The sequence below is a fragment of the Paraburkholderia sp. BL23I1N1 genome, assembly GCF_003610295.1.
In the GTDB taxonomy this organism is placed as follows: domain Bacteria; phylum Pseudomonadota; class Gammaproteobacteria; order Burkholderiales; family Burkholderiaceae; genus Paraburkholderia.
This window is the reverse complement of sequence record NZ_RAPV01000001.1, coordinates 56,578-169,904: the sequence shown is the minus strand read 5'-3', so window position 1 is coordinate 169,904 and position 113,327 is coordinate 56,578. Positions and strand designations below refer to the sequence as shown.

108 protein-coding genes, 1 tRNA gene, 4 pseudogenes and 1 riboswitch (2 of these 114 only partly in view) are annotated in these 113,327 nt (G+C 62.4%); of the genes and pseudogenes, 39 read left to right on the top strand and 74 right to left on the bottom strand.

What is annotated here, in order from left to right:
- Window positions 1-257, top strand: partial view of a CYTH domain-containing protein gene (locus tag B0G76_RS00900; RefSeq protein ID WP_120289337.1) — the 3' end only. 370 nt of this gene lie to the left of the window's left edge; 257 of the gene's 627 nt are visible here — the last part of the coding sequence; the start codon falls outside the window, past its left edge; it ends in the stop codon at window positions 255-257.
- 214 nt (window positions 258-471) lie between these two features.
- Window positions 472-1,308, top strand: coding sequence for a uracil-DNA glycosylase (locus B0G76_RS00895; RefSeq protein ID WP_120289335.1), 837 nt, complete (start codon window positions 472-474; stop codon window positions 1,306-1,308).
- 105 nt (window positions 1,309-1,413) lie between these two features.
- Here B0G76_RS00895 and B0G76_RS00890 read toward each other — a convergent pair whose 3' ends face one another.
- The 4 genes from B0G76_RS00890 to B0G76_RS00875 form a co-directional block, all read right to left on the bottom strand.
- Window positions 1,414-2,010 carry an FMN-dependent NADH-azoreductase gene (locus B0G76_RS00890; protein ID WP_120296123.1) on the bottom strand — a complete coding sequence of 199 codons (597 nt, stop codon included), beginning with the start codon at window positions 2,008-2,010 and terminating at the stop codon, window positions 1,414-1,416.
- Window positions 2,011-2,159: 149 nt separating this feature from the next.
- Window positions 2,160-3,956, bottom strand: a complete 1,797-nt coding sequence (locus B0G76_RS00885; RefSeq protein ID WP_120289333.1) for a M61 family metallopeptidase — start codon at window positions 3,954-3,956, stop codon at window positions 2,160-2,162.
- 96 nt (window positions 3,957-4,052) lie between these two features.
- Entirely contained in the window at window positions 4,053-4,778 is a 726-nt protein-coding gene (locus tag B0G76_RS00880; protein ID WP_120296122.1) for a DsbC family protein, read from the bottom strand.
- A 123-nt stretch (window positions 4,779-4,901) separates the two neighbouring features.
- Window positions 4,902-6,074 (bottom strand): UbiH/UbiF family hydroxylase, encoded by a 1,173-nt coding sequence (locus B0G76_RS00875; RefSeq protein ID WP_120289331.1) that lies wholly within the window; start codon window positions 6,072-6,074, stop codon window positions 4,902-4,904.
- Window positions 6,075-6,336: 262 nt separating this feature from the next.
- On the opposite strand from B0G76_RS00875, the gene ychF reads away from it, so the two are divergent.
- On the top strand, window positions 6,337-7,431 hold the full coding sequence (gene ychF / locus B0G76_RS00870; RefSeq protein WP_120289329.1) for a redox-regulated ATPase YchF: 1,095 nt from the start codon (window positions 6,337-6,339) through the stop codon (window positions 7,429-7,431).
- A 112-nt stretch (window positions 7,432-7,543) separates the two neighbouring features.
- Here the strand turns inward: ychF and B0G76_RS00865 are convergent, their stop codons facing one another.
- The gene (locus tag B0G76_RS00865; protein WP_259460481.1) at window positions 7,544-8,470 is read right to left on the bottom strand and encodes a glycerophosphodiester phosphodiesterase family protein; all 927 of its coding nucleotides are present in this window, start codon (window positions 8,468-8,470) and stop codon (window positions 7,544-7,546) included.
- A gap of 356 nt (window positions 8,471-8,826) precedes the next feature.
- Between B0G76_RS00865 and ugpB the strand changes: the two genes are divergently transcribed.
- From ugpB to B0G76_RS00835, 6 genes are all read left to right on the top strand, one after another.
- Window positions 8,827-10,152 (top strand): sn-glycerol-3-phosphate ABC transporter substrate-binding protein UgpB, encoded by a 1,326-nt coding sequence (gene ugpB, locus B0G76_RS00860; protein ID WP_120289325.1) that lies wholly within the window; start codon window positions 8,827-8,829, stop codon window positions 10,150-10,152.
- An 85-nt stretch (window positions 10,153-10,237) separates the two neighbouring features.
- Window positions 10,238-11,122, top strand: a complete 885-nt coding sequence (gene ugpA, locus B0G76_RS00855) for a sn-glycerol-3-phosphate ABC transporter permease UgpA (RefSeq protein WP_120289323.1) — start codon at window positions 10,238-10,240, stop codon at window positions 11,120-11,122.
- The gene (gene ugpE, locus B0G76_RS00850; protein ID WP_120289321.1) at window positions 11,119-11,964 is read left to right on the top strand and encodes a sn-glycerol-3-phosphate ABC transporter permease UgpE; all 846 of its coding nucleotides are present in this window, start codon (window positions 11,119-11,121) and stop codon (window positions 11,962-11,964) included. Before ugpA ends, ugpE begins: the two co-directional genes overlap by 4 nt.
- A 124-nt stretch (window positions 11,965-12,088) precedes the next feature.
- A complete protein-coding gene (locus B0G76_RS00845) occupies window positions 12,089-13,177 on the top strand; it encodes a sn-glycerol-3-phosphate import ATP-binding protein UgpC (RefSeq protein ID WP_120289319.1) in 1,089 nt (362 codons plus the stop codon).
- 223 nt (window positions 13,178-13,400) lie between these two features.
- A complete protein-coding gene (gene ettA / locus B0G76_RS00840; RefSeq protein WP_120289317.1) occupies window positions 13,401-15,065 on the top strand; it encodes an energy-dependent translational throttle protein EttA in 1,665 nt (554 codons plus the stop codon).
- A 203-nt stretch (window positions 15,066-15,268) separates the two neighbouring features.
- Window positions 15,269-16,390, top strand: coding sequence for a DUF748 domain-containing protein (locus B0G76_RS00835; protein WP_120296121.1), 1,122 nt, complete (start codon window positions 15,269-15,271; stop codon window positions 16,388-16,390).
- A gap of 14 nt (window positions 16,391-16,404) precedes the next feature.
- Here the strand turns inward: B0G76_RS00835 and B0G76_RS00830 are convergent, their stop codons facing one another.
- From B0G76_RS00830 to B0G76_RS00820, 3 genes are read right to left on the bottom strand one after another with little or no spacing between them, the layout of a single operon-like run.
- Window positions 16,405-17,028, bottom strand: a complete 624-nt coding sequence (locus B0G76_RS00830; RefSeq protein ID WP_120289316.1) for an HAD family hydrolase — start codon at window positions 17,026-17,028, stop codon at window positions 16,405-16,407.
- A 33-nt stretch (window positions 17,029-17,061) separates the two neighbouring features.
- A complete protein-coding gene (locus B0G76_RS00825) occupies window positions 17,062-18,876 on the bottom strand; it encodes an aminopeptidase P family protein (protein WP_120289315.1) in 1,815 nt (604 codons plus the stop codon).
- Window positions 18,877-18,895: 19 nt separating this feature from the next.
- Window positions 18,896-19,150, bottom strand: coding sequence for a hypothetical protein (locus B0G76_RS00820; protein ID WP_120289314.1), 255 nt, complete (start codon window positions 19,148-19,150; stop codon window positions 18,896-18,898).
- Window positions 19,151-19,353: 203 nt separating this feature from the next.
- On the opposite strand from B0G76_RS00820, the gene B0G76_RS00815 reads away from it, so the two are divergent.
- The 7 genes from B0G76_RS00815 to B0G76_RS00785 all read left to right on the top strand — a co-directional run bounded on the left by B0G76_RS00815 (window position 19,354) and on the right by B0G76_RS00785 (window position 25,439).
- Window positions 19,354-20,064 carry a response regulator transcription factor gene (locus tag B0G76_RS00815; protein ID WP_120289313.1) on the top strand — a complete coding sequence of 237 codons (711 nt, stop codon included), beginning with the start codon at window positions 19,354-19,356 and terminating at the stop codon, window positions 20,062-20,064.
- A 62-nt stretch (window positions 20,065-20,126) separates the two neighbouring features.
- On the top strand, window positions 20,127-21,413 hold the full coding sequence (gene hemA / locus B0G76_RS00810) for a glutamyl-tRNA reductase (RefSeq protein WP_120289312.1): 1,287 nt from the start codon (window positions 20,127-20,129) through the stop codon (window positions 21,411-21,413).
- A gap of 122 nt (window positions 21,414-21,535) precedes the next feature.
- The gene (gene prfA / locus B0G76_RS00805; protein ID WP_120289311.1) at window positions 21,536-22,618 is read left to right on the top strand and encodes a peptide chain release factor 1; all 1,083 of its coding nucleotides are present in this window, start codon (window positions 21,536-21,538) and stop codon (window positions 22,616-22,618) included.
- Between the two features lie 6 nt (window positions 22,619-22,624).
- Window positions 22,625-23,467, top strand: a complete 843-nt coding sequence (gene prmC, locus B0G76_RS00800) for a peptide chain release factor N(5)-glutamine methyltransferase (protein WP_120289309.1) — start codon at window positions 22,625-22,627, stop codon at window positions 23,465-23,467.
- A gap of 114 nt (window positions 23,468-23,581) precedes the next feature.
- A complete protein-coding gene (gene grxD, locus B0G76_RS00795; protein WP_120289307.1) occupies window positions 23,582-23,893 on the top strand; it encodes a Grx4 family monothiol glutaredoxin in 312 nt (103 codons plus the stop codon).
- 50 nt (window positions 23,894-23,943) lie between these two features.
- Window positions 23,944-24,540 (top strand): UbiX family flavin prenyltransferase, encoded by a 597-nt coding sequence (locus tag B0G76_RS00790; RefSeq protein WP_120289305.1) that lies wholly within the window; start codon window positions 23,944-23,946, stop codon window positions 24,538-24,540.
- Window positions 24,541-24,653: 113 nt separating this feature from the next.
- Complete coding sequence (locus tag B0G76_RS00785; protein ID WP_120289303.1) at window positions 24,654-25,439, top strand: class III extradiol ring-cleavage dioxygenase; 786 nt, start codon at window positions 24,654-24,656, stop codon at window positions 25,437-25,439.
- Window positions 25,440-25,569: 130 nt separating this feature from the next.
- Here the strand turns inward: B0G76_RS00785 and B0G76_RS00780 are convergent, their stop codons facing one another.
- The gene (locus B0G76_RS00780) at window positions 25,570-27,165 is read right to left on the bottom strand and encodes an APC family permease (RefSeq protein ID WP_120289301.1); all 1,596 of its coding nucleotides are present in this window, start codon (window positions 27,163-27,165) and stop codon (window positions 25,570-25,572) included.
- A gap of 583 nt (window positions 27,166-27,748) precedes the next feature.
- On the opposite strand from B0G76_RS00780, the gene B0G76_RS00775 reads away from it, so the two are divergent.
- Window positions 27,749-27,952, top strand: coding sequence for a cold-shock protein (locus B0G76_RS00775; RefSeq protein WP_007180251.1), 204 nt, complete (start codon window positions 27,749-27,751; stop codon window positions 27,950-27,952).
- Between the two features lie 111 nt (window positions 27,953-28,063).
- On the opposite strand, the gene B0G76_RS00770 is transcribed toward B0G76_RS00775, so the two are convergent.
- Entirely contained in the window at window positions 28,064-29,314 is a 1,251-nt protein-coding gene (locus B0G76_RS00770; protein WP_120289299.1) for an Hsp70 family protein, read from the bottom strand.
- 190 nt (window positions 29,315-29,504) lie between these two features.
- Between B0G76_RS00770 and B0G76_RS00765 the strand changes: the two genes are divergently transcribed.
- Window positions 29,505-30,980 carry an MFS transporter gene (locus tag B0G76_RS00765; RefSeq protein ID WP_120289297.1) on the top strand — a complete coding sequence of 492 codons (1,476 nt, stop codon included), beginning with the start codon at window positions 29,505-29,507 and terminating at the stop codon, window positions 30,978-30,980.
- Between the two features lie 52 nt (window positions 30,981-31,032).
- Here B0G76_RS00765 and B0G76_RS00760 read toward each other — a convergent pair whose 3' ends face one another.
- Window positions 31,033-31,626 (bottom strand): nitroreductase family protein, encoded by a 594-nt coding sequence (locus B0G76_RS00760; protein ID WP_183081964.1) that lies wholly within the window; start codon window positions 31,624-31,626, stop codon window positions 31,033-31,035.
- A 189-nt stretch (window positions 31,627-31,815) separates the two neighbouring features.
- On the bottom strand, window positions 31,816-33,099 hold the full coding sequence (locus B0G76_RS00755) for an MFS transporter (protein WP_120289294.1): 1,284 nt from the start codon (window positions 33,097-33,099) through the stop codon (window positions 31,816-31,818).
- A gap of 154 nt (window positions 33,100-33,253) precedes the next feature.
- Between B0G76_RS00755 and B0G76_RS00750 the strand changes: the two genes are divergently transcribed.
- Both B0G76_RS00750 and B0G76_RS00745 read left to right on the top strand, forming a co-directional pair.
- Window positions 33,254-33,895 (top strand): TetR/AcrR family transcriptional regulator, encoded by a 642-nt coding sequence (locus tag B0G76_RS00750; protein ID WP_120289292.1) that lies wholly within the window; start codon window positions 33,254-33,256, stop codon window positions 33,893-33,895.
- Window positions 33,896-33,980: 85 nt separating this feature from the next.
- Window positions 33,981-34,535, top strand: coding sequence for a DUF1415 domain-containing protein (locus B0G76_RS00745; protein ID WP_120289290.1), 555 nt, complete (start codon window positions 33,981-33,983; stop codon window positions 34,533-34,535).
- A 41-nt stretch (window positions 34,536-34,576) separates the two neighbouring features.
- Here the strand turns inward: B0G76_RS00745 and B0G76_RS00740 are convergent, their stop codons facing one another.
- The gene (locus B0G76_RS00740) at window positions 34,577-35,419 is read right to left on the bottom strand and encodes an SAM-dependent methyltransferase (protein WP_120289288.1); all 843 of its coding nucleotides are present in this window, start codon (window positions 35,417-35,419) and stop codon (window positions 34,577-34,579) included.
- Window positions 35,420-35,804: 385 nt separating this feature from the next.
- On the opposite strand from B0G76_RS00740, the gene B0G76_RS00735 reads away from it, so the two are divergent.
- Window positions 35,805-36,125, top strand: coding sequence for a DNA-binding protein (locus tag B0G76_RS00735; protein ID WP_074282059.1), 321 nt, complete (start codon window positions 35,805-35,807; stop codon window positions 36,123-36,125).
- Window positions 36,126-36,214: 89 nt separating this feature from the next.
- Here the strand turns inward: B0G76_RS00735 and B0G76_RS00730 are convergent, their stop codons facing one another.
- The gene (locus B0G76_RS00730; RefSeq protein WP_120296120.1) at window positions 36,215-36,424 is read right to left on the bottom strand and encodes a DUF1059 domain-containing protein; all 210 of its coding nucleotides are present in this window, start codon (window positions 36,422-36,424) and stop codon (window positions 36,215-36,217) included.
- A 382-nt stretch (window positions 36,425-36,806) separates the two neighbouring features.
- Here B0G76_RS00730 and B0G76_RS00725 point away from each other — a divergent pair, with 382 nt between their 5' ends.
- Window positions 36,807-38,081 (top strand): TIGR03862 family flavoprotein, encoded by a 1,275-nt coding sequence (locus B0G76_RS00725; RefSeq protein WP_120289286.1) that lies wholly within the window; start codon window positions 36,807-36,809, stop codon window positions 38,079-38,081.
- A 48-nt stretch (window positions 38,082-38,129) separates the two neighbouring features.
- On the opposite strand, the gene B0G76_RS00720 is transcribed toward B0G76_RS00725, so the two are convergent.
- The 8 genes from B0G76_RS00720 to B0G76_RS00685 all read right to left on the bottom strand — a co-directional run bounded on the left by B0G76_RS00720 (window position 38,130) and on the right by B0G76_RS00685 (window position 44,756).
- Complete coding sequence (locus B0G76_RS00720; RefSeq protein WP_120289284.1) at window positions 38,130-39,254, bottom strand: class I SAM-dependent methyltransferase; 1,125 nt, start codon at window positions 39,252-39,254, stop codon at window positions 38,130-38,132.
- 357 nt (window positions 39,255-39,611) lie between these two features.
- Window positions 39,612-39,687: transfer RNA gene (locus B0G76_RS00715), tRNA-Thr, on the bottom strand.
- 19 nt (window positions 39,688-39,706) lie between these two features.
- Entirely contained in the window at window positions 39,707-40,228 is a 522-nt protein-coding gene (locus tag B0G76_RS00710; protein WP_120289282.1) for a ClpXP protease specificity-enhancing factor, read from the bottom strand.
- A gap of 74 nt (window positions 40,229-40,302) precedes the next feature.
- Window positions 40,303-40,914 carry a glutathione S-transferase N-terminal domain-containing protein gene (locus B0G76_RS00705; protein WP_006052302.1) on the bottom strand — a complete coding sequence of 204 codons (612 nt, stop codon included), beginning with the start codon at window positions 40,912-40,914 and terminating at the stop codon, window positions 40,303-40,305.
- A 95-nt stretch (window positions 40,915-41,009) separates the two neighbouring features.
- Window positions 41,010-41,765, bottom strand: a complete 756-nt coding sequence (locus tag B0G76_RS00700; protein WP_120289280.1) for a cytochrome c1 — start codon at window positions 41,763-41,765, stop codon at window positions 41,010-41,012.
- 23 nt (window positions 41,766-41,788) lie between these two features.
- A complete protein-coding gene (locus B0G76_RS00695; protein WP_120289278.1) occupies window positions 41,789-43,168 on the bottom strand; it encodes a cytochrome bc complex cytochrome b subunit in 1,380 nt (459 codons plus the stop codon).
- Complete coding sequence (gene petA / locus B0G76_RS00690; protein ID WP_120289276.1) at window positions 43,168-43,788, bottom strand: ubiquinol-cytochrome c reductase iron-sulfur subunit; 621 nt, start codon at window positions 43,786-43,788, stop codon at window positions 43,168-43,170. Before petA ends, B0G76_RS00695 begins: the two co-directional genes overlap by 1 nt.
- A gap of 221 nt (window positions 43,789-44,009) precedes the next feature.
- Complete coding sequence (locus tag B0G76_RS00685; RefSeq protein WP_120289274.1) at window positions 44,010-44,756, bottom strand: Nif3-like dinuclear metal center hexameric protein; 747 nt, start codon at window positions 44,754-44,756, stop codon at window positions 44,010-44,012.
- Window positions 44,757-44,775: 19 nt separating this feature from the next.
- Here B0G76_RS00685 and B0G76_RS00680 point away from each other — a divergent pair.
- Window positions 44,776-46,000, top strand: a pseudogene (locus B0G76_RS00680) (Do family serine endopeptidase).
- Between the two features lie 130 nt (window positions 46,001-46,130).
- Here the strand turns inward: B0G76_RS00680 and tatC are convergent.
- From tatC to B0G76_RS00535, 29 genes and pseudogenes are all read right to left on the bottom strand, one after another.
- Window positions 46,131-46,910, bottom strand: coding sequence for a twin-arginine translocase subunit TatC (gene tatC, locus B0G76_RS00675; protein WP_120289272.1), 780 nt, complete (start codon window positions 46,908-46,910; stop codon window positions 46,131-46,133).
- Between the two features lie 34 nt (window positions 46,911-46,944).
- Entirely contained in the window at window positions 46,945-47,463 is a 519-nt protein-coding gene (tatB, locus tag B0G76_RS00670; protein ID WP_120289270.1) for a Sec-independent protein translocase protein TatB, read from the bottom strand.
- Window positions 47,464-47,502: 39 nt separating this feature from the next.
- On the bottom strand, window positions 47,503-47,745 hold the full coding sequence (gene tatA / locus B0G76_RS00665) for a Sec-independent protein translocase subunit TatA (protein ID WP_120289268.1): 243 nt from the start codon (window positions 47,743-47,745) through the stop codon (window positions 47,503-47,505).
- A 259-nt stretch (window positions 47,746-48,004) separates the two neighbouring features.
- Window positions 48,005-48,370: a histidine triad nucleotide-binding protein gene (locus tag B0G76_RS00660; RefSeq protein WP_120289266.1), complete on the bottom strand. Its 366-nt coding sequence runs from the start codon at window positions 48,368-48,370 to the stop codon at window positions 48,005-48,007.
- Window positions 48,371-48,452: 82 nt separating this feature from the next.
- Window positions 48,453-48,848, bottom strand: coding sequence for a hypothetical protein (locus tag B0G76_RS00655; protein ID WP_120289264.1), 396 nt, complete (start codon window positions 48,846-48,848; stop codon window positions 48,453-48,455).
- Window positions 48,849-48,942: 94 nt separating this feature from the next.
- On the bottom strand, window positions 48,943-49,335 hold the full coding sequence (locus B0G76_RS00650; protein ID WP_120289262.1) for a phosphoribosyl-ATP diphosphatase: 393 nt from the start codon (window positions 49,333-49,335) through the stop codon (window positions 48,943-48,945).
- The gene (hisI, locus tag B0G76_RS00645; RefSeq protein ID WP_183081963.1) at window positions 49,332-49,742 is read right to left on the bottom strand and encodes a phosphoribosyl-AMP cyclohydrolase; all 411 of its coding nucleotides are present in this window, start codon (window positions 49,740-49,742) and stop codon (window positions 49,332-49,334) included. Before hisI ends, B0G76_RS00650 begins: the two co-directional genes overlap by 4 nt.
- 1 nt (window position 49,743) lies before the next feature.
- On the bottom strand, window positions 49,744-50,517 hold the full coding sequence (hisF, locus tag B0G76_RS00640; protein ID WP_120296118.1) for an imidazole glycerol phosphate synthase subunit HisF: 774 nt from the start codon (window positions 50,515-50,517) through the stop codon (window positions 49,744-49,746).
- A gap of 225 nt (window positions 50,518-50,742) precedes the next feature.
- A complete protein-coding gene (hisA, locus tag B0G76_RS00635) occupies window positions 50,743-51,495 on the bottom strand; it encodes a 1-(5-phosphoribosyl)-5-[(5-phosphoribosylamino)methylideneamino]imidazole-4-carboxamide isomerase (protein WP_120289260.1) in 753 nt (250 codons plus the stop codon).
- Window positions 51,496-51,709: 214 nt separating this feature from the next.
- Window positions 51,710-52,351: an imidazole glycerol phosphate synthase subunit HisH gene (gene hisH, locus B0G76_RS00630; protein ID WP_120289258.1), complete on the bottom strand. Its 642-nt coding sequence runs from the start codon at window positions 52,349-52,351 to the stop codon at window positions 51,710-51,712.
- Window positions 52,348-52,968, bottom strand: a complete 621-nt coding sequence (locus tag B0G76_RS00625; protein ID WP_120289256.1) for a MarC family protein — start codon at window positions 52,966-52,968, stop codon at window positions 52,348-52,350. Before B0G76_RS00625 ends, hisH begins: the two co-directional genes overlap by 4 nt.
- 66 nt (window positions 52,969-53,034) lie before the next feature.
- Entirely contained in the window at window positions 53,035-53,622 is a 588-nt protein-coding gene (gene hisB / locus B0G76_RS00620; RefSeq protein WP_006052285.1) for an imidazoleglycerol-phosphate dehydratase HisB, read from the bottom strand.
- Window positions 53,623-53,684: 62 nt separating this feature from the next.
- On the bottom strand, window positions 53,685-54,755 hold the full coding sequence (gene hisC / locus B0G76_RS00615; protein ID WP_120289254.1) for a histidinol-phosphate transaminase: 1,071 nt from the start codon (window positions 54,753-54,755) through the stop codon (window positions 53,685-53,687).
- 162 nt (window positions 54,756-54,917) lie between these two features.
- Window positions 54,918-56,249: a histidinol dehydrogenase gene (gene hisD, locus B0G76_RS00610; RefSeq protein WP_120289252.1), complete on the bottom strand. Its 1,332-nt coding sequence runs from the start codon at window positions 56,247-56,249 to the stop codon at window positions 54,918-54,920.
- Window positions 56,250-56,310: 61 nt separating this feature from the next.
- Entirely contained in the window at window positions 56,311-57,009 is a 699-nt protein-coding gene (hisG, locus tag B0G76_RS00605; RefSeq protein WP_120289250.1) for an ATP phosphoribosyltransferase, read from the bottom strand.
- Window positions 57,006-58,361: a UDP-N-acetylglucosamine 1-carboxyvinyltransferase gene (gene murA, locus B0G76_RS00600; protein WP_409076742.1), complete on the bottom strand. Its 1,356-nt coding sequence runs from the start codon at window positions 58,359-58,361 to the stop codon at window positions 57,006-57,008. The genes hisG and murA overlap by 4 nt, the downstream gene beginning before the upstream one ends.
- 18 nt (window positions 58,362-58,379) lie before the next feature.
- A complete protein-coding gene (locus B0G76_RS00595) occupies window positions 58,380-58,619 on the bottom strand; it encodes a BolA family protein (protein ID WP_063497505.1) in 240 nt (79 codons plus the stop codon).
- 15 nt (window positions 58,620-58,634) lie between these two features.
- Entirely contained in the window at window positions 58,635-59,390 is a 756-nt protein-coding gene (locus B0G76_RS00590; RefSeq protein ID WP_120289246.1) for an ABC transporter permease, read from the bottom strand.
- Window positions 59,387-60,319, bottom strand: coding sequence for an ABC transporter ATP-binding protein (locus B0G76_RS00585; RefSeq protein WP_120289244.1), 933 nt, complete (start codon window positions 60,317-60,319; stop codon window positions 59,387-59,389). Before B0G76_RS00585 ends, B0G76_RS00590 begins: the two co-directional genes overlap by 4 nt.
- A gap of 170 nt (window positions 60,320-60,489) precedes the next feature.
- Window positions 60,490-60,786, bottom strand: a complete 297-nt coding sequence (locus tag B0G76_RS00580; RefSeq protein WP_120289242.1) for a lipid asymmetry maintenance protein MlaB — start codon at window positions 60,784-60,786, stop codon at window positions 60,490-60,492.
- Window positions 60,783-61,415 carry a phospholipid-binding protein MlaC gene (locus B0G76_RS00575; RefSeq protein ID WP_120289240.1) on the bottom strand — a complete coding sequence of 211 codons (633 nt, stop codon included), beginning with the start codon at window positions 61,413-61,415 and terminating at the stop codon, window positions 60,783-60,785. Before B0G76_RS00575 ends, B0G76_RS00580 begins: the two co-directional genes overlap by 4 nt.
- Window positions 61,416-61,529: 114 nt before the next feature.
- A complete protein-coding gene (locus B0G76_RS00570; protein ID WP_120289238.1) occupies window positions 61,530-62,558 on the bottom strand; it encodes a VacJ family lipoprotein in 1,029 nt (342 codons plus the stop codon).
- Window positions 62,559-62,569: 11 nt separating this feature from the next.
- Complete coding sequence (gene mlaD, locus B0G76_RS00565) at window positions 62,570-63,127, bottom strand: outer membrane lipid asymmetry maintenance protein MlaD (protein WP_120296117.1); 558 nt, start codon at window positions 63,125-63,127, stop codon at window positions 62,570-62,572.
- Between the two features lie 91 nt (window positions 63,128-63,218).
- Window positions 63,219-63,986 carry a lipid asymmetry maintenance ABC transporter permease subunit MlaE gene (gene mlaE / locus B0G76_RS00560; protein WP_120289236.1) on the bottom strand — a complete coding sequence of 256 codons (768 nt, stop codon included), beginning with the start codon at window positions 63,984-63,986 and terminating at the stop codon, window positions 63,219-63,221.
- Window positions 63,983-64,804 carry an ABC transporter ATP-binding protein gene (locus tag B0G76_RS00555; RefSeq protein WP_120289234.1) on the bottom strand — a complete coding sequence of 274 codons (822 nt, stop codon included), beginning with the start codon at window positions 64,802-64,804 and terminating at the stop codon, window positions 63,983-63,985. Before B0G76_RS00555 ends, mlaE begins: the two co-directional genes overlap by 4 nt.
- 94 nt (window positions 64,805-64,898) lie before the next feature.
- The gene (gene thiE, locus B0G76_RS00550) at window positions 64,899-66,002 is read right to left on the bottom strand and encodes a thiamine phosphate synthase (RefSeq protein WP_120289233.1); all 1,104 of its coding nucleotides are present in this window, start codon (window positions 66,000-66,002) and stop codon (window positions 64,899-64,901) included.
- Window positions 65,999-66,815: pseudogene (locus tag B0G76_RS00545) on the bottom strand (thiazole synthase). The gene thiE and the pseudogene B0G76_RS00545 overlap by 4 nt, the downstream one beginning before the upstream one ends.
- Window positions 66,816-66,854: 39 nt before the next feature.
- Window positions 66,855-67,052, bottom strand: coding sequence for a sulfur carrier protein ThiS (thiS, locus tag B0G76_RS00540; protein WP_120289231.1), 198 nt, complete (start codon window positions 67,050-67,052; stop codon window positions 66,855-66,857).
- Between the two features lie 83 nt (window positions 67,053-67,135).
- A complete protein-coding gene (locus tag B0G76_RS00535; protein ID WP_120296116.1) occupies window positions 67,136-68,266 on the bottom strand; it encodes an FAD-dependent oxidoreductase in 1,131 nt (376 codons plus the stop codon).
- Between the two features lie 274 nt (window positions 68,267-68,540).
- Window positions 68,541-68,664: riboswitch (TPP riboswitch) on the bottom strand.
- 363 nt (window positions 68,665-69,027) lie between these two features.
- Between B0G76_RS00535 and B0G76_RS00530 the strand changes: the two genes are divergently transcribed.
- From B0G76_RS00530 to B0G76_RS00510, 5 genes are all read left to right on the top strand, one after another.
- Window positions 69,028-70,779 (top strand): ABC transporter ATP-binding protein/permease, encoded by a 1,752-nt coding sequence (locus B0G76_RS00530; protein WP_120296115.1) that lies wholly within the window; start codon window positions 69,028-69,030, stop codon window positions 70,777-70,779.
- Between the two features lie 23 nt (window positions 70,780-70,802).
- On the top strand, window positions 70,803-71,612 hold the full coding sequence (locus B0G76_RS00525) for an SDR family NAD(P)-dependent oxidoreductase (protein ID WP_409076741.1): 810 nt from the start codon (window positions 70,803-70,805) through the stop codon (window positions 71,610-71,612).
- A 166-nt stretch (window positions 71,613-71,778) separates the two neighbouring features.
- A complete protein-coding gene (locus B0G76_RS00520; RefSeq protein WP_120289229.1) occupies window positions 71,779-72,240 on the top strand; it encodes a hypothetical protein in 462 nt (153 codons plus the stop codon).
- Between the two features lie 94 nt (window positions 72,241-72,334).
- The gene (locus B0G76_RS00515; RefSeq protein WP_120289227.1) at window positions 72,335-72,976 is read left to right on the top strand and encodes a hypothetical protein; all 642 of its coding nucleotides are present in this window, start codon (window positions 72,335-72,337) and stop codon (window positions 72,974-72,976) included.
- Between the two features lie 97 nt (window positions 72,977-73,073).
- Window positions 73,074-73,814 (top strand): response regulator, encoded by a 741-nt coding sequence (locus B0G76_RS00510; RefSeq protein WP_120296113.1) that lies wholly within the window; start codon window positions 73,074-73,076, stop codon window positions 73,812-73,814.
- Between the two features lie 74 nt (window positions 73,815-73,888).
- Here the strand turns inward: B0G76_RS00510 and B0G76_RS00505 are convergent, their stop codons facing one another.
- From B0G76_RS00505 to B0G76_RS00490, 4 genes are all read right to left on the bottom strand, one after another.
- Window positions 73,889-74,560: a flagellar basal body L-ring protein FlgH gene (locus B0G76_RS00505; RefSeq protein ID WP_120289226.1), complete on the bottom strand. Its 672-nt coding sequence runs from the start codon at window positions 74,558-74,560 to the stop codon at window positions 73,889-73,891.
- A 131-nt stretch (window positions 74,561-74,691) separates the two neighbouring features.
- The gene (locus B0G76_RS00500) at window positions 74,692-75,405 is read right to left on the bottom strand and encodes a hypothetical protein (protein ID WP_120289224.1); all 714 of its coding nucleotides are present in this window, start codon (window positions 75,403-75,405) and stop codon (window positions 74,692-74,694) included.
- 3 nt (window positions 75,406-75,408) lie between these two features.
- Window positions 75,409-75,576 (bottom strand): DUF6726 family protein, encoded by a 168-nt coding sequence (locus tag B0G76_RS00495; RefSeq protein ID WP_409076740.1) that lies wholly within the window; start codon window positions 75,574-75,576, stop codon window positions 75,409-75,411.
- 45 nt (window positions 75,577-75,621) lie between these two features.
- Entirely contained in the window at window positions 75,622-75,810 is a 189-nt protein-coding gene (locus tag B0G76_RS00490) for a hypothetical protein (RefSeq protein WP_120289220.1), read from the bottom strand.
- 451 nt (window positions 75,811-76,261) lie between these two features.
- Between B0G76_RS00490 and B0G76_RS00485 the strand changes: the two genes are divergently transcribed.
- Together B0G76_RS00485 and B0G76_RS00480 are read left to right on the top strand one after the other, a co-directional pair.
- Window positions 76,262-77,002, top strand: a complete 741-nt coding sequence (locus B0G76_RS00485; RefSeq protein WP_120289218.1) for a response regulator — start codon at window positions 76,262-76,264, stop codon at window positions 77,000-77,002.
- Window positions 76,999-78,270: an ATP-binding protein gene (locus B0G76_RS00480; protein WP_120289216.1), complete on the top strand. Its 1,272-nt coding sequence runs from the start codon at window positions 76,999-77,001 to the stop codon at window positions 78,268-78,270. Before B0G76_RS00485 ends, B0G76_RS00480 begins: the two co-directional genes overlap by 4 nt.
- Before the next feature lie 225 nt (window positions 78,271-78,495).
- Here B0G76_RS00480 and B0G76_RS00475 read toward each other — a convergent pair whose 3' ends face one another.
- Entirely contained in the window at window positions 78,496-79,422 is a 927-nt protein-coding gene (locus B0G76_RS00475; RefSeq protein ID WP_120289214.1) for a tyrosine-protein phosphatase, read from the bottom strand.
- A 249-nt stretch (window positions 79,423-79,671) separates the two neighbouring features.
- On the opposite strand from B0G76_RS00475, the gene B0G76_RS00470 reads away from it, so the two are divergent.
- Window positions 79,672-80,931 carry an MFS transporter gene (locus B0G76_RS00470; protein WP_120289212.1) on the top strand — a complete coding sequence of 420 codons (1,260 nt, stop codon included), beginning with the start codon at window positions 79,672-79,674 and terminating at the stop codon, window positions 80,929-80,931.
- Between the two features lie 17 nt (window positions 80,932-80,948).
- Window positions 80,949-82,214 (top strand): D-amino acid dehydrogenase, encoded by a 1,266-nt coding sequence (locus B0G76_RS00465; RefSeq protein WP_120289210.1) that lies wholly within the window; start codon window positions 80,949-80,951, stop codon window positions 82,212-82,214.
- A 195-nt stretch (window positions 82,215-82,409) separates the two neighbouring features.
- Here the strand turns inward: B0G76_RS00465 and B0G76_RS00460 are convergent, their stop codons facing one another.
- The 3 genes from B0G76_RS00460 to B0G76_RS00450 all read right to left on the bottom strand — a co-directional run bounded on the left by B0G76_RS00460 (window position 82,410) and on the right by B0G76_RS00450 (window position 89,695).
- Window positions 82,410-83,879, bottom strand: a complete 1,470-nt coding sequence (locus B0G76_RS00460; RefSeq protein WP_120289208.1) for a glutamate synthase subunit beta — start codon at window positions 83,877-83,879, stop codon at window positions 82,410-82,412.
- A gap of 108 nt (window positions 83,880-83,987) precedes the next feature.
- Window positions 83,988-88,691 (bottom strand): glutamate synthase-related protein, encoded by a 4,704-nt coding sequence (locus tag B0G76_RS00455; RefSeq protein WP_120289206.1) that lies wholly within the window; start codon window positions 88,689-88,691, stop codon window positions 83,988-83,990.
- Between the two features lie 296 nt (window positions 88,692-88,987).
- Window positions 88,988-89,695 (bottom strand): transposase, encoded by a 708-nt coding sequence (locus B0G76_RS00450; RefSeq protein ID WP_120289204.1) that lies wholly within the window; start codon window positions 89,693-89,695, stop codon window positions 88,988-88,990.
- Window positions 89,696-89,882: 187 nt separating this feature from the next.
- On the opposite strand from B0G76_RS00450, the gene B0G76_RS00445 reads away from it, so the two are divergent.
- Complete coding sequence (locus B0G76_RS00445) at window positions 89,883-90,605, top strand: OmpW family protein (protein WP_120289202.1); 723 nt, start codon at window positions 89,883-89,885, stop codon at window positions 90,603-90,605.
- A gap of 307 nt (window positions 90,606-90,912) precedes the next feature.
- The gene (locus B0G76_RS00440; RefSeq protein WP_120296112.1) at window positions 90,913-91,293 is read left to right on the top strand and encodes a YqjD family protein; all 381 of its coding nucleotides are present in this window, start codon (window positions 90,913-90,915) and stop codon (window positions 91,291-91,293) included.
- A gap of 40 nt (window positions 91,294-91,333) precedes the next feature.
- On the opposite strand, the gene B0G76_RS00435 is transcribed toward B0G76_RS00440, so the two are convergent.
- The 8 genes and pseudogenes from B0G76_RS00435 to pilM form a co-directional block, all read right to left on the bottom strand.
- On the bottom strand, window positions 91,334-92,536 hold the full coding sequence (locus tag B0G76_RS00435) for a deoxyguanosinetriphosphate triphosphohydrolase (protein ID WP_120289200.1): 1,203 nt from the start codon (window positions 92,534-92,536) through the stop codon (window positions 91,334-91,336).
- A gap of 77 nt (window positions 92,537-92,613) precedes the next feature.
- Complete coding sequence (gene aroB / locus B0G76_RS00430) at window positions 92,614-93,699, bottom strand: 3-dehydroquinate synthase (protein ID WP_183081962.1); 1,086 nt, start codon at window positions 93,697-93,699, stop codon at window positions 92,614-92,616.
- Window positions 93,699-94,250, bottom strand: coding sequence for a shikimate kinase (locus B0G76_RS00425; RefSeq protein WP_120296111.1), 552 nt, complete (start codon window positions 94,248-94,250; stop codon window positions 93,699-93,701). Before B0G76_RS00425 ends, aroB begins: the two co-directional genes overlap by 1 nt.
- A 106-nt stretch (window positions 94,251-94,356) precedes the next feature.
- Window positions 94,357-95,931 (bottom strand): annotated as a pseudogene (gene pilQ, locus B0G76_RS00420) (type IV pilus secretin PilQ).
- 18 nt (window positions 95,932-95,949) lie between these two features.
- Complete coding sequence (locus B0G76_RS00415; RefSeq protein WP_120289198.1) at window positions 95,950-96,762, bottom strand: IS5 family transposase; 813 nt, start codon at window positions 96,760-96,762, stop codon at window positions 95,950-95,952.
- A 253-nt stretch (window positions 96,763-97,015) separates the two neighbouring features.
- The gene (locus tag B0G76_RS00410) at window positions 97,016-97,951 is read right to left on the bottom strand and encodes a hypothetical protein (RefSeq protein ID WP_120289196.1); all 936 of its coding nucleotides are present in this window, start codon (window positions 97,949-97,951) and stop codon (window positions 97,016-97,018) included.
- Entirely contained in the window at window positions 97,948-98,676 is a 729-nt protein-coding gene (locus B0G76_RS00405) for a fimbrial assembly protein (protein ID WP_120289194.1), read from the bottom strand. Before B0G76_RS00405 ends, B0G76_RS00410 begins: the two co-directional genes overlap by 4 nt.
- A pseudogene (gene pilM, locus B0G76_RS00400) lies at window positions 98,673-99,665 on the bottom strand (pilus assembly protein PilM). The gene B0G76_RS00405 and the pseudogene pilM overlap by 4 nt, the downstream one beginning before the upstream one ends.
- A 253-nt stretch (window positions 99,666-99,918) precedes the next feature.
- Here pilM and B0G76_RS00395 point away from each other — a divergent pair.
- Window positions 99,919-102,318 carry a penicillin-binding protein 1A gene (locus B0G76_RS00395; RefSeq protein WP_120289192.1) on the top strand — a complete coding sequence of 800 codons (2,400 nt, stop codon included), beginning with the start codon at window positions 99,919-99,921 and terminating at the stop codon, window positions 102,316-102,318.
- A gap of 98 nt (window positions 102,319-102,416) precedes the next feature.
- Here B0G76_RS00395 and cyaY read toward each other — a convergent pair whose 3' ends face one another.
- Window positions 102,417-102,734: an iron donor protein CyaY gene (gene cyaY / locus B0G76_RS00390; RefSeq protein WP_046567577.1), complete on the bottom strand. Its 318-nt coding sequence runs from the start codon at window positions 102,732-102,734 to the stop codon at window positions 102,417-102,419.
- Between the two features lie 35 nt (window positions 102,735-102,769).
- Here cyaY and lptM point away from each other — a divergent pair, with 35 nt between their 5' ends.
- On the top strand, window positions 102,770-103,123 hold the full coding sequence (gene lptM, locus B0G76_RS00385) for an LPS translocon maturation chaperone LptM (RefSeq protein ID WP_120289190.1): 354 nt from the start codon (window positions 102,770-102,772) through the stop codon (window positions 103,121-103,123).
- 9 nt (window positions 103,124-103,132) lie between these two features.
- The gene (lysA, locus tag B0G76_RS00380) at window positions 103,133-104,395 is read left to right on the top strand and encodes a diaminopimelate decarboxylase (protein ID WP_120289188.1); all 1,263 of its coding nucleotides are present in this window, start codon (window positions 103,133-103,135) and stop codon (window positions 104,393-104,395) included.
- 86 nt (window positions 104,396-104,481) lie between these two features.
- Here the strand turns inward: lysA and msrQ are convergent, their stop codons facing one another.
- From msrQ to B0G76_RS00355, 5 genes are all read right to left on the bottom strand, one after another.
- Window positions 104,482-105,189 (bottom strand): protein-methionine-sulfoxide reductase heme-binding subunit MsrQ, encoded by a 708-nt coding sequence (gene msrQ / locus B0G76_RS00375; RefSeq protein ID WP_120289186.1) that lies wholly within the window; start codon window positions 105,187-105,189, stop codon window positions 104,482-104,484.
- 14 nt (window positions 105,190-105,203) lie between these two features.
- On the bottom strand, window positions 105,204-106,199 hold the full coding sequence (gene msrP, locus B0G76_RS00370; protein ID WP_120289184.1) for a protein-methionine-sulfoxide reductase catalytic subunit MsrP: 996 nt from the start codon (window positions 106,197-106,199) through the stop codon (window positions 105,204-105,206).
- Window positions 106,200-106,393: 194 nt separating this feature from the next.
- Window positions 106,394-107,605: a c-type cytochrome biogenesis protein CcsB gene (gene ccsB / locus B0G76_RS00365; RefSeq protein WP_120289182.1), complete on the bottom strand. Its 1,212-nt coding sequence runs from the start codon at window positions 107,603-107,605 to the stop codon at window positions 106,394-106,396.
- 4 nt (window positions 107,606-107,609) lie between these two features.
- On the bottom strand, window positions 107,610-109,832 hold the full coding sequence (locus B0G76_RS00360; RefSeq protein WP_120289180.1) for a cytochrome c biogenesis protein ResB: 2,223 nt from the start codon (window positions 109,830-109,832) through the stop codon (window positions 107,610-107,612).
- A 116-nt stretch (window positions 109,833-109,948) separates the two neighbouring features.
- Window positions 109,949-110,602 (bottom strand): cytochrome c, encoded by a 654-nt coding sequence (locus B0G76_RS00355; protein ID WP_120289178.1) that lies wholly within the window; start codon window positions 110,600-110,602, stop codon window positions 109,949-109,951.
- A 216-nt stretch (window positions 110,603-110,818) separates the two neighbouring features.
- On the opposite strand from B0G76_RS00355, the gene yihA reads away from it, so the two are divergent.
- Together yihA and hemB are read left to right on the top strand one after the other, a co-directional pair.
- The gene (yihA, locus tag B0G76_RS00350) at window positions 110,819-111,472 is read left to right on the top strand and encodes a ribosome biogenesis GTP-binding protein YihA/YsxC (protein WP_120289176.1); all 654 of its coding nucleotides are present in this window, start codon (window positions 110,819-110,821) and stop codon (window positions 111,470-111,472) included.
- Between the two features lie 250 nt (window positions 111,473-111,722).
- Window positions 111,723-112,721, top strand: a complete 999-nt coding sequence (gene hemB / locus B0G76_RS00345) for a porphobilinogen synthase (protein ID WP_120289174.1) — start codon at window positions 111,723-111,725, stop codon at window positions 112,719-112,721.
- Between the two features lie 131 nt (window positions 112,722-112,852).
- Here the strand turns inward: hemB and dsbD are convergent, their stop codons facing one another.
- Window positions 112,853-113,327, bottom strand: the 3' portion of a protein-coding gene (gene dsbD / locus B0G76_RS00340; RefSeq protein ID WP_120289172.1) for a protein-disulfide reductase DsbD. 1,400 nt of this gene lie beyond the right edge of the window; 475 of the gene's 1,875 nt are visible here — the last part of the coding sequence; the start codon falls outside the window, past its right edge — the gene reads right to left on this strand; the stop codon is at window positions 112,853-112,855.

Genomic DNA, 113,327 nt, shown 5'->3' with positions numbered 1-113,327 from the left:
CGAATTTCACCCGCACGCTGTGGCATATCGATCTGGACGGCTCGAAAGTCGAAGCCGCGATCGATCAGGGCAACGTCATCGCGGAGGTGAACGGCGAAATCCGCCGCGCGCCGATTTGCGAAGTGGAGCTTGAATTGAAGTCCGGTGACGAAGCCGCGCTCAGTACGCTGGCGAGAGAACTGGGCAAGCAGGTAGCTGGACTGGCACCGGACAACATCAGCAAAGCTCAGCGCGGCTATCAATTGCGCGCGGGCTAGGTCCGCGGCGTGCGACGCGCGCAGCAACGGGTGTGTGTCGCCTCGTTCGTTTCCGCGTTTGGGCCTCGCCGCAGTTGTGTCACCGATTGCGCCACGCGCTAAAGCCGAATTGCAGTACCGCCAGCGCTGCCGCCCGTTGCACGCCAGCACAATGCGTGGTCTTCGCGCGGCACAAACTTGAGCTAGTCCACGTTTGCTGCGACACTTCTGCGCCATGACCTCAGCTTCCCGCACCCGCTCCAATTCGTCGCAAGCCTCGTTGTTCAGCGACGCCACCGCCATGCCGGCCAGCGGAACGACCACGCAGCCGCCGTTGTCCGCTGCCGACGCGCCGCCAACGCTCGAAGCCCAGTTCACCGCCCTGCCTCCGGCCTGGCGCGCCCACCTCGCACCGTTCATCGAAAGCGACGCCTACGCGCCGTTGTGCCGTTTCGTCGACGGTGAGCGCGCGGCCGGCAAAACGATCTATCCCGCCGACGTCTTTCGAGCCCTGCGCCTCACCAGCCCCGACGAAGTCAAAGTCGTGATCCTCGGCCAGGACCCGTATCACGGCGAAGACCGTGGCACGCCGCAAGCGCACGGACTGGCGTTTTCAGTCGCGCCGAACGTACGCACGCCACCGTCGCTGCGCAATATCTTCAAGGAGATCGCCGCGAGCCTCGGCCACGAGCCGCCACGTCACGGTTGTCTCGACACCTGGGCCAAACAGGGCGTGCTGCTGTTGAACACGGTGCTGACCGTCGCGCGCGATTCGGCCGCGAGTCACGCGAAACGCGGCTGGGAGAAATGCACCGACACCTTGATTCACGAACTGGCCATGCGCCATGACAGTCTCGTGTTCATGCTGTGGGGCGCACACGCGCAAGCCAAGCGCGCGCTGCTCGGCGGCAAGTCGCATTACGTGCTGGAGGCCCCGCATCCGTCGCCACTGTCGGCGCATCGCGGCTTTCTCGGCTGCGGACACTTTGCGTCGGCAAACGAATATCTCGTGAAGCACGGCCGCGAACCGATCGACTGGCGCTTGCCCGACGAAGCGCAGATGCTGGCCTAAGGCCCCCACTGCGCGCAAAAACAAAAACGCCACGGAACTCACATTCCGTGGCGTTTTTTCATTCCATCGCGCCGCGACCACGCAGCACGAGACAAACCTCAACCCTTACGCAGCAGCGATCGCTTCACGCGCGCCAGCCAATGCAGCGGAAGCAGCGTCCGGGCCCATGTTCAGGCCTTCAGCGTAGATGAAGTTCACGTCGGTCATGCCGAGGAAGCCCAGGAAGCTCTTCAGATACGGCGTCTGGCTGTCGTTCGGGGTGCCCGCATACTTGCCGCCACGAGCCGAAACCACGAACACCTTCTTACCCTTCACGAGACCTTCCGGGCCGTTCGCCGTGTACTGGAACGTAATACCGGCACGTGCGATGAAGTCGAAGTACGTCTTCAGTTGCGACGAGATACCGAAGTTGTACATCGGTGCGCCGATCACGATGACGTCGGCGGCTTGCAGTTCGGCGATCAGCGCTTCGCTGCGTGCAGCGATCGCAGCTTGTTCCGGCGTGCGCTGGTCAGCCGGCGTAAAGAACGCGCCGAGGATGGCGTCGTCCAGGTGCGGCAGCGGTTCAGCTTGCAGGTTACGGACGACGACTTGCGCGCCCGGATTCGATTGTTGCAGCTTGGCGGTGAGCTCGTTGACGAGAAGCGTCGAGTTCGCGCCTTGCGAGCGGGCTGCCGAGTTGATTTGCAGGATCGTGGTCATGGTTGACTCCAGTAGGGGCGCGCAGTTTTGCGCGAGTGGAGCCATTGTGTTTTTTTACCGCCTCGGGAAAAAGCCGTCCGGCAGCGAAGGATTGTTGCACTGGTAGAACAATCGCCTCGCTTTGAACCATCGATTCATCTCGCCGATGCTTACAATAAGCTTGCCAGCCAGCGCTCCCGCGCCTTGCGGGCAGCAGGCCGCTTGTCGCTCACGGCGAGCTTGTAGCGCGACGCCTCAGGCCCGTCCAGCTTGACTTGCGCGGTACGCAGTTCGTCGCGGCGGAAGGCGTGGACTTCGACTTTTGCGCCCGGCAGATAGCGCGACAACAGCGAATCAAGATTCGAGCCGGTCACGCGCAGGCCGTCGAGCGCGATCAGCACGTCGCCCGCCGAAAGGCCGGCTTTTTGTGCCGCGCTGCCTTCGTGAATCGCCGCCAGTGTGCAATCCGCACCGCCGCGCACGCGCGCGCCGAGCGACGGTTTGCCGTGCTTTTCCAATTCCGGCGCGAGCGTAACGCCAAATGGTGCGAGGAGCGTCTCGAGGGGCAGATCGCGGGTGCCGTACACGGCTTCGGCGAACAATTCGCCCAGTTGCACACCCGTCGCTTCGGCAAAAATCGCCTCGATCTCGCTTTCTTCGACGCCGACGGGCTTGCCGCGATAGAAGTCGCGCCCAAACCGCTTCCACAGGAGGCGCATCACGTCGTCGAGCGATTTGCGGTTACTGGTCTGCGTGCGGATGGTCAGATCGAAGGCGAGCGCGACGAGCGAGCCCTTGGTGTAATAGCTGACGATCGCGTTCGGCGCGTTTTCGTCCTGCCGATAGTATTTGACCCAGGCGTCGAACGAGCTTTCGGCCACCGTCTGCTTCAGGCGCCCACTGCCGCGCAGCACGCCGCCAATCACCTTGCCGAGCATGCCGAGATAGTCTTCTTGCGAGATCAGGCCGCTGCGCACGAGGATCAGATCGTCGTAGTAAGACGTGAAGCCTTCAAACAGCCACAGCAGCGGCGTGTAGTTTTCGACGCTCAGATCGTACGGCGCAAACACGGCCGGCTTGATGCGCTTCACGTTCCAGGTGTGGAAGTATTCGTGGCTGCACAGGCCGAGGTAGGTTCGGTAGCCCTCGGTGAGCGCGTCGCGGCCTTCCACCGGCAGGTCGCCGCGATTGCAGATCAGCGCCGTCGAGGCGCGGTGTTCCAATCCGCCATAACCATCGGCGACGGCCTGCGTCATGAACACGTAGCGATCCATGGGCGCCTTCTTCGACTCCGGCTCGAACAAGGCGATCTGCGCTTCGCAGATACGCTTCAGATCGGCGGACAGACGCGCCATATCGAGGCCGATCACGCGCCCCGCGATCACGATATCGTGCGATACGCCGTGCGCCTTGAACGTCTCCAGCGCGAACTCACCCAACGTAACCGGGTGATCGATCAGCTCATCGTAGTTCTGCGCGCGATACTCGCCAAAGCCATAGCGCTTCGTGCCGCGCGCCTCCGGCAGCGCGGTCGCGACCCGCCAGTTGCGATACGCCGCGCCGTCCGGCTTCTGGATATCGACCACGCACTGCGCTTCCTCATGACCGAGCGCCACCAGGAACACGCTCGTGCCATTGAAAAAGCCCGTCGTATCGTCGAGATGCGCGGCGCGCACCGACAGATCCCATGCATACACCTCGTAGCGCAGCGTCAGCGGACCTTTGACGGGCGCTGCCTGCCACGTGTGCTTGTCGTTTTTTTCGACGCGCACCTTCCGCCCCGCCTCATTGGTGCCGCGCAGCGTGACGATGTTGCGGGCAAATTCGCGCACCATGTAGCTGCCCGGAATCCACACCGGCAGCATGAAACGTTGGCCGGCCGGATCGGGATCGGTGACGGTCACAGTGACTTCGAACAGATGGGCGGCGGGTTGCTTGGGAACGATGGTGTAGCGGATCGGCTTCATCGGCGGGCGAATAGGAGGTGTGTAGCGGGGAGGTTCGGAGCTTGATGTGAAAGGAGGCGCACTTCGCGCCTCCTTTCTTCGACTTGTGCCGCGTGCTCAGTGCACGGCAGACATTTCCTTGTCCAGCCGGTCTGCCGACACGGCGCCGGGCAGGCGGCGGCCGTCGGCGAGGAACACGGTCGGCGTGCCGTCGACGCTCATCGCGTGGCCGAGGGCCAGGTTCTTGTCGATCGCGGCGGTGTCGCAGGTGCCGGCGGCGGTGGGCGCCTGATGATCCTGCATCCACGATTCCCATGCCTTCGCGCGGTCGGTCGAGCACCAGATCGACTTCGACTTGGCGGTCGAATCCGGCGACAGCACCGGGTACAGGAAGGTGTAGACGGTTACGTTATCGATCGACTTGAGCGAGGTTTCGAGCTGCTTGCAGTACGGGCAGTTCGGATCGGAGAACACCGCGATCTTCCGCGCGCCGTTACCCTTCACGACCTTCACCGCGTTCGCGAACGGCAGGCTCGCGAAGTCGATGCGATTGGTCTCCGACAGGCGCGCTTCGGTCAGATTCTTGCGCGTCTTCGCGTCGACCATGTCGCCGAGCATGAGGTAGTCGCCGTTCGCATCGCTATAGATGATCTGCGTGCCGAGATTCACTTCGTAGAGGCCGGCGATCGGCGACTTCGTCACGCTCTTGATCGTCACGTCGGTCAGACGCGTTTGCAGCGTGGCTTTGAGCTTGTCGGTGGCTTGATCGGCCTGCGCGGAGCAGCCGATCGTCACGGCAACGATCGCGAGCGCGGCGGCTGCGATGCGGAAGGATTTTTTCATGCTGAATTCCTGGAGTTCAATCGCGCGCATTGCGCGTTTTAGGGACGTTTCCGGTCTGACCGGAATGGCGTCCGTCCGCTCATGATACCCGTCTCGCCGGTCGGGTATGTGGGCCCGGGCGCTTTACCCCAGCGCGGCCGACACCAGCCAGCGCTTGATGAACGGCTGCGCCCCGACAAATGCCATACCGGTATTGCGCAATACCTTGGCGAACGGACCGGGCGCCGAGAAGAGCTTTTGCAGGCCGTCGGTGGCGATCATCAGCGCGCGGATGTCTTCGCGGCGGGCGCGCTCGTAGCGGCGCAGCAGCACCATGTCGCCGAGATCGCGGAACGCTTCCTTGCCGGCGACCGTCTCGGCGAGCGCCGCGACGTCGCGCAAACCGAGGTTCATGCCCTGGCCCGCCAGTGGGTGAATCAGATGCGCGGCATCGCCGACCAGCGCGACACGCGGCGCGACCAGCTTGTCGACCGTTTGCAGCGCCAGCGGGAAGCCTTGCGCGGGCGTCACGCATTCCAAGGCGCCGAACTGCTCGCCCGTCACGCGTTCGACTTCGGCAGCAAGTTGCGCCGGGTCGAGCGCGAGCAGTTGCTCGGCGTGCTCAGTGCGCGCCGACCAGACCAGCGACACGTGGCCGTCCGGCATGGGAAGCAACGCGATGATTTCGCCGTCCTTGAACCATTGATAAGCGGTTTCGCCGTGCGGCCTTTCGGCCTTGAAGTTCGCGACCACACCGGTTTGCTTGTAGTCGCGCCGGATCATTTTCGAGCCGATCTGCGCGCGCACCCACGAATGCGCGCCGTCCGCACCGACCACCAGATCGGCCTCGAGCACATTGCCGTTGGCAAGGCCGACGCTCGCGCCGTCTGCGGCCAAGTCGAGCGCCTGCGCGCGCGCGTCGATCCAGGTGAGATTCGGCTGGAAACGCAGCGCGGCATCCAGCGCGCGCTCGATCACCGATGACTCGACGATCCAAGCCAGTTGCGGCACGGATGCCTGAAACGCGGAAAAATGGAGTTCGGCATGCGCGTCGCCGTAGACGCGCATGTCGTAGACAGGCCCGAGCTTCGAGAGATCGAGCGCCTGCCAGACCCGCAATCGCTCCAGCAGAGCCTGCGAACTCGACGACAGCGCATAGACCCGCGAGTCGAAGGTGGCGCCCGGCGGCAGCGCCGCGCAGGGTTGCGCGAGCTGCGCCACGCGCAGTCCGCCTTGCGTCAGCGCCAGCGCCGCGGTCTTGCCGACGAGCCCGCCGCCGATCACGGCGGCATCAAAGGTCTGGTGGTGTGCGTTCATCCGCGCATTATAGCCGCGGGGGTTGCGGGGGACGGATCGAGCCGCCAGCTTTACCGCAGGCAGATCAAGAACCCGATCCGAACGGGTTACAATTGCGCTTTCCGTGACAAAACTCGCCCAGAATCGTCGAGGCAACGCCCCGATCTGGTGTCTTGTCCCGCTCCGCTGCGCTTCCTCCGCCACGCCAAACGCGAAGGCATTTCGAATCCTGCACACAGCGTCGAGCGCATCACGCAACTTACCGATTCACTGAAGGATTTCCATGAGCCTCAAATGCGGCATCGTCGGCCTGCCTAACGTCGGCAAGTCCACCCTGTTCAATGCGCTGACCAAGGCGGGCATCGCCGCCGAAAACTATCCGTTCTGCACGATCGAGCCGAACGTCGGCATCGTCGAAGTGCCGGACGCGCGTCTGAAGGCGCTCGCGGAAATCGTCAAGCCGGAGCGCATCCTGCCGGCCGTGGTGGAATTCGTCGACATCGCCGGCCTCGTGGCCGGTGCGAGCAAGGGCGAAGGTCTGGGCAACCAGTTTCTCGCGAACATCCGCGAAACCGATGCGATCACGCACGTAGTGCGCTGCTTCGAAGATGACAACGTGATTCACGTCGCGAACAAGGTCGATCCGCTGTCGGATATTGAAGTGATCAACACCGAACTGGCGCTGGCCGACCTCGCGACCGTCGAAAAGGCGCTGTCGCGCTATTCGAAGGCTGCCAAGTCGGGTAACGACAAGGAAGCCATCAAGAACGCCGCAGTTCTGGAAAAAGTGCGTGCGCAGCTCGACCAGGCCAAGCCGGTCCGCGCGCTCGACCTGTCGGATGAGGAAAAGGCCACGCTCAAGCCGTTCTGCCTGATCACCGCCAAGCCGACCATGTACGTCGCCAACGTGAAGGACGACGGTTTCGAGAACAACCCGCATCTGGACGCAGTCGCGAAGTTCGCCGCAGCCGAAGGCGCACCGGTGGTCGCCGTGTGCGCGGCGATCGAAGCGGAAATCGCTGACCTCGACGAAGCGGACATGGAAGTGTTCCTCGCCGACATGGGTATGCACGAGCCCGGCCTGAACCGCGTGATTCGCGCGGGTTTCAAGTTGCTGGGCCTGCAAACGTACTTCACGGCAGGCGTGAAGGAAGTGCGCGCTTGGACGATCCACGTTGGCGATACAGCACCGCAAGCAGCGGGTGCGATCCACACTGACTTCGAGCGCGGCTTCATTCGCGCGCAGACCATCGCCTTCAACGACTTCATCACCTACAAGGGTGAACAAGGCGCGAAGGAAGCCGGCAAGATGCGCGCAGAAGGCAAGGAATACGTCGTGCACGACGGCGACGTGATGAATTTCCTGTTTAACGTGTAATCAACGACTGAGGCTTGGCCTCGGCGCGGGGCGGCAATTGGCAGAACGCCAGACGAACATTAAACGCCGCCCACTCCCCCCTCAAAAGCCCGCTCAACGCGGGCTTTTGCTTTTACTGCTCGACTGCTGCGCTAGCTGCCGCGCACCGGAGCGGCACCGAGATACCGTCCCGGACTGCCGCCATTTGCGATGGCGAATCCGCCAGCACCGCATCGATACCCAGACACGCAGCCATTCGATAGTCGTCCGCATTGTTCACTGCAATCGCCACGATCCGAACATCAGGCTTCTGCCGGAAGCAGGCCACGGTTAAAGGTGTCCACAGCGTTGCCTGCACGTCGGAGCGGCCTTCGCCCAAGGTGAACTTCTCCACCACCGTCATTGCGCGATGCAGTTCGAACGCTGTCATTGCGTGTTCGACAGGCGCATCCACACAGCCCTGATTCAGTAACACGCGCACGAGCCGCCCACGTGTTGCATCGCGCGACTCGAACAGCCTGGCACGGGGATAAACCGCGAAACTCTGCTGATAGTCCGTCTCGGTCGAATAGATCGATACCCGCGACCACGCGTTTTCTTCGTCCAGCACGCGCGCCACCGCTTGAGCCTGCGGCGCGGCGGGCAACGCTTTCATATCCAGGATGACTGGCATGGCAGGCGGAATCGCCTGCAACGCTTCACGCAGCGTCGGAATGCCGACGGGGTGATCGCGATAGGGATACGCGCCGCCCAGTCGGAAACTCCAGCCGGCGTTCACACGTGCGAGTTCCGCGGCCGTCAATGCGGACACCGGCCCCTTCGCATCGGTCAACGCCGACAGATCGGACGGACGGTACAGCACCGGTACGCCGTCCTTGCTCAATTGAACCGTGAGCCACATGGCATCGGCATGGTGCGCCATCGATTGGCGAATCGCTTCGAGCGTGTTTTCGGGCGCGTCGCCTGTGCCGCCACGATGCGCGATGACTCTGGGCAACGATGTCGCCGGCGCGGATCCATTCGCCGTTGTGACAGACGTCAGCGCACATCCCGCTAGCATGAGACCTGCTATCGAACCACACACCGTCAATCGAACCAAACTCAGCATCTGGAATCCTGATTAAAAAAACATTCCGATCGAAACCGCGGACGATCGCGCACAGGAAAGCACGCCTTACCTCCCCTTACATCATGCCCGCACACGGGTAGTGGCGACCCGCGTGCAGGCATGACCTCGCGCAACCCCGTGCCTTCAGGCATCCATTATTTCCGTTCCGTGACAGCCAGTGCTAAATTGCGGCATCCGGCGTCTGTCGAAAGTAGGCTCCCGCCTTGCAGCCGACTCCGGACTGTCATCGAACACAAATAGAATCGCGCGATTCCCACCCGCGCCCGTTCCGGCAAGGAGACCTATCGATGCGTTGCAAGCCGCTTTTCCGTTCGCTTTCCGTTGCCGCCGTGCTGAGCTTCGGCATCAGCCAGGCAGCGCACGCCGCCACCGAAATCCAGTTCTGGCATGCCATGGAAGCCGCACTCGGCGAGCGTCTGAACGACATCGCCAACGCGTTCAACGCATCGCAAAGCGACTACAAGATTGTGCCGGTGTTCAAAGGCAGCTACGACCAGACCCTCGCCGCCGGTATCGCCGCTTATCGCAGCGGCAACGCGCCGGCCATTCTTCAGGTCTACGAAGTCGGCACCGCGACGATGATGCAGGCGAAAAAGGCCGTGATCCCGGTCTCGGACGTGTTCAAGCAAGCCGGCGTGCCGCTCGACGAAAAAGCCTTCGTGCCGACCATCTCCAGCTACTACAGCGACTCAAAAACCGGCGAGCTAATCTCGATGCCGTTCAACAGCTCGACGCCGGTGTTGTACTACAACAAGGACGCGTTCAAGAAAGCCGGGCTCGATCCCAATCAGCCGCCGAAAACCTGGGCCGAATTGCAGGTGGACGCGCAGAAGCTGAAGACATCGGGCATGGCGTGCGGCTATTCGTCGGGCTGGCAGAGCTGGATTCAACTCGAAAACTATAGCGCCTGGCATGGCGCCCCGTTCGCGTCGAAGAACAATGGTTTCGACGGCGCCGACGCGCAGCTGGAGTTCAACAAGCCGCTGCAGGTCGCGCACATCCAGTTCCTGCAGAACATGCAGAAGGAAGGCACCTTCACCTACGTCGGCCGCAAGGACGAACCGGTGTCGAAGTTCTATAGCGGCGACTGCGGGATCATCACGAACTCGTCGGGTTCGCTCGCCACGATCAAGAAGTACGCGAAGTTCAACTTCGGCACCGGCATGATGCCGTATGACGCCAGCGTGAAGGGCGCGCCGCAGAACGCGATCATCGGCGGGGCAAGCTTGTGGGTGCTGTCGGGTAAAGATCCGGCCGTCTACAAGGGCGTGGCGAAATTCCTGTCGTATCTGTCCTCGGCGCCGGTTGCCGCGAAGTGGCATCAGGACACGGGCTATCTGCCGGTCACGACCGCCGCGTATCAGCTGACGCAGCAGCAAGGCTTCTACGAGAAGAACCCGGGCAGCGACACCGCGATCAAGCAGATGCTCAACAAGCCGCCCCTGCCGTACACGAAGGGGCTGCGTCTGGGCAACATGCCGCAGATCCGCACCGTGATCGACGAAGAACTCGAACAGGTGTGGGCGGAGAAAAAGACGCCGCAACAGGCGCTCGATTCGGCCGTGTCGCGTGGCGACGAGTTGCTGCGCCGCTTCGAGAAAGCCGGTAGCTAAACGTAACTAAGCGCTAGCCGGCCGGCAAGGTTTCGGTGCCCTCGCACCGAAACCCGTCGTGGTAGTAAAACCCTGGGAATTCTCGATGGAAAAACGCTCCAGCTTCGGCACCAGCGTATTGCCCTACCTGCTCGTCGCACCGCAACTTCTGATCACGCTGCTGTTCTTTCTGTGGCCGGCAGGTGAAGCGCTGTGGCAATCCACGCAGAGTCAGGACGCGTTCGGCACGTCGAGCGAATTTGTCGGCCTCGCCAATTTCAAGCAGTTATTCGCCGATCCGCTGTATCTGTCGTCGTTCAATACGACGCTGATTTTCTGTGCGCTCGTCACCGTGTTCGGATTGGTGATTTCGCTCCTGCTGGCGGTCTGCGCGGATCGCGTGACGCGCGGCGCGAAGATCTATCAGACGCTGCTGATCTGGCCGTACGCGGTCGCGCCCGCGATCGCCGCCGTGTTGTGGTCGTTCCTGTTCAACCCGAGCATCGGCCTCGTCACCTATGCGCTCGCGAAGAACGGCATTGTGTGGAATCACGCATTGAATGCGGGCCAGGCGATGTTTCTGGTCGTGCTGGCGTCCGTCTGGAAACAGGTCAGCTATAACTTTCTGTTCTTCTACGCCGGCTTGCAGGCCATTCCGCGTTCGCTGATCGAAGCGGCAGCCATCGACGGCGCCGGTCCGGTGCGGCGTTTCTTCGGCATCGCACTTCCGCTGCTCTCGCCGACCAGCTTTTTCCTGCTGGTGATCAACATCACCTACGCGTTCTTCGACACCTTCCCGGTGATTGATGCCGCCACCGGCGGCGGCCCGGCGCAATCCACCCGCACGCTGATCTACAAGATCTTCGCCGAGGGCTTCCAGGGGCTGGATATCGGCAGCTCGGGCGCGCAGTCCGTGATCCTGATGGTGATCGTGGTCGCGTTGACGGTCGTGCAATTCCGCTTCATCGAACGCAGGGTTCAATACTCATGATCGAGAACCGCCGCGGTTTCGACCTCTTCTGCCATGCGGTGCTGATTCTTGGTGTCGTGCTGGTGGTGTTTCCGGTGTACGTCGCGTTTTGCGCGGCGACGATGAGCGAGCATGAGGTGTTCAGCGTGCCGCTGTCACTCATGCCGAGCACGCATCTGTTCGAGAACATCGCGACCGTCTGGTCGCATGGCAGCGGCAATGCAGCGGCGCCGTTCGGCCGCATGCTGTTCAACAGCCTCGTGATGGCGCTGGTGATTTCGATCGGCAAGATCGCCATCTCGATGATCTCCGCGTACGCGATCGTGTTTTTCCGCTTTCCGTTTCGCAATCTGTCGTTCTGGCTGATCTTCATCACGCTGATGCTGCCGGTCGAAGTGCGCATCTTTCCGACGGTGCAGGTCGTGTCGTCGATGCATCTGAGCAATACGTACAGCGGCCTGACCTTGCCGCTGATCGCATCGGCCACCGCCACGTTCCTGTTCCGCCAGTTCTTTATGACACTGCCCGACGAGCTGATGGAAGCGGCGCGCATCGACGGCGCCGGTGCGATGCGTTTCTTCTGGGACGTGGTGCTGCCGCTGTCGAAGACGAACATGGCGGCGCTCTTTGTCATCACGTTCATTTACGGCTGGAATCAGTATCTGTGGCCGATCCTGATTACGAGCCAGCAATCGCTGACGACTGCCGTGATCGGCATCAAAAGCATGATCGCTTCCGGCGACACCGCGACGGAATGGCACCTCGTGATGACCGCGACCCTGCTCGCCATGCTGCCACCGCTCGCTGTGGTGCTGACGATGCAGCGCTGGTTCGTGCGCGGGTTGGTGGACTCGGAGAAGTAACTCGCGCAAATTGGGCGAGCTTCGGCGTTGAACATGGAATAAATAACACCGCGCCAGGCGCGGTACGCGCGGCAAGCGCGGCAAGCGCGGCAAGCGCGGCAAGCAACGAAAAGGCTAAAACAGCATGGCTGCACTGACTCTGCAAGGCGTTAAAAAGACCTACGACGGCAAACAGTTCGTGTTGCACGGTATCGATGTGGACGTCGCGGACGGCGAGTTCGTCGTGATGGTCGGTCCGTCGGGTTGCGGCAAATCGACCTTGCTGCGGATGGTGGCCGGACTCGAGGGCATTTCCGACGGCACTGTCTCGATCGCCGGCAAAGTGGTCAATCGACTGGAGCCGAAGGATCGCAACATCGCGATGGTGTTCCAGAACTACGCGCTGTATCCGCACATGAGCGTCGCCGAGAATATGGGCTATGCGCTGAAGATCGCGGGCGTCGATCGCGCGCAGATTGCGAAGCGCGTGGAGGCCGCGGCGCAGATTCTCGAGCTTGAACCGCTGCTTGCACGCAAGCCGCGCGCGTTGTCTGGCGGTCAACGACAACGCGTCGCCATGGGCCGCGCGATCGTGCGTGAACCGGCGGTGTTTCTGTTCGACGAACCGCTGTCGAATCTTGACGCCAGACTGCGTGTGCAGATGCGCCTCGAAATCCAGCGCCTGCATGCGCGGCTCGCGACGACCAGCCTCTACGTCACCCACGATCAGATCGAAGCGATGACGCTCGCGCAACGCGTGATCGTGATGAACAAGGGCCACGCGGAGCAGATCGGCGCGCCGACCGAGGTCTACGAACGCCCGGCCACGGTATTCGTCGCGAGCTTCATCGGCTCGCCGGGGATGAATCTGCTGGAAGGCCGCGTTTCGGATGACGGTGCAACGTTTGAAGTGGCGGGCAACGGGCCGAAGCTGCCGCTGATGGGCGTAACGGCGATTGGGCGCGAAGTGGCCAAAGGTCGCGAATGGACGCTCGGCATCCGCCCGGAGCACATGACGCCCGGTCAAGCGGATACGCCCTACGCCACACTGACGGTCGATTCCTGCGAACTGCTCGGCGCGGACAACCTCGCGCACGGCCGCTGGGGCAAGCATGACGTCACGGTCCGCCTGCCACATACGCACCGTCCCGCAGCGGGCGAAGCGCTGCAAGTCTCGTTACCCGCGCAGCATCTGCACTTCTTCGATCCGGCAACGGGACAGCGCGCGAACTAGAACCAAGGTCGCTGCGGACGCCCTCTGCCGTCCCACCCCCACCCCGAAGTACAATGCCATCTGCACAACCCGCCCGCGCGCGGGGCGTCGCGGGGTTCGAAGCCGCGCTCGACGCCGCGCCGGCCGGTGCCGGTCGCACTGCCCGGCTACAACACCCATTTCCCATCCACCCACGACCGCCCGCCCCCACGCGGCCGGCATCGTCAACGTCTATTGCAAGCAAATGGCCCAATACGTCTTCACCATGAACCGGGTCGGCAAAATCGTGCCGCCCAAGCGTCAAATCCTGAAAGACATCTCGCTGTCGTTTTTCCCCGGCGCGAAGATCGGCTTGCTCGGCCTGAACGGCTCGGGCAAGTCGACGCTGATCCGCATCATGGCCGGTGTGGACAAGGACATCGAAGGCGAAGCCACGCCGATGCCGAACCTGAACATCGGCTATCTGCCGCAGGAACCGCAGCTCGATCCGAACAAGACGGTGCGTGAAGCGGTGGAAGAAGGTCTCGGCGAAGTCTTCGGTGCTCAAAAGAAACTCGACGCAATCTACGCCGCCTACGCGGAGCCGGACGCCGACTTCGACGCGCTCGCCGCCGAGCAGGCAAAGTACGAAGCCATTCTCGCCACCACCGACGGCAGCGCGGAACAGCAGATCGAAATCGCCGCCGACGCGCTGCGTCTGCCGGCGTGGGACGCGAAGATCGAACACCTGTCGGGTGGCGAAAAGCGCCGCGTCGCGTTGTGCAAGCTGCTGCTGGAAAAGCCGGACATGCTCCTGCTCGACGAGCCGACCAACCACCTGGACGCGGAATCGGTCGACTGGCTCGAACAGTTCCTGACGCGCTTCCCGGGCACCGTCGTCGCCGTGACCCACGATCGTTACTTCCTCGATAACGCCGCCGAGTGGATTCTCGAACTCGACCGCGGCCACGGCATTCCATGGAAGGGCAACTACAGCAGCTGGCTCGACCAGAAGGAAGAGCGCCTGAAGCAGGAAGAGTCGTCGGAATCGGCGCGTCAGAAGGCAATCAAGAAGGAACTGGAGTGGGTGCGCCAGAACCCGAAGGGCCGTCAGGCGAAGTCGAAGGCGCGTATCGCCCGCTTCGAGGAACTGAACAGCCAGGACTACCAGAAGCGCAACGAAACCTCGGAAATCTTCATCCCGGTCGGCGACCGCCTGGGTAACGAAGTGATCGAGTTCAAGAACGTCAGCAAGTCGTATGGCGACCGATTGCTGCTCGACGACGTCAGCTTCAAGATTCCGGCGGGCGCGATTGTCGGCATCATCGGGCCGAACGGCGCCGGTAAGTCGACGCTGTTCCGCATGCTGACCGGCCGCGAACAACCGGATTCGGGCGAAATCGTGCAAGGCCCGACGGTCAAGCTCGCGTACGTGGACCAAAGCCGCGACGCGCTCGACGGCTCGAAGACCGTGTTTGCAGAAATCTCCGGCGGTGCGGACGTGCTAACCGTCGGCAAGTACGAAACGCCTTCGCGTGCGTATATCGGCCGCTTCAACTTCAAGGGTGGCGATCAGCAGAAGACCGTCGGCAATCTGTCGGGCGGTGAGCGCGGCCGGCTGCATCTGGCGAAGACGCTGATCGCGGGCGGCAACGTCCTGCTGCTGGACGAACCGTCGAACGACCTGGACGTCGAAACGCTGCGCGCGCTGGAAGACGCATTGCTCGAATTCGCCGGCTCCGTCATGGTGATCTCGCACGATCGCTGGTTCCTCGACCGGATCGCGACGCACATCCTGGCGTTCGAAGGTGATTCGCAAATCACGTTCTTCAACGGCAACTACCAGGAATACGAAGCGGACAAGCGTGCGCGTCTCGGTGAAGAAGGTGCACGTCCGAAGCGCCTGCGTTACAAGCCGATCGCGCGATAAATCTGGAGCCTGGCGGCCCGTTCGTCGGCCGACGAGCGGGTTGTCAGGCGTCAGGGCACACGCATTGCTCGCCACGGCGTGTCACACGCCGTCCCGGCGGGATGCAACAACTCCGCCATACCCAATCAAACGTGCGTCCAACCGGCGCACGCACAGGCCGATCACGCCCACACCGCGCCCAGCGCGGCGACGAGGAGGCAAGCATGGCGATGTCGAAGGGCAAGCGCTGGGCCATTGCCGCAAGTGGTGTGCTGCTGGTGCTGATCGTTGTCGCGATCGGTGCGTTGCAGTTCGCGCAGCGCGAAGTCAAAGAGCGCGTCACGGCGGCGCTTGGTTCATTGGGCAGCGCCGAAAGCATCCGGGTCGGCCTCACCTCCGTCCATCTCACCCATGTTCTGCTCAAGGCGCCGCCCGGCTGGCCCGCCGGTGATCCGCTACGCGCCGACGAAATCACGCTCACGCCCGATATCCGCGATCTGCTCGCGCGGCGCATGCATATTCGCAGCGTAGTGGTGCGCGGCTTCGACATCGCCGTATTGCGCAGCAAGGACGGTACGATCCGCCTCCTGCCGAATCTGCGGGAATCGGTGAACAAGTCAGACGAAGAAGCCAGTGGCGCCGCAACTGCCGCTCCCCGCGAAAAGCTGATCGACCACGTCAGCTTCGAGCAGGGCAATTTCCATTTCTACGATATGTCCGTCGGGCCACCGGCATTCAGGATGACGGTCAGCGAGGTCAACGCAACCGTCGATCACCTGCAACTGCCCGCGCTCAGCGACCCGACCACCCTCGATCTCACCGGCTCGATCAAAGGCCCGGCGCATAAGGGTACGGTCTCGTTCGGAGGCTGGATCAAGATCGCCAGCAAGGATTCGCAGACCACTACCAGACTGCGCGGCGTCGATGTCGCAATGCTCGATCCTTACCTGCTGAAGAAGGCTGGCGCGAAGACGCAAGTGACCGGCGGCACGGTCGATGTGACTGTCGAATCGACGGTGCGCAACTATCAATTGCACGCGCCCGGCACGGTGACGATCCACCAGCTGCAACTCGCCGACAGCGACAATCCGCTGGACACCTTCATGTCGATCCCAACCAAGGCCGCCGTTGCGGCGCTCAAGGCGCACAACGGCGATATCACGCTGCATTTCGTACTTGACGGCGACCTCCGCGACCCGAAGTTTTCGGTGCAGGAGGGTCTGATGAAGCGCCTCCGCGCGGGATTTGCAAACGCGCTGGGCGTGAGCGTCGAAGGCGTGGCGAAGGGCGCTGGGGAAACCGTGAAAGGCTTGGGTAACGCGTTGAAGAATCTACTTGGGCAGTAGGCCAGGCAGAAGGCTTAGACCGGCAACCCCAGCTCGCGTAATGTCGCTTCGGTTTGCGCAGCGCCCGTGTGATGCACGCCGTGCCAGCCAAGTGCCGTGGCAGCCTCGGCGTTTTTCAGATTGTCGTCGATGAAAACGAGTTCACCCGGTTCGATGCCCGGCAACTGCGCCTCGATCCGCTGATGCATGGCCGCGAAAATCGCCGGATCGGGTTTCACCAGCTTCACCGTGCCCGACACGACGATATCGCGAAACCGCCGCAGCACGGGGAAGTGCTCCCACGCATACGGAAACGTCTCCGCCGACCAGTTCGTCAGCCCAAAGAGCGGCACATGGGCCGCCTCGAGCTTTCCCATGATCGCCACGCCCTCTTCCAGCACGCCGACCACCATCTCGTGCCAGCGCTCGTAGAACGCACGGATCAGCGGTGCGTGGTCGGGAAACTTCGCGATCAGTTCGTTTGTTCCCTCGACGATGGGCTGGCCGCCGTCCTGACGGATCACCCAGTCCATCGAACAGACATGGGTCAGAAACCAGCGGCGCTCCGTTTCGTCAGGAATCAACTGACGATACAGATAGTCAGGGTTCCAGTCGATCAGCACGCCGCCGAAATCAAACACCACTGCCTTGATGGCCATGCACGCTCCCTCAGAAAGGTTGTGGCAACGAGATCAGATAGCTTGTGTACGCAACTCAAGCCACGCCTTGGCCTCGCCTGAGACATGCGGCGACAGGCGCGTGCGCACCGTCTCGTGATACGTGTTGAGCCATGCGCGCTCGTCGTCACGCAACAGCGACAGGTCAAGGCAGCGCGTATCGATCGGGCACAGCGTCAGCGTTTCGAACTTGAGGAAATCGCCGAACTCGGTTTTCTCCGCGGGCACGTTGAGCACCAGGTTCTCGATCCGCACGCCCCACTGGCCCGGCCGGTAAATGCCCGGCTCGACCGAGGTGATCATGCCTTCTTCCATCGCCGTCCACGGTTCGGCCGGCGCGTAGTGCGAAATCACCTGCGGGCCTTCGTGCACGTTCAGAAAATAACCCACGCCGTGACCGGTGCCGTGACCGTAATCGGCGCCGGCTTCCCAGATCGGCGCGCGGGCGATCGCGTCGAGCATCGGCGAACGGATGCCGCGCGGGAATTTCGCGCGCGACAACGCCATGGTGCCTTTCAGCACGATCGTGAAATCGCGCCGCTGTGCCTCGCTGACGGTGCCCACCGGCACGACGCGGGTGATGTCGGTCGTGCCGCTCAGATACTGCGCGCCCGAATCGATCAGCAACAAGCCATTGCCTTCGATCACCGAATGCGATTCATCGGTCGCGCGGTAGTGCGGCATCGCGCCGTTCGCGTTGAAGCCGGCGATCGTGGCAAAGCTCAGCGACACGAAGCCCGGACGACGCGAACGGGCTGCCGTCAGGCGCTCGTCGATTGTGAGTTCAGTGATCATTTCGCGGCCCAGCGCGCCTTCGAACCACGCGAAGAATTCGGCGAGTGCCGCGCCGTCCTGTTCCATTGTCTCGCGTACGTGCTCCGCTTCTGCCTCGGTCTTGCGCGACTTGAAGAACGTGGACGGATTGACCGCCTCGACAACCTCAACCGTGGACGGCACCGACTGCAGCGAGCCATACGTGATGCGGCGCGGGTCGATCAGCAGCGTGCTGCCGGCCGGCAGGGCGGCCAGCGCATCGGCCGCCTTGGCATACGGCTCGACACGGATGCCGTCACGCGCGAGCGCGTCGGCCAATTCTTGCGGTACCTTGCCGTCGGCGACGAAGAGCGACGCGCTCTCCGGACCGATCAGCGCGTGCGCCACGAACACCGGGTTGTAGCTGACATCGGCGCCGCGCAAATTCAAAAGCCATGCAAGGTCATCGAGCGTGGAAATGAAGTGCCACTGCGCGCCTTTCTCCGCCATGGCGCGGCGAATCTGCGCGAGCTTGTCCGAACGGGCCACGCTCGCGTGCGGCGCGGCATGCTCAAACACGGCGGCAGCGGGCAACGACGGGCGCTGCGGCCAGATCGCGTCGAACAGGTCGACGTCGGTGCGCAGCTTGACGCCGCGCGCGGTGAGCGCCTGGCTCAAAGCACGCGCCGCCGACACACCGAGCACGGCGCCGTCCACACCGACCGTGCCGCCGGTCGCGACGTTCTGCGCAAGCCATTCGAAATGCGGCGCGGTCTGCTGGCCGCCGGTCATCTTCATCAGCTGAACGCCGGTGCCGGCCAGTTGCGCGTTGGCTTGTTCCCAATAGCGGCTGTCGGTCCATACGCCGGCGAAATCGGCGGTCACGATCAGCGTGCCGGCCGAGCCGGTGAAACCCGACAACCACTGCCGGCCTTGCCAGCGGCCGGGTAAGTATTCGGAAAGATGCGGATCGGCAGAAGGCACCAGATAGGCGGCTACGCCTTCGCGCGCCATCGCATTGCGCAATGTCGCGAGCCGTTCAGGGATGGAGGAGGTTTCGGGGAGTCGGGCATTCATCAGAGTCACCTGCAAATATTCAACGACGGGAAAGCAAGCCGACCGTCACGGCAACGACGACCAACGCGATGGCGGTACATACCGGCCATTCGAGCGTGTCGCCATCATGAAAGAGACCCACCACGTTGCCGGCCATGCGCGCGACACCCGCGCCCAGCACCCCGGCAAATAGCGCCACCCACCACGGGACGCGGCTATATCGGCGCAACGGATGCAACCACCAGCCTGCCAGACCGATTACCGCACCCAGCACCAGAATTCCGGGCCACCCCATCAGCGGCAGGCCTCGCGCAGTTTCGGATTCGTCTCATGGGCGCAAGGGGCCAAGACAGCTAGCATTTTTGTCTCATTAACTATAGAGGTTCAGCACGGCGCTTTCCGCATAGCGGTTGAGTTTAGGGGTCGGGGTGATGTTAGGCAAGTTGCAAGCCTTACGAAAAAACCTGGTCCCGGTAATTGCCACGCTAAAAGCGCGCCATGCGAATCGCCCTGATCGAGCCGGACCTTCGGCACGCTACCTTGGTCGGCCGGCTGATCTTTGCCGGTGGCCATGCGTGCCAGCACTTCACCACGAGCGCACCGTTCCTGCATCGCGCCGCCGACGAATGCTTCGATCTTCTCATCACTGAAGGTTGGGCCGGCGACCATTCCGCCGAAGACGTGATCCCGCGCGCCCGCTCCATCCTGCCTGGCTTGCCGGTGATCGTGCTGCTGTCGGAGCCGCGCGAGAGCCAGATCGTTGCCGCGCTGCACGCCGGCGCCGACGACTGCCTGATCAAACCGGTCCGTGGCCCGGAAATGCTGGCGCGGGTCGACGCGCTGCTACGCCGCGCGGGTTTGCGGCGACCGCTCAACCGCCGGCTCGATACGATCGGTGGGTATGCGTTCGATGCGTCGCAGTTGGCCGTCACGTTTCGTCAGCACACCGTCGCTCTGACACCGAAGGAATTCCGTTTTGCGCTGCTGCTCTTTACCAATCTGTCGCGGCCGGTGTCGCGCGCGCATATTCTCGAAACCGTCTGGACACGCCGCCGTGACGTAAAGTCGCGCACCGTCGACACTCATGCCTCGCGCGTGCGGACGAAATTGCAGTTGCGCCCGGAACACGGTTATTGCCTGACACCGCTTTACGGCTACGGCTATCAACTCGACGCGATCCCGCCAGAGGCCGTTGTGGAGGCCGGGTGACGCGCGCAGAATGAAAGAATCGTGAAAACGCTATAATATTGGGCTAAACCATAGCTCCCCATATGCAGCTTCTAACGATCGGAATCAATCACCACACTGCGCCTGTCGCCTTGCGCGAACGCGTGGCGTTTCCGCTCGAACAGATCAAGCCTGCATTGGACACCTTCAAGAGCGTCTGGCTCGGCCGCACTGCCCGCACGGCGCCGGAAGCGGCGATTCTGTCCACCTGCAACCGCACCGAACTCTATTGCGTGACCGACGACCAGGCCGCGCGTGAAGCCGCGATCCAGTGGTTCTCGAAGTATCACAACCTGCCCGTCGACGAACTCGCGCCGCATGTCTACGCGCTGCCGCAGTCGGAAGCCGTGCGCCACGCGTTCCGCGTCGCGTCGGGGCTGGATTCGATGGTGCTGGGTGAGACGCAAATCGTCGGACAAATGAAGGATGCGGTACGCACGGCGTCTGAAGCCGGTGCGCTCGGCACCTATCTGAACCAGTTGTTCCAGCGCACCTTCGCCGTGGCGAAAGAAGTGCGAAGCACGACCGAAATCGGCGCGCAGTCGGTTTCCATGGCGGCCGCCGCTGTGCGTCTCGCGCAGCGGATTTTCGACAAGGTCTCGAACCAGCGCGTGCTGTTCATCGGCGCGGGAGAAATGATCGAGTTGTGCGCTACGCACTTCGCCGCGCATCAGCCCCGCGAGCTCGTCGTCGCGAATCGCACCGCCGAGCGCGGCACCCGCCTCGCCGAACGCTTCAACGGCCGGGCCATTCCGCTTTCGGAACTGCCCACGCGCATGCACGAGTTCGACATCATCGTGTCGTGTACCGCTTCCACCCTGCCGATCATCGGTCTGGGGGCGGTCGAGCGGGCCGTGAAAGCGCGCCGTCGCCGCCCGATTTTCATGGTTGATCTGGCGGTGCCGCGCGATATCGAACCCGAAGTCGGCCAGCTCGAAGACGTGTTCCTGTACACCGTCGACGATCTCGGCGCGATCGTGCGCGAAGGCAATGCGTCGCGGCAAGCCGCGGTTGCGCAAGCCGAGGCGATCATCGAAACACGCGTGCAGAATTTCATGCAATGGCTCGACGCGCGCAGCATCGTGCCGGTGATCCGTCACATGCATACGCAGGCCGACGTGCTGCGTCGCGCCGAAGTCGAACGCGCGCAGAAAATGCTCGCACGCGGCGACGACCCGGCAGCGGTACTCGAAGCGCTGTCGCAATCGCTCACCAACAAACTGATCCACGGTCCCACGCACGCGCTCAATCGCGCGAGCAGCGACAACCGTGACACGCTCATCGAATTGATGAGCGGTTTCTACAAACACTCCGGTTCTACGGAGCGTTAGCGGCGCAGCCACCGCCGCACCGTCCGCGCCATTCTGAGTGGCCCGCGACATGCTTCTGACCAGGGCATCTGCCCACTCCCCTAGTCGCCGTCCTTGCCGGAGTCCGCTCCGAAACCCGTCCGATGAAAACGAGCATGCAACGCAAGCTCGACCAGCTCACTACCCGGCTGGCCGAACTGAACGACCTGTTGAGCCGCGAGGACATCACCTCGAATCTCGACCAATACCGCAAGCTCACGCGTGAACACGCCGAGCTTGGGCCGGTCGTCGAGCATTACGCGCTGTGGCGCCACGCGATGAACGACGCGGCGACCGCGCAGGAACTGCTGGCGGACGTGTCGATGCGCGACTTCGCGGAAGAAGAAATTCGCACGGCGCGCGAGCGGATGGAAAAGCTCGGCTCGGAATTGCAAAAAATGCTGCTGCCGAAAGACCCGAACGACGACCGCAACATCTTCCTCGAAATTCGCGCGGGCACGGGAGGCGACGAATCCGCGCTGTTCGCCGGCGATTTGCTGCGCATGTACCTGCGCTTTGCCGAGCGCAGTCGCTGGCAAGTCGAGATGATGTCGGCGAGCGAATCGGACCTCGGCGGCTACAAGGAAGTGATCGTGCGGATCGCCGGAGAAGCGGCCTATTCCAAGCTCAAATTCGAGTCGGGCGGCCATCGCGTGCAACGCGTGCCGGCCACCGAAACGCAGGGGCGCATTCACACGTCGGCATGCACAGTCGCGGTGATGCCGGAAGCGGACGAAATCGGCGAAGTCGAGATCAATCCCGCCGATCTGCGCATCGACACGTTCCGCGCATCCGGCGCGGGCGGGCAGCACATCAACAAGACCGACTCGGCGGTGCGCGTCACGCACTTGCCGACGGGGATCGTCGTCGAATGTCAGGACGACCGGTCGCAGCACAAGAACAAGGATCGTGCGCTGAAGGTGTTGGCCGCGCGCATCAAGGACAAACAGTCGCACGAGCAGCAGGCGAAGGAAGCCGCAACGCGCAAGAGCCTGATCGGCTCGGGCGATCGCTCGGAGCGGATTCGCACCTACAACTTCCCGCAAGGGCGTCTGACGGATCACCGGATCAATCTGACGCTGTATCGCCTCGACGCCATCATGGACGGCGATCTCGACGAACTGATCGCCGCCTTGGTCAGCGAGCATCAGGCCGAGTTGCTGGCATCGCTGGGCGACGCGGACTAAGCGCGGATGGATCCGGTCACGCCCGCCGCGCTGTTGCGCGCCTCGCCACTGCCGTCGCTCGAAGCGCGAATTCTGCTCACGCACGTGCTCGGCTGGCGGCATACGCAATTGATTACGCGCAGCGACGAAGCGCTCGACGGAACGGTTGTCGAGCGATACCGCGCGCTGGAAACGCGGCGTGTCGCTGGTGAGCCAGTGGCGCAACTGGTCGGCGCACGCGAATTTTTCGGGCTTGATTTCGAAGTGACGCCCGATGTGCTGATCCCACGTCCCGAAACCGAATTGCTGGTCGAAACGGCGTTGACCGCGCTGGAAAACATCTCGCGGCCACGCGTACTCGATCTGGGCACAGGCACCGGCGCAATTGCCGTGGCGATTGCGTCGATGCGGCCCGACGCGCAGGTCTGGGCGCTGGACCGTTCCGCCAAAGCATTGGCAGTGGCCGCACGCAACGCCGCACGTCTGCTGGACACCAAACGCCCCGGCGGCACCGTGGTATTGCAGCAAAGCGACTGGTACGGCTCGCTCGACGCAGCGCCAAGTTTTGACGCGATCGTCAGCAATCCGCCGTATATCGCAAGCGGCGATCCGCATCTATCGGAAGGCGATCTGCGCTTCGAGCCGCGCGGCGCGCTCACCGACGATGCCGACGGGCTCAGCGCGATCCGCAAGATCATTGCCGGCGCGCCTACACGTTTGGCCGCCAACGGCGTATTGTGGATCGAACACGGGTACGATCAGGCGGAAGCAGTGCGCGCTCTGCTGAGCGCGCAAGGTTTTGCACAAGTCCGCTCGGAGCAGGATCTTGCCGGCATCGAGCGAATCAGCGGCGGAAAGTGGTCCGGCTGACCTCGACGAACGGCCTTAATCGCCAGGGCGACAAAGCGGCCCTCGGCCGGTCTTACCGAAATCCGCTATCATTTCAGCCTATTCCCTACACATAACGGAACCGCAAGGTCAGTCATGGACACGCAACAACGCATCAAGCAAATCGTCGACGAAAACAACGTCGTGCTCTTCATGAAGGGCACCGCTCAGTTCCCGATGTGCGGCTTTTCCGGCCGCGCCATCCAGATTCTGAAGGCGTGCGGCGTCAACGAAATCAAGACCGTCAACGTGCTCGAAGACGACGAAGTCCGCCAGGGCATCAAGCAGTTCTCGAACTGGCCGACCATTCCGCAGCTCTACGTGAAGGGCGAATTCGTCGGCGGCTCGGACATCATGATGGAAATGTACGAATCGGGCGAACTGCAGCAACTGTTCGCCGCGGCTTAAGCGGCCGCTGTCCGAACGTTTTGCTGTCTTCCGATAAGGCGCCGCGAGCCATGGAAACACGCGCTGCGGCGCCACGTCGGCTGATCGTCGCGATCACCGGCGCAACCGGCGCCATCTACGGCATCCGGTTGCTCGAGACGTTGCGCAGGCTCGGCGGCGTCGAGAGTCATTTGCTGATTTCGAGCGCGGGCTGGCTCAATATCCAGCACGAACTCCAACTGAGTAAAGAAGACGTGCATCCGCTCGCGGATGTCGTCCACTCGGTGCGCGACGTCGGCGCGAGCATCGCGTCCGGCTCGTTTGCCACCGACGGCATGGTGGTCGCTCCCTGCTCGATGAAGACGCTGGCGAGCGTCGCGCACGGTTTTTCCGACAACCTGATCACCCGTGCCGCCGACGTCACGCTCAAAGAGCGCCGCCGGCTTGTGCTTCTTGTGCGCGAAACGCCGTTCAATCTCGCGCATCTGCGCAACATGACGGCCGTCACCGAAATGGGCGGTGTGATCTTTCCGCCCTTGCCTGCTTTCTACAACCATCCCACGACGATCGACGAAATGGTCGATCATACGGTGGCGCGCGTGTTGGATCTTTTCGCACTCGGGCCGGCATTGTCGCCGGCGTGGACGGGATTGCGCGAGCCAGATTAAAAACACTGGCGACACAATCAATTCCGTTTTCACCCGTTTATCAAACGCCGGTACGCACCTATATTGATAGCAACCCCACTTTCGCGCCGCGTCCCCGCGGCGGCGTTGCTGCCATGAATCGATTACCGTCGCTTTTCCTCTCCCACGGCGCGCCTACGCTGCCGATCGACCCTTCCATGCCGTCCGCCGAATTCGGCTCGCTGTCGGCGCAATTGCCGCGTCCTGAAGCCGTGCTCATGCTGTCGGCCCACTGGGGCACGGCACAGCCGGTGGCAAGCACGTCCACGGCGCCGGAAACCATCCACGATTTCTACGGCTTCCCGCGCCAGTTGTATGAGATTCAATATCCGGCTCCGGGCGCGCCCGATGTAGCGCGCCGTGCCGCTGTGCTGCTTGGCGAGCATGGCGTCCTCACTGACGCTCAGCCGCATGGTCTTGACCACGGCGCATGGGTGCCGATGTTGCTGATGTTTCCGAAAGCCGACGTGCCGGTCGCACAGTTGTCGATCCAGCCGCACCTGGACGCGGCCCATCATTTTCGTGTGGGTCGCGCGTTACGCTCGCTGAAAGACGACGGCGTAATGGTGATCGGCTCGGGCCAGATCACGCATAACCTGCGCGCCGCCGACTTTTCCGCACGACCGGAAGACGCCGATCCGCGGGTGGCCGAATTCACCGACTGGTTCGAGGCCAGGCTCGCCGCGCACGACATCGACGCGCTGCTCGACTACCGCCGTCAAGCGCCGCACGCGGTGCTGATGCATCCGACCGACGAGCACCTGCTGCCCGTATTCGCGGCGCTAGGCGCGGCGGATGACGATTATTCGCTGGCAATCCAGTCGCTCGGAACGTATCAACGCTCGCTTGCCATGACGAATTACGTGTTCGGCACCGCTTGATTCAGCGTCAACGCGACGCCAACGAAGCGCCGTAAATAAAAAAAGCCCGCCTGAGCGACTCAGGCGGGCTTTTTTTATGCTGCACCGGACCACAACCATCCGGCGCAAAACTCAGATTCAGCGCAGCAACTTAATGTGCGCCCATGCCTTCGAGCACTTCGTCGTGCGTCTGACGTTCTTCCAGGTATTCCGAGCGATAACCGCTGTTCACGCCCCAGTAGTAGAACACCAGCGAGAAGACGGCCACCACCAGCATGTCCCAGCCGTACGGCAGGATGCCGTGACCGCCGAATTCCTTGCTGCCGATCAGCGACAGAATCGCCATAATCGGCAGGTAGGCCACGAGCCACCATGCAGCCTTCAGGTCACGCCCCCAGCCGCCGAAACCCGACTTCGCCTGGAAGTAGAAGTACACCGGCAGCGCGACGACCATCAACAGAATGATTTCGCCGGTCAGCGGCCACTTCGCCCAGTACAGAATCAGCGACGCGCACACGAAAGCGAACGGCGCAATGATCTTCATGCCCGGAATGTTCAGCGGGCGCTCCAGGTCCGTCGCTGCGCGGCGCAGCGCCATCAGGCTGATCGGGCCGGTCAGGTACGAGATCACGGTCGCGACCGAGATCACCGCCGCCAACGAGCTCCAGCCGCGGAAGAAGAACAGGAAAATGAACGACACCAGCAGGTTGAACCACATCGCCTGGCGCGGCACGCCGTAAAACGGATGTACGTTGCCGAACATCTTCGGCATCGTGTTGTTGCGCTCCATGGCGTAGATCATGCGGGTGGTCGTCGCCATGTAGGTCGTGCCGGTGCCGCTCGGGCTGACGAACGCGTCGACATACAGCAGGATCGCCAGCCAGTTCAGGTTCAGCGCGATCGCCAGTTCGGCGAACGGCGAAGCAAAGTTGAAGTGGCTCCAGCCCTTCATCACGTCGCTCGGATTCACCGCGCCGATGTACGCGATCTGCAGCAGGACGTAGATCACCAGCGCCAGCAGGATCGAGCCGATCACCGCGAACGGCACGCTCTTGGCCGGATTGCGCGCTTCACCCGCGAGGTTGATCGGGCTCTGGAAACCGTTGAAGGCGAAAACGATACCGCTCGTCGACACTGCGGTCAGCACAGACGACCAGCCGTACGGCGCAAAGGTGCTTACTTCGCCGAAGTTTTCCTTGTGGAAGCCCGTCAGCATCAGACCAGCGATCGTCGCACCCGGAATCAGGAACTTGAAGACCGTGATCGCCGAATTGGCGCGTGCGAACAGCTTTACGCCCCAGTAATTCAGCAGGAAGTAAATAATCACGAGGGCCGCGGACAGCAATAGCCCATTAGTCGTTAATGACCCGTCCACGAATAGCGCATGCGCCCATGGATACGGCCATGTACTCATATATTGAATGGATGCTTCAGCCTCGATCGGAATCACCGAGACAATGGCGATCCAGTTTGCCCAGGCGCTAATGAAGCCCACCAGCGCGCCGTGCGAATAGCGCGCGTAGCGCACCATGCCGCCGGACTCGGGGAACATCGCGCCGAGTTCCGCATAGGTCAATGCAATCGCGAGAATCACGACCGCGCCGATGATCCATGCACAAATTGCAGCCGGCCCGGCAATTTTTGCAGCCTTCCACGCGCCGAACAGCCAGCCCGACCCGATGATCGAACCCAAGCCGGTCAGCAACAGCGCGACCGGTCCGATGTTCCGTTGTATAGAACTTTTCACATCTTCTCCTGTGTCGACCAGAGTTGGCGCTTTAGCTGTCGACCGGAGTTTGCGCTTTAGCTGTCGGCCAGAGTTGGCGCTTTAGCGCTTACTCTGGCCCCATGCAAGGCACTTACTCCGGTCCCATGCAAAGCTCTTACTCTGGTCCCATGCAAGTTTGCAGCAGAACTATGCCGGCACCGCGTGACATCGCTTGTAGCGTTGAGGACGGGGTGACGCGCATGCCTTCGCGACGGCGCATTCCAATCAGGTGCAACCGTCGTGCGGCGCGTAGTTTAACGGTTGCACCCGCACGATGCAGCGAAACCAAGGGTTCTCCCTGGCAAAATTTTCGGACGAATGGAAAGATTTGTAAGCAATTTCTACGCCAATCCGTCAAAAACTTGTAAAATTGGGATGAGAGTGTTGACCTTCTCCCGAAATCGCCGTATAACGTTCGGGCAGGATTTCAAGCGGCGAGTGAATTGGTCTTTCGTAGTTCGCCCATCAACGGTACTCCGGTTGGTCCCATTACCCCCTTCCTTGATTTTCATGCGCACCCATTGGGCTTCGGCCTTATTTACCATCTTTAGGAACAAGTAATATGGAAACCGGTACCGTCAAGTGGTTCAATGACGCAAAGGGCTTTGGCTTCATCACGCCGGACGGCGGTGGCGAAGATCTGTTCGCGCATTTCTCGGAAATCCGCACGGAAGGCTTCAAGACGCTGCAAGAAAACCAAAAGGTTACGTTTGAAGTGAAGACGGGCCCGAAGGGCAAGCAAGCTGCTAACATCAAGCCGGTGTAAGCAAGCACGCTTCCTTCTGGACGCAAAAAACCCCGCCTCGGCGGGGTTTTTTTATATCGATCGCTTCTGCATGTGGTGATTATCTTCGCAGTATGCAAGGGTTTAGTTTGGTTATCCGAACAGACGCCGCGCGTGAATACCGAGACCTGTTGCAACGCTGGCAAGACGGTCGCCGAATACTGCTTTGGCATCCGGAAATGCCGCCGCCAATGCACCCGATAAAAATGCTAATCCGGTCGAGCCGCCGGTGAAGTAAATCGCGTTGACGTCGCGCGGCGCCACGCCGGCTGCCTGCACCGTGTCGCGCGCCGCCTGCACGATGCGCTGCGTCTCGTCCTGACCGGCCTTGATGAGTTGCGCTTCGTCGAATGCGAGGCGCAGGTCGTCTTCCACCTCGTCGAGGTCGATCACGGTCTCGCCGCCCGCCGCCACGCCGATCTTCGCCTCTTCGGCATGAGCGGCCAATGCATGGCCCAGGCGGCGCTCCACGACGCGCATCAGGCGGTCGTGATGTTTGATCTGGGTAAATAGATGCCGCATGAGCGCGAGCTCGCTGACGCGCTTCGGTGCGTAGACGGTGTTGATCAGATGCCAGGTCGCGAGATCGAAATAAATACGGTTCGGAATCTCACGGCCTTCAGGGTCGAGTGCCTGATAGCCTAGTTCGCGCAGGATTGTCACCAGCTCGACACGACGGTCGAAATCGGTCCCTGCGACGTGCACGCCGTGGTGGGCCAGGACGTCGTCTTTGCGCTCGACGCGCTTCATCCGCTCCGGCCCTACCCGCACCAGCGAAAAGTCCGACGTACCCCCGCCGATATCGGCCACCAGCACGAGCCCCTCTTCCGTCAGATGCGATTCGTAGTCGAACGCGGCCGCGATCGGCTCATACTGAAAGTGAATCTCCCGCAAACCGACTGACCGCGCCGCCGCTTCGAGCTGCTGCTGCGCCATCTGGTCGGCGCGCGGATCGTCGTCGACGAAGAACACCGGGCGGCCCAGCACGGCGCGGCTGATCGGGGCGCCGGTGCTCTTCTCGGCCGAGCGTTTCAGGTGGTCGACGAAAATCGCGATGATGTCCGTGTACTTGATCGCCGAGCCGTCGCCGAGATCGGTCGAATTCTCGGCGAGCGGCGAGCCGAGAATACTTTTCATCGAGCGCATCAGACGGCCGTCGAAACCGTCGATGTACGCCGCCAGCGCCGAGCGCCCGAACTCGCGGGTGTTCTCGTCGGTGTTGAAAAAGACGGCGGTCGGCAGCGTCGTATAGGCGCCCTCGACCGGCGCAAGCTTAAGCGCGGCGCCGTCTGGGACGGCTACGGCCGAATTGGAAGTACCGAAGTCAATCGCGCAATAGTTCATGGCAGGAATCGCCGCTCACGGCTGGCGCGGACAGAAAGGGGAGCGGCTTTGTATCACGAAAGCCCAATTAGCATCAACTGACGCTTTTCGGGATGCCCGCGACAATGTCCCAAATCCGCTCGACGGAACAAAAATTGCTGAATTCGACAGGATACGCCACCAAATTTCAGTAATCAGGAGACTTGCAGCAATGAGCGCGCCGCCTACCGCCGTTGTCCACGAGAAAAACGCCGCCGTCATTGAAACCGACGTGCCCTCACGGCTCGACCGTTTGCCGTGGGGGCGCTTTCATTCGCTGATCGTCGTCGCGCTGGGCGTGACGTGGCTGCTGGACGGTCTCGAAGTGACCCTGGCGGGCGCCGTGGCAAGTGCGTTGAAATCTAGCCCATCGTTGCGCTTTACCAACGCCGACGTGGGCCTCGCCGGCAGCGCTTACATTGCGGGCGCGGTGCTCGGCGCGCTCGGCTTCGGCTGGCTGACCGACAGGCTCGGCCGTCGCAGGCTGTTTTTCACCACGCTCGCGGTATATCTGGCCGCCACCGCGGCAACCGCCTTCTCGTGGAATCTCGCCAGTTTCCTGCTGTTTCGCTTTCTCACCGGCGCAGGCATCGGCGGCGAATATACCGCGATCAATTCGACGATTCAGGAGTTCACGCCCGCCAGGGTGCGCGGCTGGACCGATCTCGGCATCAACGGCACTTTCTGGGTCGGCGCGGGACTCGGCGCGGCGGGTTCGCTGGTCCTGCTCGATCCGAATCTGCTGCCGGGCGACTGGGGCTGGCGCGCCTGTTTCTTCATCGGCGCGGTGCTGGCGCTGGGGATTTTGCCCATGCGTATCTGGGTGCCCGAAAGTCCGCGCTGGCTGCTGACGCACGGCGGCGAGCGCGAGGCGCGCTCGATCGTCGACGGTATCGAAACGCGCTTTCGCCATGCAGGCCATGCCCTCGCCGACGACGGCCTCACGCGCTTAAAACTGCGGGCGCGCGGACACACGCCGCTGCGCGAGGTGTTTCACACGCTTTTCAATGTGCATCGGCAGCGCGCGCTGGTCGGCCTGTCGTTGATGACCGCGCAGGCGTTTTTCTACAACGCGATCTTTTTCACCTACGCGCTGGTGCTGACCGATTTCTATCGCGTGCCGGGCCACCATATCGGCTGGTATCTGTTGCCATTCGCGCTCGGCAATTTCCTTGGACCGCTCGTGCTCGGCCGGCTCTTCGACGTCATCGGACGGCGCAAGATGATCGCGTCGACTTACGCGCTGTCCGGCATTCTGCTGACGTTAAGCGGCTACCTGTTCGAGCAGCAGATGCTCACCGTCGTGACGCAGACGATCGCGTGGATGGTGGTCTTCTTTTTCGCCTCGGCGGCGGCGAGTTCGGCGTATCTGACCGTCAGCGAATCGTTTCCGCTGGAAATCCGCGCGCTGGCAATCGCGGTGTTCTACGCGTTCGGCACAGCGCTGGGCGGCGTCATCGGTCCGGCGTTCTTCGGCCGGCTGATCGATACGCATCAGCGCAGCGAGGTGTTTTTGGGCTATCTGGTCGGATCGGGGCTGATGCTCGCCGCTGCGGTGATCGCCGCGATCTGGGGCGTCGATGCGGAGCGCAAGTCGCTCGAGCATGTTGCCACGCCGCTTTCGAGCGTTGCGGATGACGTGGAATAAAAAACGCGCGGTCAACACCGCGCGCTTTTATCGCCACCGAGCGTCAAGACGCTCAGAACGCCTTCTTCCAGCCGCCGCCATAGGCAATGTCGGCAAGCGGCAGACGCTGACGCACCGACTTTTCGCGCTCGCGCAGCACCGGATCGAGCTTATCGACCTCGCCGTAATGGCCGAGCGAAATGATGGCGATCACGTCGACGTCGTTCGGCAGCTTGAACGCCGTGCGGAACGCGTTCGGATCGAAACCGCTCATCTGATGCGCGGCGAGACCGAGCGCATGCGCCTGCAGCACCAGCGCCATCGCCGCGGCACCCGCGTCGTACGGCGCGCAACGGTTCACTTCGCCCTTGTTGGTGAGCGTATGCGTGGTCACCGCGATCAGCACCGGCGCTGGCGCATTCCAGCCCTGATTGAACGGCACCAGCGTGGCGAAAGCCTGCTTGAACGAGACTTCATCGACGCTGCGGTCGAATACGAGGAAACGCCACGGCTGCGCGTTATACGAAGACGGTGCCCAGCGTGCCGCTTCGAGCACCGAACGCAGATCTTCGCGGCTCACCGGCTCGCTCGAATAGGCGCGCGGGCTCCAACGACCTGCAATCAGCTCGTGAATGGCAACTGCGGTAGGGGCGGGTTTGTTGGCCATGCGCTTCTCTCGGTCGAAATTCATGATCGACGGGCGGCTGCCCGGGGTCTCATAGCATAACCGGGCTGAGCCGCTCGCGCTGCGACAAGTGCGCAGTTAGTTTTCGTATTGGCTGCAATGGCAAAACGGCCTCTTGGGAGGCGGCCGTTTATGCAGATTCGCTCGTTCACCGTGTACCGGGGCGCAGCTTCACGCCGCTTGCGGTTCCGGCACCTTGGCCGGCCGGTTGATCCGCAGCACGATCACGGCGGCCACCAGGCACAGTCCGCCAGAAATCATCGACGCCACCGTGTACGTGCCGAGGCTCGCGCGCAGCATGCCCGCGCCAAGCGCCGCGAAGGCCGCGCCGAGCTGGTGGCCGGCGACCACCCAGCCGAACACGACCGGTGCCGATTCTTTGCCGAAGGCATCGGTCGCGAGACGCACGGTAGGCGGCACGGTGGCGATCCAGTCGAGTCCGTAGAACACCGCGAAGAGCGGCAGGCCGAAGAAATCGATGCCGAACGCGTGCGGCAGATACATCAACGACAGACCGCGCAAGCCGTAGTACCAGAACAGCAGCACGCGGCTGTTGAAGCGGTCCGACAGCCAGCCCGACAACGTCGTGCCGAACAGATCGAAGATGCCCATCGCGGCGAGCAAGGAAGCGCCCTGCACTTCGGTCATGCCGTAGTCGCCGCACATGGCGATCAGGTGCGTGCCGACATAACCATTGGTGCTCGCGCCGCAGATAAAGAAACTGAAGAACAGGAGCCAGAAATCACGCCTCTTGCTCGCCATGGCGAGCGTGCCGAAGGCGATAGCCAGCGGGTTCTGTTTGGTGACGGTGGTGGAGATCGGCGTGTTGGCCGGTTCGCCGAATGGGCGCAGTTGCATATCCGCGGGCCGCTCCGGCAACAGAAACGCGACCAGTGGCAATACGATCGCCGCGGCGCCCGCGACGACCCACACCACCTGGCGCCAGCCGTAATGCTCGGCGATGGCGGCGAGCATCGGCAGGAACACCAGTTGGCCGGTTGCCGAACTGGCCGTGAGAATCCCCATCACGAGGCCGCGATGCGTGGTGAACCAGCGTGTCACCACGGTTGCCGACAACGACAGCGCCGCCACCCCGGTCGAACCGCCGACCATCACGCCCCAGATCAGAATCATCTGCCACGGATGCGTCATCAGCGACGACAACGCCACGCCCGCCGCCATCGTGCCGAGCGCGATCAACAGAGTAGGACGCACGCCAAAACGCTGCATCGCCGCGGCCGCGAATGGCCCCATCAGACCGTAGAGCGCAATGTTCACAGAGATCGCGAGCGAAATCGTCGCGCGGCTCCAGCCGAATTGGTGCTCCAGCGGCACCATCATCACACTCGGCGTGGCACGCGTGCCGGCCGCCGCCAGCAGCACCAGAAACACCACCGCAACGGTCAACCAGCCGTAGTGGAAACGTCCGCCAATCAGTCTCGCTGCCCAGTTCATCGGTTCTCCAATCAACGCCTGCCCGCAGGCCGCGCCGTTCGCATTATTACGATTTCAGTAAAGGACTTGTGACAGATCAGTCACAATGAGTGTTGCGATATTAGTTACTGGTCGGTAACATGTCAAGGCGTTAGTTCAATCCAGGTGGCACATCATGTCCGACAGTGAAACCCTCAAGCCAGCCGGTGCACGGCGAACGCGCGGCGCGCAGACGGCCGGCCCGGAGGCGCAGCAGAATCTGTTGCGCGCCGCGGACGAACTGTTCTATCGCGAGGGTGTGCGGGCGGTCGGCGTCGACACGGTGGTTGAGCGCGCGGGCGTGAACAAGATGAGTTTGTATCGCCAGTTTTCGTCGAAAGACGAATTGGTGCTGGCGTATCTGGAGCGCAAGGACGAGCAGTTTTTCGACTACGTCGAGAAGAGCTTTGCGAAGCATCCCGGCGAGCCGGCCAGGCAGCTTCAGCAATATTTTGACGACCTGGCGGTGCGCGCATCGATCGACGACTATCGCGGCTGTCCTTTCGTGAATGTCTCGGTGGAGTTTCCCGACGCGGCGCATCCGGCTCGGCAATTCGTGTTTGGCAACAAGGAACGGCTGATGGCGCGGCTTCTGGAACTGGCCACCGCGGCCGGCGCCAATGATCCCGCGGAACTGGCCAACGGGCTGGGATTGATGATCGAAGGCGTGTACGCAGCCAGCCAAACCTACGGCCCGGGCTGCGGGCCGATTCTTGTCGCGCCAAAGGTGGCGGCGCAGTTGATCGCCTCGGCATGCGGCGAGTCAACGGCGCGTTAAGGTTTTTCCGGCCCTGTTGCGGCCAGGCGCGGATGGGTGCCGTTCCGCGCCATTAGAATGACACTTTCCCCTTTCGCTGCTTGCCATGTCGTCGCCCGCCGAATCTCATGATGCCGTTATCGCCGCCACTCGTCATTGGCTAACAGAGGCCGTGATTGGGCTCAATTTGTGCCCTTTTGCCAAGGCCGTGCATGTGAAGGACCAGATTCGCTATGCCGTGAGCGACGCAGTGGATATGGAAGGGGTTTTAACCGATCTCGAAACCGAAATTCAGGCGCTCGTCGCGGCAAATCCCGAAACAGTGGATACCACGCTTCTGGTTTTACCGCGGGCGCTCGGCGATTTTCTCGACTATAACGATTGCCTGTTTTTTGCCGAAAGGATGATCAAACAACTTCGGCTGGAAGGCATTATCCAGATTGCGAGCTTTCACCCTCAATATCAGTTTGAAGGCAGTGAGCCCGACGATATCGAGAATTATACGAATCGGGCGCCCTATCCTATTTTGCATTTGCTTCGCGAGGAAAGTATTGAACGGGCGGTTCAGGCTTTTCCGGATGCGGAAGCTATTTATGAGCGGAATCAGGAGACCCTTCGGCGAATCGGTCTTAAAGGCTGGAATGATCTGATGAAAAGGTAGTTCGGGCGGTGGCCATGAAAAAGCCACCGCCACAGCACAGGTCAGGCGGAGACGAAAAACCGTTCCTTCAGCTCCTCGATGCCAAGGGTCTCCATCACCTCATTAAGCCTCTCAGCCGGCCGCCGCCTCGGCAGATCCTTGAACTGCGCAATAATCAGTTCATTCTTCATGGAATGCTCCCACCCGACCAGCTCGGTCACGCTCACCTGATAGCCATGTGCTTCCAGCTGCAAGCAGCGCAGCACGTTAGTAATCTGGCTTCCAAATTCCCGGGTATGCAGCGGATGCCGCCAGATCTCGGTCAAAGCATTTCCCAGCGATTTACCCTTGTTCTGCCGCAAAACCCCGGCCACCTCAGCCTGGCAACACGGTACGACCACGATGTACCTGGCGTGCTTTTCCAGAGCGAACCGGAGCGCGTCGTCAGTCGCGGTATTGCACGCATGCAGCGCCGTCACGATATCGATCTGCGCCGGCAAACGCTCTGACGTAATGGACTCCGCGACCGACAGATTCAGGAATGACATGCCCTTGAAGCCCAGCCGGTCGGCCAGCGCCTCGGATTTCGTCACGAGATCCTCGCGCGTTTCGATGCCGTAAATGTGCGACGCCCCACCAGCGGCGTCCTGAAATTCCTTGAAGAACAGGTCATACAGGATAAAACCTAGATATGACTTGCCGGCGCCATGGTCGACGAGCGTCACCGCGTCCTGCTGGTCCTTGAGGTCTTTCAGCAGCGGCTCGATGAACTGGAACAGGTGATAGACCTGCTTCAGCTTGCGGCGGCTGTCCTGATTCATCTTGCCGTCGCGCGTCAGGATATGAAGCTCCTTTAACAGCTCGACGGATTGGTTCGGACGGATTTCGTGGGTTTTGCTGGACATCGTGGGGGACCGCCATAGATTGCAGTGCGAACGTGCGACAGATGACGGAAAAAAGGAAAAGTTGCTGCCAGTTTACCCAAAGCGCAGGCCACTCACCTAAGGAGCCGCGTTAACCATGCAAGAAACGCCGCAAACCTGGAACACTTCCTGCTCAAAAAGCAGTACGCAGGACGTTTCCGACGTGGTTTCAAAGCATATTGCAGACCGGCTCACTCGATGGCGTAAGCCGTGTCGCGCATAACAACAGCCTGCCGGCCGTGGCATTGATCACGCGAACCGAATGCATGTGGGGAGGACGGTCCCGGAACACGGACTGAACGTTACGTAACCAGCAGCGCGCCGCGATCTCAAACGGACGCGCGCCTGGAAAATAGAAGAGGCAGCGATGGACACGGTACCCAACGGAAACGTCGAACAGAAATTTCAGGAAATGCTGGCGAAGCTGACCGCGGCACCCGCGTGGTCGGAAAAGCAGCAGCTCGAACTGGAAATGGCACGCGACATTTCCACCGAAATGTTGCGGCTCGCCGAAGTCATGCGCGACGGCAGTGTCGACATGGAAACGTGCCTGACGATGCTCAAGTACGCGAAGGTGCTCGACTTCGTGATGACGACGCTCGCTTCACGTCGCGACATCAAACCGCAAACGCTGCGGGTCATTTTCAAGCTGGCCGGCCTGAAAGTGGATGAGGCCTATCCCGGCTAGATCGCTCACGCAACGCCGCGACCAGTGCGAGCGGCTTACCGCCGCTCGCACTGATCAGCCGGCATCTTTCCTCAAAGAAGAACGACCCATCACGCGCGCGGGGCTTCGACCGGCGGCGTGCCGTCATGAAACAAGGTCTTGAGCTGGGCACGCAGTTCCGGCGAGTCCGCATGTTTGTGCACGGTGACGGCATGCTGCACGGCCGCGTCGAGCAATTCGCTCTCGTTGTCGGCGGATAGCGCAACGGTGCAATTCGTTTCGCTCGGGAACTCGCGGCAGTCGATGTATTTGCGAGTCATGGCAATCTCCTTGATCCAAACGTTGAAACATCCAGACAAACAGCAGGCGCGCAGACCACGTCTCCAGCCGCGGCGCGCCAGCATGGGCAACGTCGGGCGGAATGAGAGCGGTGGGTAGTTTGACGCAGGGAAGACGCGGACGGCGTCCGATGGAAGCTGTTTGAAAAGTATAGTTCGCACGGGTGAATAGCAAAGGGGCGAACGTGGGCGCGGGTGATTGCGACACGCCTGAACTCAGCTCTTTTCGGCCGGTTGGCGTGCGCCGCTTTCCCGTCGCCCAGTTTGCCCTCCGTTCCCCACGGTGTGAAAATAGCGCCCTTCGCGCCGCCCGATCGTCAGGTCCCGCTTACGCGCCGCTTCTTCCGCTCATCCGCAGGACTTCATGCCACCTTCCTTCAATTCCGCCCGCGTCGCCGTGATCGGCGGCGGCCCCGCCGGCTTGATGGCCGCCGAAGCGCTCGCCCAACACGGCGTCCAGGTCGACGTCTACGACGCGATGCCGTCGGTTGGCCGCAAGTTCCTGATGGCGGGCAAAGGCGGCATGAACATCACGCATTCCGAACCGCTCAAGCCGTTTCTCGACCGCTACGGCGCGCGCCGCAAACAGATCGCGCCGCTACTCGATGCGTTCGGTCCCGATGCGTTGCGGGCATGGTTGCATGGGCTTGGCGTCGAAACGTTCGTCGGCAGTTCAGGACGGGTTTTTCCGACCGATATGAAAGCGGCGCCGATGTTGCGCGCGTGGTTGCATCGGTTGCGCGAAGCCGGCGTGCGCTTTCACATGCGCCACAAGTGGACTGGTTGGGCCAACGGCGATAGCGGCGACACTGCTGCACACGCGTTACGCTTTGCCACACCCGACGGCGAGCAACGCATGACCTGCGACGCCGTGGTATTCGCGCTCGGCGGCGCAAGCTGGCCGCGGCTCGGATCGGACGCCGCCTGGGCGCCGCTGCTGAGCGCGCGCGAGGTGCCGGTCACGCCCTTGCGCCCCGCGAACTGCGGCTTCGACGCGGACTGGAGCCCCTATCTGCGCGAGCGCTTCGCCGGCCAGCCGGTGAAATCCGTGGCCATCACACTCACCGGCGCAGACAATAAAGTCCACAATCGACAAGGTGAAATACTTCTGACCGAAACGGGCCTCGAAGGGAGCCTGATTTATGCGCTGTCGGCTGTTATCCGGGAGCGGATTCTCGCCGACGGCGACATCACGATCGCCCTGGACCTGGCGCCAGGCTTGACGTTGGAGCGTGTGGTGGCCGAGGTGACGCGACCGCGCGGCTCGCGTTCCATGTCGACTCACCTGCACGGCAGAATCGGCATTAGCGGCGTAAAACTGGCCTTGCTGCATGAGATGCTGTCGAAGGAAGCCTTCGCCGACGCAGAGGGTCTTGCGCACGCGATCAAGGCACTCCCAGTGCGGCTCGTACGCGCCCGACCTATCGCGGAAGCGATCAGCACCGCCGGCGGCGTCCCCTTCGAAGCGCTCGATCGGCATTTGATGATCGAGCGTCTGCCCGGTGCGTTCTGCGCGGGGGAAATGCTCGACTGGGAAGCGCCGACCGGCGGTTATCTGCTCACTGCCTGCTTCGCCAGCGGGCTGGTGGCGGGACGCGGCGCATTGGCGTATCTCAAGGCGCGCGGCGTGCCGGTCTGACATGCCGCGCTTCAATGGCGGCTTATCGCGCGCCATCGCGAGTCTTTTTTAGCGAGCCTTCAACCGCCACAGCGACGTCACTTCAGCCACACGCGCCGCGTGCAGCGCGTCGGTTTCATCAGTCGATTTGGGGTGCCGCGGACGAATATCCTCGCGGCCGACCACCGTCAGCCCCGCCTTTTCAATAGCGGCAAGCAGCCACTCGCGCGTACGCAATCCGAGATGCTCGGCAAAATCCGACATGATCAGCCAGCCTTCCCCGCCCGGCGACAGATGTTCCGCCAGGCCGTTCAGAAAACCCAGCAGCATGCGGCTTTCCGAATCGTAAATTGCGTATTCAATCGGCGATGCGGGCCGCGCCGGCACCCACGGCGGATTGCAGACTACGAGCGGCGCACGGCCTTCCGGAAACAGATCGGCCTGCACGACCTCGACTTGCTGATCGTAGCCAAGACGCGTGAGGTTTTCTCGCGCGCAGGCGAGCGCTCGCGGGTCCTGGTCGGTCGCGACGATTTTCTTCACGCCGCGTTTGACGAGCAGCGCGGCCAGCACGCCCGTGCCGGTGCCGATATCGAACGCCTTGTTCAGGGAAGGCAACGGCGTGCCCGCGACCAGGTCCACGTATTCGCCGCGCACCGGCGAAAACACCCCGTAGTGCGGATGGATGCGCTCACCCAGTGTGGGAATTTCAACGCCCTTCTTGCGCCACTCGTGCGCGCCGATCAGTCCGAGCAATTCGCGCAGCGACACGACCGAGGATTCGTCGGCAGACGGTCCGTAGGTTTCGATGCAGGCCTGCTGCACTTCAGGCGCGCGGCGCAGCGGGATGCCGTAAGCGGCGTCGAGCGGGATCAGAATCATGCCGAGCGTGCGGGCACGTTGCGACTGCGCCTGACGATGCAGGTTGAACGCGTCGATCGGCGTTTCGCCCTGCTTGCGCGGCTTGCGCTCCAGCCGGCGCGTGACCGCTTGCAGCAATTGGCGAGCGTTCTGAAAATCGCCGTTCCACAGCAGCGCGGTACCTTCGCACGCGAGGCGGTAGGCGGAGTCGGCAGTGGTGCGGTCGTCTGCAACAACGACGCGCTTGGGCGGCGGCACCGCGGCTTCGGAGCGCCAACGCGCGGTGCGGGGGCCGTCGGCTTCGGGCCAGGTGATGGTTGCGGGGCTGGTCATGATGAAGGTGGGGTTGGTGTTGCGGAAGTGACGCGGTGAAACGTCGCGTCTCGGGGGCGTTGCCCGCCGGAGTGACTGGTCGTGATGCCGACTGACGCCCGAATAGTACCTCTCCCGGCCGGGTTCGCGGGGTGGTATCTGGTGGCGGACACCCGGAAGAGGCTTATGCCGCCGCCTTCCGCTGCGGTCTTGCGACAAATCGTAGACTAAAATGTCCACGATCGACAAGGTGAGTGAGATATGGTGAAAAATGAGCCTTTGGGCGTCTCACGTCTGCCTCACCCCTGCCTCAGCCGATTCCCGCCCCAAATAAAAAACGGGTTTCTGAATTGATTCAGAAACCCGTTTTCGTACAACTGGTGCCGGCTGCAGGACTCGAACCCGCCACCTCATGATTACAAGTCAAGCGCTCTACCTGATGAGCTAAGCCGGCATGAGGCCGTGATTCTACTTCATTTCACGATCTTAAGGCGAGCCCTTCCGCCGCCTTTCGAACCGTCGTCGTCAGGCTGCGGGCCGTCGGTCGCGCTTTCCGCTTTGGCGGCATCGGCAGGAGACGGCGTTTCGACCGCACGCGGCGCCACGCTGACCGGCACCACCGTCGATTCGGTTTCGTCGGCCAATTCCGCGTCGGCGCCTGAGTCCTGCGCTTCGCCGCCTGCCGATTCGACCGGGAACGCCATGCCCTGGCCGTTTTCGCGCGCGTAGATCGCGAGAATATTCGCGATCGGCACTTCGATCTTGTGCGACTTGCCGGAGAAGCGCGCGCTGAACTCGATCCATTCGTTGCCCATCTGCAACTGGCTGGTCGCCTCGAAGCTGATGTTCAACACGATTTCGTTGTCGCGCACGAACTGACGCGGCACGCGCGTCTGATTGTCGACCCGGACCGCGATATGTGGCGTATAGCCGTTATCCGTGCACCATTCGTACAGCGCGCGCAGCAGATAAGGCTTGGTGGAAATCTCTTGCATCAACAGTCCTCTTACCGGGTTTGGGCGCGCACGGAAAACAATCGAGACGCGGCGCCCTCACCCCAAAGCCAAACTCAACGACGCATCACCTTTTCCGAAGGCGTCAGCGCTTCGATATAAGCCGGGCGGCTGAAAATGCGCTCGGCGTACTTCATCAGCGGTGCAGCGTTCTTCGAGAGCTCGATGCCGTAGTGATCCAGACGCCACAGCAACGGCGCGATCGCGACGTCCAGCATCGAGAACTCTTCGCCAAGCATGTACTTGTTCTTCAGGAAGATCGGCGCGAGCTGCGTCAAACGATCGCGGATCGCGAGACGTGCCTTCTCGTGATTCTTCTCGGCGGCCTTGCCCTTTTCGTTTTCGAGGGTGCCGACGTGAACGAACAGTTCCTTTTCGAAATTGAGCAGGAACAGACGGGCGCGGGCGCGCTGAACCGGATCGGCCGGCATCAGTTGCGGGTGCGGGAAGCGCTCGTCGATGTACTCGTTGATGATGTTCGATTCGTACAGAATCAGGTCCCGTTCCACGAGAATCGGCACCTGACCATACGGATTCATCACAGCGATGTCTTCCGGCTTGTTAAACAGGTCGACGTCGCGGATCTCGAAGTCCATGCCCTTTTCGAACAACACCAGCCGGCAGCGCTGGGAGAACGGGCAAGTTGTGCCGGAATACAGAACCATCATGTTTACGTTTCCTCAAAAAGCTGAAAGGCCAGCGCGCGGAAAAACCGTTCAACAGGTTTTTCCTGGCGCCGGCCCCACGCCGGGTAACGGCGTGATTATTTGATATGTTTCCAGTACGCGGCGTTCAGTCGCCAGGCGAAAAAGCTCAGGATGCCGAGGAACAGCAGTACCCACACGCCAAGCTGTTTGCGGGTTTTCTGCGTCGGTTCGGACATCCATGACAGGTACGACACGAGGTCGGCCACAGCAGAATCATAATCTACCGGCGACATCGTCCCCGGCGTGACCTGTTGGAAGCCGACAAATTTGTGCACCGTTTCGCCTGTTTTTTCGTCGACTTCGTCACCGAACTTCGCGGTACGTTGCCCCTGAAGCTGCCACAACACGTGAGGCATGCTCACGTTTTCATACACCAGATTGTTCCAGCCGGTCGGCCGCGTATTGTCGCGATAGAAGCTGCGCAGATACGTGTACAGCCAGTCTTTGCCCCGCGCCCGCGCTTCCACCGACAAATCCGGCGGACTCGCGCCGAACCACGCTTTCGCGTCGTCCGGGCGCATCGCCACCGTCATGGTGTTGCCGACTTTGTCCGTGGTGAACAGCAAATTCGCCTGGATTTCGCTCGGCGCAATGCCGAGGTCGGTCAGCCGGCTGTAGCGCATCAGATTCGCGCTGTGGCAATTCAGGCAATAGTTTACAAACAATTGGGCTCCATGCTGCAACGAAGCAAAATTCTCCGCGTTATCGGGCGCGCGATCGAGAGGGAAATTCTCGTCCGCGTGCACCGGTCCGGCCAGCACCGCGAGCAGTGTCGCGCCGATCAGCGCGCACGTCGAAAGCAGTTTTTTCATCTTTGTGTTCTCCTGGCTCGCGATTAGTGGGGCTTGAACCGCACCCGCTCGGGCGGCTGCTTGAACGTGCCAAGCCGCGTCCAGACGGGCATGCCGAGGAAAAACGCAAAGTAGATCAGCGCACACACCTGAGCAATCAACGTCGAGGCAGGCGACGGCGGTTTGGTGCCGAGGAAGCCCAACGTCAGGAAAGCGAGCACGAAGATCCCGTAGAACACTTTGTGAAAAAACGGCCGGTAACGGATCGACTTCACCGGCGAGCGGTCGAGCCACGGCAGGAAGAACAGCGAGACTACCGCGCCGCCCATCACCACCACGCCCCAGAACTTCGATTCCGTGAACGCCATGGCCACGATCACCAGCACCGCGAGCACCGGCAAACCGAGCTTCCACTTGCCGCGTGCGCGCACCAGCGCAACCAGGCCGAGCAACGCGATGATGATCATCAGCACGATCTTGAACGGATCGGTGGTGGCGCGCAGCATCGCATAGAAAGCCGTGAAGTACCACACAGGCGCAATTTCCTGCGGCGTTTGCAGCGGATTGGCGGGAATGAAGTTGTTTGCTTCAAGGAAGTACCCGCCCATTTCCGGCGCGAAAAAGATGATCGCGGCAAAAATGATCAGGAACACCGAGACGCCCATGAAATCGTGCACGGAGTAGTACGGGTGGAACGGGATGCCGTCGAGCGGAATGCCGTCCGGGCCCTTCTTCGCCTTGATCTCGATGCCGTCGGGGTTGTTCGACCCCACTTCATGCAGCGCCACCAGGTGAGCGACCACCAGTCCGATCAGCACCAGCGGAATCGCGATCACGTGAAACGCGAAGAAGCGGTTCAGCGTCACGTCCGATACGACGTAGTCGCCGCGAATCCACAGCGACAGATCCGGCCCGATGAACGGAATAGCCGAGAACAGGTTCACGATCACCTGCGCGCCCCAGAACGACATCTGGCCCCACGGCAGCAGGTAGCCGAAGAACGCCTCGGCCATCAGGCACAGAAAGATCGCGCAGCCGAACACCCACACCAGTTCGCGCGGCTTGCGGTACGAGCCGTACAACAGCCCACGGAACATATGCAGATACACGACGACGAAGAACATCGACGCGCCCGTGGAGTGCATATAGCGGATCAGCCAGCCCCACGGCACCTCGCGCATGATGTACTCGACCGACGAGAACGCGAGCGTCGCGTCGGGCTTGTAGTTCATGGTGAGGAAGATGCCGGTGACGATCTGATTGACCAGCACCAGCAGCGCGAGCGAACCGAAGAAGTACCAGAAGTTGAAGTTCTTCGGCGCGTAGTACTCGGATACGTGCTTCTTCCACGTAGACGTCATGGGGAAGCGCCGGTCGATCCAGCCGACCAGCCCGGTCGTCTCTACTTCATGTTCGATCGCCATTACGCTTCTCCTTTCTCGTCCTTGCCGATCACGAGGCCGGTGGCCGACGTGAACATGTAGGGCGGGATGTCGAGGTTCTGCGGCGCAGGTTTGTTCTTGAAGACGCGGCCGGCCATGTCATAGGTCGAGCCGTGGCACGGGCACAGAAAGCCGCCTGGCCAGTCGTCGGGAAGATTGGGCTGTGCGCCCTCCTGGAAGCGCGGCGTCGGCGTACAACCCAGATGGGTGCACACGGCGACGGCGACGAAAAGATTCTTGTGATCGGTACGCGAACGGAACTCGTTGTTGCAGTACTCCGGCAACGGCATCGAAAAAGGATTCTTCGTGTGGGGATCCGCTACTTCGTTATCGGCTTTCTGGACATCGGCGAGCATCCTGTCGGTGCGGTTGATGATCCACACCGGCTTACCGCGCCAGGCGACGGTCTTCATGTCGCCGGGCTTGAGATCACTAATATCGACTTCGACCGGGGCACCTGCTGCCTTGGCCTTTTCAGATGGTGCAAACGAACTAACAAAGGGTACGACAGTGGCAACGCCTCCTATGCCACCTGCTACGGTCGTCGCTATCAGCCAGGTACGGCGGCCGCCGTCGACGCGTTCATCTTCCTTGTCTCGCATTACACGCCCCACTTCTGAGTTGGATTTTTCCTTCACGTCGCTTCTACCGCCGCTAGTTTGCGCGAATGGAGTCGGCATTTACAAGGCCCGATTGCCAAAAACCGTGCGAACCCCTTGATAACTCAGGGTTTCTCCGTACGGATCGCAAACTTTTTCGTACCTCCTTTTAAGTGCCCTCTGCGTTATTCGTGCCTTTTTCTTATCTAATGCCGAGTTTCAATTCAAACGGGATTAGGGATATCGATAAACAGGTGTTCGATATCGAACTGCTCGGACAGATGCTTGCCCACCGCCTGCACGCCGAAACGCTCGGTGGCGTGATGGCCGGCCGCGAGGAACGCCACGCCGCTTTCCGCCGAGGTGTGCATGACCGACTCCGACACCTCGCCGGTCAGGTAGACGTCGGCGCCGGCATTGATCGCGGCGTCGAACATGCCTTGCGCGGCGCCCGTGCACCAGCCCACGCGGCGCAGTTCGCGATCGGGGTCGCCGAACACGAGCGGCGTGCGCCCAAGCGTCTGCTCGACTTGCGCGGTGAAGTGCGCGAGCGTGATCGGCATCGGGAAGGTGGCGAGCCAGCCGAGGTCGTTCTCGCCGAAGCGCGCGTCGCTGATCCAGCCCATCTTTGCGCCGATTTGCGCGTTGTTGCCGAACTCGGGATGGTCGTCGAGCGGCAGGTGATAGGCGAACAGGTTCAGGTCGTTGGCGATCAGCAGCTTCAGCCGCGCGTGTTTGCGCCCGGTGATTTGCGGCGCCTCGTTGCGCCAGAAGTAGCCGTGATGGACCAGCACCGCGTCCGCACCCCAGTCGAGTGCGGCCTCAAGAAAGGCCACTGAAGCGGTAACACCGGTCGCGAGCTTATTGACCTTGCGGCGCCCTTCCACCTGCAATCCATTGGGGCAATAGTCCTTGAAGCGCGCGGTTTCAAGGAGATTGTTCAAGTACAATTCAAGTTCGATCCGATCCATATAAACCTCTAGTCTTCAGATGCTTAGACGCTTTTGGCTGTTCTTTGCCCAAGCGGTGACCGTGCTGTTGGCGCTAATGTTCATCATTGCGACCCTCAAACCGCAGTGGCTCCAGCGTCAAGGGCAATTCGGCAAGCAACTCGCCGAACCGATCGTCGCCCTTCGGGAAGTAGCGCCAGGCATCGGCACTGGCCCCGCACAAGCGTCCTATGCGGACGCCGCGCAAAAAGCCATGCCCGCGGTCGTCAATGTGTTCTCCAGCAAGGATGGCTCACTGCCGCCCGACCCGCGCGCTAAAGACCCGTTGTTCCGTTACTTCTTCGGCGACAAGAACAAAGGCAAGCAGCAGGAACAACCCGCGTCGAATCTCGGCTCGGGGGTAATAGTGAGTTCGGAAGGTTACATTCTAACGAACCAGCACGTCGTAGACGGCGCCGATCAGATCGAAATTGCCCTGGCCGATGGTCGCACCACCAATGCGAAGGTGATCGGCGTCGATCCTGAGACCGATCTGGCCGTGCTGAAGGTCAACATGACCAATCTGCCCACCATCACGCTCGGCCGCATGGACCAGACGCGCGTGGGCGACGTGGTGCTGGCGATCGGCAATCCGTTCGGCGTCGGCCAAACGGTGACCATGGGCATTGTCAGCGCACTCGGGCGCAATCACCTCGGCATCAACACGTTTCGAAAACTTCATTCAGACCGACGCGGCCATCAACCCGGGCAACTCCGGCGGCGCTCTGGTCGACGTGAACGGCAATCTGCTCGGTATCAATACCGCCATCTATTCGCGCTCGGGCGGCTCGCTCGGCATCGGCTTTGCGATTCCCGTCTCGACCGCGCGCAGCGTGCTGGAGAGCATCATCACGACGGGCTCGGTCACACGCGGGTGGATCGGCGTGGAGCCGCAGGACGTGACGCCGGAAATCGCCGAATCGTTTGGGCTTGAGCAGAAGTCGGGCGCAATTGTGGCGGGCGTCCTGAAGAACGGACCGGCCGATCGTGCGGGCATCAAGCCGGGCGACATCCTGGTGAGCGTGAACGGCCAGGAGATCACCGACACCACGCGCCTGTTAAACGTCATCGCGCAGATCAAACCGGGCACGGCTGCGAAGGTTCACCTGGTGCGCAAGAGCCACGAGATGGATCTCGACGTGACCATCGGCAAGCGCCCGCCTCCGCCGAAACAACCGGCGGATGACAACGGCGGCGGCGATCAGCAGGACGACGACGGCGGTTGAAAGCCAAACGGCAACGTCGCCATAAAACAAAAAGGGCGGTCCGCGATGGACTGCCCTTTTTGTTTGCCCTGACCCGCTCGGCCATCCGGCTAAACGTAACCCACGCGTGCCGCGCATCACGCCGTTAGCGTTAATTCGGCGGACTTGCGTCTTCAACCGCTACCGGCTGCTTGCCGACAATCAACCGCGCCGCGATGATCCCCGCCTCGTACAGCACGATCAGCGGAATCGCCAGAATCAGCTGCGAGAACACGTCCGGCGGCGTCACCACCGCCGAAATCACGAACGCGCCCACGATCACATACGGACGGATTTCCCTAAGCTTCTTGATGGTCAGCACGTTCATGCGGACCAGCAGCACCACGACAATCGGCACTTCGAACGTCACGCCGAACGCGATGAACATGGTGAGCACGAAGCTCAGGTAGTTGTCGATATCGGTCGTCATCTCCGCGCCGAGCGGCGCGTTGTAGTGCGCCATCACGCGGAAGATGGTCGGAAACACCACGAAGTACGCGAACGCCATGCCGCACAGGAACAGCGTGTAGCTGCTGCCCACCAGCGGCCCGACCAGTTTCTTCTCATGCTGATACAGGCCTGGTGCCACGAACGCCCAGATCTGATACAGCACGATCGGCAGCGCGATCACGAAGGCGACCAGCATGGTCACCTTCATCGGCACGAAGAACGAGCCGGTGACGTCGGTGACGATCATCTTGCCGTCCTTCGGCAGATTCTGCATCAAGGGCCGCGCCAGCAGCCGGAAGATGTCCGGCGCCCAATACACGAGCCCGACAAACACCACGATGACGGCAAGGCCGGCGCGGATGATACGGTCGCGCAATTCAACGAGGTGGGAAATGAAGGTCTCTTCAGTGCCTTCGTTCTGGGTTTGCTGGGGGTCGCTCACACCGGCCCTCGGTTAGGGATTGTCGTTCTGATCATCAGAAGAACCGCGTCGGACGACGCATGGTGGCCGGCGTATGCCGCGCCACGCGCGCCGCACCTGATAGCACACGCGTGCGGCGCGTGGTGGCGCGCTTGTACCAGGTGGGCATGGCTGTCTGCTTGACGCGCCAGTTCTTGCGTTTGGGGCCTGCCGGTGGCGTGCTGGTCTGCCACGACGAATTGCCGGCGTCTTCAAGCGCGCCGCCGGCAATGCTTGGCGACACCGAGGTGCCGCTATTCCACGCATCGTTCAGTTCGGTTTCATGCTTGCGCAGATTGTCCTGAACGCTGGTTTCGACGTTGCTCGCCGCCGCTTCGAACTCGGTTTTCATGCGACGCAATTCGTCGAGTTCGATTTCGCGGGTAACTTCGGCCTTCACGTCATTGATATACCGCTGCGCGCGGCCGAACAGCGCGCCGGCCGTGCGGGCGACGCGAGGCAGGCGCTCAGGCCCGAGTACGACTAGCGCAACGACGCCGATCAGCGCCATCTTGGTTAGACCGAGGTCCAGCATGAAGTGGAGTGTCCGTCAGTAACGCGGTTGGGCCGCGGCTTAGCGGTAATCGCCTGAACGCGGCGCTTTTTCCTTCGCATCCACATCTACCGTGCCATTGCGCGGCAGTTCGCGCTGCTGCGCGTCACCTGCAGCGGGCGTTTCGGCTTCCTTCATGCCTTCCTTGAAGCCCTTCACCGCGCCACCCAGATCGGTGCCGATATTGCGCAGCTTCTTCGTGCCGAACACGAGCGCCACGATCAGCAACACGATCAGCCAATGCCAAATGCTCAACGAACCCATGACTACTCTCCTTAACCCCGACACCGCACCGTGATGCGGCAAAACTCGTGCGCCTTACGGCGTGAATCGAAGCGCGTACGCTCCATCTATACGTTGCCGCGAGCTATTGCGATTCAACCCGCGACTCGGTGTGCCATTCTGACCTGACGATCGCGTCGGCGTCATTACAGTTCAGTAAAATTCAGCAAAAACAACAGCCCCGTTATTGTCGACGGCCAAAACTCGCCGCACGCCTTGCAACTGCAGCCCGCGGTTTTTGTCAGCCCATTCGATGCCACGGACGCGGCCCTGCGAGGATGTGCGCGTGCAGGTGATACACCTCTTGGCCGCCGCCCGGCCCCGTATTGATTACCGTACGAAAACCGGTTTCGCCACCGGTGTACGCCACGCCCAGTTGCTCGGCCAAACGCGCTACCAGAACAAGCATTCTACCAAGCAGGGGAGCCTCGTCTTCGGTGCAATTCGACAGCGTGGCGACGTGCTTGCGGGGAATCACCAGCACATGCGTTTCAGCTGCCGGACGGATGTCGCGAAAGGCGACAAACTCTTCGTCTTCATGGACTTTGGTCGACGGAATCTCGCCGGCGGCGATCTTGCAGAAAAGACAGTTCGGGTCGTGACTCATCGTATTCCTGATGCAGTAGGGCTAGAGCGCGAAGCGTGATGCGGCACGGTTGGGGTCCCGCCCGGCCGCAACCGGACTCGACTCAAACCCAGCCACGCGGATTCGCGAACGGCTTGTTATCGTACAGATACAGCCAGCCTTTGATAATACGGTACAACATCCAGATGCTGACGGCCCACAGAACCGGAATGCCGATCAGCACGAACAGCAGCACGGCCCCGATCGCATAACCCAGCAAGGCCATCCAGAACGAACGGATCTGCCACTCGAAATGCGCCTCGTAAGGTGTGCCCGCCACATCGGCCCGCTTGATGTAGTTGATGATGATGGCGATCAGGATGGTCAGGCCACCCGTCAGCCAATGGACCGCATACAGCGCGTACAGCACGTGCGTGAGCGTGCGCAGACTGCGTTCGCGTTCGGGTTCGATCGCGTTGCGGTAGACCGGCGGCGGATAATTTCCTTGCGACTGTTCCATGCTTGCGTCCTCCCGAGGATGCGATCCTATGCGTTCAGTGCAATGTGGGTGCCGACGTTCGCCGCTTCAAGACGCGGCGACAAGGCGGCGACAATCAGTCGCCGTTTTCCTCGCGCTCGCGGCTCTTGCGCAGCGCCTTTTCTTCGATGCCCGACAGGCCTTCGCGGCGCTCGAGTTCGGCCAGCACGTCGGCCGGGCTCAGGTCGAAATGCGAGAGCATCACGAGGCAGTGAAACCACAGGTCCGCCACTTCGCCGACCAGGGCTTTCGGCGCGCCGCCGTGGCGTGCGTCTTTGGCGGCCAGCACGACTTCGGTTGCCTCTTCGCCGATCTTCTTGAGCACCGCGTCATCGCCCTTATGGAACAGGCGCGACACGTACGAGACATCCGGATCGCCACCCTTGCGGCTGTCGATAACGGCTGCGAGGCGCAGCAGCGTGTCGTTGGTGGACGAAGCGGGTTCGGTGGATTGCGTGGATTGCGTCATTTGTAGATGTGTTCGGGGTCTTTCAACACGGGATCGACGGCGGCCCAGCCGCCATCTTCAACCGTGCCTTCGAATTTCTGGAAAAAGCACGAGTGACGGCCGGTGTGGCACGCAATGCCCGACACCTGCTCGACCTTCAGCAGCACGACGTCTTCGTCGCAATCGAGCCGCACTTCATGCACATGCTGCACGTGGCCGGACTCTTCGCCTTTGAACCACAGGCGCTGGCGCGAACGCGAGAAGTACACCGCGCGGCCGGTTTCGACGGTTTTCGCCAGGGCTTCGCGGTTCATCCACGCGAACATCAGCACGTCGTTGGTCGACGCTTCCTGCGCGACCACCGGCACGAGGCCGTTCGCGTCCCACCTGACCTTGTCGAGCCAATCTACTGAAGAGGGATTCACCACGTCACAACCTCACCGAAATGCCTTGATCGGCCATGAAGCGCTTGGCCTCGCCCACGGTGTGTTCGCCGTAGTGGAAGATGCTGGCGGCCAGCACGGCGTCCGCGTGGCCGTTCTTGATGCCGTCGGCCAGATGTTGCAGCGAGCCGACGCCGCCCGAGGCGATCACCGGAATCGACACTGCATCGGACACCGCCCGCGTGAGTGCGAGATCGAAGCCGCTCTTGGTGCCGTCGCGGTCCATGCTGGTCAGCAGGATTTCGCCCGCGCCCAGCTCGGCCATCTTGCGCGCCCATTCCACGGCTTCGAGGCCGGTGGCTTTGCGCCCGCCATGCGTGAAGACTTCCCAGCGCGGCGCTTCGCCGTCCGCCGAGACGCGCTTCGCGTCGATGGCGACGACGATGCATTGCGAACCGTATTTGTCCGTCGCGTCGCGCACCAGTTGCGGATTCGCGACCGCCGACGAGTTCATGCTGATCTTGTCTGCGCCCGCGTTCAACAGACGCCGGACGTCTTCGACGGCGCGCACGCCGCCGCCGACCGTCAGCGGAATGAATACCTGGGACGCGACCGCTTCGATGATCGGCAGGATCAGATCGCGCTGGTCGGAGGTGGCCGTGATGTCGAGGAAGGTGAGTTCGTCGGCGCCCTGATCGTCGTAGCGGCGCGCGATTTCTACGGGATCGCCCGCGTCGCGCAGTTCGACGAAGTTGACGCCCTTGACCACGCGTCCAGCCGTGACGTCGAGACAGGGGATGATGCGTTTAGCTAGAGCCATGATCTTGCAATTCTGCCAATACCGCTGATGAGGCCGCTCGTCTGAATCTTCACGAGCGGCACAGTGCCGGCGCGGCTCGCCGCGCCAGGCCGCAAGGGTGTCGAACCGAAACACCTGCGGCGTGACACGCGGTCGAGACACGCCGTTGCGTCCGCTTTCAAGTCCGCTGCTGCGTCGATTCCAGGTCGAGCGCGACGCTACGAGCATTGACCTTAGGCGTTGACCTTACGCGTCGTCCGATTCGCGCAACCGGTCCGCGAGGGTCTGCGCAGCCGTGAAATCCAGATCGCCCGAGTAGATCGCCCGACCGCAGATCACGCCTTCGATGCCCTCGTCCTCGACTTCGCACAGCGACTCGATGTCCGTGAGGTTCGACAAACCGCCGCTTGCGATCACCGGAATCTTCACCGCGCGCGCGAGGCGCACCGTCGCTTCGATGTTGATGCCCTGCAGCATGCCGTCGCGGCCGATGTCCGTGTAGATGATCGACTCGCAGCCGTAATCCTCGAACTTGCGCGCGAGATCGGCCACTTCGTGACCGGTCAGCTTGCTCCAGCCGTCGGTGGCGACTTTGCCGTCTTTCGCATCCAGCCCGACGATGATATGGCCGCCGAAAGCCGTGCACGCGTCCTGCAGGAAGCCCGGATTCTTCACCGCGGCCGTGCCGATGATGACGTACGACAAACCGTCGTCCAGATAGCGCTCGATCGTGTTCAGGTCGCGAATGCCGCCGCCCAGCTGGACGGGAATCTCGCCCCCTACTTCCTCGATGATCGCGCGAATCGCGTCTTCGTTTTTCGGCTTGCCGGCGAACGCGCCATTCAGGTCGACGAGGTGCAGACGGCGAGCGCCGCGGTCGACCCAATGCCGGGCCATCGCCGCCGGTTCCTCGGAAAATATCGTCGCCTGGTCCATATCGCCCTGTTTGAGGCGTACACAGTGACCATCTTTCAGGTCGATGGCGGGAATCAGCAGCATAGCAATCGGGTGTTGTCTGGGAGGTGGTTGAAGGTCGGCGGCAGCGGCTGGCAAGCCAGCCCGCCACAACGCCGTTTCGCTAGTTTAGTACAACTCTTTCGACGCCCTTGCGGAGCACCGAATTGGAGCGAAATCGTCTTGCTGCGGTTGTAGCGCACGGCCGACGCCCCGCTTGTAGCGGAAAGACACGCAGCAACAGAATGAAGAAAGGCGCTCACGGGTTCCAGTGCACGAAGTTGCGATACACGCGCAGCCCCGCTTCGGCGCTCTTTTCCGGGTGGAATTGGGTCGCGAAGATGTTATCCCGCGCCACCGCCGAGGTAAAGGGCACACCGTACACCGTTTCGCCCGAGGTATGGGCGGCGTTGTCCGGCAAAACGTAATAGCTGTGCACAAAATAGAAGAACGCGTTATCCGCGACGCCGTCCCACAACGGATGCGGCTGCGCCTGGCGCACGCGGTTCCAGCCCATTTGCGGCACCTTGAAGCGCGAGCCGTCGTCCTGCACTTGGCCTTCCAAGTCGAAGCGCAGCACTTTGCCCGGCAACAGGCCGAGGCCCGGCGTATCGCCTTCGGCGCTCCAGTCGAACAGCATCTGCTCGCCGACGCACACGCCCAACAGCGGCTTGTTGCGCGAGGCTCCAATCACCGCTTCCTGCAGGCCGGATTCGGCCAGACTGCGCATGCAGTCCGGCATGGCGCCCTGACCGGGCAGCACCACGCGGTCGGCCGAGCGGATCGCTTCGGGCCGATCGACGATCGCCACGTCCGCTTCCGGCGCGGCGTGGCGCAATGCCTGGGCAACCGAGCGCAGGTTGCCCATGCCGTAATCCACAATCGCTATCGAAGTTTTCATTTCAAGTTAGGCAGCAATGCCTTCAATCCATCGACGATGAATTCCACCGCCAGCGCCGATAACATCAAACCCATGAGCCGCGTGCCGATGTTGATACCCGTGCGACCGACCCAGCGGGCAATCGGTTCAGCAAGCCGCAGCGAAAAAAAACAGATCGCCGCCAGCACGGCGCCGATCGCGACCAGGCTCAGCCGGTCATACCAGTGCGTCGAGCCGGCCGCGTAGATGATCGTAGTGCTGATCGCGCCCGGGCCGGTCAGCAGCGGGATCGCCAGCGGCACGACCGCGATGTTGTCCTTCTGCTCGGCTTCGTCGCGCTCTTCCGGCGTCGAACGGCTGTTGCCGATTTGCGCGTTCAGCATGTTGATCGCCATCAGCAGCATGATGATCCCGCCACCCACTTCGAGCGAGCCGACCGAAATGCCGAAGAAGCTGATGATCTGCTGTCCGAGCAGCGTGGTCACCGCAATCACGCAGAACACCGAAATCGCCGCGATACGGATGGTTCTGCGCCGCTCGGCGTCGCTCTGATGCGCCGACAGGCTCATGAAGAATGGGATGGCGCCGATTGGGTTAATCAGCGCCAGCAGCGAAATAAACGACTTCAGAATATCCATCGCACACCGGACGCGTAGAAGCGCGGCCGGTCCTGGTCACGAGGCTGGTAAATGGGCGCTTAACGCTTAAAGGCTGCCCTTGGTCGACGGAATCTGCCCCGCCGCGCGTTCGTCCAGTTCGACGGCCATGCGCAATGCACGCCCGAACGCCTTGAACACCGTTTCCATTTGATGATGGGCGTTCAGGCCGCGCAGGTTGTCGATATGCAGCGTGACGCCGGCGTGGTTCACGAAGCCGCGGAAAAATTCGATGGATAGATCGACGTCGAACGTGCCGATACGCGCCCGCGTGAACGGCACATGAAATTCGAGGCCCGGACGGCCGGAAAAATCGATCACGACGCGCGACAGCGCTTCGTCGAGCGGCACGTAAGAATGACCGTAGCGGCGAATGCCCTTGCGGTCGCCGATCGCCTTCGCAACCGCCTGGCCGAGCGTGATGCCGGTGTCTTCGACCGTGTGGTGGTCGTCGATATGCAGGTCGCCATGCGCTTCGATGTCGAGATCGAACAAGCCATGCCGTGCGATCTGGTCGAGCATGTGATCAAGAAACGGCACGCCGGTGGCCAGCTTCTGCTGACCGGTGCCGTCCAGATTGATCTTCACACGGATCTGCGTTTCGCTGGTGTTGCGAACGACTTCCGCAAGGCGCATGGTAATTCCTCGAATCTAGCTAGAAAGCGATAGGTATGTGGGATGGAAAAACGGCCTGCCGTTCAGTGCAGCACGAGTTTCAGTGCGGCGATCAATTGCGCGTTTTCTTCGGGCGAACCGACGGTCAAACGCACGCAATTGACCAGCAATGGATGCATTTTACTCACGTTTTTGATCAAAACCCGTGCTGCCAGCAGCGTTTCGAACATAACGGATGCGTCAGGTACGCGCACCAGCAGGAAGTTGCCGGCGCTCGGGAACACTTCGGCGCCCGGTAATTGGGCCACGGCTTGCGCGAGTTTCGTGCGTTCTTCGCGCAATTGCGCCGCCTGGGTGTCGAGCACGTCGACGTGATCGAGCAGGAAATCGGCGGCGGCTTGCGTCAGCACGTTGGTGTTGTAGGGCGGGCGCACCTTGTCGAATTCGGTGAGCCAGGCGGGCTTGCCGACCAGATAACCCAGGCGGATGCCGGCCAGACCGAGCTTGGACACGGTACGCATCACGACGACGTTGTCGAACGCGTCGGCGCGCGGCAGCCAGCTTTGCTGCGCGAACGGCTGATACGCCTCGTCGATCACCACCAGGCTTTTGCTCGCCGCGGCGATGATGCGCTCCATGTCCGCGTCGTTGTACAGCGTGCCGGTCGGGTTGTTCGGATAGGCCAGATAGACGATCGCCGGTTCATGCTCGGCGATCGCCGCCAGCATCGCCTCGGTGTCGAGCGTGAAATCGGGCTTCAGCGGCACGCCGATGAATTCAAGATTCGCCAGCTTCGCCGACATCTGATACATCACGAAACCCGGCATCGGCGCGAGCACCTTGGCGCCGGGCTTCGCGCACGCCACCGACACCATGCTGATGATTTCATCCGAGCCGTTGCCGAGCAACACGTCGCAGCCTGCCGGCACACCCATCACGCGCTTGATCTTCTCGATCAGCGCTTCCGGGCGCGGCGCCGGGTAACGGTTCAGTGCGACGCCGGCCAGATGTTCGCCCAGATGGGCGGCCAGGACCGGCGGCAGCGGAAACGGATTTTCCATCGCATCGAGCTTGATATAGCCCGTGGCGTCCGGAACCGGATAGCTCGTCATCGCGAGCACGTCGCGGCGAATGATGTCTTGAGGTGTCGTCATAAGTCTGTGGACCGGGCCGCACGAGAGACGCCGGCCGGGTATCGGCGGCTTGCGGACTACGCCAGGTTGGTCTGTATTGTCGTTATTAAACGGGAAACCGCGCGAAATCCGTCGGTCGTGTTCGCGGGCATCGGTTCGATGCCCGCTGGCGCCTTTGACCGGTCAACCGCGCTCGCCGCTTTGCCGCATCCGGTATTCGGCGCTGCGGGCGTGCGCCTGCAGGCCTTCGCCGTAGGCGAGTTCGGCGGCGATCTCGCCGAGCGTCTGCGCACCTTCCGCACTAACTTCGATCACGCTCGAACGCTTGAAGAAATCGTAGACGCCAAGCGGCGACGAGAACCGTGCGGTACGAGACGTAGGCAGTACGTGATTCGGTCCCGCGCAGTAGTCACCGAGGCTTTCGCTGGTATAGCGGCCGAGGAAGATCGCACCGGCATGGCGGATCAACTGGCCCCATTGATGCGGCTCCAGCGCGGAAATTTCGAGGTGTTCCGGTGCAATGTCGTTGGCGATCGCGCAGGCTTCGGCCATATCGCGCACCTTGATCAGCGCACCGCGGCCTTCGAGCGACGCGCGGATCACGTCCTGACGCGGCATGGTGGGCAGCAGTTCGTTGATCGCGTCGTGGACGCGCGCAATGAATGCATCGTCCGGGCACAGCAGGATGGATTGCGCGAGCTCGTCGTGCTCGGCTTGCGAGAACAGGTCCATCGCGACCCAGCGCGGGTCCGTCGTGCCGTCGCACAGCACGAGAATTTCCGACGGCCCGGCGATCATATCGATACCAACCGTGCCGAACACACGACGCTTGGCCGACGCAACGTAGGCGTTACCGGGGCCGCAGATCTTGTCGACGGCGGGCACCGTCTCCGTGCCGTACGCCAATGCGCCCACCGCCTGCGCGCCGCCGATCGTGAAGACACGATCCACGCCGCCCAGCAACGCAGCCGCGAGCATCAGCGGATTTTTCACGCCGTCCGGCGTGGGCACGACCATGACGATTTCGCGCACGCCGGCCACGCGGGCCGGAATCGCGTTCATCAGCACCGACGACGGATACGCCGCCTTGCCGCCCGGCACGTAGATCCCCGCGCGATCCAGCGGCGTCACTTTCTGGCCGAGCACGGTGCCATCGGCTTCCGTGTATTGCCAGCTATGACTGCCGCACTCGATTTTCTGCTTCTCGTGGTAACCGCGCACGCGCGCCGCCGCCGCTTCGAGCGCCGCGCGGCGCTTCGGCTCAAGGCTTTCGAGGGCCGCTTCGAGCTCGGACATCGGCAACTCGAGCGCCTCGACGCTCTTCGCCTCGACACGGTCGAAGCGTTTGGTGTACTCGAGCACCGCGGCGTCGCCGCGTGCCTTCACGTCGTTCAGAATCTGCGCGACCGAGCGCTCGATTGCTTCGTCTTCGCTCGCCTCGAACGCGAGCACCGCGTGCAGCGCCTTGTGAAAGTCAGGAGCGCTGGAATCGAGTTTGCGAATCTTGATAGACATACGGGTATCCGTTTCGGTAAGGCGCGCGTTAAAAGTTTGACCACTCGCGTGGTCAAACTAGTCAGGCCGCCGCGGCGCCAGCCTTCGACGCGCGTTCGAACGCATCGAGGATCGGCCGCAGCGCGGCGCGCTTGAGTTTCAGCGCCGCCTGGTTCACAACGAGGCGCGACGAAATCTGCATGATTTCCTCCACCTCGACGAGATTATTGGCGCGCAAGGTGTTGCCCGAACTCACCAGGTCGACGATCGCGTCGGCGAGGCCGACCAGCGGCGCCAGTTCCATCGAACCGTACAGCTTGATCAGGTCGACGTGCACGCCCTTGGCGGCAAAATGCTCACGTGCGGTTTCAACGTACTTGGTCGCTACGCGCAGGCGTGCGCCCTGGCGCACCGCGTTCGCGTAGTCAAAACCGGCCGCCACCGCGACCGACATGCGGCAACGCGCGATATCCAGGTCGACCGGCTGATACAGGCCACTACCGCCGTGCTCCAGCAGCACGTCCTTGCCTGCCACGCCGAAGTCCGCCGCGCCGTATTCGACGTAGGTCGGCACGTCCGTGGCGCGCACGATGATCACGCGCAGGTTCGCGTCCGTAGTGGGCAGAATCAGCTTGCGCGAAGTTTCCGGATCTTCGGCAACTTCAATCCCGGCTGCGGCGAGCAGCGGTAACGTCTCTTCGAAGATACGCCCTTTCGACAACGCCAGCGTGAGCGGTGCGCTCACGGCCGGCGAAAACGAAGTTTGCGGCATCGAACTCATGCCTGGCTCCCGGCGATGCGGCGCACCTTGGCGCCAATGGCGTTGAGCTTGCTCTCCATCCGGTCGTAGCCCCGATCCAGGTGATAGATACGGTCGATCAGCGTTTCGCCTTCTGCACGGAGCGCAGCGATCACGAGGCTCGCGGACGCACGCAGGTCGGTCGCCATCACCTTCGCGCCGGACAGCTTCTCGACGCCGGTCACGAGCGCGGTGTTGCCGTCGATCGTGATGTTCGCACCGAGGCGGTTCAATTCCTGCACGTGCATGAAGCGGTTCTCGAAGATCGTTTCGACGGCTTGCGAGGTGCCGTCCGCGATCGTGTTGAGCGCCATGAACTGCGCTTGCATGTCGGTCGGGAAGGCCGGGTATTCGGACGTGCGGAAGCTCACCGCGCTCGGCCGCCTGTTCATCCGCACGCGCATCCAGTCGTCGCCTTCTTCGATCATGACGCCGGCTTCGCGCAGCTTTTCGGTGACGGCTTCAAGAATCAGCGGACGCACCTTACGCAGCGTGACATCGCCGCCGGCAGCCGCGACCGCGCACAGGAACGTGCCGGCTTCGATACGATCCGGAATCACCGTGTGCCTGGCGCCATGCAGCGAGTCGACACCCTGAATCACCAGACGGTCGGTGCCAATGCCTTCGATCTTCGCGCCCATCTCGACCAGCAGATGCGCGAGGTCGCCCACTTCCGGCTCGCGCGCGGCGTTCTCGATGACCGTTTCGCCTTCGGCCAGAACTGCCGCCATCAGCAGGTTTTCGGTGCCCGTCACCGTAATCATGTCGGTCACGATGCGTGCGCCCTTCAGACGCTTCGCACGCGCTTCGATAAAGCCGTGCTCGATCGTGATTTCGGCGCCCATTGCCTGCAGGCCCTTGATGTGCTGATCCACCGGACGCGCGCCAATTGCGCAGCCGCCCGGCAGCGACACCCTGGCGTGACCAAAGCGCGCCACCAGCGGCCCGAGCACGAGGATCGACGCACGCATGGTTTTCACCAGTTCATACGGCGCAACCAGGTTATCGACCTTCGACGCATCCAGCGACACGCGCCCCTCGCCGCTCTCGATTCGCACGCCCATCTGGCCGAGCAGCTTGAGCATCGTGCGCACGTCCTGCAAGTCGGGCACGTTTTCCAGACTCACCGGTTCCGCGCTCAGCAAAGACGCGCACAGGATCGGCAATGCCGCGTTCTTGGCACCTGAGACGACGACTTCACCCGACAGCGGGTAGCCACCTTCAATGACGAGTTTATCCATGCCTGTCAGTTCCTGATTGACCCGGACTTCAGCCGGGCCTGCTTTGACTGTATTCGACGCGCCGCTACCGGCGTCGCGTCCTTCTTGAGTAATTCGCACTAAATTTCCAGATTACGCGGTCTGCCATTCGGCGGGCGTCAGCGTCTTCATGCTGAGCGCGTGGATTTCTTCGCGCATGCGGTCGCCGAGCGCCGCGTACACGAGTTGATGGCGCTGGATCAGACGTTTGCCTTCGAAGCTCGGTGAGACGATGGTCGCAAAGAAATGCTGACCGTCGCCCTCGACTTCGAGATGCTGGCAAGCGAGCCCAGCCGCGATGTATTGCTTGACCTGTTCGGGAGTCGGCAACATAAGAGAAGCTCCTGATCAGTGGCGCAGTTTGTAGCCGGAGGCGAGCATGCGCATCGCCACCACAGCCAGCACCACAAAGAAACCGGCAACGATCGCAAGGCTCACGAGCGGATCGATATCCGACATCCCGAAGAAACCGTAGCGAAAGCCGTCGATCATGTAGAAAAAGGGATTGAGCCGCGACACTTCGCGCCACACAGGTGGCAACGTATGCGTCGAGTAGAACACGCCCGAGAGGAACGTGAGCGGCATAATCAGAAAGTTTTGAAACGCGGCGAGCTGATCGAACTTCTCGGCCCAGATGCCGGCGATCAAACCGAGCGTGCCGAGGATCGCCGCGCCGAAAATCGCGAACGCGATGATGTAAAGCGGCGCGCTGAAGCTGACCGGCACGAACCAGATCGTCACGATAAACACGCCAAAACCGACCGCCAGACCGCGTGCCACGGCAGCGAGCACATACGCGCTGAACATTTCGTAGTGCGAGAGCGGCGGCAGCAGCACGAACACCAGGTTGCCGGTGATCTTCGACTGGATCAGCGAGGACGAGCTATTCGCGAATGCGTTCTGCAACACGCTCATCATCACGAGGCCGGGAATCAGAAAGCTCGTGTACTCGACACCCGGATAGACCTCAACGTGACCGCGTAACGCGTGGCCGAAAATCGTCAGATAGAGCAGCGCGGTGATAACCGGCGCCAGCACGGTCTGGAACGACACCTTCCAGAAACGCAGGATTTCTTTGTAAAACAGCGTGCGAAAGCCGCTCATGCCAGCCCCTCGATCACTTCCGGACCGTTCATCACCTGAACGAACACATCTTCGAGGTCGGCTTTGCGGACCTCGATTTCTTCTAATGTGCAGCCCGCTGCGCGGCACTGCGCGAGAATCCGCTCGACGTCGTCATAGCTCGCGAGACGCAGCAGATGCTGATGGCCGTTGCCGTTGCCCAAGCCGCTTTCCACTTCGAGCGGACGCAGTTCCACGGGCAAGGTGCCTTGCGCAAAGCGCAGGAACAGCTGCATGCCGGCAAAGCGCTGCAGCAGCGTGCTGGTGCGCTCGAGCGCGACGACCTCGCCGCGACGCAACATTGCGATGCGGTCGCACAGCGATTCGGCTTCTTCCAGATAGTGCGTGGTCAGCACGATCGTGTGCCCTTCGCGATTCAGGCGCGAGATGAATTTCCACAAGGTTTGGCGCAATTCGACGTCGACACCCGCGGTCGGCTCATCCAGCACGATCACAGGCGGACGGTGCACCAGCGCTTGCGCGACGAGCACGCGGCGCTTCATGCCGCCGGACAGCGCGCGCATGTTGGCGTCGGCTTTCTCGGTGAGGTCGAGATTGGCCATGATCTCGTCGATCCACGCGTCGTTATTGCGCAGCCCGTAGTAGCCAGACTGGATGCGCAAAGTTTCGCGCACGGTGAAAAACGGATCGAACACGAGCTCCTGCGGCACCACGCCGAGCGCACGGCGCGCAGCGCGGAAATCGCCGACTACGTCATGGCCGCGCACCGCGATGCTGCCTTCATCGGCGCGCGCGAGACCGGCGAGGATGCTGATGAGCGTTGTCTTGCCCGCGCCGTTCGGACCGAGCAGTCCGAAGAACTCGCCTTCTTCCACCGTGAGGCTGACGCCCTTGAGCGCCTGCAAGTCCTTGTAGCGCTTCTTGACGTTACGAATTTCTATGGCTGACATGACTATGGGCCGCGTGCGGAGCGGCGCCTAAAGGAGCCCTGAGGGGGCGCAAAAGTGCTGGAAGGGACGAAATTGGGGCCGGTTGTATGCCCCAAAAAACGTTTGATTATAGGGCAAAAATCGGCAGCCCCGGCTCGGCCGGGGCGATTGGAAGTGACGCTAGTGGAGCGTCAATGTCGCGCTGAAAGCAGCGTGTCGACGCCGTAGGCTTGTGCGAGGCTGGCGAGACCAGCCGGCAGGTTGACGATCTCGAACGCGATGCCGCGTGCCTGGGCGGCACGCTCCCATGCGAGCAGGACGGCAAGCGCGGTCGAATCGAATTGCGCGAGCGGCGCGCAATCCACGCCGTTCGCGCCCGCGGCGATCCGCTGCAAACCCGCCTCGAGCGCGGCTTTCGCGCTCTCGTGGGTCAGCGTCGCGCCGCTTTCGAAGCGGCTTGCGACGGCGGCGTTCAGCACTTCGCTCACGACTGCTTGCCCGCGGCGAGTTGCTGGTTACGCTGCGTGAGGAACTGGATCAGTCCGTCCACGCCCTTCTGCTGGATCTGCTCGTTGAACTGTTGCTGGTACGCCTGGATCAGCCACGCGCCGAGCACGTTGATGTCATACACGCGCCAGCCTTGCGGCGTCTTGTACAGACGGTAGTCGAGTTCGATCGGCGAGCCGTTGTTCATCACCACCGAGCGCACCACCGTGTCGGTGTCGTCCGGATTCATACGGAACGGCTTGTACTGGATCTGCTGGTCGCGAACCTGGGCGAGCGCACCCGAGTACGTGCGGATCAGCAGCATCTTGAACTGCTCGACCACGGCGTTTTGCTGCTCCGGCGTCGCGGTGCGCCAGTTCCGGCCCATCGCAAGTTGGGTGGTGCGGCGGAAATCGGTGTACGGCAGGATCTTTTCGTTGACGAGATTGGTGATGTGGGTGATGTCGCCTTGCTGGATCGACTTGTCAGCGTGGATCGCGTCGATCACCTGCTGCGTCACGGTCTTGATCAGGCCATCCGGCGAACTGGAGTCGACCGTTTGTGCCGATGCACCGGCACTAGCGAACGAAAACAACGCAGCAAACAACGGGATCAGGAAGAATTTTTTCATATCGAGCCTTGCCTTAAAAATTGTGCAATCGTTGGAACCGACATTAACACGCGAGTTCAGCGGCAATCCATGCGCAAACTGCGAGAGTCGTATCGAGGTGTTACGGCTGCACGATCAACGCAATTTGAATGACGGGAAGTTGAAACGCGAGGGCGGGACCAGTTGGCCGGCCGGAATCTGCGTCGTTTCCGGACCGCCGTTCAGGTCGAGCGGCGGCGATTCGCTGCCGGAGGCGGCTTCAGGTGCAGCTGCCGTGCCGGTTGCACCCGCGGTGGCTCCAGCTGCCGACGCAGCTTGCGGCGGCGTTGCGGCGGCCGTACCAGACGCTGCCTTGGCTGTTGCACCCTGCGTGCCTGCCGGCGCTGCAGCCGCGCCGCCGTCGACGTCGTCGTACTTCGGCAACGGTGCTTCATCACCGTAGCTCGGCAGCGCCTGCGAGTGCTTACCTTCCGACAGCAAATACTGGCGGCGTTGCAGATAAGCGTTACGCACGAACGAGTACTTGTCGAGCGCGGCGCCTTCCAGCACGTCGCTCGCGCCCAGCAGATTCGCACGGGTGTTGATCACGTTCAGGCCGTACAGCGCCCAGCTCAGTCCATCCGGATGAATGTAGCTGAGCGGATTCACATAGTAATTGCCGATCGAGCCGACCGCGTCGCGCACCGTGCTCGGGCCGAACAGCGGCAACACGAGGTACGGGCCCGCCGGCACGCCATAGTGGCCGAGCGTCAGGCCGAGGTCGTTGTCGTGCTTGGGCAGTTTGGCGAGCGTCGCCACGTCGAACAGACCGCCGACACCGAACACCGTGTTGATCACGATCCGCATGATGTCTTCGACGCCATCGGTGATCTTCAACTGCAGCAGGTTGTTCGCCGCAATGTAGACGTCGCCGATATTCGAGAAGAAGTTGGTGACGCTATCGCGCACCGGCTGCGGCGTGATGAACACGTAGCCCCTCGCGACCGGTTTCAGCGCGTACTGGTCGAGCTTGTCGTTGACGGTGAAGATCGTGCGGTTCAGGCCTTCGAGCGGGTCGCCCTTGGTCGGCGTCTGAACGGTCGAGCAGCCGGCGAGCGTTGCGGCCGCGAGCGCGAACGTCGCTAACTGGACGGTGCGCACGCCTCGTATGCGTAGGGTCTGCATTTTTATTCTCCTTATTGACCGGCCGCGCCAGAGGCGGGCGAAGTCGGCGCCGACGGCGCGGGCGCAGTGGCAGGGGCAGCTGCAGTCGAACCCGCGCCCGGTTTGGATGCGCCCGAGTCCGCGGCCTTGCTATACAGGAATTGTCCGATCAGGTTTTCGAGCACGATCGCCGATTGTGTCATCGAAATTGTGTCACCTGCTTTAAGCATCTCGCTATCGCCACCGGGTTCGAGCCCGATGTATTGCTCGCCCAACAGACCCGACGTCAGGATCTTTGCCGAGGTGTCTTTCGGAAACGGGTATTGCTTGTCGATGTCGATCGTGACGACAGCCTGATACGCATTGCTGTCAAAGCCGATCGAAGCAACCCGGCCGACCGTCACGCCCGCACTCTTCACCGGCGCGCGCGCCTTCAGTCCGCCGATATTGTCGAATTTGAGCTTGACCGGGTACGTTGCCTGAAACGACAACGAGCTCATGTTGCCGGCCTTCAGCGCGAGAAACAGCAACGCCACGAAACCCAACACTACGAACAGGCCGACCCAGAAGTCGAGAGCAGTCTTTTTCATCGTCATCCCAAAGTGAATCCGCCACGCTGCTCCCGCTCCCGTCACGCGCAACCCGAGGCGCGCCCGCTGACAGGAAACGTGCAGCGCAGTCTTAGCTGAACATCAGTGCAGTCAGCAGAAAATCGAGGCCGAGCACCGCAAGCGACGCATACACGACCGTTTTGGTCGTGGCGCGCGACACGCCTTCCGGCGTCGGCTTGGCTTCGTAGCCCTGAAACAGCGCCACAAAGGTCACCGCGAGGCCGAACACCACGCTCTTGATGACCCCGGCGCCAACATCGCGCCAGACGTCGACGCCGCCTTGCATCTGCGACCAGAACGCGCCGGCGTCGACGCCGATCAGCAGCACGCCCACCACATAACCGCCGAACACACCGACCGCGCTGAAAATCGCGGCCAGAATCGGCATGGAAATGATGCCCGCCCACAGACGCGGCGCCACCACCACCTTCACCGGATCGACCGCCATCATTTCCATCGCGGTCAGTTGCTCGCCCGCCTTCATCAAACCGATCTCGGCCGTGAGCGATGTGCCGGCGCGGCCCGCGAACAGGAGCGCCGTGACCACCGGACCGAGTTCGCGCACCAGCGAAAGCGCGACCAGCAGCCCCAACGCCTGCTCGGAACCATAGCGGTTCAATGTGTAATAGCCCTGCAAACCGAGCACGAAGCCGACGAACAGCCCCGACACGGCGATGATCACCAGCGAATAATTACCGACGAAGTGGATCTGCTTCGTGACAAGGCGCGGCCGGCGCAGCAGCGGGAAAAACTCGAGCAGCAGCCGGAAGAAGAAACGCGTGGCGTAGCCGGCCGTGCCCAGTCCGTCGAGTACCGAGCGGCCGATCGAACTGATCATGACTGACCTCCGCCGATGCCGAAGTCTGCCGCGAGCGGCGTCTTGCTGGGATAGTGGAATTTGAACGGGCCGTCCGGCGCGCCGTCGATGAACTGGCGCACCGTAGGATCGGTCGACGCGCGCAGCTCGGCCGGCGTGCCTTCAGCATGCACCCCGCCGTTGGCGAGGAAATAGACGTAATCGGCAATCGCGAACGACTCCGGCACGTCGTGCGTCACGAGGATCGACGTCGCGCCAAGTGCCTGATTCAGCGCGCGAATCAGATTCGCGGTGATGCCGAGCGAGATCGGATCGAGGCCGGCGAACGGCTCGTCGTACATCATCAGCTCGGGGTCGAGCGCGATTGCCCGGGCCAGCGCGACGCGACGCGCCATGCCACCCGAAATCTCCGACGGCGCCAGGTCGCGTGCGCCACGCAACCCGACCGCGTTGAGCTTCATCAGTACGAGGTCGCGAATCAGTTCTTCGGGGAGGTCGGTGTGCTCGCGCAGCGCGAAGGCGACGTTTTCGAACACCGACATATCGGTGAACAACGCGCCGAACTGGAACAGCATGCCCATCTTGCGGCGCAGCGCGTACAGGCCGTCGCGCGTCTGCTGGCCGATATCCTGGCCATGGAACAGGATCTGGCCGCGCTGCGCGCGCACCAGACCGCCGATCAGGCGCAGCACCGTGGTCTTGCCGCAACCCGAGCCGCCCATGACCGCGACGACCTGGCCGCGCTTGAAGCGCAGATTCAGGTTCGACAGGACGAGCCGGTCGCCATAACCGAAGTCGACGTCGCGCAGCTCGAGTAAAGGCTCGGGGGAAGAAGACACGAAACTGACAGTCCTTTTACACGGAAGGCCGAATTATAGGGCCATCATGCAAAAGCTGCCGTGAGGTGCCCTGTCCCTTTACTGAACTTGACGATTATCGCGTAAACCCGTGTTGCAACGCAGAAACCGCCGCAGCCGGATCGGCAGCCTCGGTCACGGCACGCACCACGGCCGCACAGCCGACGCCCGTCGCCAGCACGTCCGGCAGCACCTGCAGATCGATTCCGCCGATCGCCACCAGCGGCACGACGCCGTCGAGCAGGCGAACATACCGCGCCAGACGCTTGAGGCCCTGCGGCGCGGTCGGCATGACCTTGGTGGTGGTCGGGAACACGGCGCCCAACGCAATATAGCTGGGCCGGAAATGCAGCGCCCTCAGAATCTCGTAGAAACCGTGGGTCGACAGACCGAGCCGGATACCGGCTGCGGCAAGCGCCGGCAGATCGGCCGTATGCACGTCTTCCTGGCCGAGGTGGACGCCGTAGGCACCCGCTTCCAGCGCGGCCTGCCAGTGATCGTTGATGAAAACCTGGGCATCGTGTTCACGGCCGGCGGCGACGCAGCGGGCGATTTCGCGCTTCAGTTCGTCGGCGGGTTCGGCCGATTTACGCCGCAACTGGACCGTTTTCACGCCGAAGCCCACCACCCGTTCGACCCACTCCGCAGTCGGCAGCACCGGGTAAAGGCCCAGCCGGTCGGGACAACGCGCGAACGCTTGCGCCGGCGCGGCCGGCAGGCCGGCCAAGCGCGGGAAATGCGCGATATCGGCCGGAAAGGCGTCGTCCGCCCTGGTTTCATCGCCGTCGCGCCAGGCCAGCGCCAGCACCAGCGCATCATGCGGATCGAAGCCGCAGTCCAGAAACGCCGCCAGCGCGGGCATCCAGTCTTCCGCCAGATGACCTTCCAGACGGTATGTTTCCCCGCCCAGATGGAGTGCTGCCGTATTCTCGGCAGCCACGATCACGCCGGCACCCTGCACCAGCCAGCGCGCTACCTGCTCGCCATGCTGCTGCGCGTCCGCGACGACGATCAGGTCCCCACCGTTCGGTTCGTCCGGCGCGGTCAGGCAGATGCGCCACGGCGCATGCGTCGGCGGCCACTCGCCGAGGCGCGCGCGGATGCGCTCGGCGGATTCGGTGAGTTCATCGGCGGGCGGCCAGAAAAGATCGCGGCCAGTCAAAGGCAAAGTTTGCGTCATGCGGCGCTCCCGTCTTGATGCCAGAACGGCATGCCGACCACCGGCGTGCTCGCGTGCGCGCTTTCGCGCTCGGCCATCGGCCCCGCCAGAAAAGCCTGGCGGCCCGCTTCGACACCCAGTGCAAAGGCGCGCGCCATCGCATCGGGGTGCGTTGCCTGCGAAACGGCGGTGTTCAGCAGCACGCCGTCGAAGCCCCACTCCATCACTTGCGCCGCGTGCGACGGCACGCCGAGACCGGCGTCGACGATCAGCGGCACGTCCGGCAGGCGTTCACGCAACACGCGCAGCCCGTACGGATTGATTACGCCCTTGCCGGTGCCGATCGGCGCGCCCCACGGCATCAGGGCCTCGCAGCCCGCATCGAGCAGGCGGCGGCCGATCACCAGATCTTCGGTGCAATACGGCAGGACCTTGAAGCCATCCTTGATCAACTGCGTAGCCGCTTCGATCAGGCCGACCGGATCGGGCTGCAACGTGTAGTCGTCGCCGATCAGTTCGAGCTTGATCCACTCGGTTTCGAAGATTTCGCGCGCCATGTGCGCGGTCGTCACCGCCTCGCCCCACAGTCAGGCAGCCGGCGGTATTGGGCAACAGCGGCACGCCGTGGCGCTTGAGCAGGTCGAAAAAGCCGGCTTCGGCGCCGCCTTCGTTCATCTGCCGGCGCAGCGCGACGGTCACCATGCCGGGCTGTGCTGCGTCGATCGAATCGGACAGCGATTGCAGCGACGGATAGCGCGAGGTGCCGAGCAGCACGCGGCTCGCGAAAGTCTGGCCGTAGAGCATGAGCGCGTCGGCGGTTTGGGGGGCAGTCATTTGCATAATCCTGGTCTCCGGCAAGGCGTGGGGCGGGGCTTAACCGCCGGCCACGGGTTGCACGACATCGAGCTTGTCGCCCGGCTGCAGCGCGCGCGCCGCATGCTGGGTGCGTGCGACGAAATCGCCGTTCAGTGCGACCGCGAACGGCGGACGCGCGCCAAACGCGGCGAGCGCGTCGGCGACAGTCGCGCCATCGGGCAACGACAACGGCTTCTGATTGATATGAATGTCCATGAGATTCGAATACGGTCCAATCGATGGCGGTAGCGGCGCGCGCTGGTTCGCCTGCGGTTATTTCACCCGCAGGCGCACGGCGCTCATGCCGGCTCCCGCGTGGAATCCAGTTGAAACAGCTCGCTCCAGCGCGCGGCGCTTTGCCAGTCGGCGAAGGCATCGGCGTCGCCAATGCGGCCGTCGAGCAGCGCCGCGGCGAAGCGCACGGCTTCGTCGGCGACTTCGGGCACGATCATGTAGCCGTGCCGGTACAGGCCGTTCACGCGCAGCGTTTGCGCGCCATCCCACAGCAAGGCCGGACGGTGGTCCGGCAACGTTGGGCGGCACTGCGAATTCAGTTCGAGGATGCGGGCCTCGCCGAAGCCGGGATGCACGGAAAACGCCGCGCTCAGCAGCTCGAGCGCCGAGCGCACGCTGACCGGCGACATGTCCTCGCCTTCCACTTCGGTCGCGCCGATCACGTAGAGATCGTCCTGCTTCGGCGCGATATACAGCGGGTAGCGCGGATGCAGCAGCCGCACCGGCCGCGTCAGCTTGATACCGGGCGCACGCACGCGGGCGACTTCGCCGCGGATGCCGCGCAGCGTGGGCAGCACGGGCTTCGCGCCCAAACCCCGGCAGTCGATCGTGACGCGTGCGGGCGGCAGCGCATGATCGTCGACCGGCGTGTTCCAGTGCGTTTCGACACCGCGCTGGGCCATGCCGGCAGCGAGTGCCGCGAGCACCTGACGGTTGTCCAGTTGACCTTCGCGCGGGAGCAGCCAGCCCTGATTGAAGCGCCCCGCCAAGGCGGGTTCGGCGGCGCCGAGCTGGGCACCGGCCAGCGTCACGATGCCGCCGTCGAGCAATTCGGCCGGCGCATTCGAGCGCACGCGGCGTTCGAACAGCGGCGCTTCAGTCCGGTCGGCGTGATGCCATACGACGAGTGTGCCATTGCGCTGGAAGAACACCGGCTCAGGCAATTCGGCCAGCACTTGCGGCCAGGTGTCGAGCGAAGTCGCGCCGAGGCGCGTGATCAGCATTTCGGCACTGGCGGCTTCGGCCAGCGGCGCCAGCATGGCGGCGGCCACCCAGGCCGCGGCTTGCGAGCCCGTGGCATCGCCGCGCTCATAGAGCGCCACACGATGCCCCTCTCCGGCGAGACGCCACGCGACCAGGCGCCCGCACAGCCCGCCGCCGAGTACAGCGAAATCAGGTTGAGCAGAACGGTTCATCGCGCCCGCTCCCAACCGCAACGGCAACGGCAACGGCAACGGCAACGGCAACGGCAACGGCAAGCAAGGCTAAAGCAGCAAGGCGCGCCGACGTAATCGACATAGCCGACGAGGGCGTGGCGAACAGCAAAACACATGTCTGAAGAATAGGCGGTCATCGAGTCCTTTCCGTACGGCCCAAAAGCGCACGTACCCAGGACGAAACCGGCGGGTGAGGCCGGCCGGGCAATACGCGCGTCCAATGACGGACGCCGCCCGGCGGGGAATGGAAGACTGGCTGCTTCCGGAAACTTCCCGCGCCGGTATTACCCGGATCGGGTGCAAAGGGTCTCTCTCAGCCTTGCCGCCGCTGCGTGAGAATCACGCAGCCTGTGGGCAAAGCACCCCTGTTTCGTCGAAGGTCATTAGACCATAAAAGGCGCGGCGCCCGCAAACCAGCGGCCCATGCAGGCGCGCGATTGATCCGGCACCTTCTTTCGATTCGCCAATACGGCCGGAGGCAACGCTCTGGCACAATGCCAAGACCGGATGCCGCAGGAGCCCGGCGCGGGCGGCACGCTTAGCCACATGCGCGACGGCGGCACCGGGGCGAGCCCGCTGGGTGGAAATTAATTTTCACTTAAGGGCTTCGCGCCAGAATCGGACGCTCTCCCGGGCGTGCGTTCGTCGAGCACGACGCCCAGGGTATGCACCGCAAACCCGCCGTGGAGCCGGCCCAACTGAGGCCGGCCCCGATGGGCCAGCACTTCATCAGGATGCTCATGACACCGAATACCGCTTCCAGCCCCGTGCTGCCGCCAGACGATAGAGTCTCCGCCTGGAGCCTGATCAAACCTTACTGGGTTTCCGAAGAACGAAAAACGGCGTGGGGGCTGCTCATCGCGATCGTCGTGATGAATCTGCTCGTCGTGTGGATCAACGTGCGCCTGAACCGCTGGAGCGCCGACTTCTACAACGCGCTGCAAACCAAGAACGTGCACGACTTTCCGCACCTGCTGATGGTGTTCTCGGGGCTCGCGTTCGGCTTCATCATTCTCGCCGTGTACGGCCGCTATCTGCGCCAGATGCTCGGCTTCCGCTGGCGCCAGTGGCTGACCACGCGTTATCTCAACGAGTGGCTGCACGACAGCGCCTTCTACCGGATCGAACGCGACCGGCTCGCCGACAACCCCGACCAGCGGATCAGCGACGACCTGCAATCGTTCGCCACCACTACGCTCTCGTTGACGCTCGATCTGTTGTCCACGGTCGTCACGCTGGTCTCGTTCATCACGATCCTGTGGTCGCTGGCCGGTGCGCTGACCGTTTCGCTCGGCGGCATGCCGGTGCAGATTCCGGGCTACATGGTGTGGGCCGCGGCGCTGTACGCGGTGGTCGGTTCGCTGATCATCCAGAAGGTCGGCCATCCGCTCGTGTCGATCAATTACCAGGCGCAGAAGGTGGAGGCGGATTTCCGTTTCGGCCTGATCCGTCTGCGTGAAAACGCCGAACAGATCGCCTTCTACGACGGCATGGAGACCGAGAAGAAGAACACACACTCGCTGTTCGGCCGCATCCGCGACAACTGGTGGCAGGTGATGAAGTACACCAAGCGGCTCACGTTCGTGCTGAGCTTCTATGGTCAGATCGCGATCATCTTTCCGCTGGTGGTGGCGGCGCCGCGTTACTTCGCGGGCGCGTTCACCTTCGGCGTGCTGATGCAGATTTCGAGCGCGTTCGGCACCGTCAGCGATTCGTTTTCATGGTTCATCAATAGTTACGGCACCCTGGTCGAATGGCGCGCTACCGTGAACCGATTGCGTGAATTTAGCCGCATCGTGCATGCGCCGCGTCTGAAGGAATCGGTGTCGCCCGGCACCGCGCACGGCGGCATCAACCTGCATTTCGTCGACGAAGACAAGCTCACCACCGAAGGCCTCCAGCTTGCGCTGCCGAACGGCAACCCGCTTTCGCGCATCCGCGATATCGTGATCACGCCGGGCTCGCGCTGGCTGGTGCGGGGTCCGTCCGGCTCGGGCAAGAGCACGCTGATGCGCGCGCTCGCCGGCTTGTGGCCGTTCGGCGACGGCTCGATCGACGCCCCGGTCAACGCCCGCATGATGTTCATCCCGCAGGTCAGCTACATGCCGATCGGTACGCTGAAAGCCGCGCTCACCTATCCGTCCGCCGTGGACACTTACACCGACGAAGAATGCAGTGAAGCCCTCATCACCTGTCACCTGTCGGAGTACGCCGACCGCCTGCAAGAATCGGGACACTGGACGCGCATTCTCTCGCCGGGCGAACAACAACGTCTCGCCGGCGCCCGCGTGCTGCTGCACAAGCCGGACTATCTGTTCCTCGACGAAGCGACCAGCGCGCTCGATGCGGAGAACGAAGCACGTCTTTATCACCTGTTCACCGAGCGGCTGCCGAAGGCGGCGATCGTCAGCGTCGCGCATCGCGAATCGCTGGCGGCGTTCCATGGCGACACGCTTGACGTCGAGCGCTCGGGCGAACCGATTGCAGCGTGACCAGCATGAGCCACGCGAGCGACATGAGCAGCACGGGTGACACGAACGGCACGGCTGGCATGAGCGGCGCCGGGTTCGATCGCGTTGTGCTGATCACCGGCGCAAGTTCCGGCATCGGCGCGGCACTGGCCCGGCGCATCGCCGCGCCGCGCACCGCGTTGATGCTGCATGCGCGCGGTGCCGACGACGAAGCGCGTCAGCGTCTTGCACAAGTCGCCGCCGATTGCAGCGCGAACGGCGCGCGCTGCGCGACGGTGCTCGGCGATCTGGCCGAACGCGGCGCCGCCGAACACGTGATTCATCAAACGCTCGCGAGCTTCGGCGCGCTGGATCAACTGGTCGCGAACGCCGGTCACGCGCAACGGCAAACGCTCAACGCACTCGACACGGATGCACTCAGCGCCGCCTTCGCCGCCATGCCGGCCGCGTTCGCCGCGCTCGTCAAGCGTGCGACGCCCGCCCTGGCAACCTCGGAGCGGGGTCGCGTGGTGGCGCTGAGTTCGTTCGTCGCGCACCGCTATCGCGTGGATGCACCGTTCGCCGCCACGGCGGCGGCGAAGGCGGCGATCGAATCGCTGGCTAAAACCGCAGCCGCCGAACTTGCGCCGCATGGCGTGACGGTCAATTGCGTGGCCCCTGGATATACCCGTAAAGATCGCGGCCCCAGTGCCGATAATGCATCGGTGTGGACCCGCGCCGCCGAAGTCACGCCGCTCGGTCACGTTGCCGAGCCCGCGGATATCGCGGCCCTGATCGCGTTCCTGCTCTCCGACGAAACGCGTCACATTACCGGCCAGGTGATCCATATCGACGGCGGCCTCACGCTCGGCTAGACAGCGCGCCGCAACATCCGGAAACACGCGAGAAGAGTTCGAAAGCAGTTGCGAAGCCGGCAACCTGTTCCCCGCTTTGAAAAGCCCTTGTAGCAGCGACGATAGTCGTGCGGACCGTACCACGTCCGGTCCGCCACGCCCCTCACTGCTACTGGACTCTTCGCACATGTCATTCGATCGCCACTCCCATCCTTTGACCCGCCGCGCAGCGCTAGCGCTGGGTGCAGCCCTGCTGCTCGCGAGCACCACGCACGCGGCGCTTGCCGCCCAGCCCAACGAACCAGCAGACGTTTGCCCCGCGCTCAAACACATTGTTGACGCCCCCGACTTCAAGCAGTTGCACGCGCAACCCGCCGCGCAACTGCCAGGTGTGTCGGCCACGGATGACTGCCGCGCCAATACGCATGCCTACGATTGCCACTGGCGCGCGCACTGGCAAGCTGACGGCGTCATCAGCGATCCGCTCGAAGAATTCGGCGCCGATATCGCCGCCTGCTTCCCGAACGTCGTGCATGACGTCAACACGCCGACGCGTCAGCATTTCATCGTGACCACCGACGACCGGCGCGTGAACGTCACGGCAAGCGTGCAAGGGCAAAACGAATTGCGCCTGCGCGTCACGCGCTGAGCGTGGGCCGTATTGCCACTATCCGCCGCGACCGTTGCGATCACTGGTATCCAGTGTTACACCGCACTTCTTCACCGCCACCAGGCACCGCATCATGACCTCTATGCCGAGCTTGCGCGCTTACGCTTTCACGCGAGCCCCTTTGGCTGCGTGGGTCATGTTGCGGCGCCCCGGCGCCCGGCTCGCCGCCTCGGCCACCCTCGCCCTGGGTCTGAACGGCTGCGCGTGGACGCTAATCTCGGCGGCCGACGCCACCGGCTCGGTGATTCAGGCGGGCTACGCGATCGCGGCGAACTACTCGTCGCCGACCTTCGTCAATGGCCGGCGGGCGGACGTGCATAACGTCTGCATCGAAGTGAATCAAACGGTGACGGTCGGCGATTTCGTGCCGGCGCTGCAGCTTGCGCTCGACCGGCACGGCATTCGTTCGGACGTCTACAATCCGGGCACCTCGCCCGCCGGATGCGAGGCACGCCTCGTCTACAACGCAGCAATCGATTACGGCCGCCGCTCGTTCAGCGACGAAACGATCCAGTATCTGTCGATCATCGATCTGACGCTGATCCAGCACGGGCGCATTCTCATCACCGCGCGTTACCAGACCGGCGGCCTCAATACCGACCGTTTCTCTACGGCATCGACCAAGCTCAATGGCTTGATCGACAAGATGGTGGTCGATCAAACCGAGCTGGCCCGGCAGCCGATGCAGACCATTCAGACGTCGCAGGCAAACTAGGCGTACCGCCTGCTTTGCTTGTTTTCTCTTACGCGAGAAAGGATTCGAAAGCGTTACGCGCTTTGCGCCGCACGCGCGGATCACTAAGATGACCTGGATGAACCCATCCATTCTGGTCGTCGACGACGACCCCGTCGTACGTGATCTCGTCAGCGACTATCTGCTAGGGCGAGGCTTCACGGTGTCCACGCTCGAACATGGCATGGCGCTGCAGCGCGCATTGCAGAACGAGCGTCCCGCGCTGGTCGTGCTCGACATCATGATGCCGGAGCTCGATGGCATCAGCGCGCTGCGCGCCTTGCGCGTCGCTGGCGACGATATTCCCGTGATCCTGCTGACCGCGCGCGCCGATCCGATCGACCGCGTGATCGGCCTCGAACTCGGCGCCGACGACTATCTCGGCAAACCATTCGAACCAAGCGAGCTGGTCGCGCGGATTCGCACGGTTCTGCGCCGCCGCGGCACGATTGCGCCGAGCGCACCGGAACAGCGCGCGCCCTATCGCTTCGGTCGTTTTGAGGTGAATTTCCCGGCGCGCGAATTGCGCCGCAATGGCGAACGCATTCCGCTGCGTTCGAGCGAATTTGCGATGCTCAAGGTGTTCGTCACGCACGCGATGACCGTACTCACTCGCGCGCAATTGCTGGAGAAGCTGCACGGCAATAGCGAGGCGCATCGCAATCGCAGCCTTGATGTATCGATCTGGCGTTTGCGGCGGCTGATCGAAGTGGATCCTTCCGAGCCTCGCTATGTGCAAACCGTCTGGGGACGCGGTTACGTCTTCGTGCCGGACGGCGAAATCGGCGCAGCGGAACGCGACGCGCCGCCGCTTGCCTAGCGTTTGCCTGATGTTTGGGTGACGCTTGAGAGAACGTGCGCGGCGTGTCGCGCGCACATTCACAACAATCCGGTCTAGAACGTCAGCACGCTCAGAAACATTCTCTGCAGCCAGCCCATCGTGGTGGCGTCGGACACCATCCCCACGCCGGCCTGCTCGATACGCGCATTCGCGACCTTGCTCGACGCCACATAATTGCCTGATTCGATATCCTTAGGATTGACGATACCCGACAGGCGCAAGCGGTCGCGGTTGCCGCTCATCGCGATCACCTTCTCCCCCGACACCACCAGATTACCGGTCGACATCGTGCCGATCACGGTCACGGCCAGCGTGCCGGTCATGCCGCTGATATCGGTGAGACTGCCCTGCCCTTTGTAGTCGGTACTGGCCGAGCCGATGTTGAAGAGCCTCGCGAGCCGCGCGGCGGCGTTGGTCGACTGATCGGCGGCCGTCGCGGTGATGCTGCTCGAACGGCTCGCGGCGGCGGTCGCGCTATTGTTACCGCTGTACGACTCCGACAAGCGGATCGTCAGCACGTCGCCGATATGCTGGGCACGCGGTGTTTCGTAGAGCAGCAAGGGCGAGCCGGCCTGATAGATCGCCCCCTGCGTATTGACGTTCAACGGCGCCGATGCGAGCGGCGGCGACATGGGTGTTTCGACGATCGACGGCTGCTGATTGCTTCCGCAAGCCGCGAGACAGGCCGCCGCGCCGAGCACGACAGTGAGACGTAGCGCAGTCATGCACGCTCCTTGATTGAAAACGGACGGTGGGGTCGCCGTAGCGATGCCTGGCTTAACGATGCAATCGAAGCATTCGAAGCAATCGAAGCGACACATGCACCCTCAACCGGCGCGATGGATGAAACCGCACATCAGCCCGCCTCGGCACCGCTTGCCTGCCATTGCCGCACGACCGATTTCACCCACGCATCCGAGCCCTTCAACAGATAGGTAAGCGTGCCGTTGCGGGTCCCAGGCAGAAAGCACAACGTGATCGAGCTCACCGCGTTGTCCCACACGTAGACCGGCATCGCGCCCGGCGACGAGACGCTTTGCGTCACCAGATGCGGCGTGCCATAACGGTCCGCGAGCGCGTCGCGCAAGTCCTCGGCGGTGACCTCGTCGATCACAAAAGAAATCTCGTACAGACGCAGTGCGCTCTGGCCGTCGACACGCGCAAAGCGCAGCACATGCTCCTGAGCCGGCGCGCCGTCGACAACGGCTTGCGAGACCTCCCAGCCATCGTCCGTGCGATGCGCCCAGCGGCACGCAACCGTCAGACTCTCGTGCGATTTCAGCCGCATGCCGAGCGCGCCCGCCTGTACGTCCGTCTCGCAGACGGGCACGCTGCCGAGCGGCGTGGCGCGCACGGTCGAGCCGGCGCGGAATTCATCGAGCGTGGTGCCGAGCGCGATGCCGCGAAACACAAACGGCATGTCCTGCGAACGCCGGCGTGTCTCAGCGGACGCACTCTTCGACGCGGCGCTGGCCGCATTCGCTTCGCGCACGACCGGCTGCGCCTCGGCAGCTATCGAGACCATGCCGCCGAGCAGCGCCAAGGCGCAGGCAATCCGTTTGAGTGTCATGATTCAGTCGATGGCGGATGAACACATGTCGAACGGTGTGGCCGCGGCATGGCCGACGACCGGGATGACTTTCAACGTGATCGATGTCAGCCGGCACGGCAGCGCGGCGACGGCGCAGCCGCCGAGTGGCAGCAGCGCCGCGCCGAGCGTCAACCACGCAGCGACACGGATGAAGCGGTCAGGAATGCTTGGGGTCGACACACGGGCCTCGGTGCGTCAGGCAGTCGTGTTGACGTGATGCCCGATCAGCCCCGACGGCAGCGACGGGAGCGCCTCGCTAGCGGACTCGCGCGCCCGGGGTGCAGGTGTAGCCGACGAGTTGTTGGGCGTTGCGGGCTTTTCCGCCGCCGGCGTGGGTGCGAGCGAAGAAAAGCGGGTTGAACTGAGATTGCTGTGAACGGTCATGATGAGCCTCGCGTGGCGCTAGGTTTCGATTTCACGCCGCCTGCCGTGGGCCCAAGGCGTTAGGCTGTTTTCGACATGCGGCGCAACGTACTGCACGACGAATCATCTCGCCGCACACACGGTGGCGATGCACGAAGGAACGCGCGCTTTCCAGCGGTTCTTACGACCCGTTGCGACGCATTGCGCCCCGTTTCCAGCAGTAGCAATTGCGCGAAAATTCTTTCATCGGAGGAATTTAAGCGATGCAAAATGACTGCCGCGCCGTGCGGCACGGTGCCCATGCGTTGCCCATGCCTTTCCAGCGCATTGCCAAATATGCAGCGCTGAAATATGCCGTGAGCCTTTGTTGGCGGGCCTGACGCGCGAACTAGCCGAAATGGTGCGACTTTCCGTAAGCATTGGTAAGAAAACAGTCGATCGCGCGTCGCGCGCGTCAGTCTAGAATTTCGCCATGAATCCACAGGTCCTTATCGTCGACGACGATCCGGTCGTACGCGATCTGCTTTGCAAGTTTCTGCAGACGAACGGCTTCGACGCATCCGTGCTGCACGACGGCACCCATCTGCAACGCCGGCTCGAACGTGAACGGCCGTCGGTCGTCGTGCTCGACATCATGATGCCGAATACCGACGGCTTACGCGCGCTCACCGCGTTGCGCGCCGCCGGCGACGACATTCCGGTGATCTTCGTGACGGCGCGCGGTACGGTAGCCGACCGCATCGTCGGGCTTTCGCTCGGCGCGGACGACTATCTGACCAAGCCGTTCGATCCACGCGAACTGCTCGCGCGCATCCATACGGTGCTGCGCCGCCGCGGGCCGTCCACCACGAGTGCGCCCGAAGCCCGCAAGCCGTATCGCTTCGGCCCGTTCGAACTCGACTTCTCCACCCGTTCGCTGTCGCGCGAAAGCTCGAAACTGCCGCTGCGCGATAGTGAGTTCGCGCTGCTAAAGATCTTCGTCAACAATCCGTACAAGGTGCTGTCGCGCGTGCTGATTCACGATCTCGTGCATCGCGACAATCTCGCCTTCCGCGACCGCAGCCTCGACGTGCCGATCTGGCGCCTGCGCCGCGTGATCGAAGACGACCCGTCCAATCCTTGCTACGTGCAGACGGTGCGCGGCAAAGGCTACGTGTTCGTGCCCGATGCCGACGGCACGCCGTTCGCCGACGAGGCTGCCTCAAGCGCATGAGAAACCCGCTGAACACGCTATTCGGCAGAATGGCGTTGCTGTCGACGGCGGTGTTGTTCGCAATTCAGGCCGGGTGGTTCGTGCTGGTGGTGATGCAGCCGCCGCGCCACGAAATCGACGGCTTCGCGCGCGGCATTCTGCTGGTGCTGCAGGCCGTCAACGGCGAGCCGATGAAGGGCGCCGCGCTCGCGCCCGCCATGCGTGTGCACCTCGTCCCCACCTGGAACATGCCGTCGAGCGTCCATCTGCACACGCCGACCATGCATCCGCTGGTCGAACTGAGCCGGCATTTGCGCGAGAACCTGCCGCCCGGCACACAGATCGCCGTCGACGACCTGCGTCCGCCCCAGCTATGGGTGCTGTTCCCCGGCAAGTCGAACTGGGTCGTCGTGCCGGTGGACGTACCGCCGCGCCCGCGTTTCCTGGTCGAATCCGTCTCGATGCTGGTGGCCGCGCTGATTCTGTCGCTCTTCGCGGTCTGGCAGATGCAGCGCCCGTTGTCGCGCGTGGCCGACGCCGCCCGCGCGTTCGGCTCAGGCGGCCGGCCGGAACCCGTCACCGAGCAAGGACCGCGTGAACTGCGCGACCTGATCGGCTCCTTCAACGACATGATGCGGCGTCTGAACGAAGCCGGCGATGACCAGGCGGTGATGCTGGCTGGCGTCGCGCACGATCTTAAGGCGCCGCTCACCCGTCTCAAATTGCGCGCGAGCGTACTGGTTGCGGAAAACGAGCGGGCTGGATTGATCCGCGACGTCGACTCGTTGACCAACATCGTGCAGCAGTTTCTGGAGTTTGCCGGTCAATCCGCCGACGCGGGCCCCCCGGTCGAAGTCGACGCATTCCTGCAGGAACAGTTTTCCGCCAGCGACAGCACCGAAACGCCGCTGTTCACGCTCGATCTGCGCGCCGGTTCGTCGTTCACGCTGCCGCGCACCTTGCTCGACCGGCTGGTCACGAATCTCGTCGACAACGCGCTCGAACACGGCTCGCCGCCGGTGGATATCGCCACGGCGCGTAATGACCGGCATTGGGTCATCAGCGTGCGCGATCACGGCTCCGGCATTCCCGACGACCGCATCGCCGCGGCAATGAAACCGTTCGTGCGGCTCGACGCCGCGCGCGGCGGCGAAGGTCATTGCGGCTTGGGTCTCGCGATCGTCGCGCGGCTCGCGCACGATCGCGGCGGACGGTGCCATGTGCGTAATCACGCGCAAGGCGGCCTGGAAGTACGGATCGAATTGCCGGTTGGGCCGGCACAAGCATGAGGCTGGCCGGGAAGGCTGAGAGGCGTTGAGCAGCGTTAGGCACGGGCGCTTACGCGCCCTTACTGAATGGGGTTTCGCGATAGCTATGGCCTTATAGTCACCCCCGGCAACATCGATGCCGCCCTTCTCCGTCCGCCCGGTTACGTAAGGCGGACTTTTTTTCGCCTGTTTTTCATCTGCATCCGCCGACGTGTTCCGTTCGACACCCGGTGCGGCAAGTGCGAGTCAAACGACCAGGCGGTCGTGCAACGTATCAATCGTTGCTTGAGAGAGACCAAGGCCCAGGGTCAGATAGCTCGCCATCGTGCCGTAGCTCGCCTGCACCTGATCGAACCCCGCTTGCAGATAACTTTCCTGGACGTTGAGCAAGGGCGACTTGGCCGTTGCAACGGCGTCGCCATCCTGCGCACGCAACGTGGCGGTCTGCGCCTGGATCGACTGGGCCAGGTAGACGTTGCTCAGCAGATAGTCCTGCATGATGACGTCGAGCGGCACGTTGGCGATGCTGAGCAGGAGTGCCGCAACCCAGCCGGCTCGATCCTTACCCGCATTGGAATGAAACAGTTGCGCGCCGGCGCCATTGGCGAGTCGCGTAAGAAGCTCGCCGTAACCGACACGCTGCGCGGCGCCGGTGACATAGGCACGCGCCTGGGCTTCCATGAACGCGACGGCGGCGCCCGCCGTATCGAACGTCGGCGCGACGAAGTCGCTGACACCCAGGACGTCGAGCGCTTGCGACGTCGCGCCGGTCGGCAGGCTATCCGCGGCGCGCGCGATTTCGCCGGGTGTGCGCAGATCGTAGACCGAGACGATGCCTCGTTTGTCGAGGGCGGCCGCGTCGGCGGCGCTGAGGGTCAGTACGTTCGCGCGATAAAAGGCGCCACGGTGCATCTGCTTGCCGTCGACTGTGGGATAGCCGGCGGCCGCGCCCCCCACATCGCGAAAGTTGCTTACCGAGGCGAGGCGAGGCGTTTCCGGCTGATCAGTGTCCAGATTTCCGCCCCCGCAAGCCGACAGCAGCGAACTCCCCATACTCGAGAGCAGCAGCACGCTTGCCGAGGATTTCAGGAACCCGCGACGCGATTGATAGGCCCGCACAGGCGTACTCGCGGAGCGGCAGGACGGCGAGCAGATTTTTGCGGTTGCGGGCATTGGCTGTGAAGAGGTGGCGAGCGCGAACGTGAAGAGAATTTTCGCAGCGTGAATGCTGCCGGCGCAGTTTAACGGCGGCGAATTATTTTTGGGTTACACGGTAGTAGTTCGTAAGGATGTGGAATGAAATCTCTTACTCCAGCGCCATTTTTGACCACATCTGGCCGCAGAACTCCTCGTCCCCTTAGAATACAAAAAACCACGATCAAGACGCCGGAAGGCGAAACGGCCTGGAGACCCCACAAAAACATGCCCTCTCTCCAATGGTTCACCGAACTGACCCAGCGCGAACGCCGCACCCTCTACGCTGGTTTCGGCGGCTACGCAGTCGACGCTTTCGACTTCATGATCTACTCATTCCTCATTCCGACGCTGATCGCGACGTGGGGCATGACCAAAAGCGAAGCCGGCATGATCGCGACCAGTTCGCTGATTTCGTCGGCGATCGGCGGCTGGCTGGCCGGTATCCTCGCTGACCGCTACGGACGCGTGCGCGTCCTTCAATGGACCATCGCCACCTTCGCGACCTTTACCTGCCTGTCCGGCTTCACCCACTCGTTCTGGCAGTTGCTCACCACCCGCACGCTGCAAGGCATTGGCTTCGGCGGTGAATGGTCGGTCGTGACGATCATGATGGCGGAAACCATCCGTTCCCCTCAGCATCGCGCGAAAGCGGTCGGCACCGTGCAAAGCAGCTGGTCGTTCGGCTGGGCTGCGGCGGCCATCATCTATTGGGCGTTCTTCGCGTTGTTGCCGGAACAGGTCGCATGGCGCGCCTGCTTCTGGATCGGCCTGCTGCCCGCGCTGTGGATCTTCTACATTCGCCGCAATGTCAGCGATCCCGAGATTTTTCTCGAAACGCGCCGCGCTCGTGAGAGCGGTTTCGACACCTCGCACTTCCTGCAGATCTTCTCCTTCCCTCACCTCAAAACAACCGTGCTGGGCAGCGTGCTATGCACCGGCATGCTCGGCGGCTATTACGCGATCACCACCTGGCTGCCGACCTATCTGAAAACCGTGCGCCATCTGTCGGTCTTCAACACCAGCGGCTATCTGATCGTGCTGATCGTGGGCTCGTTCACCGGCTATATGGTCGGAGCGGTTCTGTGCGACAAGATCGGCCGGCGCGCGTCATTCGTGCTGTTCGCGATCGGCTCGTTCGTGCTCGGCATGGTCTACACGATGCTGCCGATCACCGACGGCATGATGCTCGCGCTCGGCTTCCCGCTCGGCATTGTCGTGCAAGGGATTTTTGCGGGCGTCGGCGCGTACTTGTCCGAGCTCTATCCGAATTCGATCCGCGGGTCGGGACAAGGCTTCTGCTACAACCTGGGCCGCGGTCTCGGTTCGTTCTTTCCGATCCTGGTCGGTACCTTGTCGCAAACCATGACGCTGGTTAAGGCGATGGGCATCGTCGCCGGTTCAGGCTATCTGCTGGTGATCGTCGCCGCGGTGTGTCTTCCGGAAACCAAGGGCAAAGTGCTCGGCACGGCCCGTCCTACCGCCTGAAATCGCTGTACACACACATGAAAACGATTGTTCTGGGCGGCGGCGTGATCGGCGTCGCCACCGCGTTTTATCTGCGCCAGCAAGGCTGCGACGTCACCTTGATCGAGCGGGAGCCGGACGTCGCGCTCTCCACCAGTTTCGGCAATGCCGGCGTGATCGCGCCGGGCTATGTGACGCCGTGGGCCGCGCCCGGCATGCCGGCGAAGATCCTCAAGTATCTGTTCAAGCCGGCCTCGCCGCTGATTTTCCGCCCCACCTTCGACCCGGCTCAATGGCGCTGGATCGCACGCTGGCTGCGTGAATGCGACCTCGAACGCTTTCGCATCAACAAGCAGCGCATGCAACGCATCGCTTATTACAGTCGCGAGTGCCTGAATGAATTCCGCCGCTACCATCCCTTCGACTACGGACGCAGCCTGGGTTATCTGCAGTTGTTCCGCAGCGAGTACGACGTCGAACTCGCGCAACCGGCCCTGGCTGTTCTGCGCGACGCGGGTATCGCGCATCGTGAAGTCAGCGCGGCGCAGTGCGTCGAGATCGAACCGGGTTTGCGCTGGGCGCGTCAGACGCCGCTCTCGGGTCTCTATCTGCCCGACGACGAAGCCGGCGATTGCGCCCGCTTCACCCGCGAACTGCGTGCTATCTGCGAGCGCAACGGCGTGCGCTTTCGGTTCGATACAAGCGTGAGCGCGCTCGACGTTCGCGGCGGTATGGTTCACGCGGTGCATATCGAGACCGAGCGCGGCAATGAGAAGTTGCAAGCGGATGCGGTGGTGGTGGCGCTGGGCGTCGACAGTGCGGCGCTGCTCGCGCCGCTCGGCGTGAAGGTGCCCCTCTATCCGGTGAAAGGCTATTCAGCCACGCTGCCCATCACCGACGAAGAAAAAGCCCCGCGTGCGGCACTCATGGACGAGTCGCTGAAAACGGCGATCACGCGGTTTGGCAACAACCTGCGTGTGGCCGGGACCGCTGAACTCGGCAATCGCCAGACAACCTTGCGCGAGCAGGCCTTGCAGACGCTGATGAAAGTGCTCGGCGACTGGTTTCCGCACGCGGCCAATCCGACCTCCGCGCACTTCTGGGTCGGCCGCCGGCCGATGACGCCCGATGGCGCGCCATTGCTCGGTCCTTCGGGCGTGGACAATCTTTGGCTAAACCTCGGTCATGGCTCGACGGGTTGGGCGATGTCGATGGGTTCGGGCCGGGTGGTCGCGGACCTGATTACGCAGCGCAAGCCGGAGATCGATCTCGACGGGTTGACGTTGAACCGGTATCGGAAATGACGGCGCGATCCAACGCATAAACAGGAAGAACGCTGCGCGCGCAGCAAAAAAGGAAAAGCCGGGTCACCCTCTCAGGTGCCCGGCTTTGTTTTTTACCGCTTCGGCGTACTGCTTATATACCGCTTTGTCGTCTCCACCTCGTCCTGCAAGCATTAGCTGGTCTCCAGGCCATCGCGTGGAAACCAGCCTGAGACGTTAGCGCGGCAGTTCCGAATGCCCCATCAGGAATGCATCGACCGAGCGCGCGCATTGACGGCCTTCGCGAATCGCCCACACCACCAGCGACTGGCCACGACGCATATCGCCCGCGGTGAACACCTTGTCCACCGACGTGTAATAGGCCTTGTCGCCTTCGGTCGACGCACGGACGTTGCCGCGGTAGTCCTTGTCGACGCCGAACGCTTCGAGCACCGGCGACACCGGTTGCGTGAAGCCCATGGCCAGCAGCACCAGATCGGCCTTCATTTCGAATTCCGAGTTCGGCACTTCCTGCATCTTGCCGTCCTTCCATTCGACGCGCGCGGCGATCAGCTTCTCGACCTTGCCGTTCTTGCCTTCCAGACGCTTGGTGGCAACCGCCCAATCCCGCGAGCAGCCTTCGTCATGCGACGACGACGTGCGCAGCTTGATCGGCCAGTACGGCCACACGAGCGGCTTGTTTTCTTCTTCCGGCGGTTGCGGCAGCAGTTCGAATTGCGTGACGCTCTTCGCGCCATGACGGTTCGACGTACCCACACAGTCCGAACCCGTATCGCCACCACCGATCACGACCACGTGCTTGCCCTTCGCGAGCAGCTGGTTCGCGACCTTGTCGCCGGCGTTGACCTTGTTCTGCTGCGGCAGGAATTCCATCGCGTAGTGGATGCCTTCCAGCTCGCGGCCCGGCACCGGCAAGTCGCGCGGCGTTTCCGAGCCGCCAGCGATTACCACTGCGTCGAACTGTTCTTTCAGTTCGGCCGGCGTGATGGTTTCCTTTGCCGTGTTGCCGATATGCGCCGGCAGCGAATCGGCCTTGCCGATGAATACGTTGGCGCGGAACGTCACGCCTTCGGCTTCCATCTGGCGCATGCGGCGGTCGATCAGCCACTTTTCCAGCTTGAAGTCAGGAATGCCGTAACGCAGCAGGCCGCCGATGCGGTCGTTCTTTTCGAACACGGTGACATCGTGCCCCACGCGCGCGAGTTGCTGCGCGACGGCCAAACCAGCGGGGCCCGACCCGACCACGGCGACCTTCTTGCCGGTCTTGTGTTTCGGCGGCAGTGGCGCGACCCAGCCTTCGGACCACGCTTTGTCGATGATCGCGTGTTCGATCGACTTGATGCCCACCGGGTCGTCGTTGATGCCGAGCGTGCAGGCCGCTTCGCACGGCGCCGGGCAGATGCGGCCCGTGAACTCGGGGAAGTTGTTCGTCGAGTGCAGCACTTCGATCGCGTTCTTCCAGTCCTGATGGAACACCAGGTCGTTGAAGTCCGGGATGATGTTGTTCACCGGGCAGCCGTTGTTGCAGAACGGAATGCCGCAGTCCATGCAACGCGCGCCTTGAATCTTGGCTTCGTCGTCGGTCAATGCCGCAACGAATTCCTTGTAGTGCTTCACACGCGTGAGCGGAGCTTCGTACGCCTCGTGGCGGCGCTCGAACTCGAGAAAACCGGTTGCCTTGCCCATGTGGTTCTCTTCTCTATCTGTATCAGGTGAGGTGATCTACACCCGCCGCGCGTCGAACGATCGAGCGGCGGCGGGTACGGCTAAATGTGACGTCTGCGATGGCAGGGCTTAAGCGGCGAGCACTTCCTTATTCGCCTTCTTCGCGGCCATTTCGCCCAGCGCGCGCTTGTATTCGGTCGGGAACACCTTCACGAATTGACGGCGCGAGGCATCCCAGTTTTCGAGCAGCGCTTTTGCACGCGGCGAACCCGTGAACTGGAAGTGACGTTCGATGAGACCCTTGAGCAGGGCTTCGTCGGTCGTGCCGCTGTGCCACAGGCCCTTGTCGACCGTGCGTTCCTGTTCGGCCTGTTGCAAGACCGGTTCGAGCGCGACCATCGACTTGTTGCACTTGCCCGCGAACGTGTTGTCCGGATCGAACACGTAAGCGATACCGCCCGACATGCCGGCCGCGAAGTTACGCCCCGTTTCGCCGAGCACGATCACCGTGCCGCCGGTCATGTATTCGCAACCGTGGTCGCCCGTGCCTTCGACAACCGCCGTCGCACCGGAGTTACGCACGCAGAAACGCTCGCCTGCGACGCCGCGGAAGAACGCTTCACCTTCGATCGCGCCGTACATCACCGTGTTGCCGCAGATGATGTTTTCTTCCGACTTGCCGCGGAAATCGTTGGTCGGACGGATGATGATGCGACCGCCCGAGAGACCCTTGCCGACGTAGTCGTTTCCGTCGCCGACCAGATCCAGCGTCACGCCCCTCGCCAGGAACGCGCCGAAGCTCTGACCCGCGGTGCCCTTCAACTGGATGTGAATCGTGTCGTCGGGCAGGCCGTCATGGCCGTACTTCTTCGCGATCGTGCCGGACAGCATCGCGCCGACCGTACGGTTCACGTTGCGCACCGGCTGGATGAACGAGACATGCTCACCCTTCTCGATCGCGGCCTTCGCCTTCTCGATCAGCACGTGATCCAGCGCGCGGTCGAGACCATGGTCCTGCACGTCGACGTGCTTGCGCGCCACGTCTGCCGACACTTGCGGCTGATAGAACACCCGCGAGAAATCGAGACCCTTCGCCTTCCAGTGTTCAACGCCCTTCTTCATGTCGAGCAGTTCGGCGTGACCAATCAGGTCCTCGAACTTGCGGATGCCCAGTTGCGCCATGATTTCGCGCGCTTCTTCCGCAACGAAGAAGAAGAAGTTGACGACGTGCTCCGGCTGGCCCTGGAACTTCGCACGCAGCACCGGATCTTGCGTCGCAACGCCGACCGGGCAGGTGTTCAGGTGGCACTTGCGCATCATGATGCAGCCTTCGACGACGAGCGGTGCCGTCGCGAAGCCGAATTCGTCCGCGCCGAGCAACGCGCCGATCACGACGTCGCGGCCGGTCTTCATCTGACCGTCGGCCTGCACGCGGATACGGCCGCGCAACTGGTTCAGCACCAGCGTTTGCTGCGTTTCAGCCAGACCGAGTTCCCACGGCGTGCCGGCATGCTTCACCGACGACAGCGGCGATGCACCCGTGCCGCCGTCATGGCCGGCGATCACGACGTGATCGGCCTTCGCCTTGGCGACACCCGCAGCAACCGTACCGACGCCCGACTCCGACACCAGCTTCACGGAGACGCTGGCCGCCGAGTTGGCGTTCTTCAGGTCGTGAATCAGCTGCGCCAGATCTTCGATCGAGTAGATGTCATGGTGCGGCGGCGGCGAAATCAGGCCGACGCCTGGCACCGAGTAACGCAGCTTGCCGATGTATTCCGACACCTTGTGACCCGGCAATTGACCGCCTTCGCCCGGCTTTGCGCCTTGCGCCATCTTGATCTGGATCTGATCAGCCGACGCGAGGTATTCCGCCGTCACGCCGAAACGGCCCGACGCCACCTGCTTGATCTTCGAGCGCAGCGAATCGCCGTCCTTCAGCGGAATATCCACGATCACTTCGTCGCCGATCACCGACTTCATGGTGTCGCCGTTCTTGATCGGAATGCCGCGCAGCTCGTTGCGATAACGGTTCACGTCCTCGCCGCCTTCGCCGGTGTTCGACTTGCCGCCGATGCGGTTCATCGCGACAGCCAGCGTGGCGTGGGCTTCGGTCGAGATCGAGCCCAGCGACATGGCGCCGGTGGCGAAACGCTTGACGATATCTTTCGCCGACTCGACTTCGTCGAGCGGGATCGCCTTGGTCGGATCGAACTTGAATTCGAACAGGCCGCGGAACGTCATGTGGCGTTTGGTCTGATCGTTGATCAGATGCGCGTATTCCTTGTACGTCTGGTACGAGTTGCTGCGCGCCGAGTGTTGAAGCTTGGCGATCGCATCCGGCGTCCACATGTGTTCTTCGCCGCGCACGCGATAGGCGTATTCGCCGCCCGCGTCGAGCATGTTCGCGAGCACCGGGTTGTCGCCGAACGCGTCGCGATGCAGACGGATCGCTTCTTCCGCGACGTCGAACAGGCCGATTCCGCCGACCTTCGACGAGGTGCCATTGAAGTACTTCGACACCAGGCCTTCAGCCAGGCCCACAGCTTCGAAAATCTGCGCGCCGGTGTACGACATGTAGGTCGAAATGCCCATCTTCGACATGACCTTCTGCAGGCCCTTGCCGACTGCCTTGGTGAAGTTGTAGACCGCCTTTTCCGCCGACAGGTCGCCCTTCAGGCCCGCTGCGAGCTGGCCGAGCGTTTCCATCGCGAGGTACGGGTGCACGGCTTCCGCGCCGTAGCCCGCGAGCAACGCGAAGTGGTGCGTTTCACGCGCCGAGCCGGTTTCCACGACCAGACCCGCGCTCGTGCGCAGACCATGCTGGACGAGGTGCGTGTGGATCGCGGCCGTAGCCAGCAAAGCCGGGATCGCCACGTTGTCGCGGTCGGTCTTGCGGTCCGACACGATCAGCATGTTGTAGCCGGACTTCACCGCATCGACGGCTTCCGCGCACAGCGACGCGAGACGCGCTTCGATGCCTTCCTTGCCCCAGGCCACCGGATAGCAGATGTTCAGTTCGTACGAGCTGAACTTGCCGCCCGTGTACTGATCGATCGCGCGGATCTTCGCGATGTCCTTGAAGTCGAGCACCGGCTGCGACACTTCGAGACGCATCGGCGGGTTGATGTTGTTCGTATCCAGCAGGTTCGGCTTCGGACCGACGAACGACACCAGCGACATCACCATGTTTTCACGGATCGGGTCGATCGGCGGGTTCGTGACTTGCGCGAACAACTGCTTGAAGTAGTGATAGAGCGTCTTGTTCTTGTTGGACATGACCGCCAGCGGCGAGTCGTTGCCCATCGAACCGACGGCTTCTTCACCGGCTTGCGCCATCGGCGCCATCAGGAACTTGAGGTCTTCCTGCGTGTAGCCGAACGCCTGCTGGCGATCCAGCAAAGCGGCGGCTTCGCGGCGTTCCGTCGCGACGTCTTCGGCCTTCGCCTCGATTTCGTCGAGCTTGATACGCACGGCATCGATCCAGCTCTTGTACGGCTTGGCGTTGGCCAGGTTGTCCTTCAGTTCCTTGTCGTCGATGATGCGGCCGTGTTCCATGTCGATCAGGAACATCTTGCCCGGCTGCAGACGCCACTTCTTGACGATCTTCGACTCGGGAATCGGCAACGTGCCCGCTTCGGACGCCATGATGACGAGGTCGTCGTCCGTGACGATGTAGCGCGCCGGACGCAGGCCGTTACGGTCGAGCGTGGCGCCGATCTGACGGCCGTCGGTGAAGGCGATCGCGGCGGGGCCGTCCCACGGCTCCATCATCGCGGCGTGGTATTCGTAGAACGCGCGGCGGTTGTCGTCCATCAGCGTGTGCTGTTCCCAGGCTTCCGGGATCATCATCATCATTGCGTGGACGAGCGGATAGCCGGCCATCACCAGCAGTTCGAGACAGTTGTCGAACGAGGCGGTGTCTGATTGGCCGGGATAGATCAGCGGCCAGAGCTTCGGCAGGTCGTCGCCGAGCACGTGCGACGCGATCGCGCCGGTACGGGCGTTCAGCCAGTTGACGTTGCCCTTCACCGTGTTGATTTCGCCGTTGTGGGCGATCATGCGGTACGGGTGAGCCAGCTCCCACGCCGGGAACGTGTTGGTCGAGAAGCGTTGGTGCACCAGCGCCAGCGCCGACACCGTGCGCTCGTCCTGCAGGTCGCGGTAGTACACGCCGACCTGGCCCGCCAGCAGCAGACCCTTGTAGACCACCGTGCGCGCCGACATGGACGGCACGAAGTATTCCTTGCCGTGCTTGAGCTTGAGCGCCTGGATGCGATGGCTCGCGGTCTTGCGGATCACGTACAGCTTCCGCTCGAGCGCGTCGGTCACCATGATGTCCTTGCCGCGGCCGATGAAAATCTGACGGATCAGCGGCTCGCTCGCCTTGACGGTGGGCGAAATCGGCATGGTGTGGTCGACCGGCACATCGCGCCAGCCCAGCACGACCTGGCCTTCGGCCTTCACCGTCCGTTCCAGTTCCTGTTCGCAGGCGAGACGCGATGCGTGTTCCTTCGGCAGGAAGACCATGCCGACGCCGTACTCGCCATTCGGCGGCAGCACAACGCCCTGCTTGGCCATTTCCTCGCGATAGAAACCGTCCGGAATCTGGATCAGGATGCCCGCGCCATCGCCCATCAGCGGATCGGCGCCGACGGCGCCCCGGTGGTCGAGGTTCTCGAGAATCTTCAGGCCTTGCTCGATGATCTCGTGGCTTTTCTTGCCTTTGATGTGAGCAACGAAGCCGACGCCGCAGGCGTCATGTTCGTTTTGCGGGTCGTACAGACCTTGCGCGGCGGGAACCGGGTGAGTCGGTTGCTGGTGGTCGTTCATGGGGACACCGTCTGTGAGGGGCCGGACAGGCCGTTAAACCGTTTTTCTATTGCCGCAGTGCGCAGCGCAACCACGTCGGCGACTCGATACGCGGGATGCCGTGCGTACCAAAAAGCGCCGGAATTCGGAATATACGCGACGAATCAAAGGAATAGCAAATAAAACATGATGTTCGATCCCCAATTATCAAATTGGTGCATTGCGAGAATTTTTTATTGGTGCCATACCAAAAAGATGCAAAAGAAAACGGCATGCGAAGATGCCGTTTCGACCGTATCACTTTGATGCGAAATGCTTTATTGGGTCTGTGGCGTCTCGCGAACTTTGCGCGGCCGCCCGCGCGGCAGTGGCGAAACCCGCCGATTGGCGGCCCGCGCCGCCCACTCCCGATAGGAGTCGCTACCCAGAACCCAGCCTTTCAAGGTGGCCTGCTGAAGCTGACTGGCTTCGCGTTCGTCGAGCGGCTGCTCGCACAACTCGCGATAGGTGCGCTGCCGTTCGAACGGCGTGTTGCCGAGCGACCAGTACAACGGGTGATCGGTAATCAGGCTGTCGAGCGTCAGGCCGATGTGGTGACGGTAGCTCGACCAGCGGTAGTCCTCGGGCGCGCTCACGAGTCCGGCGCGGACCGGGCACATCTCGACAACCCGGCTCGCAAGCAGGAAGTAGCGCTCACCTTCGATCACCGTGGCGCGGTAGCGCCCTTCCCACAAGGTGCCGCGGCGCGCGTAACGCCGGTTGAAGTGCGCAACGTAGCGACGCCCCACCGCCTGCATCGCCTTCGGCAGGCTCGACTCTTCAGTCGGCGTGACGAGCAGTTGCACAGCGCCGGGCATCAACGCATACGCATGGATAGATAGGTGATGGTCGCGTGAAGCCGCTTTCAGACAGTCGATGAAAAGCTCGTAGTCCTGGTCGTCGACGAACGCGGGCTGCTGATCGAGTCCACGGAGGATGACGTGCTGCGGCTGGTCAGGGACATAGAGACGTGCAAGCCGTGCCATGCTGGAGTATCCGATAGTCGCGTTGGTATATACCCGAAGGTCCGAAAAGCCGCATGGGCGCTGGGTTCGGCGCGGCGCGGCTTAGCCAGAAACCGCCCGGCGCTTAGGGAGAAAGCTCTAACTGCCGCGTATGGTTTGTTTCAAACGTTGTGGTCATAATGAGCGGGCCTTTTTTGGAGGAGCACATATGAAATTAAAACAGGCCATAACGGGGATCGCGGCGCTTGCCTGCATGACGGCAGCTCACGCGCAATCGGCCGGCAGTTTCTACGCTACGACGGGGTGGTTCCATTTCGCCCCCCAAGACAGTAGCGATCCGCTGAAGGAAACAAGCGCCGGCGGAACACCCGTCAACATTTCACTGCCCGGCACCGGCGCTGGCATCGACAGCTCCGACACCCTCGGCTTAAGCCTAGGCTACTTTGTCACCGATCACATCTCCGCGGAAGCCGAAATTGGCATTCCGCCGAAATTCAATCTGCTAGGTACAGGCACCTTCTCGCAATTCGGTACGCTCGGCTCCGCGAAGCAATGGAGTCCTGCTCTCCTGTTCAAATACTACTTCAACGACGCCGCCGCGAAGTTCCGACCGTATGCAGGCCTTGGCGTCACGTACGTCTGGTTCACCGACGCGAAGATCACCAACACGGCGTTTGAACAAGGCGTACTGCATGGTCCGACCTCAGTATCGACGGATCGTTCCTGGGCACCGGTGTTTAATCTCGGTTTCAACTATGCGATCACCAAACACTGGTTCGCAGGGCTCTCCGTCTCATACATACCGCTTAGCGTAACCGCGAAACTGACCTCGAACGCGTCGACTCCGGTCGGCAACCTGACCGTGACGTCCGAGGCAAAAATCAGGCTCAACCCGATCGTTACTTACGCGAAGATAGGTTACGTGTTCTAGGGAATCCGGCTGTGTCTGCCTGGATCGAACCGTCGCGAACAGTCCGCACCTCGACCAAACGCCGTCACCCATGTGACGGCGTTTTTTTGATTCTATGCCTCTGTCACCCATTATGGTAAATGCCGGATGCATTGTAATTTTGACCACCAATCGACCTTTCCTGTGCAATTTCTGCCACTGGAAACCGTCGACACGTGTGCGATGATCTTGCCGGAACAGCTCGCCGCCTGTGGCATCGAAGTTGCGTCACGCCATGTTTCAGCATGAGTACGCGGAGACTTTTCTCACCTTCATCGACGGAGCGACCATGACAGCACTTCCCAATACGCGAGACGCCCTCGGCGAATCCTGGACAACCACTAGCCGCCGTGCGCGGCGTATCGCTCGCCATAGCCGCCATGCGGTTGAAGATATCGCGGGCGAATTACGCACGCTGGTGTCGGAACTCGAATCCAGCCTGGCGGACGGCACACAGGCCGACGCCGTGGCGCTGCGCAGCAAACTGCGCAAACAGCTCGACGTCGCGCGCGACCGGCTGAACGACGCTCGCGAAGCCATGCGGGAACGCGCCGAAGTCGCGATCGGCAGCGCCGACGACTACGTGCGTGAAAATCCGTGGCAAACGCTTGCGATCGTCGGCGGTGTAGCGCTGATTGCGGGTGCGTTGTTCGCGTCGCGGCTACGGTAGGCCGAGTGCGGTAGGCCGGTCGCACCAGGCGTCCGGCTGATCAATTGTCGTCGATCACGAACAGCCGCTGATACTCCTTCACGGCATATCGATCCGTCATGCCCGCGATGTAGTGGGCGATCAGGCGCGGTTGCTGCGACGCGTCCGTGGATTGATAGCTGGGTGGCAATAGCCGCGGATCTTCAGTGAAGGCGTCGAACAGACCTGCCACCACACGGCGCGCCTTGTTGGCCATGCGCATCACCCGATAGTGGCGGTACAGGTTCTTGAACAGAAAGCGCTTGAGCGCTGCGGCCTGCGCGGCGATCGCTTCGCTATGCGCGACCAGCGGCGGTGCCGCGCGCACAGCGTCCAGCGAGACGGGCGCATGCCTTGCCAGATTGAGCGAGGTCGTATCGATCAGGTCGACGATCAGCGTATTGATGATGCGGCGCACGGTCTCGTGAATCAGCCGGCGTCCCTCGATGTGCGGATAATCCCCACGCGCCGCCTCGAAGTGCGTCTGCCATAACTCCACTTCGGCAAGCTGTTCCACCGTGAGGAGGCCTGAGCGCAGGCCGTCGTCGACATCGTGATTGTTGTACGCGATCTCATCGGCGACGTTGGCGATCTGCGCTTCGATAGAAGGCTGCCGCCCCTCCAGAAAACGCTCACCGAGCGCGCCAAGCCGCCGTGCATTCTCACGAGAACAGTGCTTGAGAATGCCTTCCCGCGTTTCGAAGCAGAGGTTCAGGCCATTGAACGCGCCGTAGTGCTCCTCCAGATCGTCGACTACCGCGAGGCTTTGCAGGTTGTGCTCGAAGCCCCCGTGTTCGCGCATGCATTCGTTCAGCGCGTCCTGGCCAGCGTGGCCGAACGGCGTATGGCCGAGGTCGTGTGCCAGCGAAATGGCTTCGACGAGATCTTCGTTGACGCGCAGATTGCGGGCGACCGAACGGGCGATCTGCGCGACTTCGAGGCTGTGCGTGAGGCGCGTGCGAAACAGGTCGCCCTCGTGATTCACGAACACCTGAGTTTTGTACTCGAGCCGACGGAATGCCGTCGAGTGGACGATGCGGTCGCGATCGCGCTGGAATTCGGTACGCGCACTCGGCGCGGCTTCGGGATAGCGGCGGCCGCGCGACTGGGCGGAATGAGCCGCATACGGCGCGAGATGCGCTTCAAGTGCTTCCTGCGATGGCACGCCGCTCACGGGCGTGCCTGCCGGGTCATGCTGTACATCGTCGCTGCGCCTGTCAGTCACCGGATTCTCCGAAACATGGGCGGCGCCTCGTGACGCTGGTGCATATTGCCTTGCTGCCAGGCCCTCGCCGAGTCGGTCTAGACGGCGGCAGCCAGCGTGGCATGCACCTCGGCGTCGGGCGCCTGGGTGATGAGCGTCTCACCGAAACGCTTCAGCAGAATGAATTTGATCGCACCGGCTTCCGCCTTCTTGTCGACCCGCATGAGTTCGACGTAACGCGAATCGCCGAGCGCGGGCGCCCGGGTGGGCAAATGCGCGGCAACGATCACGTCGACCAGACGCTTGCGCGCCGCTTCGTCGAGAAAACCCATGCGCACCGACAGGTCAGCCGCCATCGCCATCCCGCAGCCGACCGCCTCGCCGTGCAGCCATTCGCCATAACCGAGCCCGGCTTCGATCGCATGGCCGAAGGTGTGGCCAAAATTGAGGATCGCGCGCAGCCCGCCTTCGCGCTCGTCCTGCGCCACCACCGATGCCTTGATTTCGCACGAGCGCTTGACCGCCTCGGCCAGCGCTGCCGGCTCGCAGCGATTGAGCGCCTCGACGTTCGCTTCGATCCAGATGAAGAAACCGGCGTCGGCAATCGCGCCGGTCTTGATCACTTCGGCGACACCCGCTGCCAGTTCTCGCGCCGGCAGCGTGCGCAGCGCGCCGATGTCGGCGATCACGGCTTGCGGCTGGTAGAACGCGCCGATCATGTTCTTGCCGAGCGGATGGTTGATGCCGGTCTTGCCGCCCACCGACGAATCGACTTGCGACAGCAAGGAGGTCGGCACCTGGATGAACGGCACGCCGCGCATGTAGCAGGCCGCGGCAAAACCCGTCATGTCGCCGATCACGCCGCCGCCGAGGGCGATCAGCGTGGTCTTGCGATCGGCGCGCGAACCCAGCAGCGCGTCGAAAATCAGGTTCAGGGTTTCGAGGTTCTTGTACGCTTCGCCATCCGGCAAAACGACCGTGGACACCTGCTTGCCCAGCGGCGCTAGCGCCGCGCGCAGCGTGTCGCCATAGAGCGGATCGACCGTGGTGTTCGTGACGATCATGACCGAGCTGCCGGCGATATGCGGCGCGAACAGCGCAGTCTGGCCGATCAGATCGGCACCGATATGGATGGGGTAGGCGCGTTCGCCCAGTTCGACATTGACGGTATTCATACGGTCCATTATGAAGCAGGATGTTTGGCGACGCCGGCCATCTCGAGCTGCATCAGAACCATGTTGACGAGTCCGTTGACCGAAGGCCGGCCGGTTTCGATCACAAAGTGCGCGCATTCCCGGTATAGCGGATCGCGCACTTCGTAGAGCGCTTCGAGGCGCGCTTTAGGGTCTTCGGTCTGCAAAAGCGGGCGATTCTTGTCGCGCCGGGTGCGCAGCCACAAATCGTGCGGATTGGCGCGCAAATAGATCACCACGCCCCGATTTTGCAGCGCTTGCCGGTTTTCCAGCCGCAGCACCGCGCCGCCGCCCGTGGCCAGCACGATATTGTCGCGCCCGGTCAGGTCGGAAATCACGTGCGCCTCGCGCTCGCGAAAGCCCGCTTCGCCTTCCAGCTCGAAGATCACGGGGATGCGCGCGCCCGTGCGCGCCTCGATTTCATGATCGGAATCGAAGAACGGGCGATCGAGACGGCGCGCAATGGCCCGGCCCACGGTGGTTTTGCCTGCCCCCATGAGCCCTACAAAAAATACATTGGCGTGTGCGTCCCGCGCTTGCAACGGTGTCCTCTGGCTAATCCGGTATGGTTCGTGCCGCAGCTTACTGGCAAAGCGGCTGCCTTGTCGAGCCTGCCGGCCGCCGCTCAACAGCGGTGGCAGCATGCCCCTAATTTGTCTGAACGACGCGCGGCGTGATGAAAACTACCAGTTCACTGCGCTTGTCCCGATGGGCCCGATGGCGAAAAAGCGCCCCTAAAAACGGTATTTTGCCCAGGACCGGCACCCGCGTCACATCGTCCCGGTCGTCGGTCGCATGAATTCCGCCGATCGACACCGTACCACCATCTTCGACTTCGACGCGCGTTTGCACGTGTTTGGTGTTGATCGCGGGCCCGGCATCGATCTGCTCGCCCACGCTGTCTTTCGCAATGTCGAGGTCCAGCACCACTCTGCCGTCCGGCATGATTTGCGGCTCAACCTCCAGTTTGAGCGTGGCGCGGCGAAACTGCACGCCCGACACGCCCTGCCCCACTTTCGCCTGATAGGGCAGCTCGGTGCCCTGCTCGACGACCGCTTTCATCCGGTCCGCCGTCACGATCCGTGGGCTCGAGACGATTTCGCCGCGCCCTTCGGCCTCCAGCGCGCTCAACTCGATGTTCAGGAGCCGCGTCGCCCCGGCTGCGAACAAGGTCAACCCGGCGGTGGCGGCGTCGAAACCGGAAATCGGCCGTGCCGACAGATCGTACATGCCCTCAGTCAAGCCTCGGGCGGTGCCGTCGGCATTGGTGGCCGCCATGGAAAGCCGCACGCCGAGATTGCGCGAAAAACCATGCTCGCCCTCGACGATACGCGCTTCGATCAATACCTGACGGCTCGGCCGGTCGACGGAGGCAAGCAGCGCAGTGATTTGCGCGAGGCGTGCGTCGAGATCGGTGACGAACAGCAGATTGGTGCGCGGATCGGCAGTCGCGGCGCCGCGTTTGGACAGCACGCGCTGGTTGCCGGCACCTGTCAACAGGCGCCGCACGTCTCCCGCGCGTGCATAGTGCAGCTCGAACGTGCGACTTGCGAGCGGCTCAAGATCGGCAGCTCTCGCGTGCGCTTCGAAACGCTGCCGTTCACGCGCGGCCAGATCGGCAATCGGCGCGACCCAGATCACGTTGCCGTGGCGCTCCATGGCTAACCCGTTGACGTCGAGCAAGGTATCGAACGCAGTGCGCCATGGCACTTTGTCGAGCCGCAGAGAAACGGCGCCACGCACTCTCTCGCTCGCGACGGTGTTCAGTCCGGTGAACTGGGCGAACGCGTTGAGCACGGCACCGAGTTCGGCGCGCTGAAAGTTGAGCGAGATCGGTTTGTCGTCGGCGGCGAGGTTAGCGTCTGCAGGCGTTTTCGGCGCGCCGCTCAGCCGCGCAAGCGGAGACAGCGGCACCGGCGGCCCTTCGAGCGCCGCGGCTCCAGTGAGGTCGTCGCGCGCCGTTGCTGCGGATTGCCTCCGTAGCGGCAATGAGCCGTCTGCGTCACTGCCCAGGTCGTCGGTGCGCCCGATTTCGGCGCTTACCTCTGCGCGCGATACGCCGCGCTCGTCGGCGGACTCGTCGCGAAACGGGTTGGGCACTTCGGCAACGACGCCGCGCGGCAGCGGCGGTACGTCGTATCAGGCATCGGGCGGCGCAATGGCGTCGTCGAGTGGCATGATCGCGGGCAGCGGCGACAGCGGTGGAGTCGAAGCATGAACGATGCCGGCGCTTAGACGGTGTTAGGAACTTCGAAGTACTGGGATTGCATGGACAAGCATAAGCATGGCGAAGACGACAAAATGCAGACCTGCGAGTGTTTCGGGCAAGCGTTCGTAGTCGCGAGCGAGGCGTCGAAAGCGGTTGAGCCATCCGAAGCTGCGCTCGACTACCCATCGACGTGGCAACAGCACAAAACCCTTTTTCGCTTCATCGAGCTTGATCACCTGGAGATCAATTCCCTGAGCGCGCGCGGCCTGCGCAGGAGCTTCGCCCGTGTAACCCTGATCGGCAAAGGCCACTTTCACGGTTTCTCCCGTTGCCTGCTGCACCTGGCGCGCCAGCTCTGTCACCTGTGCGCGCTCCTGCTCGTTGGCCGGCGTCACGTGTACGGCGAGCAACTGACCCAGCGTGTCGACCGCCATATGCACCTTGCTGCCACGCTTGCGCTTGTAGCCGTCATAGCCTGCGCGTGGACCGCTCTCACATGTCGATTGCATCGTACGGCCATCAAGGATCACCGCGCTGGGCTGCCCCCGCCGCCCCTGCGCGACACGGATGATTGAACGAAGATCACTCACCATGCATTCGAAACAGCCGGCCGCCAGCCATCGTTGCGTCTGCTGGTACACGAGTTCCCACGGCGGGAAGTTGGTCGGCAGCATTCGCCACGCAGCCCCAGCGCGAGCCATCCAGCGCAACGCATTGAACATCTCGCGCAACTCGTATTTACGCTGTGGTGCACTCTCATCCATCAACATCAGATACGCTGCTACGAAGCTCCATTCTTCGTCTGACACGTCTGTCGGGTACGCTTTACGTTTCTCTCTTGTCATCCCTCCAGGGTACCAGGTTTTGACCGGAAGTTCCTAACACCGTCTAATGCCATGACGGCGATCAGGCTGCGGATCGGGCTCCGAATCGGCTTGCGGATCGGGCTGCTAACCAGTCCCAGAACCAGGTTGCGAATCAAGTCGCGAACCGGGCTCACACGCACGCTTTCAGGCACGCGGCGGCATTCGCCAGATCCAGATCGCACACAAACGCTGACGCACGACTCCGCGACACCGAACGGTTTCATCTGCCCCATCAGGACGCCTCCGTCAGTGCCAGCGTGCGCGTCCCACCGCCATTGGCCAGCGTGATGCTGAGCGCGTCGAGCCGCGTGACGCGCTCGGCTCCGAGTTGCTGTCCGGACACGACCGTGGTGGCGCCATCCGGTGTGTCGAGCAACGCAAGCCCGCGCGTACGATCGTGTAGCAAGCCGACGAGGCGCAGTTCAGACGCGTCGGATTGCAGTTCGCCGGGTGCGAGCATCTGCGGAAGCGAGAACGGGTCAAAGAAAACGATGTCTTCTTCCTCCTCCGAATCAAGAGTCTCGTCGGCAAACGCATCCGCAGGAGCACTATCAGTAGCAGCGGAAGTAGCCGGCCTCAGCGCGCTGAATACGTGAAGCGTTGCCCTCACTCCTAACGAAGCGGCGTCGCGGTTGACCGTCACGTCGACGGGAACGATCAGCACCGGCAAGTCAGACAGGCCACGAAAAAATGCCATCAGGTGGACGAAATCGGTGTGCGCGGCGAGTTGTATGGGACGCATGCTTTGGGCACCCGAGCCGCTGACGGCGCCCGGTTCTAACGAGAGCAACGAGACGCCATTCTGCGTCGCGAGTTCGGACACGATGCGTACATCGTCCGCGGAGGTCCATGACGCAGGCAACTGTAGGCCCGGTTTGGCGGCAGCTTCGCGGCGCAGCGCGGGCAATTGCGCCAGCGCGCGGCGTGCGTCCGCGAGATGCCGCGTGGCCGCTTCCAATGCCGCTCGGCTCGCCTCGACGCCGCCGAAATCGGCTACAACCCAGCCATGCGTGCCGAGTCCGAATACCACCGCTGCGATCAGCAATGCGACCACCCAACGGCGCCGACGGCTCCAGGCGGCGAGCGGCACACGCACATGCGCCATCAACTGGGAAAGAGAGAACCGCGCGCTCGCCGCGCCGCCGAACTCGACAAAAGTCGTACTCATTTCGCACCTCCGGATTGTTCAGACTTCATGGGACGCTGCGCCGCCTGGGCCGACGTATGGCCCGTTTTCTTTGGCGGGTCGCCCCAGCGCAAATGCGCGCCGAATTCGATCGGGCCGGTCACGCTGGCTGCCGCAACCGCGCCGCTGCGTGGCGCCGAGCGATGCAGATCACTTACCTGCGCGCCCTTGACGCCACGGATCGCGCTCAAGCGTTTGAGCCATTCGGCCGACGCGAGATATCCGCGCGAGGTCGCGAGCAACTCAGTCTCGTACTCGCGCTGGCGCAACCGCTGCAGCACCACGCCATCACCGGGTTCGAAACTCAAGGCATTCAGCAGATCGCGCAAATGCGCAAGCGGCTCGGACAGGTTCATCGCACGCGCCACGCCTTTGCGATGTTCGTCTTGCGCCCTCAGCAAACTGGCGTGCTCCGCGAGCGGCATGGTCAATTGCGTGAGCGATTGTTCGATCGACGCACGCTCTACATCGAGCCGCGCCCTTTCAAATACCTGCCACCCAGCTAACGCGAGGACGGCCGCGAAACCGGCGAGCGCCGCGCCAACCCATTCGAGCAAACGCTGCCGGCGCGCGAGCCGCGCATTACGTTGCCGGTATGGCAACAGATTGAAACCGCCTAGCCATGACCGTGCGAAGCGCGCGCCACGTGTGGAAGCGTGCGTGAGTGGTGCCGCCGAATGCAGACGTGAGCGCAGGCCGCGCATCATTCGAACACCCCGCGCAACGCAAGTCCAAACGCGACCGCGGCGGCAGGCTCATGCAACAACGGATCGTGCAGTTGACGTGCGAAGCCGCCCAACGCCGCACATTCGAACGGCAGCACAGTGCAGCTCAGCACGTCGGCGATATCCGCAATCGAGAACCCCACGCCACCGAGCAAATCGACCTCGCCGCTCAACAACGCGCAGTCGAGTTCGGGGCCGTGTGCGAGATCGCGCAACGCGTCGGCGAGATCGGCGTGCTCGGGCGCGGGGTAACGCATTTCGCCCACCACGCAGTCGTCGACGATGCGCCAGCCGTACACGCCGTCCGTGCCGATCCAGAGCGCGACATAGGGCTCGTGCGGATCGAGTTCGTGGCTCGCCGCATAGCGCATTGCGCGCAAAGCCGCATGCGGCTCGCCGTCGATCGCGGTGAGCGAAATGCCGGCGGTCGCCGCGCATTCGATCCGCGCTTCGAGATGCTGGCGCGCGGTTGCGGCGATCGTTACAGAGCGAATCGGTGAATGGGTTTCGTCGACGAACCAGTCGACGGCCAACGCATGCCGCTCGAGGCCCGCGATACGTCCGACTTCGCTCATCACCGCGGGCTCGAGTTCGGCGAGTTCATGCCCGCCGTCGTCCGCACAACCGGCCAGCGCGGCGAGTCATGTGAGCGGCACGGTAGTCGTCAACGTGGCCGAAGCGGGCAACGCCATCGCACAACGCAATGCGTGGATCGCACACGCGTGCGGCAGACTAGCGAATGCGTCGCGCAACGCACGCGCCACCGTGTGCCGGTCGGCGATCTCCGTGCCGGCCATCGCACCCGCGCCAAGCGGCACGGTACACGCGTATTCGATATGCAGCGCGGCACGTGTCCGCGAATGCTGACTTAGCACAATCAGACGCACCGCCTGCGGATCCACATCGATCCCCGCAGCAAAACGCTGCGCACCAAGTCGCACACCTTGAAGCCACGAATCTTTGAACGTCATCCCGCCCTCCCTCAGACTCACGCGACGAACCATTCGAACGCGAGTAACAAGGAGGAATTGTGCGTAGCCGCGCCGCCGCGCGACACTCAGCCAAATGGCTAACGTTGCGCGAAGCACGCCCTGGGCGCCATCAAAGCGTCTACAGTGAAGTCATTCCTGCGCGGTGCGCCGACTTGTCAAGAACTGTCAGTAAGCACGCCGAAAGCTGAAAAGCGAGGCAGCTATAATCGCGGGACTGTTTTTTGGTGCCTATATGCAATCCACGTCTCCTACGTCCCCGCCGCCCGCGCCGCAGAAGCGCAAACGCCCCTTGTGGCTCAAGCTCATCCTCGGCTTTGTGGGTCTGATCGTCGCAGGCATCCTGTGCGTGCTGCTGGTGCTCGGTTATGCGCTGGTGGTGGCAACGCCGAACCTGCCGTCGCTCGACGCGCTGACCGACTACCGGCCGAAGGTGCCTTTGCGCATCTATACGGCCGACCACGTGCTGATCGGCGAATTTGGCGAAGAGCGGCGCGACATCGTCCATATCCAGGACGTGCCCGATAGCCTTAAGAAAGCCGTGCTCGCCATCGAAGACGCGCGCTTCTACGATCACGGCGGCGTCGACCTCACCGGTATCGCGCGGGCTGGTTTCGTCGCCCTGACCAATGGTCACGCCACCCAAGGCGCGAGCACGATCACCATGCAGGTGGCGCGTAACTTCTTCCTTTCGAGCGAGAAGACCTACACGCGTAAGATCTACGAGATGCTGCTCGCGTACAAGATCGAGTCGAAGCTGTCGAAAGATCAGATTCTTGAGGTGTACATGAATCAGATCTATCTCGGTCAGCGTGCGTATGGCTTCGCGAGCGCGGCGCGGGTGTACTTCGGAAAAGATCTGAAGGACCTGACCCTGGCAGAATCCGCCATGCTGGCGGGCCTGCCGAAAGCGCCGTCCGCGTATAACCCGGTGGTCAATCCGAAACGCGCGAAGATCCGTCAGGAGTACATCCTCGAGCGCATGTACGAATTGCACTACATCAGTCAGGAACAATACGACGCGGCAAGCAAGCAGCCACTGGTCGTCAAGGGTGCGGGCAAGGAGTTCAGCGTGCACGCGGAGTACGTCGCGGAAATGGTGCGACAAATGATGTACGCGCAGTATCGCGAAGAGGCGTACACGCGCGGCCTGAACGTTGTGACCACCATCGACTCGGCCGATCAGGACGTCGCTTACCGGGCACTGCGCAAAGGCCTCATGGACTACGAACGTCGCCACGGCTATCGCGGCCCGGAAGCGTTCATCGATTTGCCCTCCGATGCGGACGACCGCGAACAGGCGATCGACGACGCATTGCTCGAGCACCCCGACAACGGCGAAATCATTGCCGCGGTGGTGACGGCGGCGAGCCCGAAGCAGGTGCAGGCCACCTTCATCGATGGCAATGTGGCGACGATTCAGGGCGACGGCCTGCGCTTCGCGCAATTCGCGCTCGGCACCCGCGCGCAGCCGAATCAGCGCTTGCGGCCCGGTGCGATTATTCGCCTCGTGAAGGATGACGACGGCAACTGGTCGATTACGCAGTTGCCGCAAGTGGAAGGCGCGTTCGTTTCGGTGATACCGCAAGACGGCGCAATTCGCGCGCTGGTCGGCGGATTCGACTTCAACAAGAACAAGTTCAACCACGTGACCCAGGCGTGGCGTCAGCCGGGTTCGAGCTTCAAGCCGTTCATCTACTCGGCTTCGCTCGAAAAGGGGCTCGGACCGGCCACGGTGATCAATGACGCGCCGCTCTTTTTCAGCGCTGCGGAAACCGGCGGCCAGGCATGGGAACCGAAGAACTACGGTGGCGGTTTCGACGGTCCGATGACCATGCGCACCGCGCTGCAGAAGTCGAAGAACCTCGTGTCGATTCGCATCCTGAACCAGATCGGCACCAAGTACGCGCAGCAATACATCACGCGTTTCGGCTTCGATGCGGATCGTCATCCGGCTTATCTGCCGATGGCGCTTGGCGCGGGCCTCGTCACGCCCTTGCAGATGGCAGGCGCGTTCTCCGTGTTTGCTAACGGCGGCTATCGCATCAACCCGTATCTGATCGCCGAAGTCACCGATCAGCGCGGCATCGTCGTGGCGCACGCGCAACCGCTGGTTGCCGAGCAGAGCGCGCCCCACGCGATCGAACCGCGCAATGCGTATGTGATGAACAGCCTGCTGCAAAGCGTCGCGCAACGTGGCACGGGCGCGAAGAGCAACGTGCTCAAGCGTACCGATCTCGGCGGCAAAACCGGCACGACAAACGATTCGCGCGATGCGTGGTTCGCCGGCTATCAGCACACGCTCACGGCCATCGCGTGGATCGGCTACGACAACCCGCGCAGCCTCGGCGATAAGGAAACGGGCGGCGGCCTCGCGTTGCCGGTGTGGATCGAATACATGGCGCGTGCGCTCAAAGGCGTGCCGGACTACAAGATGCCGATGCCCGACGGCCTGACCGAGCTCGGCTCAGAACTGTATTTCGACGACTTCACGCCGGGCCACGGTTTCGTCGCGACAGTCGGCGTGAGTCAGGCGGCGCTGGAGGCCGGGGCGAGCGGCGCTGCCGCGGCGGCGCCTGAACAAGTGGGCGAACAGGAAAAGCAGGACATCATGAATCTGTTTCGCGGGCACTAAAGAAAGACCAAGGTTCGCCGGAATAAAAAAACCGCCGCGCTCGATGCGCGACGGTTTCGTTTGGGCGGTCGATTCAGCAATCGCTTCAGCGACAACTTTCACGCTTCGAAGTGAACCGGCTCGCCGGCCTGCTGCGTGGCGTACTCCGACAACGCGGCGAAAAACTCCGTGCCGCTGCGCGTATCGCGCCACTCGCCGTCGACGAAACGGAAGTGGAAACCACCCGCCTTGGCTGCAATCCAGATCTCGCTCATCGGCGGCTGCAGATTGACGATAATCTTCGAGCGGTTCTCGAATTCGAGGGTCAGGACATTGCCGCTGCGCTCGAGTTCGATGTCGGCTTCCGTGTCGTCCAGCGCGCGCTCGATGGCGGCTAGCGCGGCTTCTGCGCGGGTCAGGTAATCACTATCGGACATGCTAAACTCCATCGATTATTTATTCAGGGACAGTCATGCGAGTCGTATCTCGGATGCGCGCGGCGGCGCCCGGCCGCGCGATTGTAGCGGGTTTAGCCATTCTCGCAGGTTGTGCACTTGCCGGCTGCGGGCAACGCGGTTCGCTCTATTTGCCTACCGTACCGCCGCTACCGGCCAAGCCGATCGACCGCACGCAACCGCCGCCGTCAGCGTCATCAGATGAAGTGAAACCGGGTGCGCAATCCGCCTCGCCGATGGGTGAGGTACCGGATACCACTGGCGCGCCGCTCTCGTTGTCGCCGGAAAGCGAACTTGCCGCGCCGCCCGCGTCCGCCGCATCCGCTGCTGCGCCTGTGCAACCTGCCTCCGCCGTCACTCCCGCTCAATAAGACTTTCGCATGACTCGATCCGCATTTGACTACGTCGACGGCGTGTTGCACGCCGAGGGCGTGTCCGCCATCTCACTCGCCGAGCAGTTCGGCACGCCGCTGTACGTCTATTCGCGCGCCGCGCTCACCGAAGCGTGGAATGCCTACGCAGGCGCTTGCGCCGGCCGCCGCGCGACCGTTCACGTCGCCGTCAAGGCCAACAGCAATCTCGCGGTGCTGAACGTGTTCGCGCGTCTCGGCGCCGGCTTCGACATCGTGTCGGGTGGCGAACTGGCGCGCGTGCTGGCCGCCGGCGGCAAAGCGGAAAACACCGTGTTCTCCGGCGTCGGCAAGCATGCGGACGAGATGCGTCAGGCCCTCGCGGCCGGCGTGAAATGCTTCAACGTCGAATCGATTCCTGAGCTCGACCGCCTCAATGCAGTCGCGGCGGAAATGGGCAAAAAAGCGCCCGTCTCGTTGCGGGTGAATCCGGACGTCGACGCGAACACGCATCCATATATTTCCACCGGCCTGAAGTCGAACAAGTTCGGTGTCGCGTTCGAAGATGCACGGGCTACGTATCAAGCCGCCGCCGCGATGACGCATCTCGAGGTGGTCGGCATCGACTGCCATATCGGCTCGCAAATTACTGAAGTCGCGCCGTATCTGGACGCGGTCGACAAGGTGCTCGAACTGGTCGAACAGATCGAGCAGGACGGCGTGAAGATCCGCCACATCGACGTAGGTGGCGGCCTCGGTATCACATACGACAACGAAACCCCGCCGGAAATCGGCGACTTCGTGCGCACCGTGCTGGACCGCATCGAAGCGCGCGGTCACGGGCATCGTGAGGTGTATTTCGAGCCGGGCCGTTCGCTGGTCGGCAATGCGGGCGTGCTGCTGACGCGCGTCGAGTTTCTGAAGCCGGGCGCGGAAAAGAACTTCGCCATCGTCGATGCGGCGATGACAGACCTCGCGCGCCCTGCGATGTACGAGGCGTATCACGCGATCGAGGCAGTCGTTAAGCGCGAGCTGCCCGCTCACGTGTACGACGTGGTCGGCCCGGTGTGCGAAAGCGGCGACTGGCTGGGCCGTGAGCGTCTGCTGGCGGTCGAACCGGGCGATCTGCTGGCGATTCGCTCGGCTGGCGCGTACGGCTTCGTGATGAGCTCGAACTACAACACCCGGCCGCGTGCGGCCGAGGTGATGGTTGATGGTACACAAGCGCATGTCGTTCGCGAACGCGAAGAGGTCAAGCAGCTGTTTGCAGGCGAAACGATTTTGCCGGCGTAAACGTCAGCACCTCAGCGACATAAAAAAGGCGATGCCACTGCGGCATCGCCTTTTTTCATTTGCGCGCGGATCCGGGTGGTCAGCGGTCAGCGCGTCTTTAACCCCCGCTCGCGCAGCCATACGATCAAACGCCACCCCAACAACGCGACCATGATCGCGCCGTAGATCTTCGGCAAAATCAGGTCGTGTTTGCCCGCCTTCATCCACCAGAAGTGCAGGATCGCCAAACCGCCGATCGCATAGATCGCGCGATGCAACGACTGCCAGCGGCGTCCCAGTTTGCGCATCATCGCGCGCGGCGACGTAACGGCTAATGCGATCAGCAGCACGAACGCGGCAAAGCCCACGGTGATGAACGGCCGTTTGCCGATGTCCTTGAGAATCGCGCCAACATCGAACCACTTGTCGAACCACAGGTAGGTGGTGAAATGGAGCGTCGCGTAGAAAAATGCGTAAAGGCCTAGCATCCGGCGAAAACGGGCGAATGCGGTGATGCCGGTGAGCCGCCGCAACGGCGTCACGGCCAACGTGATGCAAAGAAAGACGAGTGTCCACAAACCAGTCGAGCGCGTAATAAACTCGATCGGATTTGCGCCCAGCCGATCGGTCATGCCGAACAGCACGATGCGCGCGAGCGGATACCACGCCGCGATAAACACCGCGATCTTCGCCGGTACGATCCAGCGCGCGCCGCTTGCCGGGCGCTTTGCCGTGCTGGTAGCCGTGGCCGACGCCGGCACCGCTCGCGGTGCTTTGCGTTCGGCTTGAGCAACAGGTTGAGTATCAGAAGCCATGATTGCGCCGTCGCTCAGAAATTTTTCTTCAGGTCCATGCCTTGATACAGCGACGCGACCTGATCGCCGTAGCCGTTGAACATCAGCGTCTTGCGCTTGGGCGTGAAGAAACCGTCTTCGCCAATACGCCGCTCGGTGGCCTGGCTCCAGCGCGGATGATCGACGTTCGGATTCACGTTCGAATAGAAACCGTATTCGTTCGACGCATACGTATTCCAGCTGGTCGGCGGCTGCTTGTCGAGGAAGCGGATCTTCACCAGCGACTTCGCGCTCTTGAAGCCATATTTCCACGGCACCACCACGCGGATCGGCGCGCCATTCTGATTCGGCAGCACCTGCCCATAGAGGCCCATTGTCAGCAGCGTCAGCGGATTCATCGCTTCGTCCATCCGCAGACCTTCGGTGTACGGCCATTCGAGTACCGGCGTCGATAGCCCGGGCATTTGCGACGGATCGGCGAGCGTGATGAATTGCACGTACTTCGCATTTCCGGTCGGCTGCACGCGTTTGATCAGTTCCGCGAGCGGCACACCGATCCACGGGATCACCATCGACCAGCCTTCGACACAACGCAGCCGGTACACGCGCTCCTCGAGCGGCGCGAGCTTCAGCAATTCGTCGATGTCATACACCTTCGGATTCTTGATTTCGCCCTCGACGCTCACCTTCCACGGATGCGGGCGCAAGGTGCCGGCATTGTGCGCGGGATCCGCTTTGTCGGTGCCGAATTCGTAATAGTTGTTGTACGTGGTGATGTCTTTATACGGCGTGATCTTGTCGAGCGCGACGAACTTCGGGTTGGTGTTCGCCGCCAGCTTTTGCGCTTTCGGATCCGGCGACGAATACGCTGCCAGCGCGTCGCCATTCACACCGATCAAACTGCCGAGCACGGCCGCGCCGGCCGCCTGTAACACGCGCCGCCGGTTCTCGAAGACCCGCTGCGGCGTGATTTCGCTGCGTGCGATGTCATCGCCGATGAGTTGAATTCTGTCGCTGCGCTTGATCCACATCGTGCTGCTCCTTGCGGGCCCATCGGTCTATCTTAAGGGGCCATATTGATGATCGGCTTGTTTAACGACTCGCCCAGCCATCCTTGGGTGCTGCTCGTACGAACACACTGGATGCAGCGAATATTCCGCCATACGTAAAAAAACCGCCGGTGCGAAGCACGCGGCGGTTCTTAGTCGGCTGAGAACGGCGGATCTTACAGCTTGCCGTAGCTATGCAGCCCCGACAGGAACATATTGACGCCAAGGAACGCGAAGGTCGTCACCAGCAGACCGGTCAGCGCCCACCATGCCGCCACCGCGCCGCGCAAGCCCTTCATCAAACGCATATGAAGCCAGGCCGCGTAGTTCAGCCAGACGATCAGCGCCCATGTTTCCTTCGGGTCCCAGCTCCAGTAACCGCCCCATGCTTCAGCAGCCCACAACGCGCCGAGGATCGTCGCGATTGTGAAGAACGCGAAGCCGACGGCGATCGACTTGTACATCACGTCGTCGAGCACGTCGAGCGGCGGCAAGCGGTCTGCCAGCACGCCACGCTCTTTCGCCAGATACGCAACGCCAACCATGGCCGACAGCGCGAAGCTGCCATAGCCGATGAAGTTAGCCGGCACGTGGATCTTCATCCACCAGCTCTGCAGCGCCGGCACGAGCGGCTGAATCTGCTGTGCGTCACGCGCAACCGAATACCACATCAGGAAGCCAACCGCCGCGCTGATCACCAGCAGCACGAATGCGCCGAGCGCACGCGTGTTGTAGTGCTGCTCGTAGTACAGATAGAACAACGCCGTGATCAGGCTGAACAGCACGAACACTTCGTACAGGTTCGAAATAGGAATATGGCCGACATCCGCGCCGATCAGGTACGACTCGTACCAGCGCACCATCAAACCGACGAAGCCCATTACCACGGCGGCCCACGTCATTTTCGAACCGATCGCGGCGCCGGTTGGTGAACGCGACAGCAAGCCGATCCAGTAGAAAACGGTGGCAAACACGAAAAGCGCGCTCATCCACAGAATCGCTGACTGGCTCGACAGAAAATATTTGAGGAAGAACGCGTTATCCGCGCGGGTCAGATCGCCCTGATAAATCTGGATCGCCAGCAGCGACAACGCGGCGATGCCCACCATCAGCGGTCGCACCGGTTTCCAGCGCCAACCCAGTACGACGAACACCGGCACTGCGCAGAACAGCACCAGTTTGTCGTAGTAATTCATGAACGGGTAATAGCGCGACAGCGCGAACCCCGCGCCCGCGACCATCAGAGCGGCGAATAGCCAGTCGACGACACCGAGGCGCTTCAGAAACGGCCGCTCGTCGAATTGCGCGACGTTGAGTGTCTCGCTCGCGAACGTCTTCTGCGGCCGCGAGGGTGAAGAGGAGGATGAAGAAACCTGAGTCAAGTCCATGATCTTACCGGGTCGAATCTTGTGGGCGTGCGGACGGCGCGCCGGCAGTGCCGGGTTTGTCGGAGGCGCCGGCGGCGTCGGATGCTTCAACGAGTTTGGCGCCCAGCGCGGCGCCGACAGCGTCGCGCGTTTGGACGAACTCCTTTTCGAAATCGAGCGTTTTGCGCGCGCTCGACATCGCCATCACGACATTCGTGCCGTGATCGGTATCTTTAAGCCAGAACCAGAGGCGCCGTTCGCGGACGTAGAACATCGAAAAGATGCCCAACACGAGGAGCAAGCTGCCAAGATACACGACTTTTTTGCCCGGTGCGCGCGTCAACTGAAATACCGAAGCTTGCACCTGCTTGAATGAGTCAAGCTGTAAATAGACCGGCGATCCATACAAAAAGCTGTCAGATATGGCGTTGATGGAGCTTTGGATGAATCGGCTGGCGTCCGCATTGGCCTGCGCATCCGGCTCGCCCAGCTGCTCACGCGACAGTTGCCACAAGTCCCACGTCGCGCCTTCCAGCATGCGCAGCAGCAGGCCCGCGGCCTTTTCCTGCTCGCCCTTCGGCACCGAATGATCGATGAACCCGGCGATTGCCTGAAAGCCGCCAACCGTCTGGCCGTTCGGCATCTTGATACTGTTGTCCGCGCCGGCAAACAGGGTCAGGACACGCAGCGCGCTTTCTTCCAGGTGCTGTTGCAATTCGGCGTTTGAACCCGGCACCGAGCGCAGCGCGAAACGATGAGCGGCGGCTGCGCGCATCGCCGGATTTTCCAGCGTGGCGCGCAGGTTCATCCATTCCTTGACGGTACCGCCGGTGTCGGCGGGAATACGCAGGTAGCGGAATGGGTCGTCCGGATTCAGGCGCATGCCGGCGAGGAACATCTTTTCGCCCGAAACGTCTACCGGCAGCATGTAGTTGTTGTACTCGCGCGCCTGACCGTCCTTGTCACGCACCTTGTATTGCACCGACGGGCCGACATTATGCAGATCGAGCGGCTTGGAGCTCTTGGCGCCGGAGCCGAGGCGCTCGTCGAACGCTTCTTTCAAGGTTCGATGCGCCGCGACGCCACGGGCATCGGTCTGGCCGTTGCCGTTCGAGACGTTTTCGACGTTGATCGCGCGGAAATCGGTGAATTCGACCGTCTGGCCGTCAGCCAGCGGCGTGGCCGTGCTCAACGGCGCATTGCCGCCGATGGTGCCGCCGAACGGCGCCGTTTTCGCGCTCGCGCCGGACATCGGGTACGCGGTCATCCGCATCTGCGAGCCGCCATCCTGGAAGCTCGACTGATAGATCGACACGCCCTCGTAGGTGAACGGCTTGTTCACTTCGACGCGCGCCGGCACGCGCGCGCCCGTCTTATGATCGACCACCACGATGTCGCTCGCGAACAGCTTCGGCATGCCCGTGGAGTAATAGTCGACGATGAACTTGTTCAGCTCGATCGAGAACGGCAGGTCCTGGATCAACGAGCCGTCCGGCTGGTTCAGGATGGCCGTCGACACATGCTGGCCTTCCGGCACCCATGCGTAACCACGGAAAGTCGGGTTCGATTGCGACAGACGATGCTCCGGCGCAATTTCATTGATCACGGTGTTGCTACGAATCGGCGACTTGTCGAACAGCCACATTTGCAGCTTGATCGGCAGATTGCTGTCCAGCAAACCGCCCAGGCAGATCACGACGATCGCAAGGTGAGCGGAGATGTAGCCGAACTTGGTCAGCGCGCCACGCTTGGCGGCGATCAGTGTCGCGCCATCCGATTCACGTGTGACGAACTTGTAGCCGAGCTTGCCCGAGAGTTGAGCCAGGATCGCCGAGGTCTGCGCGCGCGTGCCGTGCACCGCGAATTCACCCTTGTGATGAAACGCGCGCAAGCTGCCTTCGCGAACCTTGTCCTTCCAGCTCTTGGCGTCCGCGATCATTTTCGGCGCGTTGCGGATCACGCACAGCGACACCGAGACCATCAGAAAGCCGAGAATCAGCATGAACCACCACGAGCTGTACACCGTGTACAGGCTCAGCGAGCGGAAGATGTCCGCCCAGAACGGGCCGAACTGATTGACGTAGTTGGGATAGGGGTCGTCCTGCGTGAGGACGGTGCCGATGATGCTGGCGATCGACAGAATCACGAGCAGCGCAATCGCGAAACGCATCGAACTCAATACTTCGATGATGCTGCGCGTAATGCGATTGCCCGACTTCGACTGCAAACCCGACGTGGTGACGCTCATTCATACTCCGACTGAACAGCAAAAAAGGGTGAAGGGCTGTCGTAGGCACGACGCCCTCACCCTTTTCTTGTTTTGTACCGGCCTCGCCGGGCCGGTTGCACTTGCGTGCGGACTTCCTAGTGCAAGCCCGCGATGTAATCAGCTACAGCCTTGATCTCGCTGTCCGACAGACGCGATGCAACGGCATGCATCGCCTCATTGTTGTTACGTGCGCCCGGACCCTGCGTGAACGCGGTCAACTGCGCCACCGTGTATTCGGCCCACTGCCCCGACAGACGCGGATACTGCGACGGAATCCCCTGACCGGTCGGACCGTGGCAGCTTGCGCACGCCGGCACGCCCTTATCGGCAATCCCACCGCGATAAATCTTCTGACCGAGCGGGACGGTGTCTTTGTTATGCGCGTAACCTGGCTTCGGGGTCTGCGTCGAAAAATAAGCCGCCACGTTGGCCATGTCCTGGTCGGACAGCGCCGCAGCCATACCCGCCATGATCGCATTGTTGCGCGCGGGCTGCTTGGCGCCCGGTTGCGTCTTGAAATCCATCAATTGCTTGACGAGATACTCGGGATGCTGGCCCGCCAGCTTCGGATACGCACCGCCGGCACTGTTGCCGTCCGCACCGTGACATGACGCGCAAACCTGCACCGCGATTGCCTGCCCCCGATTGATGTCCGGCTTTGCCGGATCTGCTGCTCGTGCCTGAATTGCCAAACTTGAAAGACCTGCCGCGACTTGAAGCACCATCAGAGTCTTGCACAGTCGATTCATTCGCACACCCTGTCTCGTCTTGTGGGATTTTAGAGGTTTTGCAAGATACGACAGCGACTGAGTGACCGCTAAGAGCCGCCAAGGCACGCGGGCTGGCCCCCTCAGGTTTTCAGTAAACCATCGTATTGTACAATAACTCGCTAATCGCTAAGACGCCAGTCGGGCTTGACCCGTCCCCACTCCGGGTTCCCCGGCGTCTCGAATTCTGGCCTGATCATGTCCTTCCTGCTCCACCAATCCCGCTTTTTCACGACCGTCAATCACTTGCGTGATCTGCCGGCCACCGCGCAACCCGAGATCTGCTTTGCGGGACGCTCGAATGCGGGCAAGTCCACGGCCATCAATATTCTGTGCAATCAGAAGCGCCTTGCGTTCGCCAGTAAGACGCCTGGCCGCACCCAGCACATCAATTATTTCTCCGTGGGCAAGGAGGACGAGCCCACTGCGCACCTGGTCGACCTGCCGGGCTACGGTTATGCGGAAGTACCGGGCGCAGCCAAGGCCCATTGGGAAGCGCTGCTCTCCACCTACCTGCAATCGCGCTCGCAACTGCGCGGCATGATTCTGATGATGGACTCGCGCCGCCCGTTGACGGATCTGGACCGGCGGATGATCGAGTGGTTCGCGCCGACCGGCAAGCCGATCCACACCCTGCTGACGAAGTGCGACAAATTGACGCGCCAGGAAAGCATCAACGCCTTGCGCGCGACGCAGAAAGGTTTGGCTGAATACCGCACCGCCGGTTACCAGGGCGAATTGACCGCGCAATTGTTTTCAGCGCTCAAACGCGTCGGCATCGACGAGGCGCACGAACTGATTGAAAGCTGGCTGATCCCCGGCGCGAAGGACGAAGCAGACGCGCCGCAGTAACCACGCGGCTCATACGAATCGGCAAAAAAAACGCCTTTTCGACCGCCCATAAAAAAACCCGCCGCTTTAACGGCGGGCCAAACAGCCTAATCGAAAAACGACAGGCACCCGCTCAGGGAGGAGAAGCGGGGAGGTCAGCGCGTGGCGCCTTGCTCGATCGGTATGATATACCATTGTCTCGAAAAGTTTCCGGGAGCGGAGGCAGGCGTTATTTGCCCTCTCCACACATCCACGTTTCTTCGATTCGTTTATGAGCTTCTACCCGCACTACCGTCCGCGCCGCATGCGCCGTGACGACTTCTCGCGCCGTCTGATGCGAGAAAACATCCTCACCACCAACGATCTGATCTATCCCGTGTTTATCGTCGAAGGCACCAACGTGCGGCAAGCCGTACCGTCGATGCCGGGCGTCGAGCGCGTGTCGGTGGATCTGCTGATGGGCGTGGCCGAGCAATGCGTCGAGTTGGGCGTGCCGGTGCTGTCGCTGTTCCCGGCGATCGAGCCTTCCCTGAAGACGCCTGATGGCCGCGAAGCGACCAATCCCGCTGGTTTGATCCCGCGTGCGGTTCGCGAACTGAAGAAAAACTTCCCCGATCTCGGCGTGCTGACTGACGTCGCGCTCGATCCGTATACGAGCCACGGCCAGGACGGCGTGCTCGACGAAGCCGGCTACGTGATCAACGACGAGACCGTCGAGATCCTCGTGGAACAGGCGCGTGCGCAAGCCGAAGCGGGTGTCGATATCGTTGCGCCCTCGGACATGATGGACGGCCGCATCGGCGCGATCCGCGAAATGCTCGAGAGCGAGGGTCATATCCATACACGGATCATGGCTTACTCGGCCAAGTTCGCGTCGGCGTTTTACGGCCCGTTCCGCGATGCCGTCGGTTCCGCGACGAACCTCGGCAAGGGCAACAAAATGACCTATCAGATGGACCCGGCCAATTCGAATGAAGCGCTGCGCGAAGTGCAGGCGGACATCGAGGAAGGCGCGGACATGGTGATGGTCAAGCCGGGCATGCCGTATCTGGACATCGTGCGTCGCGTGAAGGATGAGTTCAAGTTCCCGACTTACGTGTACCAGGTGAGCGGCGAATACGCGATGCTGAAGGCGGCTGCGCAGAATGGCTGGCTCGATCATGACAAGGCGATGATGGAATCGCTGCTGGCGTTCAAGCGGGCTGGCGCCGATGGCGTGCTGACCTACTTCGCGCTGGATGCCGCGCGGATTTTGCGCTCGCAGAAGTGATTTGGTTCGACGCGTCGCCTTGACGGGCGGCATTGGTCTGAACGCTTGAACGCTTAAAAGGAAACGGAGGCGGACTTTTCAGTCACGCCTCCGTTTTTTTGTGCGCGCCCTCGCGGGCAAAACCGTGCGGGCTAGGCGCCCGGTGCGCTCACCCGATCGAGGCTGCGCAAGAACTTGTCCGCGGACTCGTACCCGACAACGCGCAGCACTTCCTTGCCGCCTTGATCGAAAAAGATGATGCCAGGTGGCCCGAACAGGCTGAAACGCTTGAGAAGCATCTGATCGGCGGCGTTATTCGCGGTGACGTCGGCTCGCAGCAGATTCATCTGCTTCAACTTCGCACGGACACGCGGATCGCTAAACGTGAACTTCTCCATCTCCTTGCAGCTCACGCACCAGTCTGCGTAAAAATCGAGCATAGCGGGCTGCGCAGCCGTTTTGACGGCCTCGTCGAGCTCGGTCGAGGAGCGCACCGGAGCGAACGTCAGATCGCTCTGTGACGCCGTATTCGAGTTATTGGAGACGCTTGTCACGCCGCCCTCTCCGCCGCCGCGCGCGGCCAGGACAGCTAGCGGGCGCAGCGGATCGGAGGAGCCAGCAGCGAGG

Bases quoted from the DNA above. Each gene is read 5' to 3' on its own strand.
- lysA (WP_120289188.1), top strand. From the start codon at position 103,133: ATGACTCGATCCGCATTTGACTACGTCGACGGCGTGTTGCACGCCGAG.
- B0G76_RS00710 (WP_120289282.1), bottom strand. From the start codon at position 40,228: ATGCAAGAGATTTCCACCAAGCCTTATCTGCTGCGCGCGCTGTACGAA.
- ettA (WP_120289317.1), top strand. From the start codon at position 13,401: ATGGCCCAATACGTCTTCACCATGAACCGGGTCGGCAAAATCGTGCCG.
- B0G76_RS00705 (WP_006052302.1), bottom strand. From the start codon at position 40,914: ATGATGGTTCTGTATTCCGGCACAACTTGCCCGTTCTCCCAGCGCTGC.
- B0G76_RS00450 (WP_120289204.1), bottom strand. From the start codon at position 89,695: ATGGCACGGCTTGCACGTCTCTATGTCCCTGACCAGCCGCAGCACGTC.
- B0G76_RS00755 (WP_120289294.1), bottom strand. From the start codon at position 33,099: ATGAACTGGGCAGCGAGACTGATTGGCGGACGTTTCCACTACGGCTGG.
- ychF (WP_120289329.1), top strand. From the start codon at position 6,337: ATGAGCCTCAAATGCGGCATCGTCGGCCTGCCTAACGTCGGCAAGTCC.
- B0G76_RS00455 (WP_120289206.1), bottom strand. From the start codon at position 88,691: ATGAACGACCACCAGCAACCGACTCACCCGGTTCCCGCCGCGCAAGGT.
- B0G76_RS00685 (WP_120289274.1), bottom strand. From the start codon at position 44,756: ATGGATCGGATCGAACTTGAATTGTACTTGAACAATCTCCTTGAAACC.
- B0G76_RS00885 (WP_120289333.1), bottom strand. From the start codon at position 3,956: ATGAAGCCGATCCGCTACACCATCGTTCCCAAGCAACCCGCCGCCCAT.
- hisD (WP_120289252.1), bottom strand. From the start codon at position 56,249: ATGTCTATCAAGATTCGCAAACTCGATTCCAGCGCTCCTGACTTTCAC.
- B0G76_RS00500 (WP_120289224.1), bottom strand. From the start codon at position 75,405: ATGACACTCAAACGGATTGCCTGCGCCTTGGCGCTGCTCGGCGGCATG.
- B0G76_RS00515 (WP_120289227.1), top strand. From the start codon at position 72,335: ATGACCTCTATGCCGAGCTTGCGCGCTTACGCTTTCACGCGAGCCCCT.
- B0G76_RS00590 (WP_120289246.1), bottom strand. From the start codon at position 59,390: ATGAGCGGCTTTCGCACGCTGTTTTACAAAGAAATCCTGCGTTTCTGG.
- B0G76_RS00720 (WP_120289284.1), bottom strand. From the start codon at position 39,254: ATGACCAGCCCCGCAACCATCACCTGGCCCGAAGCCGACGGCCCCCGC.
- B0G76_RS00585 (WP_120289244.1), bottom strand. From the start codon at position 60,319: ATGTCAGCCATAGAAATTCGTAACGTCAAGAAGCGCTACAAGGACTTG.
- B0G76_RS00510 (WP_120296113.1), top strand. From the start codon at position 73,074: ATGAACCCATCCATTCTGGTCGTCGACGACGACCCCGTCGTACGTGAT.
- B0G76_RS00660 (WP_120289266.1), bottom strand. From the start codon at position 48,370: ATGAGTCACGACCCGAACTGTCTTTTCTGCAAGATCGCCGCCGGCGAG.
- msrQ (WP_120289186.1), bottom strand. From the start codon at position 105,189: ATGGCTTCTGATACTCAACCTGTTGCTCAAGCCGAACGCAAAGCACCG.
- B0G76_RS00415 (WP_120289198.1), bottom strand. From the start codon at position 96,762: ATGACAAGAGAGAAACGTAAAGCGTACCCGACAGACGTGTCAGACGAA.
- B0G76_RS00595 (WP_063497505.1), bottom strand. From the start codon at position 58,619: ATGTTGCCGACTCCCGAACAGGTCAAGCAATACATCGCGGCTGGGCTC.
- ccsB (WP_120289182.1), bottom strand. From the start codon at position 107,605: ATGGACTTGACTCAGGTTTCTTCATCCTCCTCTTCACCCTCGCGGCCG.
- prfA (WP_120289311.1), top strand. From the start codon at position 21,536: ATGAAAACGAGCATGCAACGCAAGCTCGACCAGCTCACTACCCGGCTG.
- B0G76_RS00815 (WP_120289313.1), top strand. From the start codon at position 19,354: ATGCGAATCGCCCTGATCGAGCCGGACCTTCGGCACGCTACCTTGGTC.
- B0G76_RS00700 (WP_120289280.1), bottom strand. From the start codon at position 41,765: ATGAAAAAACTGCTTTCGACGTGCGCGCTGATCGGCGCGACACTGCTC.
- ugpA (WP_120289323.1), top strand. From the start codon at position 10,238: ATGGAAAAACGCTCCAGCTTCGGCACCAGCGTATTGCCCTACCTGCTC.
- B0G76_RS00820 (WP_120289314.1), bottom strand. From the start codon at position 19,150: ATGGGGTGGCCCGGAATTCTGGTGCTGGGTGCGGTAATCGGTCTGGCA.
- B0G76_RS00535 (WP_120296116.1), bottom strand. From the start codon at position 68,266: ATGAACCGTTCTGCTCAACCTGATTTCGCTGTACTCGGCGGCGGGCTG.
- B0G76_RS00735 (WP_074282059.1), top strand. From the start codon at position 35,805: ATGGACACGGTACCCAACGGAAACGTCGAACAGAAATTTCAGGAAATG.
- B0G76_RS00750 (WP_120289292.1), top strand. From the start codon at position 33,254: ATGTCCGACAGTGAAACCCTCAAGCCAGCCGGTGCACGGCGAACGCGC.
- cyaY (WP_046567577.1), bottom strand. From the start codon at position 102,734: ATGTCCGATAGTGATTACCTGACCCGCGCAGAAGCCGCGCTAGCCGCC.
- B0G76_RS00875 (WP_120289331.1), bottom strand. From the start codon at position 6,074: ATGAACGCACACCACCAGACCTTTGATGCCGCCGTGATCGGCGGCGGG.
- B0G76_RS00655 (WP_120289264.1), bottom strand. From the start codon at position 48,848: ATGGAACAGTCGCAAGGAAATTATCCGCCGCCGGTCTACCGCAACGCG.
- mlaD (WP_120296117.1), bottom strand. From the start codon at position 63,127: ATGAAAAAGACTGCTCTCGACTTCTGGGTCGGCCTGTTCGTAGTGTTG.
- B0G76_RS00725 (WP_120289286.1), top strand. From the start codon at position 36,807: ATGCCACCTTCCTTCAATTCCGCCCGCGTCGCCGTGATCGGCGGCGGC.
- B0G76_RS00360 (WP_120289180.1), bottom strand. From the start codon at position 109,832: ATGAGCGTCACCACGTCGGGTTTGCAGTCGAAGTCGGGCAATCGCATT.
- B0G76_RS00880 (WP_120296122.1), bottom strand. From the start codon at position 4,778: ATGAAAAAATCCTTCCGCATCGCAGCCGCCGCGCTCGCGATCGTTGCC.
- B0G76_RS00890 (WP_120296123.1), bottom strand. From the start codon at position 2,010: ATGACCACGATCCTGCAAATCAACTCGGCAGCCCGCTCGCAAGGCGCG.
- B0G76_RS00410 (WP_120289196.1), bottom strand. From the start codon at position 97,951: ATGAGTACGACTTTTGTCGAGTTCGGCGGCGCGGCGAGCGCGCGGTTC.
- B0G76_RS00845 (WP_120289319.1), top strand. From the start codon at position 12,089: ATGGCTGCACTGACTCTGCAAGGCGTTAAAAAGACCTACGACGGCAAA.
- hisA (WP_120289260.1), bottom strand. From the start codon at position 51,495: ATGCTGCTGATTCCCGCCATCGACCTGAAAGATGGTCACTGTGTACGC.
- B0G76_RS00520 (WP_120289229.1), top strand. From the start codon at position 71,779: ATGTCATTCGATCGCCACTCCCATCCTTTGACCCGCCGCGCAGCGCTA.
- hisF (WP_120296118.1), bottom strand. From the start codon at position 50,517: ATGGCTCTAGCTAAACGCATCATCCCCTGTCTCGACGTCACGGCTGGA.
- hemA (WP_120289312.1), top strand. From the start codon at position 20,127: ATGCAGCTTCTAACGATCGGAATCAATCACCACACTGCGCCTGTCGCC.
- B0G76_RS00830 (WP_120289316.1), bottom strand. From the start codon at position 17,028: ATGGCCATCAAGGCAGTGGTGTTTGATTTCGGCGGCGTGCTGATCGAC.
- B0G76_RS00475 (WP_120289214.1), bottom strand. From the start codon at position 79,422: ATGCCCGCAACCGCAAAAATCTGCTCGCCGTCCTGCCGCTCCGCGAGT.
- hisB (WP_006052285.1), bottom strand. From the start codon at position 53,622: ATGCGCCTTGCGGAAGTCGTTCGCAACACCAGCGAAACGCAGATCCGT.
- B0G76_RS00505 (WP_120289226.1), bottom strand. From the start codon at position 74,560: ATGACTGCGCTACGTCTCACTGTCGTGCTCGGCGCGGCGGCCTGTCTC.
- B0G76_RS00895 (WP_120289335.1), top strand. From the start codon at position 472: ATGACCTCAGCTTCCCGCACCCGCTCCAATTCGTCGCAAGCCTCGTTG.
- hemB (WP_120289174.1), top strand. From the start codon at position 111,723: ATGAGCTTCTACCCGCACTACCGTCCGCGCCGCATGCGCCGTGACGAC.
- B0G76_RS00740 (WP_120289288.1), bottom strand. From the start codon at position 35,419: ATGTCCAGCAAAACCCACGAAATCCGTCCGAACCAATCCGTCGAGCTG.
- hisC (WP_120289254.1), bottom strand. From the start codon at position 54,755: ATGACGACACCTCAAGACATCATTCGCCGCGACGTGCTCGCGATGACG.
- B0G76_RS00625 (WP_120289256.1), bottom strand. From the start codon at position 52,968: ATGGATATTCTGAAGTCGTTTATTTCGCTGCTGGCGCTGATTAACCCA.
- B0G76_RS00440 (WP_120296112.1), top strand. From the start codon at position 90,913: ATGACAGCACTTCCCAATACGCGAGACGCCCTCGGCGAATCCTGGACA.
- B0G76_RS00490 (WP_120289220.1), bottom strand. From the start codon at position 75,810: ATGACCGTTCACAGCAATCTCAGTTCAACCCGCTTTTCTTCGCTCGCA.
- grxD (WP_120289307.1), top strand. From the start codon at position 23,582: ATGGACACGCAACAACGCATCAAGCAAATCGTCGACGAAAACAACGTC.
- B0G76_RS00530 (WP_120296115.1), top strand. From the start codon at position 69,028: ATGACACCGAATACCGCTTCCAGCCCCGTGCTGCCGCCAGACGATAGA.
- B0G76_RS00570 (WP_120289238.1), bottom strand. From the start codon at position 62,558: ATGCAGACCCTACGCATACGAGGCGTGCGCACCGTCCAGTTAGCGACG.
- B0G76_RS00835 (WP_120296121.1), top strand. From the start codon at position 15,269: ATGGCGATGTCGAAGGGCAAGCGCTGGGCCATTGCCGCAAGTGGTGTG.
- B0G76_RS00465 (WP_120289210.1), top strand. From the start codon at position 80,949: ATGAAAACGATTGTTCTGGGCGGCGGCGTGATCGGCGTCGCCACCGCG.
- B0G76_RS00575 (WP_120289240.1), bottom strand. From the start codon at position 61,415: ATGAAAAAATTCTTCCTGATCCCGTTGTTTGCTGCGTTGTTTTCGTTC.
- thiE (WP_120289233.1), bottom strand. From the start codon at position 66,002: ATGACGCAAACTTTGCCTTTGACTGGCCGCGATCTTTTCTGGCCGCCC.
- lptM (WP_120289190.1), top strand. From the start codon at position 102,770: ATGCGAGTCGTATCTCGGATGCGCGCGGCGGCGCCCGGCCGCGCGATT.
- tatB (WP_120289270.1), bottom strand. From the start codon at position 47,463: ATGCTGGACCTCGGTCTAACCAAGATGGCGCTGATCGGCGTCGTTGCG.
- B0G76_RS00525 (WP_409076741.1), top strand. From the start codon at position 70,803: ATGAGCAGCACGGGTGACACGAACGGCACGGCTGGCATGAGCGGCGCC.
- B0G76_RS00470 (WP_120289212.1), top strand. From the start codon at position 79,672: ATGCCCTCTCTCCAATGGTTCACCGAACTGACCCAGCGCGAACGCCGC.
- B0G76_RS00445 (WP_120289202.1), top strand. From the start codon at position 89,883: ATGAAATTAAAACAGGCCATAACGGGGATCGCGGCGCTTGCCTGCATG.
- B0G76_RS00355 (WP_120289178.1), bottom strand. From the start codon at position 110,602: ATGAATCGACTGTGCAAGACTCTGATGGTGCTTCAAGTCGCGGCAGGT.
- petA (WP_120289276.1), bottom strand. From the start codon at position 43,788: ATGCGAGACAAGGAAGATGAACGCGTCGACGGCGGCCGCCGTACCTGG.
- mlaE (WP_120289236.1), bottom strand. From the start codon at position 63,986: ATGATCAGTTCGATCGGCCGCTCGGTACTCGACGGACTGGGCACGGCC.
- B0G76_RS00770 (WP_120289299.1), bottom strand. From the start codon at position 29,314: ATGAACTATTGCGCGATTGACTTCGGTACTTCCAATTCGGCCGTAGCC.
- B0G76_RS00395 (WP_120289192.1), top strand. From the start codon at position 99,919: ATGCAATCCACGTCTCCTACGTCCCCGCCGCCCGCGCCGCAGAAGCGC.
- B0G76_RS00485 (WP_120289218.1), top strand. From the start codon at position 76,262: ATGAATCCACAGGTCCTTATCGTCGACGACGATCCGGTCGTACGCGAT.
- tatA (WP_120289268.1), bottom strand. From the start codon at position 47,745: ATGGGTTCGTTGAGCATTTGGCATTGGCTGATCGTGTTGCTGATCGTG.
- B0G76_RS00695 (WP_120289278.1), bottom strand. From the start codon at position 43,168: ATGGCGATCGAACATGAAGTAGAGACGACCGGGCTGGTCGGCTGGATC.
- B0G76_RS00730 (WP_120296120.1), bottom strand. From the start codon at position 36,424: ATGACTCGCAAATACATCGACTGCCGCGAGTTCCCGAGCGAAACGAAT.
- hisH (WP_120289258.1), bottom strand. From the start codon at position 52,351: ATGAAAACTTCGATAGCGATTGTGGATTACGGCATGGGCAACCTGCGC.
- B0G76_RS00745 (WP_120289290.1), top strand. From the start codon at position 33,981: ATGTCGTCGCCCGCCGAATCTCATGATGCCGTTATCGCCGCCACTCGT.
- B0G76_RS00760 (WP_183081964.1), bottom strand. From the start codon at position 31,626: ATGGCCAACAAACCCGCCCCTACCGCAGTTGCCATTCACGAGCTGATT.
- B0G76_RS00765 (WP_120289297.1), top strand. From the start codon at position 29,505: ATGAGCGCGCCGCCTACCGCCGTTGTCCACGAGAAAAACGCCGCCGTC.
- prmC (WP_120289309.1), top strand. From the start codon at position 22,625: ATGGATCCGGTCACGCCCGCCGCGCTGTTGCGCGCCTCGCCACTGCCG.
- B0G76_RS00775 (WP_007180251.1), top strand. From the start codon at position 27,749: ATGGAAACCGGTACCGTCAAGTGGTTCAATGACGCAAAGGGCTTTGGC.
- B0G76_RS00825 (WP_120289315.1), bottom strand. From the start codon at position 18,876: ATGAATGCCCGACTCCCCGAAACCTCCTCCATCCCTGAACGGCTCGCG.
- B0G76_RS00785 (WP_120289303.1), top strand. From the start codon at position 24,654: ATGAATCGATTACCGTCGCTTTTCCTCTCCCACGGCGCGCCTACGCTG.
- B0G76_RS00865 (WP_259460481.1), bottom strand. From the start codon at position 8,470: ATGCTAGCGGGATGTGCGCTGACGTCTGTCACAACGGCGAATGGATCC.
- hisG (WP_120289250.1), bottom strand. From the start codon at position 57,009: ATGAGTTCGATGCCGCAAACTTCGTTTTCGCCGGCCGTGAGCGCACCG.
- aroB (WP_183081962.1), bottom strand. From the start codon at position 93,699: ATGGACCGTATGAATACCGTCAATGTCGAACTGGGCGAACGCGCCTAC.
- B0G76_RS00460 (WP_120289208.1), bottom strand. From the start codon at position 83,879: ATGGGCAAGGCAACCGGTTTTCTCGAGTTCGAGCGCCGCCACGAGGCG.
- ugpE (WP_120289321.1), top strand. From the start codon at position 11,119: ATGATCGAGAACCGCCGCGGTTTCGACCTCTTCTGCCATGCGGTGCTG.
- msrP (WP_120289184.1), bottom strand. From the start codon at position 106,199: ATGTGGATCAAGCGCAGCGACAGAATTCAACTCATCGGCGATGACATC.
- thiS (WP_120289231.1), bottom strand. From the start codon at position 67,052: ATGGACATTCATATCAATCAGAAGCCGTTGTCGTTGCCCGATGGCGCG.
- yihA (WP_120289176.1), top strand. From the start codon at position 110,819: ATGTCCTTCCTGCTCCACCAATCCCGCTTTTTCACGACCGTCAATCAC.
- ugpB (WP_120289325.1), top strand. From the start codon at position 8,827: ATGCGTTGCAAGCCGCTTTTCCGTTCGCTTTCCGTTGCCGCCGTGCTG.
- B0G76_RS00650 (WP_120289262.1), bottom strand. From the start codon at position 49,335: ATGACGCAATCCACGCAATCCACCGAACCCGCTTCGTCCACCAACGAC.
- B0G76_RS00790 (WP_120289305.1), top strand. From the start codon at position 23,944: ATGGAAACACGCGCTGCGGCGCCACGTCGGCTGATCGTCGCGATCACC.
- B0G76_RS00405 (WP_120289194.1), bottom strand. From the start codon at position 98,676: ATGATGCGCGGCCTGCGCTCACGTCTGCATTCGGCGGCACCACTCACG.
- B0G76_RS00480 (WP_120289216.1), top strand. From the start codon at position 76,999: ATGAGAAACCCGCTGAACACGCTATTCGGCAGAATGGCGTTGCTGTCG.